The 115,343-nt window shown below is 70.7% G+C and carries 96 protein-coding genes and 3 pseudogenes; 50 read left to right on the forward strand and 49 right to left on the reverse strand.

Annotation, left to right across the window (positions count from 1 at the left end; all coding sequences use genetic code 11):
- Window positions 1-250: 250 nt before the first annotated feature.
- The gene (locus tag ACG83_RS36050) at window positions 251-1,072 is read left to right on the forward strand and encodes a fibronectin type III domain-containing protein (protein WP_161934833.1); all 822 of its coding nucleotides are present in this window, start codon (window positions 251-253) and stop codon (window positions 1,070-1,072) included.
- 49 nt (window positions 1,073-1,121) lie between these two features.
- Here the strand turns inward: ACG83_RS36050 and ACG83_RS36055 are convergent, their stop codons facing one another.
- Together ACG83_RS36055 and ACG83_RS36060 are read right to left on the reverse strand one after the other, a co-directional pair.
- On the reverse strand, window positions 1,122-1,529 hold the full coding sequence (locus ACG83_RS36055) for a type II toxin-antitoxin system VapC family toxin (RefSeq protein ID WP_006544238.1): 408 nt from the start codon (window positions 1,527-1,529) through the stop codon (window positions 1,122-1,124).
- Window positions 1,526-1,762 (reverse strand): AbrB/MazE/SpoVT family DNA-binding domain-containing protein, encoded by a 237-nt coding sequence (locus ACG83_RS36060; RefSeq protein WP_006544239.1) that lies wholly within the window; start codon window positions 1,760-1,762, stop codon window positions 1,526-1,528. The genes ACG83_RS36055 and ACG83_RS36060 overlap by 4 nt, the downstream gene beginning before the upstream one ends.
- 381 nt (window positions 1,763-2,143) lie before the next feature.
- Here ACG83_RS36060 and ACG83_RS36065 point away from each other — a divergent pair, with 381 nt between their 5' ends.
- A complete protein-coding gene (locus tag ACG83_RS36065; protein ID WP_076825932.1) occupies window positions 2,144-3,151 on the forward strand; it encodes a TIGR03617 family F420-dependent LLM class oxidoreductase in 1,008 nt (335 codons plus the stop codon).
- 210 nt (window positions 3,152-3,361) lie between these two features.
- Here ACG83_RS36065 and ACG83_RS36070 read toward each other — a convergent pair whose 3' ends face one another.
- Both ACG83_RS36070 and ACG83_RS36075 read right to left on the reverse strand, forming a co-directional pair.
- Entirely contained in the window at window positions 3,362-3,973 is a 612-nt protein-coding gene (locus tag ACG83_RS36070) for a superoxide dismutase (RefSeq protein WP_054570735.1), read from the reverse strand.
- 132 nt (window positions 3,974-4,105) lie between these two features.
- The gene (locus tag ACG83_RS36075) at window positions 4,106-4,438 is read right to left on the reverse strand and encodes a hypothetical protein (RefSeq protein WP_054570736.1); all 333 of its coding nucleotides are present in this window, start codon (window positions 4,436-4,438) and stop codon (window positions 4,106-4,108) included.
- 567 nt (window positions 4,439-5,005) lie between these two features.
- Here ACG83_RS36075 and ACG83_RS36080 point away from each other — a divergent pair.
- On the forward strand, window positions 5,006-6,154 hold the full coding sequence (locus tag ACG83_RS36080) for an acyl-CoA desaturase (protein WP_083473891.1): 1,149 nt from the start codon (window positions 5,006-5,008) through the stop codon (window positions 6,152-6,154).
- On the opposite strand, the gene ACG83_RS36085 is transcribed toward ACG83_RS36080, so the two are convergent.
- The 17 genes from ACG83_RS36085 to ACG83_RS36165 all read right to left on the reverse strand — a co-directional run bounded on the left by ACG83_RS36085 (window position 6,073) and on the right by ACG83_RS36165 (window position 27,331).
- Window positions 6,073-6,957 (reverse strand): metallophosphoesterase, encoded by an 885-nt coding sequence (locus tag ACG83_RS36085; protein ID WP_054570738.1) that lies wholly within the window; start codon window positions 6,955-6,957, stop codon window positions 6,073-6,075. The two genes, ACG83_RS36080 and ACG83_RS36085, sit on opposite strands and share 82 nt — an antisense overlap.
- Window positions 6,958-7,401: 444 nt before the next feature.
- The gene (locus tag ACG83_RS36090; RefSeq protein WP_054570739.1) at window positions 7,402-8,091 is read right to left on the reverse strand and encodes a histidine phosphatase family protein; all 690 of its coding nucleotides are present in this window, start codon (window positions 8,089-8,091) and stop codon (window positions 7,402-7,404) included.
- 147 nt (window positions 8,092-8,238) lie between these two features.
- Window positions 8,239-10,878 carry a glycosyltransferase family 39 protein gene (locus ACG83_RS36095; RefSeq protein WP_054570740.1) on the reverse strand — a complete coding sequence of 880 codons (2,640 nt, stop codon included), beginning with the start codon at window positions 10,876-10,878 and terminating at the stop codon, window positions 8,239-8,241.
- Entirely contained in the window at window positions 10,875-12,299 is a 1,425-nt protein-coding gene (locus tag ACG83_RS36100; RefSeq protein ID WP_054570741.1) for a bifunctional glycosyltransferase family 2/GtrA family protein, read from the reverse strand. The genes ACG83_RS36095 and ACG83_RS36100 overlap by 4 nt, the downstream gene beginning before the upstream one ends.
- A 268-nt stretch (window positions 12,300-12,567) precedes the next feature.
- Window positions 12,568-14,238, reverse strand: a complete 1,671-nt coding sequence (locus tag ACG83_RS36105) for a CocE/NonD family hydrolase (protein ID WP_054570742.1) — start codon at window positions 14,236-14,238, stop codon at window positions 12,568-12,570.
- Window positions 14,239-14,343: 105 nt separating this feature from the next.
- Window positions 14,344-15,642: a CdaR family transcriptional regulator gene (locus ACG83_RS36110; protein ID WP_054570743.1), complete on the reverse strand. Its 1,299-nt coding sequence runs from the start codon at window positions 15,640-15,642 to the stop codon at window positions 14,344-14,346.
- Window positions 15,639-16,631 (reverse strand): SDR family NAD(P)-dependent oxidoreductase, encoded by a 993-nt coding sequence (locus tag ACG83_RS36115; protein ID WP_054570980.1) that lies wholly within the window; start codon window positions 16,629-16,631, stop codon window positions 15,639-15,641. The genes ACG83_RS36110 and ACG83_RS36115 overlap by 4 nt, the downstream gene beginning before the upstream one ends.
- A gap of 83 nt (window positions 16,632-16,714) precedes the next feature.
- Window positions 16,715-17,920 (reverse strand): aromatic ring-hydroxylating dioxygenase subunit alpha, encoded by a 1,206-nt coding sequence (locus ACG83_RS36120; RefSeq protein ID WP_054570744.1) that lies wholly within the window; start codon window positions 17,918-17,920, stop codon window positions 16,715-16,717.
- Between the two features lie 53 nt (window positions 17,921-17,973).
- Window positions 17,974-18,513 carry a MaoC/PaaZ C-terminal domain-containing protein gene (locus ACG83_RS36125; RefSeq protein WP_083473862.1) on the reverse strand — a complete coding sequence of 180 codons (540 nt, stop codon included), beginning with the start codon at window positions 18,511-18,513 and terminating at the stop codon, window positions 17,974-17,976.
- Entirely contained in the window at window positions 18,503-19,369 is an 867-nt protein-coding gene (locus ACG83_RS36130) for an SDR family NAD(P)-dependent oxidoreductase (RefSeq protein ID WP_054570746.1), read from the reverse strand. The genes ACG83_RS36125 and ACG83_RS36130 overlap by 11 nt, the downstream gene beginning before the upstream one ends.
- 44 nt (window positions 19,370-19,413) lie before the next feature.
- Entirely contained in the window at window positions 19,414-20,520 is a 1,107-nt protein-coding gene (locus ACG83_RS36135; RefSeq protein ID WP_054570747.1) for an NAD(P)-dependent oxidoreductase, read from the reverse strand.
- A 93-nt stretch (window positions 20,521-20,613) separates the two neighbouring features.
- The gene (locus ACG83_RS36140; protein WP_054570748.1) at window positions 20,614-21,432 is read right to left on the reverse strand and encodes a mycofactocin-coupled SDR family oxidoreductase; all 819 of its coding nucleotides are present in this window, start codon (window positions 21,430-21,432) and stop codon (window positions 20,614-20,616) included.
- Between the two features lie 33 nt (window positions 21,433-21,465).
- A complete protein-coding gene (locus ACG83_RS36145) occupies window positions 21,466-22,650 on the reverse strand; it encodes a cytochrome P450 (RefSeq protein ID WP_054570749.1) in 1,185 nt (394 codons plus the stop codon).
- A gap of 50 nt (window positions 22,651-22,700) precedes the next feature.
- Window positions 22,701-23,918: a CaiB/BaiF CoA-transferase family protein gene (locus tag ACG83_RS36150; protein WP_054570750.1), complete on the reverse strand. Its 1,218-nt coding sequence runs from the start codon at window positions 23,916-23,918 to the stop codon at window positions 22,701-22,703.
- Between the two features lie 31 nt (window positions 23,919-23,949).
- Complete coding sequence (locus ACG83_RS36155) at window positions 23,950-24,846, reverse strand: LLM class F420-dependent oxidoreductase (protein WP_054570751.1); 897 nt, start codon at window positions 24,844-24,846, stop codon at window positions 23,950-23,952.
- Window positions 24,847-24,910: 64 nt separating this feature from the next.
- On the reverse strand, window positions 24,911-26,110 hold the full coding sequence (locus ACG83_RS36160) for a cytochrome P450 (RefSeq protein WP_054570752.1): 1,200 nt from the start codon (window positions 26,108-26,110) through the stop codon (window positions 24,911-24,913).
- 93 nt (window positions 26,111-26,203) lie between these two features.
- On the reverse strand, window positions 26,204-27,331 hold the full coding sequence (locus ACG83_RS36165) for an amidohydrolase family protein (protein ID WP_369812946.1): 1,128 nt from the start codon (window positions 27,329-27,331) through the stop codon (window positions 26,204-26,206).
- Window positions 27,332-27,522: 191 nt separating this feature from the next.
- Between ACG83_RS36165 and ACG83_RS36170 the strand changes: the two genes are divergently transcribed.
- The 4 genes from ACG83_RS36170 to ACG83_RS36185 all read left to right on the forward strand — a co-directional run bounded on the left by ACG83_RS36170 (window position 27,523) and on the right by ACG83_RS36185 (window position 32,217).
- On the forward strand, window positions 27,523-28,209 hold the full coding sequence (locus tag ACG83_RS36170; RefSeq protein ID WP_054570981.1) for a GntR family transcriptional regulator: 687 nt from the start codon (window positions 27,523-27,525) through the stop codon (window positions 28,207-28,209).
- A gap of 175 nt (window positions 28,210-28,384) precedes the next feature.
- Window positions 28,385-29,620, forward strand: a complete 1,236-nt coding sequence (locus ACG83_RS36175; protein ID WP_054570754.1) for a cytochrome P450 — start codon at window positions 28,385-28,387, stop codon at window positions 29,618-29,620.
- A complete protein-coding gene (locus ACG83_RS36180) occupies window positions 29,613-30,602 on the forward strand; it encodes an aldo/keto reductase (protein WP_054570755.1) in 990 nt (329 codons plus the stop codon). Before ACG83_RS36175 ends, ACG83_RS36180 begins: the two co-directional genes overlap by 8 nt.
- Window positions 30,603-31,002: 400 nt before the next feature.
- Complete coding sequence (locus tag ACG83_RS36185) at window positions 31,003-32,217, forward strand: wax ester/triacylglycerol synthase domain-containing protein (protein ID WP_235498404.1); 1,215 nt, start codon at window positions 31,003-31,005, stop codon at window positions 32,215-32,217.
- A gap of 141 nt (window positions 32,218-32,358) precedes the next feature.
- On the opposite strand, the gene ACG83_RS36190 is transcribed toward ACG83_RS36185, so the two are convergent.
- Entirely contained in the window at window positions 32,359-33,078 is a 720-nt protein-coding gene (locus tag ACG83_RS36190) for an alpha/beta fold hydrolase (RefSeq protein ID WP_054570757.1), read from the reverse strand.
- A 237-nt stretch (window positions 33,079-33,315) separates the two neighbouring features.
- On the opposite strand from ACG83_RS36190, the gene ACG83_RS36195 reads away from it, so the two are divergent.
- Window positions 33,316-33,945, forward strand: a complete 630-nt coding sequence (locus ACG83_RS36195; protein ID WP_054570758.1) for a TetR/AcrR family transcriptional regulator — start codon at window positions 33,316-33,318, stop codon at window positions 33,943-33,945.
- 22 nt (window positions 33,946-33,967) lie between these two features.
- Here the strand turns inward: ACG83_RS36195 and ACG83_RS36200 are convergent, their stop codons facing one another.
- The 3 genes from ACG83_RS36200 to ACG83_RS36210 all read right to left on the reverse strand — a co-directional run bounded on the left by ACG83_RS36200 (window position 33,968) and on the right by ACG83_RS36210 (window position 37,930).
- Entirely contained in the window at window positions 33,968-35,320 is a 1,353-nt protein-coding gene (locus ACG83_RS36200) for a glycoside hydrolase family 43 protein (protein ID WP_235498405.1), read from the reverse strand.
- Between the two features lie 126 nt (window positions 35,321-35,446).
- Window positions 35,447-36,511, reverse strand: coding sequence for a phosphotransferase family protein (locus tag ACG83_RS36205; protein WP_054570759.1), 1,065 nt, complete (start codon window positions 36,509-36,511; stop codon window positions 35,447-35,449).
- A gap of 195 nt (window positions 36,512-36,706) precedes the next feature.
- Window positions 36,707-37,930 (reverse strand): ABC transporter substrate-binding protein, encoded by a 1,224-nt coding sequence (locus tag ACG83_RS36210; protein WP_235498406.1) that lies wholly within the window; start codon window positions 37,928-37,930, stop codon window positions 36,707-36,709.
- A gap of 696 nt (window positions 37,931-38,626) precedes the next feature.
- Between ACG83_RS36210 and ACG83_RS36215 the strand changes: the two genes are divergently transcribed.
- The 14 genes from ACG83_RS36215 (at window position 38,627) to ACG83_RS36280 (ending at window position 55,069) form a co-directional block, all read left to right on the forward strand.
- Complete coding sequence (locus ACG83_RS36215) at window positions 38,627-39,841, forward strand: CaiB/BaiF CoA-transferase family protein (protein ID WP_054570761.1); 1,215 nt, start codon at window positions 38,627-38,629, stop codon at window positions 39,839-39,841.
- Window positions 39,838-40,314 carry a Zn-ribbon domain-containing OB-fold protein gene (locus ACG83_RS36220; protein WP_054570762.1) on the forward strand — a complete coding sequence of 159 codons (477 nt, stop codon included), beginning with the start codon at window positions 39,838-39,840 and terminating at the stop codon, window positions 40,312-40,314. Before ACG83_RS36215 ends, ACG83_RS36220 begins: the two co-directional genes overlap by 4 nt.
- Window positions 40,311-41,513 (forward strand): thiolase family protein, encoded by a 1,203-nt coding sequence (locus tag ACG83_RS36225; protein ID WP_054570763.1) that lies wholly within the window; start codon window positions 40,311-40,313, stop codon window positions 41,511-41,513. The genes ACG83_RS36220 and ACG83_RS36225 overlap by 4 nt, the downstream gene beginning before the upstream one ends.
- A 44-nt stretch (window positions 41,514-41,557) precedes the next feature.
- Window positions 41,558-43,027, forward strand: coding sequence for an aldehyde dehydrogenase family protein (locus ACG83_RS36230; RefSeq protein ID WP_054570764.1), 1,470 nt, complete (start codon window positions 41,558-41,560; stop codon window positions 43,025-43,027).
- A gap of 75 nt (window positions 43,028-43,102) precedes the next feature.
- A complete protein-coding gene (locus ACG83_RS36235) occupies window positions 43,103-44,320 on the forward strand; it encodes an amidohydrolase family protein (protein ID WP_054570765.1) in 1,218 nt (405 codons plus the stop codon).
- Window positions 44,321-44,322: 2 nt separating this feature from the next.
- Window positions 44,323-44,565: a ferredoxin gene (locus ACG83_RS36240; RefSeq protein ID WP_235498407.1), complete on the forward strand. Its 243-nt coding sequence runs from the start codon at window positions 44,323-44,325 to the stop codon at window positions 44,563-44,565.
- Window positions 44,562-45,353, forward strand: coding sequence for an SDR family NAD(P)-dependent oxidoreductase (locus ACG83_RS36245; RefSeq protein WP_054570766.1), 792 nt, complete (start codon window positions 44,562-44,564; stop codon window positions 45,351-45,353). The genes ACG83_RS36240 and ACG83_RS36245 overlap by 4 nt, the downstream gene beginning before the upstream one ends.
- A gap of 7 nt (window positions 45,354-45,360) precedes the next feature.
- Entirely contained in the window at window positions 45,361-46,602 is a 1,242-nt protein-coding gene (locus ACG83_RS36250) for a cytochrome P450 (RefSeq protein WP_054570767.1), read from the forward strand.
- A gap of 76 nt (window positions 46,603-46,678) precedes the next feature.
- Window positions 46,679-47,113, forward strand: coding sequence for a nitroreductase family deazaflavin-dependent oxidoreductase (locus tag ACG83_RS36255; RefSeq protein WP_054570768.1), 435 nt, complete (start codon window positions 46,679-46,681; stop codon window positions 47,111-47,113).
- A 20-nt stretch (window positions 47,114-47,133) separates the two neighbouring features.
- On the forward strand, window positions 47,134-47,862 hold the full coding sequence (locus ACG83_RS36260) for a TetR/AcrR family transcriptional regulator (RefSeq protein WP_054570769.1): 729 nt from the start codon (window positions 47,134-47,136) through the stop codon (window positions 47,860-47,862).
- 323 nt (window positions 47,863-48,185) lie between these two features.
- Window positions 48,186-49,880: an AMP-binding protein gene (locus tag ACG83_RS36265; protein ID WP_054570770.1), complete on the forward strand. Its 1,695-nt coding sequence runs from the start codon at window positions 48,186-48,188 to the stop codon at window positions 49,878-49,880.
- Window positions 49,881-50,332: 452 nt separating this feature from the next.
- Window positions 50,333-52,294, forward strand: coding sequence for a CocE/NonD family hydrolase (locus ACG83_RS36270; protein WP_054570771.1), 1,962 nt, complete (start codon window positions 50,333-50,335; stop codon window positions 52,292-52,294).
- A gap of 384 nt (window positions 52,295-52,678) precedes the next feature.
- The gene (locus ACG83_RS36275; protein ID WP_054570772.1) at window positions 52,679-53,875 is read left to right on the forward strand and encodes a hypothetical protein; all 1,197 of its coding nucleotides are present in this window, start codon (window positions 52,679-52,681) and stop codon (window positions 53,873-53,875) included.
- A 129-nt stretch (window positions 53,876-54,004) separates the two neighbouring features.
- A complete protein-coding gene (locus ACG83_RS36280; RefSeq protein ID WP_054570984.1) occupies window positions 54,005-55,069 on the forward strand; it encodes a phosphotransferase in 1,065 nt (354 codons plus the stop codon).
- A gap of 119 nt (window positions 55,070-55,188) precedes the next feature.
- Here the strand turns inward: ACG83_RS36280 and ACG83_RS36285 are convergent, their stop codons facing one another.
- Complete coding sequence (locus tag ACG83_RS36285; protein WP_054570773.1) at window positions 55,189-56,286, reverse strand: lipocalin family protein; 1,098 nt, start codon at window positions 56,284-56,286, stop codon at window positions 55,189-55,191.
- A 244-nt stretch (window positions 56,287-56,530) separates the two neighbouring features.
- Between ACG83_RS36285 and ACG83_RS36290 the strand changes: the two genes are divergently transcribed.
- Window positions 56,531-58,864, forward strand: a complete 2,334-nt coding sequence (locus ACG83_RS36290) for a LuxR C-terminal-related transcriptional regulator (RefSeq protein ID WP_054570774.1) — start codon at window positions 56,531-56,533, stop codon at window positions 58,862-58,864.
- 25 nt (window positions 58,865-58,889) lie between these two features.
- Here the strand turns inward: ACG83_RS36290 and ACG83_RS36295 are convergent, their stop codons facing one another.
- From ACG83_RS36295 to ACG83_RS36310, 4 genes are read right to left on the reverse strand one after another with little or no spacing between them, the layout of a single operon-like run.
- Window positions 58,890-60,251, reverse strand: a complete 1,362-nt coding sequence (locus tag ACG83_RS36295; protein ID WP_054570775.1) for a DUF4407 domain-containing protein — start codon at window positions 60,249-60,251, stop codon at window positions 58,890-58,892.
- On the reverse strand, window positions 60,248-61,678 hold the full coding sequence (locus tag ACG83_RS36300; protein ID WP_054570776.1) for a hypothetical protein: 1,431 nt from the start codon (window positions 61,676-61,678) through the stop codon (window positions 60,248-60,250). Before ACG83_RS36300 ends, ACG83_RS36295 begins: the two co-directional genes overlap by 4 nt.
- Window positions 61,678-63,843 carry a hypothetical protein gene (locus ACG83_RS44815; protein ID WP_054570777.1) on the reverse strand — a complete coding sequence of 722 codons (2,166 nt, stop codon included), beginning with the start codon at window positions 63,841-63,843 and terminating at the stop codon, window positions 61,678-61,680. The genes ACG83_RS36300 and ACG83_RS44815 overlap by 1 nt, the downstream gene beginning before the upstream one ends.
- Window positions 63,818-64,591, reverse strand: a complete 774-nt coding sequence (locus ACG83_RS36310; protein WP_083473865.1) for a hypothetical protein — start codon at window positions 64,589-64,591, stop codon at window positions 63,818-63,820. Before ACG83_RS36310 ends, ACG83_RS44815 begins: the two co-directional genes overlap by 26 nt.
- Window positions 64,592-65,258: 667 nt before the next feature.
- Between ACG83_RS36310 and ACG83_RS36315 the strand changes: the two genes are divergently transcribed.
- A complete protein-coding gene (locus ACG83_RS36315; protein WP_054570778.1) occupies window positions 65,259-65,645 on the forward strand; it encodes a bifunctional 2-polyprenyl-6-hydroxyphenol methylase/3-demethylubiquinol 3-O-methyltransferase UbiG in 387 nt (128 codons plus the stop codon).
- Window positions 65,646-65,670: 25 nt separating this feature from the next.
- Here the strand turns inward: ACG83_RS36315 and ACG83_RS36320 are convergent, their stop codons facing one another.
- On the reverse strand, window positions 65,671-66,528 hold the full coding sequence (locus ACG83_RS36320; RefSeq protein ID WP_083473866.1) for an adenosylcobinamide amidohydrolase: 858 nt from the start codon (window positions 66,526-66,528) through the stop codon (window positions 65,671-65,673).
- 187 nt (window positions 66,529-66,715) lie between these two features.
- Here ACG83_RS36320 and ACG83_RS43230 point away from each other — a divergent pair.
- Window positions 66,716-66,859 (forward strand): annotated as a pseudogene (locus ACG83_RS43230) (SDR family oxidoreductase); the annotation flags it as partial.
- 117 nt (window positions 66,860-66,976) lie between these two features.
- A complete protein-coding gene (locus ACG83_RS36325; RefSeq protein WP_054570779.1) occupies window positions 66,977-67,570 on the forward strand; it encodes a TetR/AcrR family transcriptional regulator in 594 nt (197 codons plus the stop codon).
- Between the two features lie 18 nt (window positions 67,571-67,588).
- Here ACG83_RS36325 and ACG83_RS36330 read toward each other — a convergent pair whose 3' ends face one another.
- Both ACG83_RS36330 and ACG83_RS36335 read right to left on the reverse strand, forming a co-directional pair.
- Window positions 67,589-68,179, reverse strand: coding sequence for a carboxymuconolactone decarboxylase family protein (locus tag ACG83_RS36330; protein ID WP_054570780.1), 591 nt, complete (start codon window positions 68,177-68,179; stop codon window positions 67,589-67,591).
- A gap of 66 nt (window positions 68,180-68,245) precedes the next feature.
- Window positions 68,246-68,851, reverse strand: a complete 606-nt coding sequence (locus tag ACG83_RS36335; RefSeq protein WP_054570781.1) for a nuclear transport factor 2 family protein — start codon at window positions 68,849-68,851, stop codon at window positions 68,246-68,248.
- A 193-nt stretch (window positions 68,852-69,044) separates the two neighbouring features.
- Here ACG83_RS36335 and ACG83_RS36340 point away from each other — a divergent pair, with 193 nt between their 5' ends.
- Window positions 69,045-69,968, forward strand: coding sequence for a TIGR03564 family F420-dependent LLM class oxidoreductase (locus ACG83_RS36340; RefSeq protein WP_054570782.1), 924 nt, complete (start codon window positions 69,045-69,047; stop codon window positions 69,966-69,968).
- Window positions 69,969-70,332: 364 nt separating this feature from the next.
- Window positions 70,333-71,187 carry a helix-turn-helix transcriptional regulator gene (locus ACG83_RS36345; RefSeq protein ID WP_054570783.1) on the forward strand — a complete coding sequence of 285 codons (855 nt, stop codon included), beginning with the start codon at window positions 70,333-70,335 and terminating at the stop codon, window positions 71,185-71,187.
- A 342-nt stretch (window positions 71,188-71,529) separates the two neighbouring features.
- Here the strand turns inward: ACG83_RS36345 and ACG83_RS36350 are convergent, their stop codons facing one another.
- The 4 genes from ACG83_RS36350 to ACG83_RS36365 form a co-directional block, all read right to left on the reverse strand.
- Window positions 71,530-71,805 carry a DUF397 domain-containing protein gene (locus tag ACG83_RS36350; protein WP_083473867.1) on the reverse strand — a complete coding sequence of 92 codons (276 nt, stop codon included), beginning with the start codon at window positions 71,803-71,805 and terminating at the stop codon, window positions 71,530-71,532.
- Between the two features lie 137 nt (window positions 71,806-71,942).
- On the reverse strand, window positions 71,943-72,695 hold the full coding sequence (locus ACG83_RS36355) for a hypothetical protein (RefSeq protein WP_054570784.1): 753 nt from the start codon (window positions 72,693-72,695) through the stop codon (window positions 71,943-71,945).
- 347 nt (window positions 72,696-73,042) lie between these two features.
- Window positions 73,043-74,704, reverse strand: coding sequence for a sensor domain-containing diguanylate cyclase (locus ACG83_RS36360; protein WP_161934834.1), 1,662 nt, complete (start codon window positions 74,702-74,704; stop codon window positions 73,043-73,045).
- 130 nt (window positions 74,705-74,834) lie between these two features.
- Window positions 74,835-76,052, reverse strand: a complete 1,218-nt coding sequence (locus tag ACG83_RS36365) for an ABC transporter substrate-binding protein (protein ID WP_054570786.1) — start codon at window positions 76,050-76,052, stop codon at window positions 74,835-74,837.
- A 528-nt stretch (window positions 76,053-76,580) separates the two neighbouring features.
- Between ACG83_RS36365 and ACG83_RS36370 the strand changes: the two genes are divergently transcribed.
- Window positions 76,581-76,775, forward strand: coding sequence for a hypothetical protein (locus ACG83_RS36370; RefSeq protein ID WP_235498408.1), 195 nt, complete (start codon window positions 76,581-76,583; stop codon window positions 76,773-76,775).
- Window positions 76,776-76,780: 5 nt separating this feature from the next.
- Window positions 76,781-77,212 (forward strand): D-aminoacyl-tRNA deacylase, encoded by a 432-nt coding sequence (dtd, locus tag ACG83_RS36375; protein WP_054570788.1) that lies wholly within the window; start codon window positions 76,781-76,783, stop codon window positions 77,210-77,212.
- An 89-nt stretch (window positions 77,213-77,301) separates the two neighbouring features.
- On the opposite strand, the gene ACG83_RS36380 is transcribed toward dtd, so the two are convergent.
- Together ACG83_RS36380 and ACG83_RS36385 are read right to left on the reverse strand one after the other, a co-directional pair.
- Window positions 77,302-78,387 carry a lipocalin family protein gene (locus ACG83_RS36380; protein WP_063793317.1) on the reverse strand — a complete coding sequence of 362 codons (1,086 nt, stop codon included), beginning with the start codon at window positions 78,385-78,387 and terminating at the stop codon, window positions 77,302-77,304.
- 321 nt (window positions 78,388-78,708) lie between these two features.
- Window positions 78,709-80,295, reverse strand: a complete 1,587-nt coding sequence (locus ACG83_RS36385; protein WP_161934835.1) for a GGDEF domain-containing protein — start codon at window positions 80,293-80,295, stop codon at window positions 78,709-78,711.
- Between the two features lie 334 nt (window positions 80,296-80,629).
- Between ACG83_RS36385 and ACG83_RS36390 the strand changes: the two genes are divergently transcribed.
- From ACG83_RS36390 to ACG83_RS36400, 3 genes are read left to right on the forward strand one after another with little or no spacing between them, the layout of a single operon-like run.
- Complete coding sequence (locus ACG83_RS36390; RefSeq protein WP_054570791.1) at window positions 80,630-83,782, forward strand: EAL domain-containing protein; 3,153 nt, start codon at window positions 80,630-80,632, stop codon at window positions 83,780-83,782.
- A 58-nt stretch (window positions 83,783-83,840) separates the two neighbouring features.
- Entirely contained in the window at window positions 83,841-84,776 is a 936-nt protein-coding gene (locus ACG83_RS36395; protein WP_054570792.1) for a patatin-like phospholipase family protein, read from the forward strand.
- Window positions 84,773-85,810, forward strand: a complete 1,038-nt coding sequence (locus tag ACG83_RS36400; RefSeq protein WP_054570793.1) for a 1-acyl-sn-glycerol-3-phosphate acyltransferase — start codon at window positions 84,773-84,775, stop codon at window positions 85,808-85,810. Before ACG83_RS36395 ends, ACG83_RS36400 begins: the two co-directional genes overlap by 4 nt.
- Window positions 85,811-85,882: 72 nt before the next feature.
- On the opposite strand, the gene ACG83_RS36405 is transcribed toward ACG83_RS36400, so the two are convergent.
- Window positions 85,883-87,013, reverse strand: a complete 1,131-nt coding sequence (locus ACG83_RS36405; RefSeq protein ID WP_054570794.1) for a LacI family DNA-binding transcriptional regulator — start codon at window positions 87,011-87,013, stop codon at window positions 85,883-85,885.
- Between the two features lie 224 nt (window positions 87,014-87,237).
- Between ACG83_RS36405 and ACG83_RS36410 the strand changes: the two genes are divergently transcribed.
- From ACG83_RS36410 to ACG83_RS36460, 11 genes and pseudogenes are all read left to right on the forward strand, one after another.
- The gene (locus ACG83_RS36410) at window positions 87,238-88,833 is read left to right on the forward strand and encodes a sugar ABC transporter ATP-binding protein (protein ID WP_054570795.1); all 1,596 of its coding nucleotides are present in this window, start codon (window positions 87,238-87,240) and stop codon (window positions 88,831-88,833) included.
- Window positions 88,834-88,838: 5 nt separating this feature from the next.
- Window positions 88,839-89,870, forward strand: coding sequence for an ABC transporter permease (locus ACG83_RS36415; RefSeq protein ID WP_054570987.1), 1,032 nt, complete (start codon window positions 88,839-88,841; stop codon window positions 89,868-89,870).
- On the forward strand, window positions 89,860-90,996 hold the full coding sequence (locus ACG83_RS36420; protein ID WP_200931438.1) for an ABC transporter permease: 1,137 nt from the start codon (window positions 89,860-89,862) through the stop codon (window positions 90,994-90,996). The genes ACG83_RS36415 and ACG83_RS36420 overlap by 11 nt, the downstream gene beginning before the upstream one ends.
- 112 nt (window positions 90,997-91,108) lie before the next feature.
- On the forward strand, window positions 91,109-92,254 hold the full coding sequence (gene rhaS / locus ACG83_RS36425) for a rhamnose ABC transporter substrate-binding protein (protein WP_235498409.1): 1,146 nt from the start codon (window positions 91,109-91,111) through the stop codon (window positions 92,252-92,254).
- Between the two features lie 118 nt (window positions 92,255-92,372).
- Window positions 92,373-92,690, forward strand: a pseudogene (locus tag ACG83_RS36430) (L-rhamnose mutarotase); the annotation flags it as partial.
- Between the two features lie 98 nt (window positions 92,691-92,788).
- The gene (gene rhaI, locus ACG83_RS36435; protein WP_152991617.1) at window positions 92,789-93,949 is read left to right on the forward strand and encodes an L-rhamnose isomerase; all 1,161 of its coding nucleotides are present in this window, start codon (window positions 92,789-92,791) and stop codon (window positions 93,947-93,949) included.
- 133 nt (window positions 93,950-94,082) lie between these two features.
- Entirely contained in the window at window positions 94,083-96,125 is a 2,043-nt protein-coding gene (locus ACG83_RS36440) for a bifunctional rhamnulose-1-phosphate aldolase/short-chain dehydrogenase (RefSeq protein WP_054570798.1), read from the forward strand.
- Window positions 96,122-97,660 (forward strand): rhamnulokinase family protein, encoded by a 1,539-nt coding sequence (locus tag ACG83_RS36445; protein WP_054570799.1) that lies wholly within the window; start codon window positions 96,122-96,124, stop codon window positions 97,658-97,660. The genes ACG83_RS36440 and ACG83_RS36445 overlap by 4 nt, the downstream gene beginning before the upstream one ends.
- 4 nt (window positions 97,661-97,664) lie before the next feature.
- On the forward strand, window positions 97,665-98,405 hold the full coding sequence (locus tag ACG83_RS36450; RefSeq protein ID WP_054570800.1) for a (Fe-S)-binding protein: 741 nt from the start codon (window positions 97,665-97,667) through the stop codon (window positions 98,403-98,405).
- Complete coding sequence (locus ACG83_RS36455; protein ID WP_054570801.1) at window positions 98,402-99,937, forward strand: LutB/LldF family L-lactate oxidation iron-sulfur protein; 1,536 nt, start codon at window positions 98,402-98,404, stop codon at window positions 99,935-99,937. Before ACG83_RS36450 ends, ACG83_RS36455 begins: the two co-directional genes overlap by 4 nt.
- A 185-nt stretch (window positions 99,938-100,122) precedes the next feature.
- Entirely contained in the window at window positions 100,123-100,845 is a 723-nt protein-coding gene (locus ACG83_RS36460) for an LUD domain-containing protein (protein ID WP_235498410.1), read from the forward strand.
- 359 nt (window positions 100,846-101,204) lie between these two features.
- Here ACG83_RS36460 and ACG83_RS36465 read toward each other — a convergent pair whose 3' ends face one another.
- A complete protein-coding gene (locus ACG83_RS36465; protein WP_054570802.1) occupies window positions 101,205-102,401 on the reverse strand; it encodes a cytochrome P450 in 1,197 nt (398 codons plus the stop codon).
- A gap of 204 nt (window positions 102,402-102,605) precedes the next feature.
- On the opposite strand from ACG83_RS36465, the gene ACG83_RS36470 reads away from it, so the two are divergent.
- The 3 genes from ACG83_RS36470 to ACG83_RS36480 are packed head-to-tail and all read left to right on the forward strand — an operon-like array spanning window position 102,606 to window position 104,586.
- Window positions 102,606-102,983, forward strand: coding sequence for a GntR family transcriptional regulator (locus ACG83_RS36470; protein ID WP_054570990.1), 378 nt, complete (start codon window positions 102,606-102,608; stop codon window positions 102,981-102,983).
- Window positions 102,980-103,900: an ABC transporter ATP-binding protein gene (locus ACG83_RS36475; protein WP_054570803.1), complete on the forward strand. Its 921-nt coding sequence runs from the start codon at window positions 102,980-102,982 to the stop codon at window positions 103,898-103,900. The genes ACG83_RS36470 and ACG83_RS36475 overlap by 4 nt, the downstream gene beginning before the upstream one ends.
- Window positions 103,897-104,586, forward strand: a complete 690-nt coding sequence (locus tag ACG83_RS36480; RefSeq protein ID WP_054570804.1) for a hypothetical protein — start codon at window positions 103,897-103,899, stop codon at window positions 104,584-104,586. The genes ACG83_RS36475 and ACG83_RS36480 overlap by 4 nt, the downstream gene beginning before the upstream one ends.
- 21 nt (window positions 104,587-104,607) lie before the next feature.
- Here the strand turns inward: ACG83_RS36480 and ACG83_RS36485 are convergent, their stop codons facing one another.
- The 5 genes and pseudogenes from ACG83_RS36485 to ACG83_RS43245 all read right to left on the reverse strand — a co-directional run.
- Window positions 104,608-106,068, reverse strand: a complete 1,461-nt coding sequence (locus tag ACG83_RS36485) for an acyl-CoA carboxylase subunit beta (protein WP_054570805.1) — start codon at window positions 106,066-106,068, stop codon at window positions 104,608-104,610.
- 70 nt (window positions 106,069-106,138) lie between these two features.
- Complete coding sequence (locus ACG83_RS36490) at window positions 106,139-107,218, reverse strand: VCBS repeat-containing protein (RefSeq protein WP_158230736.1); 1,080 nt, start codon at window positions 107,216-107,218, stop codon at window positions 106,139-106,141.
- Window positions 107,219-107,591: 373 nt separating this feature from the next.
- Window positions 107,592-107,879: a DUF1540 domain-containing protein gene (locus ACG83_RS36495; RefSeq protein ID WP_054570807.1), complete on the reverse strand. Its 288-nt coding sequence runs from the start codon at window positions 107,877-107,879 to the stop codon at window positions 107,592-107,594.
- Between the two features lie 153 nt (window positions 107,880-108,032).
- Complete coding sequence (locus ACG83_RS44820) at window positions 108,033-109,406, reverse strand: helix-turn-helix transcriptional regulator (RefSeq protein WP_054570808.1); 1,374 nt, start codon at window positions 109,404-109,406, stop codon at window positions 108,033-108,035.
- Between the two features lie 145 nt (window positions 109,407-109,551).
- Window positions 109,552-109,794 (reverse strand): annotated as a pseudogene (locus ACG83_RS43245) (LLM class F420-dependent oxidoreductase); the annotation flags it as partial.
- On the opposite strand from ACG83_RS43245, the gene ACG83_RS47250 reads away from it, so the two are divergent.
- A complete protein-coding gene (locus ACG83_RS47250) occupies window positions 109,696-109,938 on the forward strand; it encodes a hypothetical protein (RefSeq protein WP_235498411.1) in 243 nt (80 codons plus the stop codon). The pseudogene ACG83_RS43245 and the gene ACG83_RS47250 sit on opposite strands and share 99 nt — an antisense overlap.
- Window positions 109,939-109,962: 24 nt before the next feature.
- Here ACG83_RS47250 and ACG83_RS36510 read toward each other — a convergent pair whose 3' ends face one another.
- The 3 genes from ACG83_RS36510 to ACG83_RS36520 form a co-directional block, all read right to left on the reverse strand.
- Complete coding sequence (locus ACG83_RS36510; protein WP_054570809.1) at window positions 109,963-112,377, reverse strand: phosphoketolase; 2,415 nt, start codon at window positions 112,375-112,377, stop codon at window positions 109,963-109,965.
- Window positions 112,378-112,477: 100 nt separating this feature from the next.
- Window positions 112,478-113,236 (reverse strand): SDR family NAD(P)-dependent oxidoreductase, encoded by a 759-nt coding sequence (locus ACG83_RS36515; protein WP_054570810.1) that lies wholly within the window; start codon window positions 113,234-113,236, stop codon window positions 112,478-112,480.
- A gap of 26 nt (window positions 113,237-113,262) precedes the next feature.
- Entirely contained in the window at window positions 113,263-113,661 is a 399-nt protein-coding gene (locus ACG83_RS36520; protein WP_054570811.1) for a cupin domain-containing protein, read from the reverse strand.
- A 677-nt stretch (window positions 113,662-114,338) separates the two neighbouring features.
- On the opposite strand from ACG83_RS36520, the gene ACG83_RS48205 reads away from it, so the two are divergent.
- Window positions 114,339-114,560: a TM2 domain-containing protein gene (locus ACG83_RS48205; protein WP_232295479.1), complete on the forward strand. Its 222-nt coding sequence runs from the start codon at window positions 114,339-114,341 to the stop codon at window positions 114,558-114,560.
- The gene (locus ACG83_RS36530) at window positions 114,523-114,984 is read left to right on the forward strand and encodes a DUF2752 domain-containing protein (protein ID WP_083473871.1); all 462 of its coding nucleotides are present in this window, start codon (window positions 114,523-114,525) and stop codon (window positions 114,982-114,984) included. Before ACG83_RS48205 ends, ACG83_RS36530 begins: the two co-directional genes overlap by 38 nt.
- The last annotated feature ends 359 nt before the right edge of the window (window positions 114,985-115,343 follow it).

Below are 115,343 nucleotides of genomic sequence, written 5' to 3' on the forward strand. Positions count from 1 at the left end.
CGTCCTGGCCGTGGCCCTCGTCGCGGTGGCGGCGGGGTTCTGGACGGCACGGGACGGCGCGACCACGCAGGCGCGGGACGTCGCTGCCACGCAGTCCGGGCCCGAGGTGGGGGCATCGGCGTCGACCGGGCTGAGCTCCGGGCCCGCAGGCGATCCGGGGGCGTCCAGCGGACCGGCATCGGTCGAGGTGCCCACGGCTCCGACCGGCCTGCGAGCCCAACCCGGCAACGCGACGGCGGATCTGTGCTGGGTGGCCTCGCCGGATGTTGACAACTACACGCTTTTCCACCGTGATGTGACGGCCGGGCAGGGCTGGATGCGGATGCCTTTTCCGATCGAGAAGCCCTGCTATCCCGCGAAGGAGCTGGTCAACGGTCATACCTATGAATTTCGGTTGACCGGCAGCAACCGTGCCGGCGAGTCGGATCCGTCCAACACGGTCACGGTCGAGCCGATGGCTCCGGCCCCGTCCACGGCGCCGGATCGGTCGACGAGCGGGCCTGAGCGCACGACGCTGTCGGCCCCGCCGGCCCCGTCGGGCCTGCGAGCCGAACCCGGCGATGCGACCGTGCAGCTGCGCTGGGCGGCGACGTCAGGTGTTGACAACTACACGCTTTTCCACCGTGATGTGACGGCCGGGCAGGACTGGATTCGAATGCCTTTCCCGATCCCAAAGCCCTCTTACACTGCGGATCAACTGGTCAACGGCCACACCTATGAATTTCGGTTGACTGGAAGTAATCGTGCCGGCGAGTCGGGATTTTCGCCGACGGTCACCGCCACGCCGAGGAAACCGGTGCCAGCGGCGCCGTCAGGGGTGGCGGCCACGCCGCGGAACGCTGAGGCGAATCTGTGCTGGATGGCGTCGCCCGGTGCTGACGCGTATACGCTTTACTACCGTGATGTGACGGCCGGGCAGGTCCGACAGCGGATGCCGTTTGCGGTCAACGGAACCTGCTACCTGGCGAAGCAGCTGGTCAACGGGCACACGTACGAGTTCTGGTTGACCGCGAGCAACAGCTCTGGCGAGTCGGGGCTCTCCACTCCGGTCACCGTCACCCCTCGCAGTTGAGCTGAGAAGCTCAGGGGTTGTGGAGGCCGGGGGCTTCACCGGTACGGATTCACCCGACCAGGATCACCTTGACGCCGACCGCGTCATAGGTGCCGCGGGCACGTGCGTCCCTGGTCGCAAGGGCCAGGCCGTGCTCTTTGGCGGTGAGTGCCACCAGACCGTCATACACGGCGCCCCCGACGATGCCGAGTCGGCTCAAGGTCGTGTGGATCTGCTGGGCGGGTGGCCCGCTCAGCACCAGCGGTGCCGTGAATCTCGCGTCAAGCAGGCGTGCGGCGTCCGGCCCGGACAGGCGGGCGTCACCCGGGAGTCTGGTGAGCACCGAGTAGGTCTCGGCCAGGGCGTGCCCACTCAGCGTGAGCTGTTGTCCGCCCCACCACCGCGCCACGTCCGTGTGGTGCTGATGGGAGCGGACAAGCAGTGGGACGGCGACACTGGTGTCGACGGCGATGGTCACCTGCGGGTGGCGTCGATGAGGCCGAACAGGACGTCGTCGTCGACAGGCGTGTCGCCGGCGGACACGAGCACCCCGTTCTCCTCGACGAGGCGGGCGGTTCTGCCGGCTGGCACGACCTGCACGCCGGCCCCGTAAGGCGAGATGTCCACCTTCGTGCCGGGGAGCAGGCCCAGTGCGTCGCGGATGGACTTGGGCAGCACGATGCGGCCCGCCTGATCCACAACAGCTTCCATGGGAACACGATACCAATCTGATCCCACTATGCTGCCCGTGTGATCAACTTGGTGTGGCGAAATGCTGGGGCGCGACCCGGCACGCCGCGCCGACGACCGCGCTTGAGCTGCGGGACGTGAAGGTGCGCGAACCAGCTCCGGGCGAGGTTCGCATCAGAACGGAGGCGTTCTGCCTCGACTTCAACGACATCGACTCGATATACGGGCGCTCGTGTTCAGAGCCCCGTTGTCGGCCGGACGATCGAGCTCCCCGAGCTCCCCGAGGTCCCCGAGTGGCTGGACGCGATGGAGAACCGGCGCACCACAGGTCGCACCGTAGTAGCACTGTAGAGAACGGGCATCGCCATGCGTCCGGCGAACCACCAGCGGGAGGGAACATCGATGAAGGTTGACGCGATCACCCAGTGCGATCTGGCTGATGCCGCCAGGACCGCGCTGCGCGCGGAGGAATGCGGATTCGACCGGATGATCTCCGCCGAGGTGGCGCACGACCCGTTCCTGCCCATGACGCTGGCGGCCGCGGCGACCACGAGGATCTCGCTGGGAACCGGTATCGCGGTGGCATTCGCACGGAGCCCGATGACCGTCGCGGTCACGGCGGCGGACCTGCACCGCCAGTCCCACGGCCGGTTCGTGCTCGGGCTCGGCAGCCAGATCCGGCCGCACATCGTCCGGCGGTTCTCGATGCCCTGGTCCAGCCCGGCGGCGCGGATGAGGGAGTACGTGCAGGCTCTTCGGGCGATCTGGGCCTCCTGGCAGACCGGCGGCCCACTGCGGTTCGAAGGCGAGTTCTACCAGCACACGCTGATGACCCCGATGTTCAACCATGGCCCCAGCGAGCACGGCGACCCGGAGATCTATCTCGCCGGCGTGGGACCGGCGATGACGGCGGTCGCCGGCGAGGTCGCCGACGGCTACCTCGCGCACGGGTTCACCACGCCGGCCTATCTGCGTGACGTCACGCTCGCCAACCTCCAGCGTGGGCTTGACCGGGCCGGGCGCTCCCGTGGCGGGATGGAGGTCAGCGTCCCGATCTTCACGGCGCTCGGGCATGATGACGCCGAGGTCGCGGCCAGCTCCCGGGGCGCCCGCGCCACCATCGCCTTCTACGCCTCGACGCCTGCCTACCGGCCCGTGCTGGACCATCACGGCTGGGGCGAACTCGGCGAGGAGCTCACCCGGCTGTCCAAGCTCGGCGCGTGGGACAAGATGGGCGACGCCATCGACGACGAGGTCCTGGCCGCGTTCGCCATCGTCGGCGCGCCCGAGGATCTTCCGGGTGAGGTGGCCCGCCGCTACGGCGGGCTGGTCGACCGGGTGCAGATCGGTCTGTCCGGCACCGTGCGTGACGACGAGCTCGGGGCGCTGGTGGACGCACTGCGCGGCTGACCTGCGCAACGGCCGGATACCAGTCCGTATGCCAGCTCGGATACCAGTTAGGGTCCCGGTGCTCCGCGGGCGTCGGGAAGGGTGCCCGGTGCCTCGCGGCCGGTGGCGTCTGCGGTGGCGGATGGCGAGCCACCCCGCCGGCCAGGTGGCTGGGTGCCGTCCCGGCCGGCCGGGTGGTGTGCGCGGAGCCTGCGCGCGGGGCGCGCCGCGTCAGACCGAGGTGATCTGCTTGGCGGCGGTGTAGCGGGCGGCGACGTCGGCCCAGTTGACGATGTCCCACAGGGCGGTCACGTAGTCGGCCTTGACGTTCTTGTACTGCAGGTACCAGGCGTGCTCCCAGGCGTCGAAGGCGAGCAGCGTGGTGTTGCCGATGCCGACGTTGCTCTGGTGGTCGTAGACCTGCTCGACGAGGAGACGTCCGGAGAGCTGGTCGTAGGCGAGGATGCCCCAGCCGGAGCCCTGGACGGTGGTGGTGACGGCGGTGAGCTGGGCCTTGAAGCTGTCGAAGGAGCCGAAGGACTCGGTGATCGCGTCGCCGAGGGCGCCGTCGGGCTTGTCGCCGCCGTCGGGGGAGAGGTTCTGCCAGTAGATCGAGTGCAGGATGTGGCCGGAGACGTTGAATGCGAGGGTCTTCTCCAGGCCGACGATGGCGCCGAAGTCGCCGGAGTCGCGGGCTTCGGCGAGCTTGTCGAGGGTGGTGTTCGCGCCGGCGACGTAGGTCGCGTGGTGCTTGTCGTGGTGCAGCTCGATGATCTGGCCGCTGATCGCCGGCTCCAGCGCGGCGTAGTCGTACTGCAGATCGGGCAGGGTGTAGACGCTCACCTGGTCGTCCTTCACTGGTTGGTGGTGGGTGTGTGGTTGGCGGCCCGCTGTGCGCGGACCGCGCCGAGGTGCGGTTCGTGGGCGAGCAGACGCCTCGCCGTCTCAGCCGTTTTCAGCTGCTCTCAGCCGTTCTCAGCTGCTCTCGGCCGGGCCGGCTGGCCGGGCGGGACCGGCGGCGCCGGAGACGTACGTGCGCTGGATCGCGCGCAGGACGTCGCGGGTGGCCACGTCCGATCCGGAGCGGTCGGCGAGGTCGTTCAGGGCGATGCCGCACAGCGTCGCCAGCCCGAGCACGAGCTCGGCCATGGCCGCTGCCGGGTTGGTGCGCTGCGCGCCGTCGGCCATCACCCGCTGGACGCTCTCCCAGAAGAAGGCGGGGTCGTCGGCTGAGTCGGTGTACGCGGTCATGATCTCGATCGCCACCGGCAGGCACGCGGCCATCGGGTCGGTAGGGACGCTTCCCACGGATCCTGCTCCCCTCGGTCGACCTGCAACCGAACAGTAGTTGCCTATGATTCGCAGCTGCAAACTAGAGGACTCAGTCGGGGGGTGTTGAGTTGGTCGCGCCCCGTGGAAACCGCCACTCAGGGCATATGATCGCAAACTCTCGGTTACCATCATGGCTCGCCGCGTGACCGGGATGTCTCACCGTGCAGCCGGCAGGATCAGCTCCGGCGAGAGCCGGAACCGGCGAACTCCGAAGCGGGCGGGTGACAGCACGCGTGCGCCCCACCGGCCTCAGCACCCGGCCCGCACGCCGCCTACGCCGGACAGGTCGCCCGTTACCGGGAAATCGACATTGAGAAGGTCCGTCCGGCCGAGGCCTCGCGTCGCAGCACGCCGGATGCCGGTGGAAAGCCCAGCTGTGGTGCTGGTGGCCGCCGGTGGAACCCTGGGCGACGAGATTCTCGGATTCCAGACGAACCCGGCGTGCGCGCATTTCGGCCATCCCACCCGGCTGTCACACTCACGGCACGCCGAGCTTCGTGGAGCCCGTCTCCTCGACGGCCGGGGTCGCAAAGGGGCGTGTCGATGTCCACGTTCATCGAGATCAGACCGGTGGGCACCCTCGCGGCGCCACCGGACCGGGCCCGCGGCTCCGAGCTGCTGACCCTCGTGCGGGACGCGGGGTATCTACAGCGCGACCCGAGGTACTACGCCGGGCGCATCGCCGCCGACCTGACGCTGCTCGTCGGAGGGTGGGCCGCCTTCGTGCTGGTCGGCCGTTCGTGGTGGCAGGTGCTCGTCGCCGCCTGGCTGGGGATCGCGTTCACGCACATCGGTTTCCTCGGGCATGACGCGGGGCACCGCCAGGTGTTCCGCTCCCGGCGTGGGAACGACGCCCTCGGCATTCTGGCCGCGAATCTCGCGATCGGGCTGAGTTTCGGCTGGTGGGTCGACAAGCATCGGCGCCACCACCTCAACCCGAATCATGTGGGGCTCGACCCGGATATCGACAACAAGATGGTCTCGTTCTATCCGAAGCCGGCGCGGCGGCGCGGCCGGATCGCCCGACTGGTCGTCCGCCACCAGGTGGCGGTCATCTGCATCGCCCTTCCCCTGCAGGCATTCGTGCTGCATGTGAAAAGCGTGCAGTTCCTGGTGCGGGGCGGCGGTCGTCATCGCGGGCCCGAGTGCCTCGCGCTGGCGCTGTTCGCGCTGGGGTACGCCGGACTCGTGGCGGCCGTGCTCGACCCGGTACACGCGGTCGTCTTCGTCCTGGTGCAGCAGGGTGTGTTCGGCACCTATTTCGCGCTGGTGGTCGCGCCGAACCACAAGGGCATGCCGATCGTCCACGGCAGCCCGCGGACGGACTTCGTGTGGCGGCAGGCGGCCACGGCGCGCAACGTCGACGGTGGGCGCGTGGTCGACTATCTGTTCGGCGGCCTGAACCACCAGATCGAGCACCACCTCTTCCCGAGCATGCCCCGCAGGTCGCTGCGCCGGGTGCGGCCGCTGGTGCGGGACTTCTGCCGGGCCAACGAGATTCCGTACACGCACACGTCCCTGCTGAGCACCTATCGGCAGGCCTTCGGCTACCTGCACCAGGTCGCCCGGCTGGAGAACGCCGCCCGGCCGGAGAACGGCGTGCCCGCCGATCAGCGGGGCGTGGCGGCGACGAGCCCGGCGAGGTCGAGTGCGTCTCCGCTCACCTCGGTCAGCCACTCGTCGCGGACGTAGGTGAAGCCGCCGGTCTCGGTGTCGAACAGACCGATGCTGCCGGCCGTCACCCGCTGCTCGGGGTTGACCGGGTTCGGATCCCATCGGGTGGCCTTGGGCCGCACCAGCTGGTGGAGCACGTAGGAGGTCGTCGGGCCGTAGTGCCGCGGCTCGCCGGAATGGTGGTAGTGGCCGCCGACATGCAGCCGTGGCCGCAGGTGCTCGATGAGCCGGGAGAGCTTCGGCGAGCCCTGCACGCTCCCGCGCCGGTCGCGTGACATCCCGTACGGGCCGTCGTGGGTGACCAGGACGTCCACGGTGCCCGGCGCAGTATCGACGAGCCGGGCGTAGGCGACTTCGTCCAGATCCATCTTCCCGGCGGACTCGATCAGCCCGAGGAACGCCACTCTTGCTCCGGCGACCGTCACCACGCTCCCGCAGGCCACGTGGTGGTAGGCGCCCAGCGGGTCCACCGGCACGACCGCCGCGCCCGCGGCCGCCTCGTGCAGCGAGGCCAGCCAGTCGTGGTCCTCGTGGTTGCCGCTGACGAACAGCACCGAGGGGATGCGTTCGAGCGCGAGCCGCACGCCTTCGGCGAGCGACGGCGATGGATCCAGCAGCCGGAGGAAGTCGCCCTGGGCGGGATGATCCCGCCCGAAACGGCGGCTGGGCTCGTCGAGCCGGTCCGCCGACGGATAGGCGCCCAGATCCCCGACCTGGATCACGGCGCCGAGCCTGATTCCGCGCCGTTCCTGGAGAAGCACCGCCGCACCCAGCGCATGCAGCACACAACCGTGGACGTCGCCCACGAATGCAATGTTCATTTTCTGTCGACCTTCCGCAGGGAGCCAGGTTGAAGATGGCTCCGCGCCGGTCGGGCGGTACAACGTTGTGGTGTCAACCACCGGCACGGTAACGCGCGGATCCTGCGACGCCGGCCCGGTGACTCACATCCCAGCGTTCTACCGCTGTCTCGACGGCCGAGCCCTTTTCATCATCGACACGGACTCGCGGAATCCCTGACCGTGGACCGTGAGATGGCGAAGGCTCGCTGAGCCGGGTCAAGCGTCGCAGCCGTCTGCGGAGTCGTCAACAAGCCGTCGTCCAGGCGACTCCCGGCAGGGCGAGTCGGAAGCGTCGGGGATTTTGGTCGTTCTGGAACATGCAACAAAATCGCGAGCTTCGGACTTTGGCTGTGCCGGATCCCCGGGGGATGGCCAGGCGGCGAGTGGACACGGGCCGCGAGGCCGATGCCGGGCGCGGGCAGGCTACCCGGCTGCGCGGTTCTCGGCGACGGCCTCGCGCACCGGGGCACCGGTGACATCCTGCGCGGCGACGTCAGGAACAGCGGACCCACCCAGCGGCTCGCCGTGCCACTGAACCAGGTTCCAGCCAGCCGCGGGATCGCCTTCGATCGTGACCATCCCGGTGTTCGAGAGCCACCGATCCTCGACGGAACCGACGCCACCGACCCGTATACCGACCCAGGCCCGGATCGCGGCACCATGGCTGACGAGCAGGACGGTGTCGTGATCGTCATGCGCGGCCGCGATGTTCGTGACCGCGGTGTCGTATCCGGCGACGAACCGGCGACCGTCGTGCCCACCCGGCATCGTGCGGTCCAGATCGCCGTGGATCCAGTCACTGATGACGTCGAGGTAGGTCGTGACGGCTTCCTTGTCGCTGCGCAGCTCAAGGTCGCCGGCGGCGATCTCCTCGATGCCCTGCTCGACCTTGGCCAGCAGGCCGCATGCGTTGGCAAGAGGGGCCGCTGTGAGCTGGGTGCGGACCAGGAGCGAGGTGTAGATCGCCGAGATCGGCTTCCCGCTGAGCGCATCGGGCAGTGCCCGTGCCTGCGCGTGACCGAGCGCGGTCAGCCCGGCACCCGGCAGCCCTGTATCGAGGGCACCGGCGACGTTGGAAGGGGTTTGGCCGTGTCGGAGCAGCATCAGGCGCATCGTGACCGAGTCTAGCCAGCGGCTGACGTCGCGGTACCGGCCATCGCGAGATCAGGTCTGCCCGGACTCCCCGGATCCGACCAGGGTAGGTCCTCTCTCCACGGTCAGGCATGGAGAGAGGACCTACGGGTTTGGACCTGCTCGTTTCTAGCTGTTCACCGGCTTGGTGAGGTCGTAGACGGTCTGGCCGCCCACGGTCAGCGCGGTGAAGTTCTCGGTGACCCACGTCGAGATCTCACTGTTGCCGCCGAAGCCGCCGCCCCCGCCGCCGAAGCCGGGCAGACCGCCGGTGCCCGTCGCCGCGTCGCCGCCGGTGTTCTGGTCACCAGCCCCGGACTGCGTGCCGCCGTTGGTCCCGGACTGGGTGCCTCCGGTGCCTCCGGACTGCGCGGTTTCGCCGGTGCCGCTGGTCGCGGTGTTGGTGAACATGCCGCCACCCATGCCACCGGCGATGAAGTAGTGGATCTCGCCGTCGTTGACGTACTGCTTGAACTGCTCCAGCGTGATCGCCGGATCGCTGCCGGACCAGCCGCCCATCGCCATCACCGGGCTGCCCCCGCTGGCGAGCTCCATCGACGCGGCCGACTGCGAGGTGCTCGTCGCGGCGACCCAGCGGTAGCCCTCGGCGCCCTCGGAGAGGAGTTTGCCCAGCTCGTCGCTGACGTCCTCGCCCATGCCCCCGCCGCGCATGCCGCCGTCCGCGCCCGTTCCGCCGTTCCCGGTCGTGCCGCCGTTCCCGGTCGTGCCGCCGCCCGGGAAGCCCTGACCGCCTCCGGGGAAGCCCTGACCGCCGCCTGGGAAGCCCTGACCGCCGTTCGCCTCCACGATGCCCGGCCCGCCGCCCGTGCGTCCGAAGCCACCCATGCCGCCGCCGGAGGGGCCTGCCAGGGGGATCGAACCGGTATGCGGCTGTGAGGCGGTCTCCAGCGCGTAGCCCGCCGGGGCGGCCAGCGCGCCGAACGCGACGACCACGGCGAGCGCGACCACCGTCCTGCGGATCACGCGCTGGCTTGCGACCGCGGCGACCGCCCCGACCCGGACCAGATGCGGGCCCGCGAGTACCGCGACCGCGCCCACCAGACCGGCGACCAGCACCGGCAGCCGCAGCCAGCCCTGCCAGTCGTCGTTCCGCCCGAGCAGGACGTACGGCCAGATCGAGGCGGCCGTGATGCCCGCCGCCAGGAACACCCGGGAGATGATCTCGCCGCGGGCGCGCCAGAGCTCATGCAGCCCGATCGCGATGGTGCCGGCGATGGCGGGGGCAAGCGCCACCGAGTAGTACTCGTGGACGATGCCCTCCATGTAGCTGAAGGTCAGGCCGGTCACCAGCATCCAGCAGCCCCACAGCACCAGCCCGGCGCGGGCCCGGTCGGTACGCGGCGCCCGCCGGGTCGCCCACAGACCGCCGACCAGCAGGACGAGCGCGGCCGGCAGCAGCCAGGAGATCTGGTCGCCGAAGTTGTCGCCGAACATCCGGTCGAGGCCGGTGGCGCCGCCGAAGCCGCCACCCCCACCGGGGCCGTTCATCGTGAACTCGCCGCCTCCCGGCGGGCCGCCGTTCGCGCTGAAGTACTGCTCGATCTCGGTAAGCGCGGCCTGGCCACCGGGGAGGTTGCCTCGGCCGCCGCCACCGCCGCCCGGGCCGTTGCTCTCACCGAAGATCCGGCCCAGGCCGTTGTAGCCGAACGCCAGGCCGAGCACGCTGTTGTCCTCGGAGCCGCCGATGTAGGGTCGCGAGCTCTTCGGCCACAGGTCGGTGGCGAGCACCCACCAGCCGGCCCCGACCAGGATGCCGCCGACGCCGGCGAGCACCCCGCCGACGCGGCGCCACCAGCCGGTCGGCGCGGCGATCAGGTACGCCAGCCCGAAGGCGGGAACCACCAGGAACGCCTGCATCATCTTGGTCAGGAAGGCGAAGCCGACGGCCACACCGGCGGCGACCAGCCACCGCCAGGACGCGGCCTCCAGCGCGCGGGTGACCGCGTAGGCGCCGACGACCAGCAGCAGCACGAGCAGGGCGTCCGGGTTGTTGAAGCGGAACATCAGCACCGCGACCGGGGTGAGCGCGCACAGCACCCCGGCCAGCAGGCCGGCCACCGGACCGGCGACCCGGCGGACGGTGGCGTACAGGAGCCCGACCGTCGCGACCCCGCACAGCGCGTTCGGGACGAGCATGCTCCAGCTGGAGAAACCGAAGATGCGTCCGGACAGCGCCATCATCCACAGCGAGGCCGGAGGTTTGTCCACGGTGATGAAGTTCGACGAGTCCAGCGACCCGAAGAACATCGCCTTCCAGCTCAGCGTGCCGGCCTGGACGGCCGCCGCGTAGAAGCTGTTCGCGTTGCCCGAGGCGCCCAGGTCCCACAGGTAGAGCACCGCCGTGGCGGCGAGCAGTGCCAACAGCGCCGGGCGCACCCAGCGTGGATCGTCCGGCCGGCCACGGACCAGCCGGGTGAACCGCCCACCCGCGGCCGCATCACTCGTCCGGTGCCCAGCACCCGGGTTTCGCGGGCCGGGCTGGGCCGGCCGCTCCGGCTGGGCCGGTTGCTCCGCCGCCCGGATGTCCTCGTCCTCCGGACCGCGCTGCACCGGCGGCGGGATGACCTCGGCCTGGCTGGCCGCCGCTGAGCCCGCCGCCGGAGAGCCGCCCCCGTACTGCGCGGCCGGAAGGGGCCGGCTCGCGTATGGCTGGCCATAGGCAGGACCACCGGAAGGCGGCCCGCCGGGCAGCGCACCCGCGTTCGGCTCACCGGAACGCGGCGCCTCGGCATCTCTGTTGACTGTCATCGATCCTTTTCCGGGTTCCGGGGACGGGCCTGGGACTGGGCCGGGGGACGGGCCTGGGCCTGGGGCTGGGGCTGGACGGCAGCGGACGCCGGAGGCGTTCGCGGCGACGTGGGCGGAGACGGAGCGGGCACGACGGCGGGCCTGGGCGAGGACACGACCTTTCCGGGCGTCCCGTCGCGGCGCGGGTGGAAGACCCAGACGCGGAAGGCGACGAAGCGCAGCACCGTGACCACCAGGTTCGCGATGACGAGCACCGCGAGCTCGACCCCGCGGCCCGGTTCGTCGGCGAGGGTGTGCAGGCCGGCGAGCGCGCCGCTGGTCAGGGCCAGCCCGACCGCGAAGATCACCAGGCCCTCGACGTGGCTCCGGGCGCCGACACCGCGGACGCCGAACGTCAGCCGGCGGTTGGCGGCGGTGTTGGCGACCGCGGTGAGGAGCAGCGCGAGAAGGTTCGCGGCCTGCGGGCCGAGCCACCCGCGCAGCAGGACGAACACGATCAGGTAGGCGACCGTGCTCGCGACGCCGATGGCCACGAACCGGACGAGCTGCCGGACCAGCCGAGGCGGAACCTCCGGCAGATCAGACGTCAGCGGCGCGCGGCCGAGCTGGGCGCGCAGCTGACCGATGGGTAGCCGGCCGGTTGCCAGGGCCCGGCCCACCCGCGCCACGCCGCGCAGGTCGGCGAGCGCGGTCGCGACGATGTCGACCCTGCTGTCGGGGTCGTCCACCCAGTCCACCGGGACCTCGTGGATCCGCAGGCCGCAGCGTTCGGCCAGCACCAGCAGCTCGGTGTCGAAGAACCAGGCGGTGTCCAGCACCAGGGGCAGCAGACGGTGGGCGGCCTCGGTCCGCATCGCCTTGAAGCCGCACTGCGCGTCCGAGAAGCTGGCGCGCAGTGTCGTGCGTAGCAGCAGGTTGTAGCATCGGGAGATCACCTCACGCTTGGGCCCGCGCACCACCCGCGACCCGCGCGCCAGGCGGGACCCGATCGCCAGGTCCGAATGCCCGGAGATCAGCGGCGCCACCAGCGGCAGCAGCCCGCCGAGATCGGTCGACAGGTCGACGTCCATGTAGGCGACGACGCGGGCGGTGCTGGCCAGCCAGACCTGCCGCAGCGCCCGACCGCGGCCCTTCTGCTCCAGGTGGACGGCCCGGACGTCGGTCAGCTCCTGGGCGAGCCTGGACGCGCAGGCCCAGGTCCCGTCGGTGCTGGCGTTGTCCGCGATCGTGATGACGGTGCTGAACGGGAAGGACTGCCCCAGGAAGGCGTGCAGCCTGCGGACACTGGGGCCAAGATCGTTCTCTTCGTTGTAGACCGGAATGACGATCTCGACATCCGGGCCTGTCGCGTCGGTGCCTGCGGTCGCAGGCCCTGAGGTCACGCCCGAAAGTGGCCGCGACTCGACATCGTCCAGCATCATGGCGCCAGCGTTGCCGAGGAGGCTGGCGCTAGCCTTTGGCTCGCCTGTGAGCCAGCTATGAAACGCGCCAATAAAAACCGAGCCATTTATGGTGAGTCGGGGTCTTTTCGGTTCACGCCTCCCGCGGGAAAGCGCGCCAGGCGCACCTGGAGATATCCAGCCGGATAACTCCAGGTGAACGCCGCGGAGCGGGCGACGGCCGACCTCCGGGATCAGGCCCCAGGCAGGCCCAGGTCGGGCCCCGAGCAGGCCCAGGTCAGGCGGCTGGTCAGCTGGCCGTGGGGAGGGTCAGCGTGGATCCACCCGCGCCGGTCGCGACCGTGACGTCGACTGGAGTCTCGTTCTGGGTGAGCATGTCCGAGGCGCCGCCGGAAACGCGCACGGCGATGCGGTGGCCGGCCGCGAACTGCCAGTCGTCGGGCCGGATCGCGACGGTGAGGGTGACGGGTGAACCAGTCGGCACCGATGTGGGCGTGACGCTGGACGACCGGTGGCTGGCACGGAGGAAGCCGTTGTTGACCAGCGTCTCCTTGCCGTCCGGCCCGATGTCGAGCAGTTCGGCGTAGAGGTTCGCGTCGGGGCCGGACAGGGTCGCCTTCAGCGTGAGAGCCGGCCGGCCGAACAGGGATGTCGGTGCGGTCAGCGCGCTGGTGCTGAACAGGACGGACCCGCCGGCCGTGGACGGATCCTGCGGCTGGTGGAACGTCTTCGTACCGGCCGTGGGGTCGGCCGTGCCGAGCGAGCCGTCCGCGTTGAGGGCGAAGGACTGTGTGACGGTGCCGGTCGGCCGATAACCGGTGATCTCCCGCCAGCCCGGCGAGGTCGCGCCGCTACCGGTACCGGCATGGCTGACCAGGGTCGGCTGGGCCGGGATCGGGACGTTCGGGAGCTTCATCACCCAGTGGTCGAACCAGGCGAGCGCGATGCCCGGGGAGAGCCCTTCGGAGTTACAGACACCCCCGCAGTTCGGGTAGAGCAGCGGGCTCAGGTGGGGCCACTGGCCGTAGATCGCCCAGGTCCGGTCGAGCGCGCCCTCGATGTTGGTGAACTGGCCGGAGCGGAAGTACTGGTCGACCCAGCCGCCCATGGTGAGGACCGGAACCTTGATCGAGTCGTAGCGGTCGGCGAAGGACCGCGACTGCCAGTACTCGTCGTAGGTGGGGTGCGCGCGGTTGGCGGCGTATTCGGCCTCGGTGTTGACCGCGCCACCGGTGATCGTCTGGGCGATCCCGGGCCAGTTGTCGATGCTGCCGCCCTCGGTGGATTTGATGCCGCCCGGGTAGATGACGTCCTGGTAGAGGTTCGCGGGCGACTGGAGCGGGGCGATGGCCACCAGATGCGGCGCCTGGTTGATGGCCGCGCCGTAGGTCGTCTGGCCGCCGTAGCTTTCGCCGGTCATTCCGATCCGGCCATTTGAATAGGGCTGGGTGGCCAGCCATTCGACCAGGTCGCGGGCGTCTTCTCCGTCCTGCGCCGACATGGCGTTCTGCCAGGTTCCCCCGGACCCGCCGGTGCCCCGCAGGTTGCAGATCAGTGCGTTGTATCCGTGGGTCGCGAAATACGTGCCCTCGCCGGCGACGTAGGACGTCCGTAAGATCGCGTACGGGGTGAACTCGACGACCAGGCCGGGAAACTTTCCCGAGGCCGGTGAGCCGTCGGTTGCCGGGCGGACCAGGGTGCAGCTCAGCGGGGTGCCGTCCCGGGTCGGCACCGTGATCTCGGCGGAGACGGCCTGGTGGGTGGCCGGCCGGTCGTAGCCCCACCAGGCTTTCGTGGCATCCGACATCGGTGCGGCGGCGACCGGCGTCGGCGCCGATGCCGCGGATGTCGCCGGTGTCGGCCTGTCGGTGCCCCCGGTCGACGAGGACGAGCAGGCGGCGAGCGCGAGGACGGCGATCGGAACGAGGCTGTGGGCGAGCGTGCGTGTGTGGACGGCCATGAGACTCCTCCAAAATGTGTGGCAGAGTCTGCCATGCAATTTGGTGAAGGTCACGAAGTTGTCGGCCGACCTGGTGCTCCGCGCGGTGAGCGAAGCCGTCCTGTCCTAGCCGGGCGGACAGGGGCCCACCGGCTCCAGCTCCCCGGCGGCGAACGCCGCGTAGATCATCGGAAGGTCGCAGCCCCGCGCGGGATCGAGCCCGGTCAGCGCCGATGCCCGGCGCAGCCGGTAGTCGATGGTGTTCGGATGAACGTGGAGGCGGTCAGCCGTGCGGCGGCGGTCCAGCCCGCAGGAGAGAAAGACGCGCAGCGTCTCCAGGAGGTACGGCCGGGTGGCCAGCGGGCGCAGCAGGGCCGCGAAGTGGTCGCGAGCGGGGCCGGGCCTGGACATCTGATAGTCGAACGCCACGTCGCCGAGCTGGTAGATCCCGGCCGGCCGGCTGGACGCGCGGGCGACGTGGCGGATCTCGGCTGCCAGCCGGGCGGCGGAGGCGACGGCGTCCGGCCGGGCCGGCACGGCCCCGGCCATGACCTCCGCGCGCGTGGCACACCCGAGGCGGTCGGTCAGGGCGAGCAGCCGCTCCCATTCGTGCGGCGCCAGCATGTCCGCGGCCGTCTCTCCAAGCGTCCCCCCGGTGGTCTCCTCCTCGTCCAGCGGGACGAGGAGGAGACCACCATCTGCGGACAGCATGTCGAGCACGGTTCCGGAGGCGTTGCCCTCCACCTCCGTACGCATTCGGCGCAGCTTGCGGCGCGCGGCGACGGCCCGATCGCCAGCGTTCGCGCCGAGTTCGTCCGGATGCGGCCCGACCTCCAGGCTGATCACGGCGTAACGGGCGGGCAGCTGGACCGCTGCTCGGGCGGCGGCGTCTTCCGGTCGTTGTCCGGCCAGCAGGGCGGACAGGACGGCCCGGCGTTCCCCGTGTTCCTCGGCGACCGTCGCCAGTCGGCTCTCCAGGTAGCCCGCGAGGACCTCCGGCATGACCTGACCGAGAAACCGCAGCAGCAGGCACGCGACCTGCAGCGCCGCCGGGAGATCCTCGGGTTCGGCCGCGGTGACGACGCTCTGCGCGCAGACGTCGGCGCCGACGTGGTAGGCGCTGACCAGCACCTCGAGCGGGACGCCCTCGTCGGCCCGCAGGCTCGCCGACTCCCGGATCTCCCGCAGCTGCCTGCGGCTGGGAGGTCCGCCGGTGCGCAGCGTGTCGACGAACAGCCGTACGCACGACCGCACCAGCCCGGCGGTGTTCCCGTGGAGCTCGGCGGGCGGCATGGACGCGTGGCCGGATACCCGCTCGGACAGTTCGATCACGATCGACGCCGACAGCTCGGAGATCCGTGCCGAAAGCCACCTGTCCACGGAGACACCGTCGAGACGTAGCCCGACCTCCCCGACAACCGTCATGCGGAGCCGGTTGCCGGTGCCGGTGCCGGCGTCGGCGTCGGTGCGAAGGCGGAGGGGGTGGGGGCGCCCTGGAGGGTCCAGCCGGGGCCGGACCGCAACCAGCCGGCGGAGGCGGCGGTGCCGCCGTCGACGCTCATGGTGGTGCCGGTGATGTAGGCGGCACGGTCGGAACACAGGAACACGGCTGCGTCGGCGATCTCGGCGGCGATGCCCTCGCGGCCGAGCGGGACGTAACGCTCGATGCCGGGAACGCGCTCGGCCGGTGGACCGGGCAGCGTGTCGGGGTCGACCGGGCCGCGCATGATGCCGCGGATGCCGGCGGTGGCGGTCATGTCAGGGGCGATCGCGTTGATCCGGATGCCGGTCTCGGCGAGCTCCAGCGCCATCGTGCGCGTGAAGTTGATCATTCCGGCCTTGCAGGCGGCGTAGACCGCGTACATCGGGGCGGCCCGCATCCCCTCGATGCTGGTGATGTTGACGATCGAGCCGCCGCCCCGCCGCGCGCCCTCGCTTCCGCGCGCCTCACCGGCAGCCGCGTTCCCGGTGCCAGGGTTCCCGGTGCCAGGGTTACCGGCGGCGACGGTCTGGGCGATCAGCGGGGCCGCGGTCGAGGTGGCGGCCAGCATGCTGACGAGGTTGATGTCGATGTGCCGCCGCCAGCTGCGCTCGCTCTGGTCGAGGAACCGGCTCGCCTTCACCCCGCCCGCGTTGTTGACCAGGATGTCCAGCCGGCCGAACTCGGCGTGCGTGGCGGTGATGGCGTCGGCGAGCGCCGCGGTGTCCATGACGTCCGCGGGCAGCGCGACGGCCAGCCCACCCTCCTTCTCGATCAGTTCGGCGGTGGCGGCGGCCCGGGTCGGGTCGATCTCGACCAGACCGACCCGCACTCCGGCCGCGGCAAGCCCGCGTGCGATCGCCTGCCCGATGCCGGCACCCGCGCCGGTCACCACCGCCGCCCTGCCGGTCAGCCCGAGATCGAACATCGCCATGACGTCATCCACTCCTGTTACTCGTGATTGCTCGTACTCAGGTCGCCCTCGTGTTTTCGGGTCGCCCTCACGGCCGTGGCCGTTCAGCCGTGCCACGCCAGGATCGCGGCCTGCTGGGCGCGGTAGGCCGCGAGCACCTCCTCGAAGCCGCGGTGCAGGTGCTGCGGGGCCGGTTCGTTCCGGCCGAACAGCACATGGTCGACCATTCCGAGGCGTAGGCCGGGCTCGGTGCGGCCCGCGACCCAGAAGTCCTCACCGTCGACGACCGTCTCGCAGATCCACGGCGCCATGTCGACCGCCTTGGAATGCTCGGCCTCGGTCAGCCCTGGTCGCAGGTAGGAGGTGTGCACGACCTCGGAGGACCTCTCGTCGACCGGCAGGACCTGCCAGAGGTCGATGTGCCGGGCGTCGAAGGTGAGGCTGACGTTCGGGAACAGCGCGTACTGGTAACTGAAGTGTCCGGAGACGTCCCCCCACTCGGCCTCGGGGCGCTCCCGCAGCTCGGCGATCGACTTCAGCGCCGAGGTGTTGCGCAGGTGCCGGCCGAACGGGTCGAAGGTCAGCACGCCACCGACGGCGTAGCCGGCGAGGGTGTCCTTGTGCAGGTAGTTGAAGTGGTAGTTCTCCCGGAACGTGTCCAGGGTGACCTTCCAGTTCGCGCCGACCTGGTGGACGTGCGGCTCACCATGCGGCCGCCAGCTGGCGAAGTCGAGCATCGCGAGCTCCTCGGCCAGGCCTGGGCCGAGGTAGTCGTCGACGTCGATCGGCGAGCCGGGGCGCAGCCGGCCGACGATCAGCCCGTGGCCTTCCGCCACCTCGAGGCGGATGAGGCCGTACTCCGCCCGGTCGATCCCGGCGAAGCCCTCGGGGACGGGTATCCGGCCGAGCCTGCCGTCGAGGCTGTAGTTCCAGGCGTGGAACGGGCAGGTCAGCCGGATCGCCTCGCCGGCGCCGTCGCACAGCCGCACTCCGCGGTGCCGGCAGGCGTTGACGAACGCGTGCACCTGGCCGTCGGCGTCCCTGCTCAGCAGCACCGGGGTGCCGAGGATGTCGACGGCCCGATAGGTCTCCGGCTCGGGCAGCGCGCCGGACAGGCACAGCACCAGCGGCTGCTCGAGGAACAGCGCGTCGAGCTCCTCACGCTGGCGCGCCGCCGAGTAGGCGTCGGCCGGCAGCCTCATGACGTCCTCGGCCATGTCCGTCGTGCGCCGCTCGATGTGGTCGAGCAGCCGGCGCGCGATGTCGTGCTCCAGCGCTGTCCTGCCGGTCCTCGCGATGATCCCGTCCACGTTCGTCTCCTGTGTCTCTTTCTCCTCTGGCTCCTCTGGCGTGGGCCGCGGGGTCAGTGGATGTAGCGGATGTTCTGCTCGGACACGCACACCGGCCTGGGCCCGACGGAGGTGAAGGTGTGCCGCAGCCGGGCCTGGACGGCACCGCCCAGCTCCTCGACGGCGAGGATCTCGACGCGCAGGCCCAGCGGGTCCGAGACGAACATCGGTGCGGGGAACCGCACTCGGTCGAAGCCGTAGAACACCGCGTCGGACGCGCGGACGGCCAGCGCCCGCCGTTCGAGCTCGGCCCCGAGGGAGAGGGTGAGCAGGCCCTGCACCGTTGCCCGGCCGAGCGGGCTCGCCCGGGCCCGTTCCTGGTCGACGTGCATCCAGTGGTCGGCGCCGGTCATCGTCGCGAACCCGCGGACCAGGTCCGGACCGACCACCAGCACCGGCTCGGCGACGAAGATCGCCCCGACATGCCGGGCCAGCTCACGACTGTCGATGGATGTCGCTGTGCCGGATGCCGGTGTGCCGGATGTCGGTGTGCCGGCCACCGCGACCGGCTCCGTGCCGGGTGCTGTCGCCACCGGCTCCGGGTCAGACGTCATGGACGGGTCGCCGGGTCGGGCGCCGGCCGGTGGTGCCCTCGGTGAAACCGACGTACTGCCTGGTCCGGCCGCGGGGATCGGACGTCCCGGTCATCCGTGGGCCCCAGGCGACCATCCCGCCGTCGGCCAGCACGTGGGTTCCGGTGAGGAAGACGCTGTCCGGGCCGGCGAGGAAGGCGACGACACCAGCGATGTTCTCCGGGCGGCCCAGATCCGGCCACGGCTGGAAGGTCGCCAGCTGGGCCTCGATCGCGGCGGCGTCCCGGCCCATCACCAGCGGGGTGTTGACCAGGCCCGGGCATACCGCGTTGATCCGGATGCGGTGGGCGGCGAGCTCGACGGCGGCGTTGGCGGTGAAGTTGATGACCGCGGCCTTGGCCGCCGAGTACGCGGTCAGGCCGCCGCCGCCACCGACTCCTGCGACGGAGGCGTTGTTCACGATCACCCCACCGTCACCCTGCGCGATCATCGCCCGGGCGGCGTGCTTCGTCCCGAGGAACACCCCGCGGCCGATCACGGCGAAGGTCCGGTCCCAGTCGGCCGCCTCGGTCTCGACCAGCGGCCCGAACGCGCCGCCGATGCCGGCGTTGTTGAACATGACGTCGATCCGGCCGAACCCCTCGACGGCGTCGCCGACGAGCGCGGCCACGCCGGACTCCTCGGTGACGTCGGTGGGCACGAACCGCAGGCGGGCCGGGTCCGCGACCTCGTCCAGCAGCGCCTGCGCGTTCGCCTCGTTGAGATCGCCGAAGACCACCTGGTCGCCTTCGGCGAGGAAGCGCAGCACGGTCGCCCGGCCGATCCCACTGGCCCCGCCGGTCACGACGGCGACCCGGGCGGTTCGCTGGTCAGACATGCCAGGCCCCAACAGCGAAATGAATGTTCACCCTGATCTCCTGCTCAGCGGCCACGATGGTCCGTCTTTCCGGGTTCCTTCGGGTGGGGCATGCTGTGAATCGGTGGGGCGGCACGCTGTTCGACCGCGGCGGCCAGCCGCCGCACCGCGGTGCGGTACTCGGCGAGCAGCGCGTCCTCCGCCCGGTAGTCGAACCGGTCGGTGAACGAGGGGCTCGCGGCCGGGTCGAAATCGGGGTGCTCGGCGTACCAGCCGACGAGCTCGGCGAGTGCTTCGACCGGGTCGACGACCGGGAGGTAGCCCAGCTCCCGGCGGGCCTTCTCCGTGCTCACGACGACATGGGTCGCGGTCGTGCCGGCGAGCGGAAGCAGCGTGGTGGTGGCCTCGACGGCGATCTCCCGGGGCAGCCCGACCAGCTCCAGGTCGGCTCCCATCAGCCGGGCGATCGTCGCGGCCCAGTCGTGCAGCGACCAGCTCGTCGCCTCGCCTGCGTTGTAGACCTGGCCGGCGGCCACGGCCGGGGCGTTCAACACGGCCAGGACGAACGCGGCCGCGTTGGCGGCGGCGCAGCGGCTCTGGAGCTGGCCGCCGCCATCGGGAAGGATCATGAAGGGGCGGCCGTCGCGCACCCGCCGCACCACCGACCACTCGGCCGGTCGGGCGTTGTTCGGGCCGAACAGCGTCGGGAAGCGCAGGATCGTCGCCTCCGGGTGGGCGGCGCGGACAGCCGCCTCGGCCTGGGCGAGCCGGTGGGAGAACGCCAGCGCGGTCGCGGCGGAGCCGTCCCGGACCACCGGATGATCCTCGGTCACCGGGACGGGCAGTGCCAGCTGGCTCGGGTGTGGGAAGAAGCCCTGGTAGACGGGTACCCCGCCGACGGCGACGAACTGGCCGCACCGCCCGGCCAGCGCGGGCGCGAGGTGCTTGAGCCGCCCGTACATGGCCACCACGGCGTCGAAGACCCGCCCGTCGAGGGCATCGTCGATCGACTCGCGGAAGTGCGGGTCGCCGTGGATGTGCTCGACGTCGGCCAGCTCGGGCGGCTCGTGGGCGCCCCGGTGGAAGATCGTGACCTCGTCACCGCGGCCGAGTAGACCGCGCACGACATGCGGCCCGGTCGGCCCGGTTCCGCCCACAACCAGCACCCGCACCGTCTGTCCGTCCTCTCCACCAGGTCGAGCCGAGGCCCTGTTCGCGCGAGGGCCCGCTCCGCCGATGACCGGAGTGGGGCGCCGCCGCCTCCGTTATGGCCTGTTGAGCTGGCCCGCATCGACCGGGATGACCGTCCCGGTGATGTAACGGGCGTCGTCCGACACCAGCCAGACGATGGCGTTCGAGACGTCGACCGGGTCCACCGCCCAGACCGGCAGCGCGTTCTCCAGCGCGCGGGCGAGCGCGGGCGGTGCGTGGCCAAGGACGGCCTCGCGGTCGCCGTTGGCGGCCATCGGCGTCTTCACCGTCGTCGGGGCGACGCTGGTCACCCGGATGTTGAACTCGGCCAGGTAGTTGGCCCACGAGCGCATCAGGCCGATGACGCCGTGCTTGGCGGCGGTGTAGCCCAGGAAGCCCACATCGGGAATCCCGACGCCGACGAGCCCACCGGTGGAGCTGGTCAGGACGATCGCCCCACCCTGGCCACCCGCGATCATCGACGGGATCGCCACCCGGCCGGTGTTCCACACCCCGGTGAGGTTGACGGCGACGACGTCGTCCCACTGCTGCTGCGCGGCGATCTGCCCGCCCGGCCCGATACCGGCGTTCGCCAGCACGATGGTGACCGGGCCCAGCTCGGCGGTGCCTTCGTCGAACGCCTTCTGCAGTGCATCGAAATCGCGGACGTCGGCCTGACGGGCGACGATCCGCCGCCCGAGGTTCTCCACGGCCTTCACGGTCTGGGCCAGGTCGTCCGGGGTGGCCATGGGGTAGGGCACCGAATCGAGCTGGGCGCAGATGTCAATCGCGATGATGTCAGCGCCCTCCTCCGCTAACCGGATCGCGTGGCTGCGGCCCTGCCCACGCGCCGCGCCGGTGATGAACGCGACCTTGCCGTCGAGCTTTCCCACAACGTCTCCTCAGAAAAAGTGCGGTGATGCCGGTCAGACGACGACGGGCAGGTTGTTGTAGCCGCGCACCGTGCTGGTGTGCAGCCGCACGGCCCGGTCGGTGTCGACCTCCCAGGTCGGGAACAGCCGCAGCGTCTCCTCGATCGCGACGCGCCCCTCCAGCCGGGCGAGGGAGGCTCCGAGGCAGAAGTGGATCCCGTGGCCGAGGGTGACGTGGCTGTCGAACCGCCGGTGGATGTCGTAGCGGTCCGGGTCGGGGTACTTGCGCTCGTCGCGCCCGGCGGACCCGGTGAGCAGCAGAACCTTCGAGCCGGCGGGGAGCGTCGTGTCGTGGAGCGTGACCTCGTCGAGCAGCATCCGCCCCTGGACGGGGGAGGGCGGCTCGTAGCGCAGGGACTCCTCCACCGCGCCCGGCACCAGCGACGGGTCGGCCACCAGCTCCGCACGCTGGTCGGGGTGTTCGGCCAGCAGCCGGCACATCCAGCCGAGCAGCCGGACGACGGTCTCGGTACCGGCGCTGACCAGCTCGTTGGTGACCGCCCCGGCCTCCGCGGTGGTCAGGCGGCGCGGCCCGTTCTCCGTCGGGACCTCCGCCTCGACGAGCGCGGTCATCATGTCGTCGCGCGGGGCCGTGCGCCGGGCGTCGATCTGCTCGCAGAAGTACTCGCGCAGCCTGGTCGTGGCCTGCCGGGAGATGTCGTTGGCCATCCCGCCGCCCTCCACGATGTGGAAGGTCTCGTCGATCGTCTTCCGGACCTCCTCGCGGTCCTCCTCGGGAACCCCGATCAGCTCGGAGATCACCCTGGAGGGAACCTGGGCGGCGAAATCCTGGATGTAGTCGAACCCGCCCGAGCCGACCAGGGGCTCGAGCAGATCGGCGCAGATCTTGCGGACGTTCCCCTCGAGCGCGGCGACCCGGCGCGGGGTGAAGGCCCGGGACACCAGGCCGCGCAGCGTGTCGTGGTCCGGCGGGTCCTTGAAAATCATGAAGTTGGACTGCAGCGGTTCCGGCCCCATGATTTCCAGGAGGGTGCCGTAGGCCGAGCTGTAGAGCTTCGGGCTGCGATGGGCACGCTCGACGTCCGCATGCCGGGAAAGAGCGTAGAAGCCGAACTTCTCGTTGTGGTAGAGGGGTTCTTCGTCACGTAACCGGCGCCAGACCGGGTACGGGTCGACATCGATGTCCTTGTCGAAAGGGTCCCAGTACGGATCGACCACGGCTGACCTTCCTGCCTTCCTGTTCCGGTTCTCGAAAACGTGGGCCGGTGTCACGCGACGACGCCGCGCACCTTCAGGTCGAGGATTTCTTCGATGTCGAGACCGAGGCCGGCGAGGATCTCGTCTCCGTGCTCGTTGAACTCGGGCGCCCGGCCGGGCGGGGCGGGATGCTCGTCGAACTGCACCGGCGAGGCGACCAGCGAGAACGGGAAACCATCCGCGGTCTCACACGGCTGCAGATAGCCGTTGGCGACGGACTGCGGGTCGTTCGCGGCTTCCAGGGTGTCCTGCACCACGGCCCACTGCCCGATGAAGTCCGCCAGCGCCGCACGCCATTCGTCCACGGTGCGCTGCGCGAACAGCTCCCGCAGGGCCTCGGTGGCCTCCGCGCTGTGCGCCATCAGCGATTCGAAGTCGGCGAAGCGGGGGTCGGTGGCCAGGTCGGGGCGTCCGACGCACTCGCAGAACGGCAGCCAGTAGCGGCCGGCCTGAAGGCAGGTGAGGGCAAGCCACCGGCCGTCCTTCGTCAGATAGTTACCGACCAGCGGGTTGCGCCGCGGGGCGTCGGCCGGCGGCGGTGCCCAGCCCTGGCCGAGGGTGACCGACAGCCCGATCGTCTGCCCCATCGCCCACATGGCGGACGACATGAGCGAGACATCCACCACCGTCGCCTCGCCGGTGCGCTCGCGGTGGAACAACGCCATCGCCGTGCCGCCCGCGATGGTCATCGCGCCGATCGAGTCACCGAAGCCCGGCCCCGGGGGGAACGGCACGTGGCCGTACTCGGGCTGCATGATGCCCAGCGCCACACCGGCGCGGGCCCAGAAGGCGAGGCCGTCGTAGGAGCCCTTGTCGGCGTCGGGGCCGCGTTCACCCTGCCCGGTGCCCCGCACGTAGATGATGTCCGGGTTGTGGGCGCGGATGTCCTCGAGGTCGATTTTCAGCTTCTTCCGGACCCGGGGCAGCTTGTTGGTGATGAAGACGTCCGCGGTCGCCGCGAGCCGGTAGAGGATCTCGATGCCTTCGGGTGAGGCGATGTCGAGACCGAGGCTTCGCTTCCCGCGGTTGGAGTGCTCGAGCAGGACATGCACGTTCTCGGGGACGATCGCCGTCCCGGTCGTCGCCAGCCCGCGCATGGCGTCGCCGCGTTCGACGTGCTCGATCTTGATGACTTCCGCGCCGAGATCGGAGAGGATTGCCGAGGCGGCGGGCACGAAGGTCTGTTCGGCGACCTCCAGCACGCGCACACCTTTCATGACGGCAGCCATGTCATTCCTTCCTGAAGGAAACCGAAGGCTCTCAGGACACGTACGTCTCGCCGAAGCCTCTGATGAAGTCGAGGGTGGCGGCAGGTTCCCGGGTGAAACAGGTGATCATGAGATCGGTGACACCGACGCGCTCCAGCTCGGCGATGGCCTCGCGATGGCGGTCGGCGTCCAGAGCCGGGTCCTTGATCTCGTGGTACGAGTAAAGGAAGGTCAGCGGCTCGGTGCGGTCATTCGCCGCGGCCTGTTCGAGCACCCCGCCGATCATCTCGCCCAGTTCCGCGGTCGAGCCGATCGCGACGGTACGGGCGGTCGTCGAGAGCGACGGTGGACCGGACATCGGCATCCAGCCCTGCGCCCGCTCGGCGACGCGCCGTCGGCTCAGTCGCGAGTTCCCGCCGATCCAGATCGGGATCGGATTCTGCACGGGCCGGGGCAGGGCGATGACGTTGCGGGCGTCGAAATGCCGCCCGGTGTAGCTGAAGGCCTCTCCGCTCCAGTGCAGCGGAAGTGTGTCGAGGACCTCGTCGAAAAGGGCGTTGCGCTCCTCCATGTCCACGCCGAGGGCGAAGAACTCCGACTTCTGGTAGCCCGCACCGAGCCCGAGGACAAACCGCCCGCCGGAGAGCTTGTCGAGGGTGGCGGCCGCCTTGGCGAGGATGAACGGGTTGCGGTAGGGCGCCACGGTGAGGTGGGTGAGCAGGCGCAGTCGTTCGGTGGCCGCCGCCGCGAACGCGAGGCCGACGAACGGATCGAAGCTCTGATGACCGCCGGAGGTCAGCCACCTGGCACCGGGAATGGGATGATCGGTGAGGGCGAAGCCCTCGAAACCCGCTCGTTCGGCCTCGGCCGCGATATCACCCAGCGATCCCGGGTCGAGAATGTCGCCGTCGAGCCCGGAGGTCTCCGGGTAGTGGAAGAAATACTTCATCGTCACCTCGTCGAGAGTCCCGACATCTTCCTTTTCCTTTGTGGGCCGCTCAGCTGTTGGCCGCTCAGCCGATGGTCAGCGGCAGCGTCTCCCAGCCGCGAACGGTCGAGGTCTGCGCGAGCTTCGCATCGGCCCAGTCGACGTCCCAGTCGGGGAAGCGGGTGAGCATCTCCTCGAGCGCCACCCGGCCCTCGAGTCGGGCCAGCGCCGCGCCGAGGCAGTAGTGGGCACCGAAACCGAAGGAGACCTGCTGGCTGATCCGGCGGCGGATGTCGAAGCGGTCCGGGTCGGGGTAGCGCCGGTCGTCCCGGTTCGCCGAGGCGACGAGGAAGATGAGCGCGCTGCCGGCGGGAACCGTCGTGTCGTGGAGAACGACATCCTCGGTGACGTAGCGCGCCATGAACGGGGCCGGCGGCTCCATCCGCAGGATTTCCTCGATCGCGTCGGGAATCAGCGACGGGTCGGCTGCCAGCTCGCGGCGCGCCTCCGGCTGCCGGGCCAGCAGTGACCCGATCCAGCCGATGAGCCGGCCGGTCGTCTCGTTGCCGGCGCTCGCGACCACCGTGACGTAGCCCAGTACCTCGTCACGCGTCAGCGTGCGGGTCGCACCGTTCTCGTCGGTGAACTCGGTGGTGAGCAGGTCGGTCATGAGGTCGTTCGACGGGTGATCCCGGCGCCAGTCGATGTACTCACCGAAGACCTCGCCGGACAGGATGGCACCCTCGGAGAGGTCCATCTGCCCGCCGTCCTCGGTCCGCAGCCTGTCGTCGAACTGGTCGCGCAGCGCCGCCTGGTCGCTTTCGGGAATACCCAACAGCATGCCGATCACCCGCATCGGCATCTCGGCCCCGACCTCTTTGATCAGGTCGAACCGCTTCTCGCCGACCAGCGGGTCCAACACGAGCCGGCAGTAGTCGCGCACCTTGCCCTCGATCGAGGCGATGCGGCGAGGGGTGAACACCCGCACGAGCAGGCGGCGGTGGATGTCGTGGATGGGCGGGTCCTCGAAGATCAGGGTCCCCGGGGGAATCTCCAGACCGGATTTGATCAGCTCGAGAATGCCGCCGCGGGCGGAGCTGAACCTCCGCCAGTCCGGCAGGCCCTGCTCGCAGTCGGCGAACCGGCTGACCGCGTAGAAGTCGTGTTTCTCGTTGTAGTAAAGCGGAGCTTCTTCTCGTAACCGCCGGTAGATCGGGTACGGATCCACCGCGAACGCCGGGTCGTACGGATCCCAGTAGACCGGGTCATCGCCTGTCGTCGTCATGTCTCATCCACGTCGCGTAAGGGCCACACGTCTCGCGCTGGCGATGTCGAGACCGTGCCACGGAAGCTCGTCCTGATGACTGTCATTCGTCCGTTAGATCCGGTAGAGCCTGGCGGCGTTCCCGCCCATGACCTTCTCCTGCGTCTCCGGGCGCAGGCTGGAGATCCTGTCGCTGACCATGCTGAGCGGGTCCGGGTGCAGGCAGGTCGGGTGCGGGAAGTCGGTCTCGAACATGATGCGGTCCTCGCCGACCTGGTCGATGAGGTGCTGCAGGTCGCCGCGGCCGGTCTCGAACCAGAACGTGGCGTACCAGTTGTCGCGGAAGTACTCCGACGGCAGCTTGTTCAGCTTCTCGAAATGCTTCGGTGCGTTCTCCTCGAGCTCGTAGTCCATCGCTTCGAGCATGAAGGGGATCCAGCCGATGCCGCTCTCTACGGAGACCATCTGCAGGGTGGGGTGCCGGTCGAACATGCCGGAGTAGGCGCTGTTGAGCAGCACCCGGGAGTTGTTCTGGAACAGCGAGGCGCCGCCGATGGCGGGTTTCACGTAGGTGTCCTGGCTGGGCCAGTAGGTGGTGCCGAAGTAGGAAAGCGCCGTCTGGCTGGCGCCGATGTGGAAGTGCACGGGCAGCTTCAGCCCGGCGCAGACCTCCCAGAACGGGTCCCAGTCGGGGTGGCCGAGGTCGGGGGAGCCGGAGTCCTGCGGGTCGGCGGTCATGTTGACCCCGCGGTAGCCCAGCGCCGCGCAGCGCTCGGCCTCGCGGACGCAGGCCGCGATGTCCCATGCCGGCATGATCGGCATGGGCAGCAACCGGTTGCCCGACTCGGCCTGCACCTCGGCCATCGCGTCGTTGTACAGCTCGACACAGAGCCGGAGCAGGACCGGGTCCTTGACCGAGTTGCGCAGGTTCTGGCCGCCGATGCCGATCGCGTTCGGGTACTGGACCTGCGCGTGGATGCCGAGCTCGTCCATCAGGGCCAGCCGCGCCGCCGGGTCCCATGCCGCGGGGTGCACGTCACCGATGCCCCACGAACCGCCCTGCGAGTCGCGGAACGCGTGCTTCTTCCCGTCGTGGTCGACGGTGCCGCCGGAGCCTGCCTTGCCGAACGTCTTGCCCTCGATGACCCACATGTCGACCCCGTCGATCTTCTCGACGTGCGGGACCCGGTCCTCGTACCCCTTCGGCGCGCGCTCGGTGAACAGGTCATGGCGTTCGGTCATGTGGGCGTCGGCGTCCACCACACGCAGGCCAGCCAGTCCGGTCACGTCGGGCCCTCCTTCGGTCGGTTGGATCACGGCCATGCTCGCGAGGCACTGAGCGTAGGCTCACTTACCGGTGCCCTGCAATCTCCAATCGCCAATTTTTGATTTTTTATTGACGATCGGAGGCCGTGCCGACCACCATGGGTGGCGTGGTGACTGAGGCTGCGTTCAGGCGCACCAAGACCAGTGCTGTGGTCGTGGAGTACCTGCAGAAGGAGATCTTCGCCGGCAACCTGCGCTACGGCGACCGCGTCGACGTCGAGCGGATCGGCGCGACCATCGGGGTGAGCCCCACCCCGGTCCGCGAAGCCCTCGTGCTCCTCGAACGCGATGGTCTGATCGCGACCCGTGTTCACCGGGTGGCGTTCGTTCAGCACTTCGACGCCCGCACGCTCCGCGCGGACTTCCACGTCCTCGGTCTGCTCAGTGGGGTCTCGGCGGCGCGGGTCGCCAAGGACCGGGACCCCGAGGTGCTCGCCCAACTGCGGGACCTCCTGCGGGCGCTGGCCGACAGTGACGCGACCGGCGCCCAGCTGCTGGACCTCGCCGAGGAGATCGTGCTCGTCCAGCACCGCGCGGGATCCACGCCGCGCCTGCTCGCGGAGCTGAAGGGGGTCGGTGGCTTCCTGGCGTGGGCGGTGCGTCAGAGCGACCGGCGCACCCGGGAGGAGATCGTCGAGGCTCAGCGGCTGGTGATCGACGCGATCGCCGCGGGCGACCCTTCGGAGGCTTCCCGGGCCCGGTTGCAGGACACCCGCGCCGCGGGCGAGGACGTGATCCGCGAGCTGATCCGGCGCGGTGTGCTGCGCGAGGACGGCACCAACGCCGCCAGCTGACAGCGGAGCGCCGCCACCGCAATCCTGGTTTCACCAGTGAGCGTTCACTATGTTGACGGAATCCGGGTGGGCGCCCAGCACATGCTGAGGGGCCTGCGCCAGGTCTCTGGCCGAACCGCTGGACGGCCCGACCCGTCTGGGTGGCCCGCCGGCCCGCAAGAGCGCGAGGTGCGAGATGGAGTCTGCAGAGACCGGCCCGGGCCGGATTGACGACGAGTGGGTCGAGAAACATTTCGACCATCTGTCGCCCGAACTCGGCCGAGACTTACACGCGACGCTGGCCCGGGCACGTTCCCGGTGCCCGGTAGCACACAGCGACCAGCACGGAGGATTCTGGGTCGCCACCCGGAAGGAGGACATCCTCCGTATTGCCCAGGACTGGAAGACCTTCAGCTCCGAAGACGGAATCACCGTACCAGTACCTCCCGGGCCACCGATGAAGATCCTGCCGGTGACGGTTGACCCACCGTTGCAGCGGGAGTTCCGTCAGCTGACGAATCCGTATTTCCGGCCGGCGGTTGTCAGTGAATGGGAGGCGCCGACCCGTGACCTGGTGAACCGTCTCATCGACGGATTCATCGAGGACGGCTCCTGCGATTTCATGGAGGCGTTCGCGCGGCCGTTCCCGGGGCTCGCCTTCTTCGACCTGGCGCTGCACGCCCCCGCCGAGGACCTCGACGAGGTCAACGGGTACGCCATCATGGCGTCGCAGCTGCATCGCCCGGAGGCGATGGACTGCCTGATGAAGCTGGCCGGCTGGATCGGTCAGTTCATCGAGCGGCGGCACCGCGACGGCCCACGGGGAGACGTCGTCGACGCCGTGCTGGCTGCCGAGATCGAAGGCCGCCCGATCACCGACGAGGAGGCGGTCGGAACCATTCACCTGCTGGTTCTCGGCGGTCTCGAGACGACGGCCGGTGTGCTGGGGATGGCGATGCTGCGCCTGTGCGAGCATCCGGAGATCCTGGCGGCGCTGCGGGAGCGACCGGAACTCATCCCGAACGCCGTCGAGGAGTTCCTGCGGCTTGACGGCTCGTTCGCCTGCATCGCGCGCACGGCTCGGCAGGACACCGAGGTCGGCGGCCAACTGATCAAAGCCGGTGAACAGGTACTCATGTACTGGGTCTCCGCGAACCGCGACGAGGCCGAGTTCGAGAATCCCGACGTGTTCGACCTCGACCGGGCCAGGAACTCCCATATCGCCTTCGGCGCCGGTCCGCACCGCTGTGCCGGCTCCAACCTCGCCCGGATGAACCTGCGTATCGCTCTCGACGAGATCGTCCGGCGACTACACGACATCAGGCTCCAACCGGGCGTGGACGTCGGCTTCATGTCGACGTTCAACCGGGCGCCGATATCCGTCCCGATCCTTTTCACACCCGGCGAGAGGCTGGCCGCGGCAAATGACTGACGTCATCCCCACCAGAAGGCTCGGCAGCCTGGAAGTCGGTGCGCAGGGGCTCGGGTGCATGTCGCTCAGCCCCGCCTACGGCGCGGTGGGCGACCCCGCCGAACTGTTCGCGACCATCCACCGGGCGCTGGACCTCGGTGTCACGCTCCTGGACACGGCCGACATCTACGGTGAGAGCGAGACGCTCGTCGGGCAGGCCATCGCCGGCCGTCGCGACCAGGCGGTGGTGGCGACCAAGTTCGGCATCGTCCTCACCGGCGAGGGCGGGGGCATGGGCGCCCGCGGCGACGCCGCCTACGTGCGACAGTGCTGCGAGCGATCACTGCGCCGGCTCGGTGTCGACCACATCGACCTGTACTACCAGCACCGGGTCGACCCCGACGTTCCCGTCGAGGAGACCTGGGGAGCGATGGCTGAGCTGGTCGCCGAGGGCAAGGTCCGCCATCTTGGTATCAGCGAGGCGTCCGCGGCGACGATCCGCCGCGCGCACGCGGTGCACCCGGTCAGCGCGCTGCAGAGCGAATGGTCGTTGTGGACGCGCCGGATAGAGGACGAGATCGTGCCGACCTGCCGGGAGCTGGGTATCGGCATCGTGCCCTATTCCCCGCTGGGCAAGGGAATGCTCACCGGCAGCATCACCGACCGGGCGGATCTGGACGAAACCGATTCGCGCCGGCGGTCTCCCTGGTTCACGGACGACAACCTGCCGCACAACCTGAGGATCGTGGCCGCGCTGCGGACGCTGGCCGAGGAGCGGGGGGTGACGGTGGGGCAGCTGGCGCTGGCCTGGCTGCAGAACCAGGGCCCCGACGTCGTCCCGATTCCGGGCACCAAACGGATCCAGCGTCTGGAGGAGAACGCCGCGGCTGTGTACGTCGAGCTTTCCAGCGCCGATGTCGAAAGAATCGAGGCCGTCGTTCCCGCCGCGGCCGTGGCCGGCGCCAGCGTGACACGGGAGTACCTGCGCACCACCGACAGGTGAGTGATCAGGCCAGACCCCAGGGCAGGCCGCTGACCGCGGCGTCGGTGCGCGAATCGCGCTCCGTCGTATCTCCGACCTGCCCCACAACACCTCCGGGTACATGCGGCCTGGCCCTAAGGCTAAACGACCGGCAGGGACCCAAATGGCCCGGACCCTCTTTCGGGGGCCCCAGAAATAGGGTATTTCCAAACAAAAATAGCGTCTGCCGCGCCTGCGGGAAAAAGTGGTTCTCGTGCGGACACGAAGTCCGGGCTTCGGGCGTCACGGGAGACATCGAATGGCAAAGAATTCTGCGGCCACCGCCGCGCCTGCCCAGCAAACCAGGCCACTCAACGCCGCCGACCGTGCCTTCCTGAGCTTCACCCGGCTCAATGCCGGGGAGCGGTACGAGTTCGGCGCCGTGCTGTCCGTGGCGGATCCAGCTCTGGGCCTTGTCGAGCTGCGCGCGCACGTGGCGGAGCGGCTGCGCGACGCGCCGGCGCTCCTCGAGCGTCTCTCCCGGATGACGGCGCCCCCGGGCAGGGACGACACGGTCTGGCGGCTCGACGACGAGCTGGACCTCGAATACCACGTCAGGGCCGAAAAGCTGCCCGTGGGCAGCGGCGACGGCGGCATTCGGGCCGCGCTCGGCCGGGTCGCCGCCGAGCCCCTTGACCTGAAGCGCCCCCAGTGGCGCCTGCACCTCCTGCATGGACACAGCGCCGACGAAGTCGCCATCGTCTACTGGCTGAACCACATCCATCAGGACGCCCGCGCCATGTACCAGGCGCTGCACCTGCTTTTCGGCGCCGATCACGAACCGGCGATGCCTGATCTGCCGACGTTCCGCACCCCCCGCGCACGGGACTACACCCGCGCCGCCGCAGAAATCACGCGAGTACTCCCCCGGACGCGCCAGCTGCGCTCCTGGGGCGGACCGCCGCGGGGCGAGGCGCGCCACGTCTGGGCCGTCACCGAAATCGAGACACTCAGGCGGATCGCTCGCAGGCATTCGGTGACCGTCAACGACGTCTACCTCGCGGCGCTCGCCGGATCGCTACGCGCGTGGTCATTACCGGAATGGCTGGACGGCCGCCGCCCGCTGCACGCCATGATGCCGATCAGCGTCCGCGTGCCCGGCGAAAGCCGGCTGATGTCCAACTTCGCCATAGCTGTGCGGGTCGCACTGCCCTGCCATGAACCCGACCCGGTACGGCGGCTCGCCCGGATTGCCGAGGAAACTCGGCGCATAAAGGCGGGAGGAAGCGTCGCCGCGTTCTATCGGCAGCTTCTCGACAAGGCTCCCGCCGGGCTGCCGTCGCGGGTGCTCGCCGGCGTCATCGCCGCCAGCGGGCAGCGGAGTTGGGTAGCGTTGCTGGCAAGCAATGCGGGCACGCTTTCCGGCCCGCTCGCCGTCGCGGGCCGGAATGTCGTCAAACTGATTGCCGTGCCGCCGCTGTTCGTCGGCCGGCACCATCTCGCGGTCCTTCTGTGCGGCCTCGGCAGCCAGGCCTGTGTCGGCTTCTCGGTGAGCGCGAGCGTGCCTTGCTACGCCGAACTCCCCGACCTCTGGCACGCCGAGCTCACCGCTCTCGGTGGAACCGCGCCCAGGAGACGAGCCACGGCCGCGGCCTGACCCGGTCTCGCCATCAGAGCGTTCAGCATCGACCTCCGACCCGGTTATTGCTCAGGGAGGATGTCGGCGGCGTTGATGGTGAGACATTCCGGCGGCCACGTATGTGAGACGGCACCACTCAGGAGTGCGCCTGGCGGAGGATCAGGAGGTGGCCACGTCGATGAGAGCGTCGGTGACGGCCCGCGGCTCGGTGATCATGAGGTCGTGCCCGGTGTCGATGTCCCAGAGTCGGCCGGCCGCGCGGGCCTTCGCCGTCAGCTCCGGGTCCCTGGTCGCCAGGGTGGAGGTGCAGACGATGTGGTACTGCGGGATCGCCCACAGGGCGTCCTCGTTGGTGAGGGTCAGCGGCTGCTCGAAGCACCGCCAGGGGTGCGGGGCCAGCCGGTCGGCCATCCAGGCGATGTCGTCCGGGTCGGTCACCCCGTAGAAGGCGCCGGCCTCGGGGAACGGGATGAGTACGAGCTCGACACCGTCCACGACCTTCCCCAGCGGGCGGGTGGCGGCGATCATCGGCCCGGCGACGTCGAGCAGCGACTGGCCGTTGACCGGGTTCGCCGCGTCGAGGTAGACGAGGCGCCCGATCCGGTCCGCGGCGCGGTCGGCGACGCCGGTGATGACCATGCCGCCGTAGCTGTGCCCGACCAGGATCACGTCACGCAGGTTCTCGTGGTGCAGCATCGTGACAACGTCGTGGATGTGCAGGTCGAGGTCGACGTGCGGGCCGACGAGGTGCGCCCGCTCGCCTAAGCCGGTCAGCGTCGGCGTGTACACCTCGTGCCCGGCTGCCCGCAGCAGCCGCGCCACCGGCTGGTAGCACCAGCCACCGTGGCCGCCGCCGTGTACCAGGACGTATGTAGCCATTGATGCCGTCTCCTCCGCATTGATGGTGCTGGCGAGATCGCAGGTGCCGGTCGAGCTGGTGCCTGACCGAACCGCCAGAAACCTGGACCAACCACCCGAGTAACGTGGTTACTAGAGTAACCATGTTACTCTGAGGGCGTCAACCGAGATCGTCGCCGCTGGCGCGGCGGCGGCTGGGCGCAGGGGGCGTGCTGGCGGGGAGACGCACGCTGGGAGCACATCGAGGGGGCCGGCGCGGTGGCGGAGTCACGGTCGGCCGACGCGATCATCGACGTCGTCGTCGGGCTGCTGGAGTCCGAGGGCTACGACGCGGTCCAGCTACGTCTGGTGGCCCGTGAGGCCCGCGTCTCGCTTGCCACGATCTACAAGCTCTTCGGCACCCGTGACGAACTGATCGTCGCCGCCGTCGAACGGTGGATGGCGCGGAACAGCTGCGCGCCGGTGCCCGCCCCGCCACCCGGCGAGAGCCTCTACGACGGCCTGATGCGGGTGTTCCGGCACGTCTTCGAACCATGGGAGCACAGCCCGCGCCTGCTCGAGGCCTACCACAAGGCCCGTGCCACGCCGCCCGGTGATCGGCTCGAGCAACAGACCATGACCATCATCGAGCCCGCCGGCCGCGCCGTGCTCGCGGCCGGCGAGCCCGGTTACGTCAGCGACATCGGCCTCCTGCTGACCAACGTCGCCTACGCCGTCGTCGCCCGGTTCGCCGCCGGGGAGCTCGACATCACCGCCATCCTCCCGACCCTCGAACGCGCCGCGTACCGGCTCACCGCGAACAACGAACCCGCCGCCAGAGCGGCCGGCGCGCCTTCGGCCACGACCCGCCGGGCGAAGCGGCAGCCGCAGCACCGCGAGGGCGCCTGATTCCGCATTGCTTGCCGCGGCGCTAAGGAGCAGTGGTGACCCGGCCGAGGCGGACGGCGGAGCGGTCGGCCGGCGTCAACGCTCCGGCGTCGGGCAGCGGCACGACGACCAGCTGCCGGTCGGCATGCGGATTCTCCGCCGGCTCCCGCCGGTTCCAGGTGTGGAACGCCAGCCACCAGGTTTCCTCGCCAGTGGCCCTGTCGATCGAACGGAACGGTTCCGCGCCGCCCGGGCCGACGCCCGCGGTGCCCGTACGCAGCAGCGATTCGGGACGCACCGTGCACGGACCGAGCGGGCCGGCGCAGGTCGCGCTCCCCGTCGCGTAGTCGGGGCTGTGCCAGTCCCCGGCGGAGAACAGCAGGTCGAAGCTTGCGCCCCGGACCAGCATCGCCGGGCCTTCGACGAGGCCGTGCTGCCAGTCGAGCGTCGGCCTGAGCAGGGCGGTCGGCTCGCCGAGCAGCGTGCGGCCGTCGGCGGCGAGGCGCTGCGCCCAGATGGTCGGTGTGGTGCCGGGCAGGATGCCTTCGCTCTTCCACGTCAGGTACCGCTCGGCCCCGACGGCGTACGGGCTGGGGTCGATGCTCCCGCCCTCGGCTTCCTGGCAGATCGCAGGGCCGGTCGAGACGTCGATGAACGGTCCGGTCGGACTCGTCGCGTGCGCGGTGGAGACGCACTGGTGGCCGGTCGCGGCGACCCTTGTCACGTAGTACATGACGTATCCGCCGTCGACCTCGGCGACGGAGGGAGCCCAGGTGGTGAAGCCGGTGTCCTGCGCCCAGCCGGGCAGGTGCGGCAGGGCGTCGCCGGCGCGCACCCAGCTGCGCAGGCTCGGATCGGTGCTGGTGAGGACGGGCACGTGCGCGCCGTCGGCGTTGGTTCCGTAGGCGTAGGTGACGCCGTCGAGCGTCAGCAGGTACGGATCCGCGAGGTTGGAGCCTCGGACGACCACGGCGGACCGCGGCTGCGCGGGATCCCCGGGGGTGGGCGATCCGGCTGGCGGCTCCACCTCGGTCGACCCTGACGACGAACCGCTCGGGCCCTGGCCGTCGTCGGTGGGAGCAGCACCGGCCTGGGGCGAGCCGGCCTGGGGCGAGGAGGCGGCGGCGAAAACGCCCCGCACGCCGCTGCCCGTGATCGCCAGCGCGGCGACGACCACCATCAGCACGACCAGGCTCCCGATGATCGCGGTCGCCCGGCGGGCACGCCACCACGGGCGCCGCGCCACCGAGACGCCGGCTGAAACCGCGGTTTCAGCCGGCGCCTCGGTGGCGGAACCAAAGGAGAAGCTGTCGGTGGCGGCAGGGTCGAGACAGGGATCAGGCCTGGCCGAGACCGGCACGGTGGCAACCTCCAGGACGGAGCGCGGTTCGGGCACTCGTCACCCTGGACGTCTCACATGTGGGTCTGATGTGAAGAACGTTCGAGGCCGGTCAGGTCTGCTCCGGCAACCGGCGTGCGGCCATCGTTCCCTGCTGACGAGCCAGGTCTGACGGGCTGACCGTCAGGCGCCGACCGCGGCGAGGACGTCGTGGTCGGCGGCCGCCGTGCCGAGCCGCTCCAGGAGCGCCGCGGTGATGGGCGGGTCGACCTTCACCGTGATGCCCCAGAGGTAGAAGCCGTGCAGGATCCCGCGGCCGATGGCGCGCCACGCCTCGTCCCACTCCGGCGCCCGCACGCCACCCGCCCGCAGCCGGTCGAGGTAGTGCGCGAGGAGGTCGCGTTCGCTGCGGCGGCGGTCCGCGACGGTCAGCGCGGACGCGATGTGATAGCCGACGTCGATGTACCAGGGGCCGCGCTGGACCAGCTGCCAGTCCAGGAAGGACGGGCGGCCGGCGCCGTCGAGGAAGAGGTTCCCGATGTGCGGGTCCCCGTGGATCACGGCCCACGGTGACGCGGCGGCGGTTTCGGCGGCCAACCTGCGGTAGGCCGCCACCAGGCGTTCGGCGTCGCGCGTCTCGTCGGGGACTCCCGCGCCGATCCAGCAGGCGAAGTTGGCGGAGATCTCGGGCAGGCCGCGGCTCCGGAGGTATCCGTCCAGGCGGCTCCGCAGCCATCCGACGTCCGCGAGGGACGGGTCGGCCCAGGTCGCAGCGTGCAGGGTGGCCAGCTGGTCGAGGCTGTCGGCGGCCTGGTCCGGTGTGTAGTCGCTCAGCCCGTCGAGGAAGACGCCGCCCTCGGCCACCACATCCTCGGTGATGACGATGTTCGCGTCGGTGCGCGCGTCGACGTCCGCGAAGACGCTTCGCAGGGTGCGGACTCCGGTGCGGTCGGCGAGGTCCCGGTAGAAGCTGGTCTCGGGCACCCCGGCGGGGCTCGCCGGCCGGCCGATCTCGCTGAAGTAGCCCTTGGCGCACAGGTGGGGCGACAGGCCCTTCGGGACCCCGCCGGTGCAGTCGATCCGGAACCGGGCGTTGGTCGAGACCCGGCTGACCACCGGGCCGGGGGTGACCTCGACGATCTCGATCCCCGGGTAGCGGATCGCCAGCGCCTTGTTGAGCCATCCAGGGGAGAGCACCTCGTGGAGCTCGTCGGGTAAGGCGACCACGGATGCGGATTCAGCGGACACGGCTTTCCCCTCTTGTCGGGCACAGCGCTTGTCGGGCACAGCGCTTGTCGGGCATGGCGCGCCCGCCCTGGTCAGGCAGGCTCGGAAACGGGTGCTGGGGCGGAGGCGGGTGGGGGCGCAGCCGGGCCCGACGGCCGCCGGGCCGGTGAAGGCGGCGGGCCGGCGGCGCGCCGGGCCCGGCAGGCCCGGCGTCGGTCAGGCCCCGGCGACCTCGTAGCTCGTTGGGTATCCCTTGTCGTCAAGCGTGCTGATCAGGCCGCCCTGCACGCAGGAGGCGGGCGCTGTGGAGGACGCCTTGCCGCCGCACTGGAACTTCTGCCCGCCCGAGCCGGGCAGCTCCTTCTCCGGCATCGTCTTCAGCGCGTTGATGATCGTCGCCGGGGTGATCTCACCGGTGAGGTCCTCCAGCGCCGTCTGCAGGCCCGCGACCGCCGTGAAGATGTTGATACCGGCGATCTTGCTTGTGTCGATGTTCTTGCCGTAGGCGGCGGCGACCGCGTTGTACAGGCGGGTCGAGGGGTTGTCCGTACCGACCGGGGCGATGGCGGAGATGCTGATGCCCTTGAGCTGGTCGCCGGAGATGGCGGTCCGGGTCGAGTCGGTGACGCACTGGGCGATGGCACTGATCGGGCCGCTGAACCCGACCGCGTTCAGCCCGTTGAGAGCGCTGATGCAGAACGAGTCGTTGCCGAGGATGAACACCTCGCCGTCGTCCTTCGCGATCTGCTGCATCTGCGGCGTCATGTCGGCGGTGCCGATCGGGACGGCGACCAGCTCGAACTCGATGCCCGCCTTCTTGTAGATCGCGGGCGCGCTGGCCTCGAGCGCTCCCTTCGCCGCCGGGACGTCGATCACGACGGCGGTGACCTTCTTGACGCCCTCCTTCTGCGCCACCTTGAGCGGGAGCCCGATGGTGCCGAAGGTCGCGTCGGCGAACGAGAACGTGCTCTTGGCGTCGGCCAGCAGCGCGGTGGCACTGGTGGAGTAGAGGACCACGGGGATGCCAGCCTCGTGCAGCGGCGTCCAGGCGCTCTCCTGGGCGGCGACGCCGCCGATGATCACCGCGGTGACGTCCTGCTCGATCATGCGGTTCGCGCAGTCGGCGGTTATGCCGGGATCGGCCTGGGACGCACAGGTCACCAGCTCGATCGGCCGGCCCGCGATGCCGGAGCGGTGCTCGTTGAGGTAGGCCACGGTCGCCTTGCCGGCCTCGATCTCGACGGACTGGTCGACGGTCGCCGCCTTTCCGTCGGAGACGAGCCCGATCTTCACCGGCTCGCCGGCGGCCTTCGCCACCGCTCCCAGTACCTCGGTGGCGTTCGTGGCATCGCCGGTGCCGCTGGCGCCACCGGCTGTGTCGGAGCTGTCGCTGCCACAGGCCGCGACCAGCAGCAGGCAGGCGGCCAACCCGCCCGCCACAGCGCCTAACCGCACCGCGGCCGGCCGCGGTGCCACCACTCGCCGACGTGTTGTCCCTCGGCGGAAGCCGTTCTGCCGCATGGGCGGAGTACCTCGTTTCGCTTGTCAGCGGTCGACGATCAGGACCGGCGGCCGGTTGTTCCGGGGATCGGGAGGTCGATCGATCGGTGGGTGCGATCGATCGGTGAGGTGCGATCGGTGAGTTCCGATCGGCTGGTTCCGATCGGCTGGGTGTGATCGGCCACGACGCCGGGCCGTGCGGTTCGCGGCCCGGGTTCGCGAGTCCCGAGGTCCGCGACCTGCGATGCCGGCCGCCGGATGACTGTGAGGAGGATCGCAACACCTCCGAGAGAAGTCAACGTTCTACCTAAAACGAGATGGGGTCTTCCCAAATCGCGCCTAGCCGGCCTACATTCGGGTCGTCAGCTGACAACGGCGCCTCGCTCGTCCGGTCGCGCCCCAGCCCCTGATCGCAAGCCCCTGATCGTGCGCGGGGGCCGGGCCGCCCTGCCCGCGCGGGACTCCGCGTCACCCGCGGGACGCGCCGTCCCGCCTACGAACCCGTCCCGGCCGAACAGACCGACCGGCGGACGGAACGACAGAACGACGGAACGACCGACCGACCGAACGAACGAACGACCGACCGAACGAACGACGGAACGACCGACTGAACCGATGCAGAGGAGGAGGTGCCGCGTGGCGAAGGGGGCCTTCGACGGCTTACGTGTCGTCGAGCTCGCCCAGTGGGTGTTCGTGCCCGTCGCCGGTGCGCTGCTGGCGGACTGGGGCGCCGATGTGATCCGGGTCGAGCGGCCCGAGGGCGACCCCTACCGTGCGCTGGCCACCCAGGGCATCGGCACCGATGGCGGCGGCGGGGTGAACCTCTCGGTCGCCCTGGCCAACCGGGGCAAGCGCTCCGTCGCACTCAACCTGCGCACCGAGGCCGGCCGGGCGGCGCTAGACCAGCTCCTCGAGTCGGCAGACGTCTTCCTGACCAGCTTCCGGCCCGGCGCCCTGGAACGTCTCGGCCTCGGCGCCGACGAGCTCACCCGGCGCTTTCCCCGCCTCGTCTACGCCCGAGGGCACGGTTTCGGTGCCCGCGGCCCGGGGGCCGACCGGCCCGGCTACGACTCGTCGGCCTTCTGGGCGCAGGGCGGCATGGCGCACGTGCTGACGCCACCGGACCGCGACGCGCCGATCGGCCAGCGGGGCGCGATGGGCGACCGCAACGGCGCGATGGCCCTGGCCTTCGGGATCGCCACCGCGCTGCTGGGTCGCGAACGGACCGGCGAAGGGTCCGTCGTCGACGTCTCGCTGCTGGCCACCGCGATGTGGACGCTGTCCTCAGACGTGCTGGCGGCCCTCGCCGGCGGGCGGCCGCGGGCCATGTCCGGGCGGCAGGGGTACGTCAACCCGCTCGTCGGGGCGTACCGGACCAGCGACGGTCGGCACATCCAGCTGGTCTTCCTGGAGGCCGACCGCTACTGGGCCGACTTCTGCCGCCTCGTCGGGCGCGACGACCTCGCCGCCGACCCGCGCTTCGCGGACCTGCGGGCCAGGGCCGAGAACCGCGAGGCCTGCGTCGCCGAGCTGGAGGCCGAGTTCGCGAAGCGGTCGTTCGACGAGTGGAAGGAGCTGCTCGGCCGGATCGACGCGCCGTGGGCTCCTGTGCAGGCCGTGGAGGAGCTGCTCACCGACCCGCAGGTGCTCGCCAACGACTACCTCGGGGAGGTCGTCGTCGAGGGCGGGCCCGGGTATTCGCTGCCGAACGTGCCCGTACAGCTCGACGGCGCGCCGCCGGCGCTGCGCCGGGCCCCGGAGCACGGCGAGCACACGGAGACGGTGCTGCTCGACCTCGGCTACACCTGGGAACAGATCGTCGAGCTCAAGGACGCCGGAGTGATCCCGTGACGGCCCAGCCGCGGACGACCGAAGGTCAGCCGATCCGGCCGTTACCGGTTCCGGACGCGGTGTCGGCCGGCTACTGGGAGGCGGCGGCCGGGGGAGTGCTCACCGCGGCCCGCTGCGGACGCTGCGGTGCCTACGCGATCCCACCCGGCCAGGTCTGCCCGTCCTGCGGCAGCACCGACCCCGACTACGGCTTCGAGCCGGTCAGCGGGCGGGGCGCGGTGCGGTCCTGGACCGTCGTCCGCCAGGCGTTCCTGCCCGGGTTCTCGGCCGACGTGCCGTTCGTCCTCGTCGACGTCGAGCTCGCCGAACAGCCTGAACTGCGCATGATCGGCCGGCTGCTGGACGGGCCCGCGGCCCCCGGGCTGCGGCTCGGCGCCCAGGTGACGGCGGCGTTCGAGGACGTCGCTCCCGGGGTGGCCGTACCGGCCTTCCAGCTCGCGGACGCGTCCGGGCGGCCTGGGGAGGCGTCATGAGCCGCCGGTTCGCGGCGCGCGGCCAGGTCGCGATCGTCGGCTACGCGCACAGCGACGTGTGGCGCCATGCCCCCCGGCCGCTCGGCGCCCTGGCCGTCGACACCGCGCGCGAGGCCATCGCCGACGCGGGGCTCAAGCCCGACGACGTCGACGGATTCGTGACGGCGCCGCTGTTCCCGACCGCCGGCGCGCACGCCGTCGAGGACGGGGTCAGCACCGTGACGGCGCAGTGGCTCGCCGAGCATCTCGGTGTCACCCCCGCCTACACGTCGGGATTCTCGGGGATCGGGCAGCTTCCCGGGGCGCTCGGGCTGGCGGTGGGCGCCCTTTCCAGCGGCGCCGCCGACTACGTGCTGCTGCACCGGGCGCTGCACAACCCGCCGGGCCGCTACCACGGCAACCCCATGCGGGAGGCGGCCGGCTCCGCGCAGTGGACGGCACCGCAGGGGTTCTTCGGCCCGCTGCCGATGATCGCGCTGCCCTACAACGAGTACCTCCAGCGCTACGGCGCCAGCCAGGAGGCGATGGCGGCCGTGGTGACGGAGGCGCGCAAGAACGGCGCGCGGATCCCGTGGTCCTACTGGCGCGACAGGCCGCTCAGCGCCCAGGAGTACCTCGCCGCGCCGATGATCAGCGACCCGATCCGCCGTTTCGACTGCGACCTGCCGGTCGACGGGGTGGCGGCGTTCGTCCTGACCTCCGCCGAACGGGCCCGGGACCTGCCGCACCGGCCGGTCCACATCGCCGGGATCGCCACCTCCGCGCCGCCGCGCCGCCGGCTGCCGCTGCACTGGCCGCTCGACGACATCATGGCCGCCGGCACCGGCCTGGCCGGGCGGCTCTGGGAGGCGGCCGGGATCGGGCCGGGCGAGGTCGACCTGCCGCAGCTGTACGACGGCTTCTCGCCGTTCGTCTACTTCTGGCTCGAAGCCCTGGGGCTGTGCCCGGTGGGGGAGGCGCACCGCTTCGTCCAGGACGGGCGCATCGACAGCGACCGCCCCGACGGGCTGCCGGTGCTCTCCGGTGGCGGCGCCATCGGGAACGGCCGGATGCACGGCATCCCGCAGATGCTCGAGTGCTACCTGCAGCTGTCCGGCCGGGCCGGGCCGCGCCAGCGCGAACGGGCGACGGTCGGCGTCGCCTGCCAGTCCTCGCCCCACTTCGGCGGCGCGGTCGTCTACACCACCGAGCCCGCCTGAGAGGCAGCCCGAGACAGGGCCCGAGACAGGAAGGAGCGAGCACCGTGACGGAGATCCTCGCCGAACGCCGCTCGTACATCGCCGGACGCTGGGTCGACGGCGACGAGTTGTTCGACGTCGAGAACCCGGCCGACGAGTCGGTCGTGACGAGCGTGGCGGCGGCGTCGCCGGCCGATGTGGAGCGGGCCATCCTCGCCGCGCGGGACAGTTTCGACCAGGGCACCTGGGCCGAGACCCCGGTGGCCGAGCGGGCGCGGGTGCTGCGCGCCCTGCTCGACCACATCGAGACACTGCACGCGCCGCTGGTCGCCAGCATGGTGGCCGAGGCCGGCCAGCCGGTGCTGTTCGCCGAGTTCGCGCAGTACGCGGCCGGGCTCATGCTCGCCCGCAACACCATCGATCTGTACCTGTCGATGCCGCATGAGCAGGCCAGCCCCGTCCCGCTCGACGAACTGGTGCGCGGCGGGCTCAAGGCGAGCGTGCGCCGCCACGAGCCGGTCGGGGTCGTCTCGGCGATCACCCCCTACAACGGGGCGATCATCATGGCGTTCCAGAAGCTGATCCCGGCGCTGATGGCCGGCAACTCGGTCGTGCTGCGCCCGAGCCCGCTCACGCCGATCTCGTCGCTGGTCTTCGGCGCGGCGGCGGACGCGGTCGGCCTGCCGCCCGGCGTGCTCAGCGTCGTGATCGAGGAGGGCTCGGCCGGCGCCGAGCTGCTCACCAGCCACCCGGCGGTGGACATGGTGTCCTTCACCGGCTCCACCGCGGTCGGCCGGAGCATCCTCGCCCAGGCCGCGCCCACGGTGAAGCGGGTCGCCCTCGAGCTCGGCGGCAAGTCGGCGCAGATCTACCTGCCGGACGCGGTGGAGAAGGTCGCTGCCGGCGCGGCGGCGGTGGTGGCGATGACCGCCGGGCAGGCGTGCGTCGCGGCCACCCGCATCCTGGTGCCCGCCGATCGCAAGGACGAGGTGGTCCAGATCGTCGCGCAGGCCTACTCCGCGCTGACCGTCGGCCCGCCGTCCGACCAGAAGGCCACGATGGGCCCGCTCATCAACGCCGCCGCCCGCGAGCGCTGCGCCCGGATCATCGCGGCGGCCGAGCAGCACGGCGGCAAGGTCGCCCTCGGCGGCGGCCGCCCGGCCGGGCTGGACCGCGGCTACTACGTCGAGCCGACCGTCCTCGACCTGCCGGACAACAGCAACCCGGCCGCGCAGGAGGAGATCTTCGGCCCGGTGGTGAGCGTGCTCGGCTACCGCGACCTCGACGACGCGGTGCGCATCGCCAACGACAGCCCCTACGGGCTGGCCGGCCAGGTCTACGGCGCCGACCTCGCGGCGGCGACCTCGGTCGCGCGCCGGCTGCGCACCGGCGCGGTGAACGTCAACGCCGGAATGTTCAGCGCGTACGCCCCGAGCGGCGGCTACAAGCAGAGCGGCCTGGGCCGCGAACGGGGACCGGACGGCATCCGGGCCTTCCAGGAGGTCAAGCACATCGCCGTCGGCGAGCTGCGCTAGCGGCGCACCCGGACGGCACGCGGGCCTGCCCGTCCCGCCTCGCCTCGGACCTGACCAAGAGCAAGAGGAGGAGACATGACCTCTGACCCGAACGGCCTGAACCTCGACTGGCTGATCTCGGTCGACGACCACGTTCTCGAACCGCCGCACCTGTGGGTGGAGCGCGTCCCCGCCAAGGACCGCGACCGTGCTCCGCACATGGAGGTCGACGAGAAGGGAATGGACTTCTGGGTCTACGACGGCAAGAAGTTCCCCAGCTCGGGCCTGTCCGCGGTGGCCGGCAAGTCGAAGGAGGAGTTCTCACCGGAGCCCCTCGCCTACAGCGAGATGCGCCCGGGCTGCTACGACGCCGCCGAGCGGATCAAGGACATGGACCAGGCCGGCGTCCTCGCGTCGCTGTGCTTCCCGACGCTGCCCCGGTTCTGCGGGCAGCTGTTCTACGAGGCCTCCGACCGGGACTTCGGGCTGGTCTGCCTGAAGGCCTACAACGACTGGATGCTCGAGGAATGGTGCGGCGCCGCCCCCGGCCGGTACATCCCGCTCGTCCTCATCCCGCTGTGGGACCCGGCCCTGGCCGTGAAGGAGCTGGAGCGCTGCGCCGCGAAGGGCGCGACGTCGTTCGCGTTCTCCGAGAACCCGGAGCCGCTCGGCCTGCCGACCATCCATGACCCGTCCGGGTACTGGGAGCCGGTGATGGCCGCGGCCAACGACCTGGAGATGGTCGTGTCGATGCATGTCGGCTCGTCGTCGCAGGTGCCGAAGATCGCGTCGAACACCCCGTTCATGGCGAACCTGACCTGGGGTGCCATGCGTACCTCGGGAACCATGCTGTCCTGGCTGTTCTCCGGCCTGTTCCAGCGCTACCCGAACCTGAAGATCGCGCTCTCGGAGGGCGAGGTCGGCTGGATGCCCTACTACCTGGAGCGGGCCGCGCAGGTCGTCGACAAGCAGCGCTACTGGGTCCAGCGGGGCGCGACGTTCGGGGACCACGGTGCCGCGACCAGCGTCGACCTGGACACCTTCGACGTGCGGGCGACGTTCCGGGACCACGTCTTCGGCTGCTTCATCGAAGACCACCACGGCATCGCCAGCATCGCCGAGATCGGCGAGGACAACATCATGTGCGAGACGGACTACCCGCACTCCGACTCCACCTGGCCCAACTGCATCCAGACAGTGAAGGGCATCATCAGCCACCTGCCGGCCCAGACCCAGTACAAGCTGCTGCGCGGCAACGCCGAGCGGCTCTACCGCTTCACCCCCGCCGCGCCGCCCGTGCTCGCGGGGGTCTGACAGTGGCCCAGACCGGCGCGGTCACGGTCGCGATCGACCGGGGGCGGTGCATCGGCAGCGGGATGTGCGTGATGTACGCGCCCGCGACCTTCGAGCACGACGACACGGCCAAGGTCGTACTCGTCGAGCCGATCGGCGACTCTCCCGAGACCGTGGAGAACGCGGTGGACGCCTGCCCCACCGGCGCACTGGCGCTGGCCCCGGCCCCGGCTGACGACTCCCCGTTAGAGAGGGAACAAGCATGAGCTCCACCGCACTGCTCGATGGCAGGAGCGCGATCGTCACCGGCGCCGGCTCAGGTGTCGGGCGGGCGTCCGCGCTGCGCTTCGCCGAGGAGGGCGCCCGGGTCGTGTGCGCCGACATCGACCTCGGCTCGGCGAAGGAGACGGTCGGGCTGATCGAGGCCGCTGGCGGCACCGCCGTGGCCGTGGCCTGCGACGTCTCCCAGGAGGACGACGTGGCGGCGGCGGTCGCGGCCGCCGTGGAAAGCTTCGGCCGGCTCGACATCATGTTCAACAACGCGGGGATCCCGACGCCACGGCTCGGCGCCGGGTTCACCGACCACACGGTCGCCGACTTCGACCGACTGGTTTCGGTCAACCTGCGCGGGGTGTTCCTCGGCTCCCGGCAGGCCGTGCTGAGGTTCCGCGAGCAGGGCGACGGCGGGGTCATCGTCAACACCGGCTCGGTCGCCGGCCTCGTCTCCTGGGGTGGCTCCGTCTACGGCGCGACCAAGGCCGGGGTGCACCAGCTGACCCGCGCCGTCGCCATCGAAGGCGCACCGGACGGCATCCGCGCCAACGCCATCTGCCCGGCGGGTATGCCGGCGACGAACTTCATGGCCGCCGGTGGCCTGCCGTCCAGCCCGGAGCTGCTGGAGGCGACGTCCCGGCAGGTCGGCGCCTCGCACCCGCTCGGCCGCCCGATCACCGCCGAGGACTGTGCCGAGGCCGCGGTCTTCCTCGCCTCGGACCGCGCCGCCAACATCACCGGTGTGCTGCTGCCCATCGACGGCGGATACGTGGCCAGGTGACGGACCGATGACAACGACCCACCTTCTCGACCGCGACCGGGTCCGCCGGCTGTTCGACCTGCGCAGCAGCTACAACGCGATCGCCGGCGGCGACTTCACCGACGACCCGTACCCGGCGTGGCGGCGGCTGCGCGAGCAGGCGCCGGTGCACCAGGGCACCGTCCACGAGCTGACCGGCTACCAGGGCCAGGCCAGCTTCCACGGTCTGCCGGAGCCGGACCGCCCGCACTTCTCGACGTTCAGCTTCGCCGTCTGCGACGAGGCCTATCGCAACGAGGAGCTGTTCTCCTCGTCGACGAGCCTCGGCCTGGAGGGCGACGTCGGGGTCGGCGCCAGCCTGCTGACGATGGGCGGGAACCGGCACCGCCGCTACCGCGCCCTCGTCCAGCCGTCGTTCGTGCCGGCGAAGGCCAAGTGGTGGATCAGCCGGTACATCGAGGAGACGGTGCAGCTGCTGATCGACAGCTTCGTCGACGACGGCCGGGCCGAGCTCAACGTCGACTTCTGCGCGGCCATCCCGGTGCTGACGATCACCAGCAGCTTCGGCGTCCCGGTCGAGGAGGCGCTGGACATCCGCGAGGCGCTGCAGCAGCCGGCGAAGGTGATCCAGCACCTCGCGCCGATCGTCGCCGCCCGGCGCGAACAGCCGCAGGACGACCTGATCAGCATCCTCGTCGAGGCGGAGGTCAGCGACTCCGACGGCGTCCGGCACCAGCTGACCGACGCCGAGATCTACACGTTCGCCGTCCTGCTGCTGCTCGCGGGTTCCGGGACGACCTGGAAGCAGATGGGCATCACGCTGACCGCCCTGCTGACCCGCCCCGAGGTCCTGGCCGCCGTCCGGGAGGATCGCTCGCTGCTGCGGCCGGCGATCGAGGAAGCCGTGCGCTGGACGCCCACCGACCCGATGTTCTCCCGGTGGGTCACCGAGGACGTCGACTTCCACGGTGTGCATCTGCCCAAGGGGTCGGTGCTGCACCTGTGCATCGGAGCGGCGAACCGGGACCCGGCCCGGTGGGATCGCCCCGACGAGTTCGACCTGCACCGGCCGATGAAGCGCTCCCTCGGCTTCGGCGGCGGCCCGCACATCTGCCTGGGCATGCATGTCGCCCGCGCCGAGATGGCGGTCGGCATCAGCGCCCTGCTGGACCGGCTGCCGAACCTGCGGCTCGACCCGGACGCGGCGCCGCCGCGGCTGATCGGGATGTACGAGCGCGGCGCCACCGAGATCCCCGTGCTGTTCGGCTGACAGTGCTGTTCGGCTGACGACCGCGGTTCGGCTGATCCGCCGGAACTCACCTATTCCCTACCCGAGAGGCGACACCATGAGTTCACCGGGCTACCAGGCGCCCGACCTCGCTCTTGTCGGCGCCGAGCACGTCCGGCGCTACCGGGAGACCGGCGGCGAGGTCGGCTACGAGTGGAACGGAGTGCACACCCTGCTGCTCACCACCACCGGGCGGAGCAGCGGCCAGCCGCGCACCAATGCGCTGATCTTCGCCCGGGACGGGGACGACTACCTGGTCGTGGCCTCCATGGGCGGAGCGCCGGAGCATCCCCAGTGGTACCGGAACCTGCTCGCGAACCCGGCGGCGGAGATCCAGGTGCGGGCGGAGCGCTTCACGGTCCGCGCGGCGACGGCCTCCGACGCGGAGAAACCACGGCTGTGGGAGATCGTGACGAAGGTGTGGCCGAACTACGACGCCTATCAGGCGCGTACCGAGCGGCCCATTCCGGTGGTGGTCCTGTCACCGGTCTGAGCGCGGGTACTGTTCCTCCCATGGGCTGGGCTGAACGTGCCGCCGACCGGTCGCCGGTGGTGCATCGCTCCCGCTCCCGCAGCATCCAGCAGACGCGGGGCATCGTGGACGCCGCGCGCCGCCTGATCGCCGTCAAGGGATCCTCCTTCACGACCCAGGAGCTCGTGAAGGAGGCCGGCGTCGCGATGCAGACGTTCTACCGGCACTTCACGGGAAAGGACCAGCTGCTTCTCGCCGTCATCGAGGACGTCGTGGCGGAGAGCGCCCTGCGGTTCGAGGAGGCCGCGCGGGCCATTCCCGATCCGCTGTCGCGGCTGCGTTACTACCTGACGACCACGGTGGACGGCCTGTTCGAGGACATCGGCTGGTCCCGGTTCGTCACCTCCGAGCACTGGCGGCTGCGCGAGCGCTTCCCGAAGGAGATAGCGGACGCCGACCAGCCCTTCACCGACCTGATCGAACGGGAGCTGCGGGCGGCCCAGGACGCCGGCCTGCTGCCGCCGAGCGATGTGGGCCGGGACGCGGAGATGGTCGCCCGGGTCGTCATGTCCGTGTTCCACCACTATGCGTTCGCCCATGGGCGCTGGTCGCCGCAGGACATCGGTGACTATCTCTGGGAGTTCTGCCTGGGCGGGATCAGCCGGGCGGACAACCCCCGGCTGACCGCCCTCACCGTCGCACCGGGGGCCTCGGCCGGCCTGGAAACCGGTGGCCATCCGGCCGAGGAACAGCAGAACACCACCCCGTAGCTGTCGGCCGTGCAGCTGTCGGCCGTGCAGCTGTCGGCTGTGCAGCTGTCGGCCGAACGCCGGCGGCCGAACGCCGGCCGCCCGGTCCACGCTCGCACCACCTTGTCCACACCTGCGCCCGCGGCCGCCGGGCCGCCCGACCACGGCCGGACACGGCCGGACACGGCTGGACACGGCTGGACACGGCTGGACACGGCTGGACACGGCTGGACACGGCCGAGCACACCTCCTGGACACCGCAGCGCACCCTCGCGGCGCGGTCCACCCCGACGAGGCTTCGCCGCGCCGTCTCACCCGGCGCCGCCGTTACCCGAGGAGATCAGATGTCTGCGCACCGGTGGCCCACCCGACCCGTGCCGAGCGAGGTCACCACCGAATGGCGGCGAGCCGGCCTGTGGGACGACACCACCCTCGGCGTGAAGATCGACAGGGCGCTGCGGAACCACCCCGAGCAGCGGTTCCACGTCCATTCGCTGGAGCGGCCCTGGGAGGGGACCTTCGGCGAGCTGAGGGAGCGAGCCCTGGCGGTCGCCGGCGGGTTGGCGCAGCGCGGAGTCCGCCCGGGCGACGCGGTCGCCTTCCAGCTTCCCAACTGGGCGGAGGCCGCCGTCGCCTTCTACGCCACCTCGTTCCTGGGCGCCGTCGTCGTGCCGATCGTGCACTTCTACGGCGTCAAGGAGGTGTCGTACATCCTGCGCCGGACCGAGGTGGTCGCGTTCGTCACCGCCGCGCGCTTCGGCCGGCGGGACTATCTGGCGGATCTCCCGGCCGTGGTCGACGCCGCACCATCGCTGCGGGTGGTCGCCGTGGTCGGCAGCAGCAGCCAGGGCGGTGAGGGCGGCGGTGCTGGTGACGGTGCCGGCGGTCGGGCGTTGCCGGCGGGTGCCATCCCCTTCGAGGGGCTCGAAACGGGGCCCACCCTGCCCGGCCCGGTCGACACCGATCCGGACGGGCCCGCGGTCGTCGCCTACACCTCGGGCACGACCTCGGACCCGAAGGGGGTCGTGCACTCCCACAACACGCTCGGCGCCGAGATCGTGCAGCTCGACGACATGAACGCCGGCGGCGGACTACCGTCCCTCGTCGGCGCCCCCGTCGGCCATTTCATGGGCATGCTCGGCGCGCTGCTCGTGCCGGCTGTGAACGACATGCCGGTGCATCTGATCGACGTCTGGGATCCCGCCCGGGTGCTGTCCACGATGCTCACCTGGGGGCTGTCGGCCGGGTCCGGGTCCACCTTCTTCCTCACCAGCCTGCTGGACCACCCCGACCTGACCCCCGAGCACCTCAGCCTCATGCGGTACGTCGGCCTGGGCGGTTCCGCGGTGCCGGTGGCCGTCGCGGAGCGGGCGACGGCGGCGGGCATCTCCGTGCTGCGCAGCTACGGCGCGACCGAGCACCCGTCCATCACCGGTTCGAAGCACGAGCACGACGCCTGGTCGCGGCTGCGTACCGACGGCCGGCCGATGCCCGGTGTCGAGATCCGGCTGCTCGACGACGACGGCCAGCCCGTCCCGCCCGGCACGCCCGGGGAGATCTGGTCACGCGGGCCGGACTGCTGCGTCGGCTACACCGACCCCGAGATCACCGCCCGCGCGTTCGACGCCGAAGGCTGGTACCGCACCGAGGACGTCGGAGTCCTCGACGACGCCGGCTGTCTCACCATCACCGACCGGAAGAAGGACATCATCATCCGGGGTGGCGAGAACATCAGCGCCGCCGAGGTCGAGGAACTGCTCCTGCAGGTTGTCCCCGGCCTCGCCGAGGCCGCGGTGATCTCGGTTCCGGACGCGCGCTTCGGGGAGAAGGTCGGTGCCGTCCTGCGGATGACGCCAGCGGCGCCCGCTCCCGACCTCGACGCAGTCCGCGCGCTGCTCCTCGGCGCTGGGCTGGGCCGCCAGAAGCTGCCGGAGTATCTCGACACCGTCGACGACTTCCCCCGCACCTCGACCGCAAAGATCATCAAGGCGGAGCTGCGCAGGCGGATCTCCGCTCGCCTGGTCGCCGCCGGCGGCTAGGAACAGTTTCAGGAATGCGGCGGGATCCCGAACGCGATGGCGATGTGGTCACGGCCGATGGTGCTATCTCCAGGTCGATTGGACATTTCCGATGACTTGTATCGAGGTCGGATGGGTTGTTTGATCTGTCTCAGGTGAACTCTGTGGTCACGGGTTCCGTCCGCGGACGGCCGATTCTGTTCACAGTCATTCACGGATTACCGGGGAGTAGCCATCGTCACCCCGGAGCCTCCTGAGACGAAGCGCTTTCCCGGGCGGGCTTCGGGAATCCCTTGACCCGCCCGGCTGTGCTGTTGAGTAGCGACGGCTTAACCGCCGCCAGGCGAGATGGAAAATCGCCGCGCGCCTTCTTTCGACATTCGTCCTGTCGGCCGTTGGCGGCCGGCGGCGGCTTCTCCCACAGTGCATCTATCCGCCTTGCTGAAGGCAGGCGAAAAGCAGAAGGGGAGACCATGTTCCATGCCAGCGGAAGACGCTTTTTACCGGTCGCGGACGAGGTCTGTTCGGCGAAGCCCACGCGGCGGAACCCGCCCGCGCGCCATTGCCACCGCCACCGCCACCTTCGGCCGCACCACCAGCTGGGCCGGCACCGACGTGCGCTGCTGGCCGTTCTCGCCGCCGGTGTGACGTTCGCGGCGGCGACACTCGTCGGCCTGGTCGCCGCCGCACCGGCACAGGCGGCCACCTCATGGCCTGGTGGCCGCTGGCAGCCCGGGCCGGCCCAGTACGGAATGACCGTGGTCTCCGACGTCCCGCTGCGGATGGACGACGGTGTCGTCCTCACCGCCGACATCGGGTACCCGGCGAACCCGCTGACCGGAAAGCGCCTGCCGGGCCGGTTCCCGGTACTCGTTCAGCAGAATCCCTACATCTTCGGTGGGGAGCCGGACAGCTTCTTCGTGAGCCGGGGCTACATCTTCGTCTCGGCGGACGTGCGGGGCACGACCAACTCTCAGGGGCCGGACGACGGCCCTTTGGTCAACCCGCTCTTCGGCCCGCGAATCGCCCAGGACGGCGTGGCGGTGGTCGACTGGGCCGCCCACGACCTGGACGGCTCGAACGGAACGATCGGCCTGTACGGCTGCTCCCAGCTGGGTATCAACCAGCTGTTCACCGCCGCTGCGGTGGGCCCGAACTCACCGGTGAAGGCGATCATTCCCGCCTGCGCCTCGAACGGCTACGACATCTACTTCGCCGGCGGGGTGCCCTCCGCCACGGTCCCGCTCTTCGCCAACTCCGCGTTGGGCGGGATAAGCGGCTCCAAGCACCTGCCCGAGAACACGGCCTTCGGCGAGGCCCTCGTCGACGAGATCAGCGCCAGCGGCCCGCGTGCCTACAACGGGACCTTCTGGCAGGAGCGCACCACCTCCGCCGACATGGCTGAGCAGATCGTCCGCAACGGCATCCCGGCGCTGCTGTGGACCGGCTGGCAGGCCTCGGAGAGCACCGGCGCCCTGGAGTTCTGGACCGCCCTGCAGAACGCCGCGCAAGGCCGCCCGGCCGATGCATCGATGCAGCCCGGCCAGCCGACCACGGGCCGTTACCAGCTCCTCGTCGGGAACTGGGGCCACGGCAGCGGGCTGGACAAGAGCATCGAGCTCGAGTGGTACGACACCTGGCTGCGAGGCCAGAACACCGGCATGGCAGCCACCCGGACGCCCCTGCACCTCTACGAGAAGGGCAGCGACCGGTGGGTCAACGCCACCAGCTACCCGCTCGTCGCCGACTACAGCCCCTACTACCTCGACGAGCGGTCCGGGTTCAGTCCGAGGCCGTCCGGATCGGGCGGGACGGACACCGTCTCCTGGGGCCAGCCGGACCAGGCAGGCAACACGCTGACCTACACGACCCCCGCCTTCGCCGCCGGCACCACCCTGGCCGGTCCCGTCAGCGCCAGCATCCACGCCAGCTCGACCAACGCGAACATCGGCCTGATCGCCACCCTGGAGGACGTCGCACCAGGCGGTGCCGCCACCACGATCACCTCCGGATCGCTGGTGGGCAGCATGAGCGCACTGGACGAGGACTCCTCCTGGCGGGACAGCGACGGCGACCTGACGCTTCCGGTCCATCCGTACACCGAGGACACGACGGTGCGGCCCGGGGAGGTGGGTCGGTACGACATCAAGATCAACCCGGCTCTGTGGAGCGTCGCGCCAGGGCACTCTCTCCGGCTCGTCCTGAGCACCCAGGCCAGCTCCGACGACTGCGGTGGCTTCCTCGGCATGCCGCAGCCCTGCGCCTACACCGCCGCGCAGCAGGCCAGCCTCACCGGTGGCGGCTACCAGATCCAGCGGACCGCCGAGCATCGGTCGGTGGTGAACCTGCCGCTGCTCTCCTACCGGAAGCTGCCCACCGCCCCCAGCGGCCTGACCCCCACCAGTAACTGGACCGTCCTGCCGCTGGGCTGGTGACCAGCCAGCCAGTCCCTTCGTGACCCGCGCACGCGGGCAGACCATCCGGTTCCCATCGGAGGCCAGCGTCTCCGATGGGAACCGGGCTTGTCAGGGTCTCGTCGCCCGCGACACGACCGGCACCGGTATCCGATGTCGTCATCCGCTGTCCGACGTCGTCATCCGCTGTCGCGCGATCCTCGGTGACGGCCTCGTCCACCGCTCGTACTGCTACCAATCCGTGGGAGGGGCGCTCCGTAGTTTCACGGAGGACTTGGGGCGGCGCTGCGGTGCATCGTGTGGCTGGCCCTGCACAGCCCAGACGAGGGCTGCCTGCCAGCAGGCGCGACACCATGCCCGCGCCGCCCTCCCGAAGGGCCGCCCCTCCCGAAGGGATCTGCCCGCATGCTCACGCCGTTCGACGACTACCCCGTGCACCAGACCGCCCTCCCGGTCGCGCACGCCGGTGGCGGGCATCCCGATCACTACGACCGCTTCTGGTTCAACGGCTACGACGAGCACATGTTCTTCGCGGTCGCACTCGGGCTCTACCCGAACCGCGGGATCATCGACGCGGCTTTCAGCGTCGTCCGCGATGGTGTTCAGCGGTCCGTGTTCGCCTCGGGGCGGGTCCCGCTCGACCGGACCCGGACCAGCGTCGGCCCGATCGCCGTGGACATCGTGGAGCCGATGCGGGTCAGCCGCATCCGGGTCGACGCGCCGGAGCACGGGCTGGTCGCCGACCTCACCGCCACCGCCCGCACGGCCGCCTACGAGGAGCCGAGGGCCACCCGTAACGACGGGACCTACCCGCTGATGGACGTCACGCGCGCAACCCAGATGGTGAGCTGGAGTGGGCAGCTCACTGTCGGCGGGCAGTCCATCCAGCTGACCGCGACGGGCTCAGACGCCGCCGGGGACGGCGGAGACGGTGACGGCATCGGCGGGGACTGTGCCGGTGGGGACGGTGTCGTCGGCGTCGTCGGGACGAAGGACCGCTCGTGGGGCGTCCGGGGCCTGGGCGATCCCATTCCCGCCGCGCCGCGGCGCATGAAGCCCCAGACGTTCTTCCTCTGGGCCCCGCTCAACTTTGCGGATGAGTGCCTGCACTACACGGTGATGGAGGACGAGAACGGCCGGCCCTGGACGGAGACGGCGGCGGTGCTGCCCGTGCTCGGTGCCGGCGATCCGGTCTTCGGGCCGGAGGCGGACCTCGGCATCCGACGGCTGCGCGGGGTGCGCCATGACGTGCGGTGGGCCGCGGGCCTGCGCCGTTCCGAAGGAGCCACCCTGCTGCTCGGGCCGGGTGAGTCGGTGGAGCTGGAACCGCTGCGCACCTTCCGCATGAAGGGAGTCGGCTACCTGCATCCGGTCTGGGGGCACGGCCGGTGGCACGGTGAGCTGGTCGTCGGCGCGGAGACGCACAAGGAATCCGAGCTGGACACCCTCGCTCCCGACTGCATCCACGTGCAGCAGGTGATGCGGGCCAGGTGGGGCGACCGGACCGGGCTGGGCGTGCTGGAACAGCTAGTCATCGGTCCGCACGCACCCAGCGGCTTCCGGAAGCTGTTCGACGGCGCCCCGGCGCGCCCGGAGGCCTGAGCCACCATGCCGACGAATCACGAACCGAATCACGAACCGAATCACGAACCGAATCACGAACCGAATCACGAACCGGATCACGAACCGAGTCACGACGAGCCGAATCATGGGTGGAACGCCGGCGACCGGGTGCCGGTCGTCGACGATCCGGCCGCGGTGACCCCGCAGTGGTTGACGGCGGCGCTGCGTGCCGGCGGCACCGAGGCCGAGATCGTCGCTGTCAGTCACGAGGCCATCGGTACCGGCCAGCTCGGCGCCAGTTACCGCTTCCACCTGCAGGCCCGCCCCGGGCAGGACGGGAGCACCCCGAGCACCGTCGTCATCAAGATGGCCGCCGGTGACCTCAGGACCCGGTCGCTGATCGCCACGGCCTATCGGCAGGAGACCGGCTTCTACCGCGTGTTCGCCCCGTCGGCCCGGATCCGGGTGCCGCGCTGCTGGTACGCGGGTCTGGCCGACGACGGGCTCAGCTTCACCCTGGTCCTCGAGGACGCCCACCCCGCGAGCCCGGGACGACAGGTCCAGGGGTGCACGACCGACCAGGCGACCGCCGCCGTGCGCAACCTCGCCGGCCTGCACGCGCCGTTCTGGAACGACGACACCCTCACCGAACAGGCGACCTGGCTGCGGCGGACGAGTGAGACGGCGCTGCGCTCCATGCGGGAGGTGCTCGTCAGCGCGGCCGACACCTTCGTCGCCCGTTTCCGTGCCGACCTCTCGGTGGCGGACGCCGACGTCCTGCTCCGAACCGCCGACCAGATCGCGCGGTGGGGCCGGCAGATCCGGCACCGCACGTCGCTCATCCACGGCGACTACCGCCTCGACAACCTCCTGTTCACGGCCGACGGTCAGGTGGTGACCGTCGACTGGCAGACCCTTGAGGCCGGCTTTCCCGGCCGCGACCTCGCGTACTTCCTGTCGACGGCGCTCCCTGCCCCGCAGCGCCGTCGACAGGAGACGTCGCTGGTGGCCGCCTACCACGAGCGGCTCCTGCAGCACGGCGTCACGGACTACCCGCTCGGCGCCTGCTTCGAGGACTACCGCCTCGGCACCCTGCACGGACCGATGACGGCGATGATCGGCTGCGTGTACGCGCCGGGGACGCCGACCGAGAGCTCGGACCAGATGTTCCTGTCGATGGCGACGAACTGCGCCGCCGCGATCCGCGAGCTGGGCACCCTTGACCTGCTCTGACGGGACCAGCTCTGACGGACAGGTGCCGGGGCGGGACGTCGTTCTCCGTCCCGCCCCGGCAGCTCGGTTCAGCCCAGTTCAGTCCAGTTCGTCAGCGGTCCGTTGTGGATACGGGGCTGTCAGGCGAACGGGGTCGGCATGATGTGGACCGGTGTGAGCTCCACGTACGACTTGCCGCTGACGGACTGGCCGTTGATGGTGCCGGTGACCGTCGACGCGCCCTCCCAGTAGGACGACTGCGGAATACCCGGGATGAACAGTTCCTGGCCGGCGAGCCGGGGGGTGACCGTCAGCGTGCCGCCGGGAACGTTGACCGTCCACTTCGCCGGGTAGACGGCCCCGGTGTCGGGGCTGGTCCAGCTGCCCTGCGGGGTCTCGCTGATCGCCGTCGGCGCGAGGTTCGTGGTCGAGCCGTTGGCGTTGACCTTTGTTCCGACGACCTGGACGAGCTGGCCGTACATGTCCTTGATGAAGTACAGCATGTACTGGGTGTTGTTCGTCAGCTGGATGCTGAACCAGTCCCAGTTGCCGATGCCGTTGTTGAAGTCACCCCACTGGTGGTCCTGCCAGCCGATGCCGGTGATGAACACCGGTATGCCGTGGTCGGTGACCGTCCCCGAGGCCTTCAGGTTCGTCTGGGAGTAGTAGGCCGACTCGCCCCACGGGCCGTAGGGGATCACGCCACCGGTTCCGTGCTGGGCACTGGGCGTCGACTGGCTCAGCGTGAGGTCGATGGCGTAGCTGTTGTCGGCGAACTTGCCGCTCACGTGGTTGACGCCGTTCTTGCCATCCGCGTGCAGCAGGCCGACGGTGTAGTTGTAGCCGCCACCGGCCGGCACGACGTCGGCCTGGGTCACCACGGTGGTGATGTCCTGCTTGAACGTCTTGCGGGTGAGGTCGGTGATGGCGAACTGGCCGTTGTAGTCAGCGCTCACCGGCTCGGTTCCCCGTGCGTCCGACCGGATGACCGTGTGCTCGAACCCGTACTCGTGATACTTGCCGAAGATGTCGATGCCCTGCAGGTGCCCGGTGAAGTACCACCATTCCATGGAGGAGTCCGGGTGCGCCGCCTCGTCCGCCGGCAGCACGACCGCGGGCATCGCGGCGGTCGCGCTCTGGCTGTTCAGCACGAGCAGGAGCGGAGTGCACAGGGCGCCGAGGACAAGCCCTAATCGCCTGCGCTGACGCCGCCCGGGCGATAATTTGGCGAGTTTCATTTACTGCCTCCCTGGAGGGTGCTGGAAAAGGGGGAGCGAGAGGTCGTGTCGCCCCTGGCGAGGCTGCGTGCGGTCCCGCCCGCCGGCGGATGTCGCTCTTTCCCCGTCGGTGCGGAGCGTGGGGATCAGGATGCCGAGGGCGATGCCGGAAGTCCTCCGTGAAACTACGGACGACTCCGTACGGCTGATTGGTAGTTCGCTCGCGGTGAGTTGACGCCTCTGCCGGCGGGCCCGAGGATGACCCATGCCCCTACGGCCGCTGAATCCCGCACTGCCCGGGGAACGCACCAGTTTCGTGGGCCGGGGGTCGGAGCTCACGGAGCTTCGGCGCCTGCTCGGGCGGCACCGGCTGGTAACGGTCACCGGCCCCGGCGGAGTGGGCAAGTCGCGGCTGGCCCTGCGCGCGGCGGCGAAGGCCCAGCGGACGTACCCGGGCGGTGTCCATGTCGTGGAGCTCGGCGAGCTCCACGACCCCGACCTGCTGGTTCCCACGGTAGCGGCGGCGCTCGACTGCCGGCCGCGTGACGGTGCGTCCGACATGGAGGCGCTGAGCGAGCACCTCGCGTCCAGGCAGCTGCTGCTGGTCCTGGACAACTGCGAACATCTCGTGGCGGCCTGCGCCCACCTGGCTGACGAGCTGATGGGCCGGTGCCCCGACCTGCGTCTCGCCGTGACCAGCCGGGAGTCCCTGCGGATCCCGGGCGAGGCCACCTACCTGGTGAAACCGTTCGACGTCGCGCAGGAGCATGCGCCCGGCCGCGCCGCCGAGCGGGACGCGATGATGCTGTTCCTGGAGCGGGCCCAGTCGGTCCGGTCCGATTTCGAGCTCACCGACGGCAACCGGGCCGCGGTCTGGGAGATCTGCCGCCGGCTGGAGGGCATGCCCCTGCCCATCGAGCTCGCCGCGATGCGAACCCGGGCGCTGTCGCCGGCGGAGATCCTCGCCCATCTCGCCACCGGTACCACCGGTACCGGTACCGGTACCAGGATCCTGCGCCAGGACGGCCGGGGCGTCACCACGGTCCGGCAGAGCTCCCCGCAGGCCTGCGCCGGCTGGAGCTACGACCTGTGCACCGGGCCGGAGCGGCAGTTGTGGGCTCGCCTGTCGGTGTTCGCCGGCGGCTTCGACCTCGACGCGGCCGCAGGTGTCGTCGCAGCCGGCGGGCTCGGCGAACCTCCGCTGGAACTGGTCTTCACCCTGGTCGACAAATCCGTCCTGACGTTCGAACCGGGACCGGAACGCGGCCGCCTCCGGCTGCCGGAGATGTACCGGGAGTACGGGCAGGACAGACTCACGGAGCAGGGTGAGACGGAGGCGTTGCGGCGCCGGCACCGGGACTGGTTCTCCGCCGTCGTGAGCCAGGCCAGGGACGAAGGTGCCGGCGCCGGGTGGTCGCGGTGGCTGAGCCGATTACGTCGGGACCACGCGAACCTCGACCGGGCCCTCGGCTACTGCGCCGCCGCGGGTGACGGCGACGCCGGGTTGGAGCTGGCCACCTCGCTGCACCGCTACTGGGTGGCCGACGGCCGGTTCGCCGAGGGCCAGCGCTGGCTGACCACGTTCGTCGACCAGACCGAGGGCGAGGGGCCGGGCCGTCTGCAGGCCCTGCACACCGCGGGCTGGCTGGCCGCCATGCGCGGTGACATCACCTCCGCCGAACGGCTCCGGCTGGACGCCGCGCGGCTGTCCGCCCGCGAGGGCAAAGGCGGCGGCCAGGCGCTCATCACCCAGCTCGACGGGCTCGGCGCGCTCTACGCCGGCCGGCCCGGGGCGATCGAGGCGCTGAAACCCGCGTTGGCGCAGTTCCGCCGGGACGGCGAGCTCGACCATCTGCAGGAGACGCTGTCCCTGCTCATGCTCGCGGTCGCGTTCGGTGCCGACTCCGGCGACGCGGAGGACTACCACCGCGAATGGACCACCATCGCGGCCGCGCTGGACGAACCTCGGCTGCGTTCGTACGCCGACTGGGCCTACTCGATCGCCACCTGGAAGGCCGGTGACGCCCGGCGCGCCCGCGAGATCGCCCGAGCAACGCTCGCCGACGGGCACGGCAGCCTCGACAGGCTGGGCATCGTCCTGCTGCTGGAGGCCGCGGCCTGGTTCGAGAGCAGCCTCGACGAGCACGCCACCGCCGCCCTGCTGTTCGGCGCCGCGGACAGTCTGTGGAAGCGGATGGGCACGTCGACCACCGCCCTGCCCGGGCTGTTCCGCTGCCGCCAGCGGGCCGAAGCCACCGCCCGGCAGGCGCTGGGCCGCCGGGCGTTCGAAACGGCCTGGGCCCGCGGCGCTGTGCTGGAGCTGGAGGAGGCCTGTGCCCACGCCGTCAGCGGGCGGAGTCCCATCGTCGCGGTGCCAGCAGTCACCAGCGGCAGTGCCCCGACCGTGACCGCCCCGCTGACAGCACGGGAACGCCAGGTGGCCGACCTGCTGGCCCGCGGCCTGAGCAACCGGGAGATCGCGGACACCCTGAAGGTCTCGCCCCGCACCGCCGAGGCGCACGTCCAGCAGATCCTCAACAAGCTCGGCCTCCCCACCCGCGCCCGGGTCGCCGCCTGGCTCGCCGACCACCGCCCGTGAGGGGGCGGCCCCCTGTAGGCGAGCGCTACGCCGCCACGCTGTCAGCATTTCGGAGGCGGGCGGCGAGTTCCTCGATCTCGAGGTCGAGCTCGGCCTCCCGATCCGCCCGGGCAGCTCGGTCCGCGCCGGTGATGCGTTCGGAGGCGATGCGGAAGTCGTGCTCGATCCGCTGGAGTCCGACCTCGTCGGCCGCCTGGGCCTGGCGGCCGCGGCGGGCGAGGTACCGCTCGTACAGCCGCTGGCCTTCTGCCGACTGCCGGGACACCAGCTCGTCGTACTTCGATCTGCCGCTCATCAGCTTCGTCAGGGTGGGCAGGCAGTCGACGAGCACGAGCAGGATCCGCAGCAGCCACTCCCCGGCGAGCACCGCGTGGCTGCGATCGGCCAGCCGTGCGAGCGCGTCGGTCTCCTCGAGGAAGCCGATATGCCCGTAGTGTTTCCCTTTCTGGTCGCGCCTGGCTTTGATGGCGCCGGTCAGCGCGGTGCCGTAGGCCGTTTCTGCCTGCTGGATCGCGCCGGGCGCATTTTTGATCTTCTCGTTCAGCTGGGCGAGGGTGCTTTGGTTCTCCCGCAACCTGTTGTCATTCAAATATTCGTTCCGGACCTGCCAGGCCTGGCGGCATTTCGCTCCCCATCCGGGAGTCCCGGAGAGGGTGCCAAGGGTGTTCGAGGCGCCGTTGCACTCCTGGGCGGCGAACGTCTCCTTCTCGTTCAGAACGCGGCTTTGTTCGGCGACCAGCGGTTCGAGTCTGTCGCGTTCCTTGCGTTCCTCGACCTGCTGGTTGCGTAGCGCGGCGGGTGAGACGGGTACGACCGAGATCAGCAGATCGGCGCACTCCGGGCTTCGCACGATCTCCCCGGAGATGGGATTGCACTTCTTCAGGGAGCTCTCGTACGCCGCCAGGTCCTGATCGCGCCCGTCCAGGACCTCCTGGCGGATGTCCGAGCTGAAGGCCCAGAGCACGAGGGGCTCGGCGATGACCGTTCCCATCAGCACCGAGATGAGGATCCTGCCGGCGAACACCTTCAGCCTGCTCCTGCCGAGCACCCCGTGGGTGCTCGCCACGAGCCAGCTGTCGAAGCTGAGGATCACATAGCCCCAGAGCAACCCCACCGGGACGAGCACCGGCAGGGGGACGCCGAGCGTTCGCCCCAGGGCGACCCCGAGCGACAGCGCGGCCAGCGAGGCCGTGTTGATGACGATCGCGCCGAGCCGGGCGTAACGCGGGCGCTCCTCCGGCACCCAGTCCAGGATGTCCTCGCTGATTCCGATGACAGCGCGCAGCCGCCTGCCGGCACCGCCGTCCGGCGCGGCGGGCCGGAACGGCGGAGAGTCCAGGCTGCTCAGGTCGTCCGGAACGATGGTGCGCTGATCGGTGAGGCTCATCCGTCTTCTTCCCGAACATCGGCGTCGAAGTCGGGACTCTCGCCACCGGGCGCATCCGCGCCGCGGAGGGCGGCGGGGTCGCGGAGGGCGGCGGGGTCGCCGAAGGAGAGCCGGTCGTGCGCCGGGCTCAGCTCGTCGTCGCCGGGCCGCGCAGTGGTGGTGCTCGGTACCAGCTCGCCCACCAGCCGGTCGAGGTTCACGTTCACCAGGTCGAAGTGCCCCCGCTTGGCGAACTCGCGCAGGATCTCCAGTTTCACCTCGATCGCGCGTTTCGCGTCTGCCCGCGCGTAGTCCTCGGCGCGGCGGCGGTCCTCCCGGGCGAGCTGGCTCTCGAGCTGGGCGTCGTCGCGTCGCTCCAGCCGCCGCTGCTCGTTCTCCCGGCGAACTCGCTCGTCTTCGGCACGCCGCTCCTGGCGCAGCATCTCCAGCTCCGCCCGGGAACGCTCGGCCTCCTCGCGTGCCACCGCCTCCCGGTGCGCCTCCTCCAGCCGAAGCCGCTCGGCGAACTCGCCGGCGCTGAGCTCGCCGTTGAGGTGGGCGAGCAACGTGGCGGTGCGGGAGTCCGACGCGACGGCCTCCGCGGTTCTCCGGACCTCGGAGAGCAGATGGTCGCGCCTGGCCTCGTCCAGACCCAGCTCGGCGTGTAGGCGCTCAACCGCCACCTGCTTGTCGTGACGGAGCTGCTCGATCACCGAGAGGTGCTGGAAACGTGCGTTGGCCGCGTCAAGGGTCTGCTCCTGCTCCTGGCGCAGACCGCGCAGTCTGCTCTCCCCGCTGGCGCGTTCGAGGTCGAGCAACTGGTTGAGCTGCAGCTGGTCCGCGTCGAGCATGTGCGTGTCCCGCAGGTCACGTCGTTTCCTCGCCAGTTCCGCCAGTTCCGCGGGAGTGAGCACCTCGACGCTCACCAGCGTCACGGCGAGGCCCGGGATCACTGGCGGCCGCAGGGTGGTGAAGGCCCTGATCTGGGCGTTGACGTCCCTGCGCACCTCGTTGATCTGCGACGCCGAGGCGTTGAGACCGAGCTCGAAGATGCGACGGTGGCCGCGCAGGTACGTCTCGAGCGCCGCGGCGGCGCTGCGGATTCCCTCCCGGACCACGGTGACCGCGTTGTGGACTGTGCACGCGAACGTGACCAGCACCGGGAAGTCGCTCGCCTCCGCGGAGGGGATCGCGAGCCGCACCGTGACCTGGGCATCGTGCTGCAGGTCGACGACACTGACGTGGCTGGCGTCGACCACCGTCGTGTGGTCGCGGCCCAGTTTCGCCGGGTCGGGCACGTACTCGCCGTCCACCCGATAGACCAGCACCTGGTGGGCGGACGGCCGAGGCAGGTCCTCACCCGACCTCGTTCGCTGGCGGTGGATCAGGCCGCGTCGCCGAGCCGGGTCAAGTGCTCGTTCTTCGACGAGGGGGTAACCGGTGCTCATCACACGATGTCCGTTCCGACGAGGATCCGTACGAATCTCGTCCGCGCGTCGCGAGCATCGCCGACCAGGCCGACCAGGTCCGCACGGAAGGTCAGCAGCTCGGCGGCGGTGAGATCCCGCTGCAGCGCGGAGCCCAGGCCGGCCGCGATGTCGGTGCCGGCGTCGATGTTGTCGAGTGCCGCCAGGGCGGCCGTGAGCGCCTCCATGCCTCTCCTCCGGTAGCCGTGATGGCGGATGACACCGCCCCACAGGCGAGCGGCGAGGCTCGCCTGGTCGGGGCGGGATGACAGATAGGAACTGATGGCCGGGCGTCCGTCGACGGGATCCCGGTAACTGAGGACGGTGAGCGTCGTGTCCATCGTCAGGTCGGTGAGCCGGACGTCCACGCCCCGCCGGGTGAACCGGTCGAGGTGACGCCCGAGCGTCCTGAGCACGACGGTCGCGTCCTCCTCGGCGTGGGTCAGCGCGGCGAACAGGTTCGCCAGGCCCGCCTGGGCCTGCGTCGACAGCCGGGGGTCCTGGGTAATCAGTTGCCAGAACCGGCGGACCGCCTCCGTGGGGTAGCGCAGCCCGAGCTCGCCGCTGAACGCCAGCAGCGCGGTATGGCGCCGCTCACCGTCGGGCTCGTTGGTCCATCGGATCGCTCGCCGCAGTGCGAACCGGGACAGGGCATCCCCGAAACACATGACCCACAAGGTGAAGGAAGCCGTGAGCTGCCCCTTCGGGCCGATCACTCCCGCGGCCCAGCGCTCCAGGTACTCGTGCTCGACCTCGTCGGTGTCGGTCCGTGCGAGGTGGGCGAGCCCGGCGGCCACCTCGCGCGGGTCGCAGTCGTCCAGCACCTCCTCCAACCAGGAGCGCACCGCGTCCCAGAAACGCGAGTCGTGCCGGCGGGACAGCTCCTCGACCACTCGCCGGCGGTAGCCCGCCGACCTGAACGCGACGGCATACCGGGCGATCTCCCCGGACTCCTGGGCCTGCACCGCGATCAGCCCGCCGGGGTCGGAGAAGGCCGCGCGGATCTCGGGAAGGCCGCCGGCCGGGAGGTTTCGCGGGCCGGCGTCCTCGGGCGGCGCGAGCCTGCGGGTGAGCTGGGAGTCGAGGCGCTCCACCAGCCGCTCGAACGACCGCCGGCTCTGGCCGACCGTGAAGCAGAGCGCGGTGACCTCGACGATCTCCCGCTGCGTTCGTCCCCGGTCGAACCATGCGCCTACCTGGGACGCGGCGGTCGAGTCGAAGACGTCGAACGCACATTCGATGCCTTCGCCGGCTCTGATGCGCCGCCCCACGTCGGCGACGCTGGCCGTGGTCCACTCGGGTGGAATCACCTCCACGAGCTGAGCAAGATCGATTTCTGGCAGGTCGGGGAGATGGGCGCGGAGCACGGCGCTCAGGGAGGGCCGCGACCAGCGCACATGCCGAACCGCTTCGGTCCTGGTCGCCGTGCGCTCCTCGGCCGTGATGACCAGGTATGCGCCCGCGTCACGGATCCGGTCCCGAACAGCCCGCCAGACGACGTCCTCGCCGTGCGCGCGGAGTTCCCGGATGTGGTCGATCGTCAGGTAGGCATAGCCCCGTTCGTAGTCCCGCTCGGCGTGATCCTGCAGGGTGAGCACCGGCGGGAGCATGACGATGTGGCTGTCAGTGACCTCCCGCAGCAGCGCTATGGCGGCGGCCCGCCGTCCGGTGCCCTCCTGACCTTCCAGAACCAGGACGTGGTTCTCCAGCAGCGCCTCAAGCGCGGTCGCGTACTGCGCGGGACGGACGTAGAAGTCCAGTGCCGCGCGAACGTCCTGGTCGTCGAGTCGGCCGGTGGCCCGGCGCCGGCCCGCGCCCGGCACCGCCCAGGCGGAGCCGAACCCGCTGCCCGGGGCGTAGACCGGCGCGTTGAACGTCAGGTAGGCCTGCGCGAACGTGTTCCGCTCAGCCTCAGCTTTGGCCTCGGGCTCGGCCTGCTCACCGGCCGGCCGGTGGTGTCCGATGCCGTCCTCGTCGACACTCTCCGGGCTCTGCTCCTCCGGCTCGCCCGTGGCGGCGCGGTCAGAGGCCAGGCGTTCAGAGGTCGGGCGGTCGGGGCCTGCGCGGCCGCCGGCCCCCGGCCGTGGCTCCGCGGGACTGTGAGCGGTGCCGGAGCCGGGCTCAGTACCGGATTCCGAAAGTGGCATTCTCGGCGGTCACCGTTCCGTGGAATTCGTTGTGGATGGTCGGGGTGGCCGCGCGCCGAGCCGTGGCGGGCCGCCGTCGCCCGTCCTTGGACCGGCCTGCGGCCGTGGGCGCGGCGTCCTGGGCTTCGTCGCTCTGACCGGCAGCTGGATCCAGGACGGCCGGGTCGATGCCCGGCACCCAGATCCACGCCTGGCCGGTGTACTCCTTCTCCCGGACGCGGACCTCGCGGAAGTCCGTCGGTCGCAGCGTCGTGTGGCCTTGGGCGATCACGTCGTTGAACACCGGCCCCGAGACGACCACGGCGAGGTTCGCGCCTGAGGAAGTCAGCGCCGCACGGAGCTCTTCGGAGCCCACGAGGCGGCTGACCACCACCGGTCCCTGGCCGGCGACACCGTTGCTCGCCGACGCGGCCACGCCGTGATGGATCGCGAGCCGGAGCCGCAGGCGGGGCCCGGCGGGGTGCTCCTCGTTCAGCCTCGTCAGCGCCCGGCTCAGCTCGTGGACGAACTGGCCGACCACACGCTGCTCCGGCACGTCGGGCGGCAGGACGGCGAGCTCCCCGTCACCGGACGGATGGCGGTCCCAGCGTTCCCGTGCCACCCCGGCCTGGTCGGATGCCCACTGCAGAACTGTCAGCAGATCGCGCTGGGCGTCCATCTGCTGGCCGTCATCTCGCCGGCCGTACTCCATCACGTCCACGGCGACGATGACCGCTCGCCTGAACGCTGGCTCATCCTGTGCCGACAAAGCCGTCCTCCTTACTGAGATCATCATCCGCTCCCCGGAAAAACACGGGTTCGGCCAGGTCTTTTCGCTGGACATATCTGATGGAAACAGGGAGTGTGGTGCGACTCGGCCGTCTCGCTACGGCACGGTGGCGGGTGCCGTCTGGATTCGGGCGCCCGCAACGTTCGATGAAGATGTCTGGCCAACTGCGAAATACGCACCCTGATCCGGAGTTCCCGGAAGACACAGTACAGGCACTTTTCGGCGATGCAAGCCTCCGGAGAATGTTTCCCCTCGCTGGCACGTCGTGCGGCAGGAAAAGGACAGGTCGAACGTTCTGGACTGCTTGTCCCGACATGTTGAGACGCCGATATGACAGCTTGCCGGGTCGAGCTTTCGCGAAACAATTTGCGACGTTCTTTGCGGCGGACTGCGTGCCTGGGAAGCCATCAACGCTGGTCACCGGGCCAGGAATTTGCGCGGCGGCCCGACCGTCGCCCTGTCGTGAAGGCTGTGGGAAGCGTGGCCGAATCCGCCTCGGCGCCCGTGGCCGGAGGTGGCGCAATCATTCGAGAGCGTCTACCGGCGAGACAGGTTCCGAACGGCCCCACCGGGTTGCGACGGTTCCCGTCCCGGTTATCCGTGCAGGCGCCGGCCGTGTCACAGGTAAGTGGTGCAGGATGCAGGTATGCCGGCGAAGAGGATTCCGGGCGGTTTCGAGCACACCTTCGATGCCCGGGGCCTGTTCGACCGCGACTACCTCTACTTCTATGCCTCGCAGCTCACGGAAGCCCGTAGCGATGCCGAGACGCGGCTGATCTGGGAGCCGCTCGAACTCGAGCCCGGGATGGAAACGCTCGACCTGGCCTGCGGGCACGGCCGGACCGCCAACCGCCTGGCAGCCCGCGGCTGCCAGGCGACCGGCCTGGACACCGCTGCGCTGTTCCTCGCACACGCACGACTGGACGCTGCCGCGCGGAATGTCAGCTACATCGAGGCGGATATGCGCGCGCTGCCCTGGGTTGAGCGTGCGGAACGTGCGGCACGCTCACGCCTCGTCGTCGGGCGTCGCTGACCAGCATTTCCGCCGAACGGCCGGGCTACCGCCTTTCCATTGTTTCCCGGAGAGGCTCACCGCAGGTGGTGGTGCCATTCGTGTCAGTGGCAGTGGCAGTGGCGGCGGCGGCAGCGGCGGCGGCGGCGTAGCGTGCGGTGCCGTCGGTGACGGCGGCATGGACGGCGCGGGCAAGCCGTGCTCCCCACTGGGAGCGCGGGCCGCAGTACACGGCTCGCGGCTGGCTCGAATCCGTGTCTCCTGGGCCTTCCGCGCCTTCTGCCCCGTCCGGGCAGCACACCACGACGGCGTCCGACGCGGTGCCGGTGCCGGGCATGCCGGCGTCCAGCAGCGCCTGGGTTTTGGCCTCGGTGGCTGTGATGACGGCGTTGACCAGGGCGGCGTCGCTCAGTCGTACGGGCAGCATGCAGACCAGGTTGACCGTGCCGGGGCGCCATCTGGCTTCGGGCAGCGACAGGCCGTCCGGTGCGGCGGCCCACGTCGGGTAGGAAAGCCCGACCGTCGCGTCGCAACGGACACCGCCGTCGCCGGCACTGCTCATCTGCCGGGTGTCCGCGGCGGTCATCAGCCCGGCGCCGGCCCCCGCCGGCAGGCCGAGCCTGGTGGCGATCTCGCCGAGATGGACGGCGGGGTCGTCACGGCGGTAGTCCAGCGCCACCTCGGCATTGATGATCCACTCGCCGTGGATGAGCCCGCCGCCGAGGACCGCGCTGGAAATCATCCGCACTGGAGTGGCGAACCGCCAGACGAGCACCGGACGCCGCTGCCCCGCGCCGTCGTCGTGGTGCTCGAGCTGGTCGAGTCCCACCGCCAGCGGCGGGTGGGCTGGCGCGCCCTCGGTAACGCCCGCGGCGCCCGTGGCGCCGGCGAGTTCGACGCTCACCGTGGACGTACCGCCGAAGTACGTACCGGCGCCGAAAGGCCGGTGCGCGGGGCGGGCTGACCTCGCCGAAACGGGGGCGGCCAGCCCGTCAGGTTTCTTCTCATCCTCGTCATTGGCTCCTCGCCACACCTTAGCGAGCAGCCGCCGTCGCCTCTGGCTGAGGCCGGGTCGGCGGTAGGCCGAGACGCTGGCGCGGATGGTCCCGGTCGGCCGGCTGGGTACCGGTGACGACATCGCCGCGGTCTGCGTGTTCCTGTGCAGCGACGAGGCCGGTTATCTGACCGGCCAGACCCGCTATGTCCACGGCGGCCCAGGCCCGGCCGGCATCTGACGAAAGCGCTGCGCGGGGCGGCGCCTGCGCGCAGGGCGGCGGCTTCGTACGGTTCGATGAGGTCGGAGTGGTACCTGCGGCCGCCCCACCAGTTGCGACGGTCCTGAAAGGCAACAGATGACGACACCTCGCCGGGTTGGCACGGAGACGTCGAAGACGCGCGCGGCGTTGTTGGACAGTGCGGAGCGGCTCATGCTCGGCGAGGGGTACGCGGCGGTCACCTACCGCGGCGTGGCAGCCCGGGCCGGGGTGACCTCCGGTCTCGTCCAGTACTACTTTCCGACGCTGGATGATCTTTTTCTCGCCCTGGTCCGGCGCCGGACGGAGCAGACCCTGAGCACACTGGTCGAGGCGCTTCAGACGGGTCAGCCGCTACGCGCGCTCTGGGAGTTCTCGAACAACCGGACGGCCGGAGCCCTGATCGCGGAGCTGACGGCACTGGCGAACCACCGCAAGATAATCAGGGCCGAGATGGCGGCGGTCGGCGAGAAGGTCCGTGCGCTGACGCTCGAGGCGTTGGCCAGGTCGTCGAACGACTACACGGTTCCGCTGGAGAACATCCCGCCCGAGGTGCTCGTCTTCCTGGTGACCAGCAGCCCGCGGGCGATAATCACCGAGCAGTCGGTGGGCATGTCGACGTCCCATGCCGAGACGCTCGAGTTCGTCGAGCGTTACCTCGACCGAGTCGAGCCCCGCCAGCTGGACAGCTAGCCCCGACGGCGTTCGCTTTCACGTCGCTGCGGGGGTGGACGCCGGTTTCAGGTCGTCGTCGAAATCGAGTTGCAGCGCTCCCATCATGAACGCGGAGATCTCGTAGGCGCCGACGGTGAGAACGACGTCCAGGAGCTGCTGCGTGTCGAGCTCGGCCGCGAGGGCCGCCCAGGTCGGGTCCGTGATCGTGCCGCCGGCGATCAGTTCGTCGACGGCACGCAGCAGCGCGGCGTCGAGGGGCTCCCAGAACGGGGCGTCGGGCCCGAGGGCGATCCGGCCGATCTCACCCTCGGTGAGGCCGGCGTCCAGGCCGACGGGAACGTTCTGGGCCCAGACATAGCCACACCCGCGGACGGCCGCCACCCTGATGATGAGCAGGTGCCGCTGCCGCGCGGTGAGGGTGGTGCCCCGCATGACGTGGCCGTTGAGGGTGAACAGCGCCCGCGCGAGCTCCGGATGATGGGCGAACGTCCCCAGCGAGTTGAACGCCCTGGGGCGGCCCTCCCGGTAGGTGGCCGGGTGGCGAGGCTCGGGCGGGGTCATCGCGGCCAGCGCGTCCCGCATCCGCGCCGGCCACTGCCGGGGCGGGATGGGCTCGACTCGTGCCATTCTCAGGGCTCCTTCCGGCTTGTCGCTTCGTCGCTTCGTCGCTTCGTCGCTCGCCGCTTCTGCCGGCTACCAGCGCGCGGGTGCGGGGGAGTCGAGGCGGAGCGGTCGCTGGTAGGCCAGGTCGTGCTGGTCCCGGGTGCCCTTCAGGTAGCCCTGCCGTTGGAACACCGGCGTCTGCAGCGCCGAGGCGTCGGCCGTGAGCATGAGCTCGACGGTCGACCGCCGCAGGCTGATCTTCCAGATGCCGTCGCGTCGTTCGAGGCGGTCGAGGTAGCGGCCGTTGATCAGGGTCGCGGTCCGGCCGTCGGGGCTGAGCAGGGTGACCAGCACGTAGCTTTCGGCGTGCGCGACGTCTCCGTCGATCTCGCAGCTGTGGGTCGTGATGTTGTGCAGGTGCTGCTGTGAGGTGGCCCCGTGCACGGTGTTCGCCCAGGCGCCGTATTCCGGCCCGGGGTTGGTCTTCGCGCCGTGCTCGTCGACGCCGTCCGGATGATAGGTGCCCGCGATCAGGTCGAGGTCGTGGCGGTCGCAGCCACGGGCGTGGTCGGCGATGCAGTCGATGATCGCCGTGCGGTCGGTCAGGTACTGGACCTGACGGCGGAGGCCGTCGAGCCCGCCGTGCTGGTCGTTCTCGCCGTTCTCGCCGTGCTCGCCGTGCTCGTCGTCGGGCATGCGCGCTCCTTTGATGGCCGGAGTCGCTGGCGGGATTCCGGCGGGGTGCGGGCCCTCAGCCCTGCACATCGGGACCATACACATGTATAAAAGGACGCGTCCACGATTTTGAGAGCGTGATTCTCTTACGCTCGCGGGCTCGGATGAGGCCGTGGGCCTGCGAACGCGCTCGGCCCGGCCCCGGGAGGCAGCCATGCGTATCGGTCTGACCGGAGGCGCGTCGACGCCCGACAAGATCGTCAAGCAGGCCCGCCAGGCGGAGCAGGACGGGTTCCACGCGCTCTGGTACGCCAGCGTCGTCACCGGCGACCCGCTCGTCGCGATGGCGCTGGCCGGGCGGGAGACGTCCAGGATCGAGCTGGGCACCGCCGTGCTGCAGACCTACCCGTGCCATCCGCTGCTGCAGGCGAACCGGGCCGCCTCGGTCGTCGCGACCATGGGCCGGCCCGGTTTCACGCTCGGCCTCGGGCCGTCGCACGAATCGGTCGTGCGCGACGCGTACGGGATGTCCTACGACCATCCGGGGCGCAGCACCGAGGAGTACCTGACGATCCTCGGCCCGCTGCTGCGCGGCGAGGACGTCGACTTCCAGGGGCAGGACTGGTCAACCCGCAGCGCGGGACGGATGGCGCCACTGGCTCATCCGGTGCCGGTCCTGCTCGCCGCCCTGTCGCCGCGCCTGCTGCGAATCGCCGGTGAGCACGCCGACGGCGTGGTGCTGTGGATGGCCCCGCCGAAGGCCATCGAGACGCACATCGTGCCCCGGCTGTCCGCCGCGGCCTCGGCTGCCGGGCGACCGGCGCCCCGCGTTGTCGCGGGCCTGCCCGTGGCTGTCCACGATGACCGGGCCGAGGCCCGGGAGGCGACCGCCGCGACCGCGGCCGGGTATGCGGGCATGCCGAACTACCAGCGCATTCTCGCTCTCGGTGGCGCCGACACCCCCAGCGACGCCGCCATCGTGGGTGACGAGGCCTCCGTCCGTGCGCAGTTGGAAGCGCTGATCGGCGCCGGCGCCACCGAGGTCTGGGTGAACATCGTCCCGGTCGGAGACACCCGGGAGGCACGGGTCGCCTCCCTGCGCCGCACCACCAGCCTGCTGCAGGAGCTCCTCGACTAACCCCTGCCCGGTAGCCCGGTTTGTCGAGTCGCAAGGGTGAACGATCTGGGTCGTTCCAACGACCGAAATCCTTCTTTCTTGCGGATCGCCAAGTGAGTCTTTGCCCTTTTTGGGATGAAATATCGGCGCTGCGCGGCGGTGCGGCGGGATCATCGATGGGTGGCGGCCGTGGGTCGGGTGTGGCCGCGTGGGGCGGGCGCCGCCCGTGGGTCGGGCGGACGTATCGTCACGAACGGTTGCCGCGCCGGTACCCTTCCTGGCAGGCTGCAATTTGTCGTATGCAAATTGCGCATCCGGCCTCCCGGTGGAGTTGAATCCGTCAGGATGAGTACCGACCCAGGGCAGGGAAGGTGAGGCGGCCGCCATGGCGACCAACGCCGTCGTTGCGCGCAGACGACTCGCGCTGAGCCTCCGGGAACGGCGGCTGCGGGCCGGCCTGACCCTGGAGGAGATGGCCCGCCGGATGGAGTGCTCGCCAGCCAAGATCAGTCGGATGGAGACCGGGCGCACCGGCGTCCGCGTCGCCGACCTGCGAATGATCGCCGACGTGCTCGGGCTCGGGCCGGCCGACCACGAGGCGATGATCGAGCTGGTGCGCCAGGCCCGAGGTCGGGAATGGTGGCATGAGTTCGCCGACATCGTCCCCGAGGGGTCGGCCACGCTCTTCGGCCTCGAGGACGGCGCGCCGGCCATCAGCCAGCACAGCACGTCGATCGTGCCCGGCCTGCTGCAGACCCCCGAGTACGCCCGCGCACTGATCTCCTCGGTGGAGGGGATCACCGCCGACCTGGTTGAACGGCGCCTGGCGCTGCGGCTGCGCCGCCAGCACCTGCTGGACCGTCCACAGCCCCCGCGGCTGGACATCGTCCTGGACGAGGCCGTGCTGTGCCGGGTGATCGGTGGCGCCGAGGTGATGGCTGGCCAGTGCCGCCATCTGCTCGCGCGTGCCGCGGCCCCGCATGTGGTCGTCCGGGTGGTGCCGTTCGACGCCGCCACGCACGCCGCGGAGGGCGTCGGTTTCATCATCTTCGAGTTCGACGGCGAGGAGGACGTGATGACTCCGGTCGTCTTCGCCGAGCAGCTGAGCCGGAGCACCTTGATCGATGACCCTGATGAGGCGGGCGGCTACCAGACCGCACTCGCCGGCGCGCGCAGCGCCGCGCTGACGCCGGAGCGCTCCCTCGAGCTGATCGCCGCGCGGGCCGCCGGGCTGCGCTGACCGCCGGGCTGCTGACCGCCGGGCTGCGCTGACCCGCCCGGCTGTGCCGGTCTGCACGTACCCGCATGGACCCGCGCTGACCTGCGGCCTGCGCTGACCCACCGGGCGGTACCTGGGCTCGCCGCCGTCCCTCTCCCCGTGTGGGACGGCGGCGAGCCTTGCGTCCGGCCGGACGTCTCGGTGGCGGTTGGCCAGATTGCCGACCAGGCGGAAGCCTCGCGCAACTTGCGAGATGCAACTTGCAAGCTGCAGTATTGCGGATGCGTCCACCGATCTCAACGAAATGCCGGTCGTGGCCGGATGAACTGTGCGACCGGCCGGGTCGGCCGGCCCTCAGGTGACTCAGATCAGCGGCAGCTCGAACTCACCGTTACGAACGCCGCGAAGGAACGCCTCCCATTCCTCGGGAGTGAAGCGCAGGACCGGCCCGTCGAGGTCCTTCGAGTCGCGCACGCCGACACCGCCCGGCCCGAGCTGCACGTCCACACAGGTGTCCGCGGCGCCCTGACAGAAGCTGCTGCGCAGCCAGGAACGGTCGGCGGAGGCAGAGGCGGGGGCGGAGGCAGAGACGGAGGTTACGGGATGCGACGCACTGTCCAGGTGCGCGGGGCGGAACATGAACACTCCTTGATGGAAGGCCGGGGCGATCGGCCGAGGCGGAGCGAGTCTCGCGGGCTCCGGACCACCGTCGGTGGACACTACGATCACACCTTTTCGTGGCCCGTTCCGAAAGGCTGCGCTGGCGCAGTGTCCGGTCAGCGCAACCACGCCGGTGGGCGGCGATAGGCCGCGAACGCGGGCGGTGCGAGGTAACCGGCCTGGACGAGGACGTAGAGGTAGTCGGGGTTGGTCAGCCCCACCCGGCGGTGCAGGCCCAGCCGTACCGCCCGCTCGTGGACGTGCCGGAGCCGTTCCCGTACCGCGCTCTCGCCGATACCGAGGCGGCGGGCGGCGGCGTCGAGCTGCATGGGCTGTGCGGGCAGCCGCGGCGGCCACTGCAACAGCTCGTTGAAGACCAGCCGCACCGCCTCCTCCTGCGGGCCGGACAGCGGCAGCGGAGGCTCGGGGCTGACGGTCCAGGTGGTCGTGGGTGGTTGGGCCCGCGGGCCCTGGGTCGTCACCGTTGCGGTGTCGGCTTCCAGCAGCAGCCAGTGATGGGCCGGATCGCTGGTGTCGGGCCCCTGGCGCTTCGCCCCGCCGAGCAGGCGGATCGCGAGCCGCGGCCAGCGCAGGAACTGGCGCCCGGTGATGCGCTGCGGCGCCTGGCCCCAGGGGTGCAGCATCGCGCCGTTGAGGTTGAGCACGTTGATGTCCCAGCCGTCCTCGGCGGCCGTCACCTCGATCGCCTTTCGGGAGATCCCCCGGTTGAGGACCTCGACGCCGAGCCTGAGCTCGCCCTCGCGGCCGACGACAAGTGTTCGGCCGACCTCGACGGACAGCCCGACGGGCACACACGACCGGCCGGGCTCGTACTCGTAGGCCAGCATCCACCGCTCACCCGCGCTCATCGTGCCGATACCCCGCTCTCCCGACTCCGTTTCGGTGGTTGCCGCGCGAACGGTATTTTTTCGATCCACCGCCTCGCCGGGTCCGGCGGGTGCGCCCGCGATGGCGGGATGATGCTGGGGTGTAGTGACTTCGCGGGTGGGAGCGTCAGGAGATCCCGACAGGTGTCGGCGATGCGCGGTTCCGCGGGCGGACTACAGCCTCGGGACCACAGCCTCGGGGCGACAGCCTCAGAAGGTCGCCGGTGTCCGCCGGTGATCGAGGTGGAACCGCATCGGCCCGGCGAGAGTAGACGACTCGGAAATCGCGGAGCACCGCGGTCGGCTCGGGTGCGCTGAGGCCGGTCGGGTTACGCCTGGTAGGTGGTGACGGATTGCCCGCCCCCGGCCTGCTTGGCCTTGTACATGGACATATCCGCGGCGTTCAGCAGGCGGTCCGGACTGGTGCGGCCCGCGTCCGAGATGGCGACTCCCGCGCTGGCGGTCACCGTGTGGAGGACGCCCTCCACCGAGATCGCCTCGCCCAGACGGGCGATGACCCGGTGGGCCAGCCGCTCGATCTGGCCGCGGTCGCGCACCTCGGTGCAGACGATGGCGAACTCGTCCCCGCCCAGCCGGCCGACGAGGTCGGTGGGCCGGACGGCGGCTGACAGGCGGTTGGCGACGGTGCGTAGCACGGCGTCCCCGGCTTTGTGGCCGTGGTCGTCATTGATCCTTTTGAAGCCGTCGAGGTCGAGGAACATCACCGCGACGGAACGGCCCTGGCCGTGGGAGGGGTCGAGGGCCTGGCCGAGGTGGTCGAGGAGCGCTGCGCGGTTGGCCAGCCCGGTCAGGTCGTCGTGCTGGGACCGATACCGCAGCTGGCGTTCCGCGGCCAGCCGTGCGGTGGCGGAGACCAGGACGTCCGCGATGGCCCGAACATGCTGTTCGTCGTCGGCGTCGTTCACGCCGCCCGCGAGCGCGCCGGCGGTGTCGGTCGCAGTGTCGGTGTCGGGCCGCTGCACCACGACGACCCGTGCTGACCGGCGGCCCTGCCCCGCGCCCGCCACCAGTGTCTGCCAGCCTGGGACGACGGACGCGTACCGGATGTCGCCGGCCGCGGGGATGTCACTCGTTCCGGCGAGGTGGGCGGCCACGAGGCTAGCCCAGCCGGGGGGTGGGCCCAACGCCGATTCGGACACCGTGCAGGCCACCGGAGCCGTACCGCCGACATCCCACAGTGAGACGTGCGCGTTCAGTGAACCTGCGAGCGTTCGTACCGCCAGGCGCCACAGTGCGGCCGAGTCGGCGGTCTCAAGTGCCTGATGGGCGAACCGCGCGACGACGGCCTGTCGGGCGCGGGCCCGCTCGCGGGCCGTGACATCCACGCCAACCCCGACCATCCGGGTCACCTTGCCCTGGGCGTCCAGCAACGGGGTGAGACTGATGTCGACATGGCCGCCGACGGCGGCGGTGGTGGTACGTGCGACGACGCGGCCGGACTGCGCGTCGCGCAGAAGCTCGATGAGCTCCGTCTCGTCGGCGAAGACCTCGAAGACGGAGGAGACCCTCGACTGTGCCAGCCCCGCGACAGCTCCCGGGGCGATACCGCCGCCGCCGATCAGCACGCGCCCGGCGGCGTCCAGCAACGCGAAGCTGACCGGGCTGTGGGCGAGGATCGTCTGCACCTGCTCCCGCAGCAGGTCGCCGTCGGCGCGGTCCTGGAGGAAGCACGCACAGTCAGCGCATCCGGGCCCTGATGCCAGTCTGGTCATCACGACCGGCACCGCGGAGCCGCCCGGCCGCCGGATCACCATGGCGTGGCGGTCCGGTGAGGAGTGCTGGTCGCGAGGGAGCAGCCCGTCCCACTCGTCGAAGGACAGCTGGGACATCAGCGGGGTGCCGAGCAGTTCGGGCCGGTCCCGGTCGAACAGGGCGACCGCGCGGTTGTTGAGATAGGAGATGCGCTCCTCCGGCGGGGTGACCACCACGACGCCGACCGGCAGGTCGTCGACCATCCTGCGCCATCGCACTGTTCCTCCCTCCGTCCCGCCGGGTTTCCCATCCATCGGGCCTACCCAGGGCGACGCGGGGGCTATCGCGCCGCTGAGGGACTGTCCGCCCGGTGTGTACTGGTCGGGAAACGGGCGGACACCGGAGGTGTCAGGACACGGGCTGCACCTGCCCGCAGATCGGGGCGTCTCCGACGACCTCGAAGTTCTGCCCGCTGGAGTCCACCCGGACAAGGTTCAGACAGGCGCTCGGCAGTGTGTAGTCGGTCAGGTTCGCGGCCGGGCGCACCAGGCCGCCCGCGTCGTACTGCAGGACCGAGCGCAGCGCGCCGATGAAGCCGTCCCGGGTCGGGCAGGCACCGGCCGCGTTCAGGCCGCGCAGCATCAGGTCGGCTGCCAGCCAGCCGTTGAGTGCCAGCTGGCCCTGCTGCGTGGAGACCTCGGGGGCGTACTGCGTGAGCGCCGCGTAGAACTCCTGGTGGGCGGGCAGCTGCAGCTCGAACGGCGCGGTCACCTGCGCGACGTACATGCCCGCGTACGCGCTGCCGCCGGACCGCAGGGTCTCCTTGTCGTACCCGTTGGGGAACAGCGGGACGGTGATCTGCGCGCCCTGTGCCCTGAGCGCCGGTGCGAGCCCGGCCCAGATCTCAGGGGTGATGACACCGGTAACGATGTCGGCCTTGCTGCTGGCGATGGCCCTGGCCAACGTGGTCATGCTCAGGAGCGGGTCGAGCTGGAGATTCTGGTAGACGGTCTGGATGCCCTCCCGCTGCATGCTGGCGGCGATGGTGGTGGCCAGTTCCTGGGACGAGGGAACTCCTACCACCGCGAGCACCGCCGCCCGGGTGCCACCCAGGTTGTGGGCGATCTGGCCCCACGCGCTGGTCACCGCGCCCTGGCTCAGCAGCGAGCTCCAGGTGAACATGTTCCGGTGCTGGGTCCAGGCGACGGAGGGCCCGACCCCGGTGACCGGCACGCCCTGTTCTTCCAGGTACAGGGCTGAGCTGCCCTCGGCTACCGACGCCTCCACGACGGAGAAGACCTGTTCCCCCTCGACGAGTCGCTGGGCCTCGGTGCGGTTGCTGTCCGCGGACGCCTGGTCATCCGCCCAGATGGTGCTGATCTCGCGGCCGTGGACCCCGCCGCGGGAGTTCTCGAGTGCGAAGCGGGCCGTGATCCCGCCGCGAAATCCCTGGAATGACGACGAGAAAGGCCCGGTGTCCGGGTAAAGGACCCCGACCTTGACGGCCTCCTGGGTCACCCCCGGTGACGTGCACGCCGATGCGGTGCCACCGCCGTTCTTGTCCGCTCCGCTGCCCGTGCAGGCGCCTGCGACCACCACTGTCACCGCGAGCGCGGTGGCAGTCACCGACGTGCGTAATCCTCGCCGTCGGCCCCGAGACGGGCCGGTGCCGACGGCACGACTACGGGCGTCGTGCCCCTCTCCTGGCGCGGCGGTACGCGGCGTGTGCACAGGAAGCCCCCCACCTGGTGGTGCTGGTCGCAGAACTGTCAGTTCGAAGTTCGCGGACTATATCGACCAGACCGGGGCGTGGGGTATCCCATCGGGGCAGGTCAGGGCGATCGGGCTGCTGGTCGGCGGTCTCCCGTGGGCTGCGTTTACGCCCGGGGACTTCCGAACAGACCTGCGTCAGGTGCAGGACGCCGGGCCGCGACGTGGGAGGTTCCGCCGATGATGGCTTTTGGGCCGCGGAGGCCCTGTGACCAGGGCCGTCGGAGTGACCCGGATCGTCGGAGTGACCTCGGCGGCCGGAGTGACGTCAACCATCGGAGTGACCTGGGCCGTCGGACCGGACGGGTCCGGTCAGCCCTGCTGCTGGCCGCGGGGCTCGGGGCGGGTTTCGCCGGCGGGCGCATCACTCGTGCGCGTGGCCCGGTGGGAAGAGCGCCTGGTGGTGCACTGGCCGCGGTCGGGGCCGGCGCCGAGCCGACCGATCCGGTGTCGCCGCTGCGCTTCGGGGATCAGCCCGATCTGCTGGCCACCGAGGATGCCGCGAGCCCGCCGTTCGAAGGGCTGTCCGCCAACACTCGTTTCGCCAACGAGGTCCTCGGTGCGGACATGTCAGACTGAAGGTCATGCGGGCGGTGGTGCAGACGGTCAGCCGCGCGTCGGTCACCGTCGACGGAGATGTCGTCGGCTCGGTGGAGAACGGCCTGCTGGTTCTGGTTGGCGTCACCCACACCGATGCCACGGCAACCGCCGAGAAGCTCGCGAGCAGAATCCACAATCTGCGGATTCTGGATGGCGGACGGTCGGCCGCGCAGATCGACGCGCCCGTACTGGTCGTCAGCCAGTTCACTCTCTACGCGGACACCAGCCGCGGCCGGCGTCCAGGCTGGCAGGACGCCGCGCCGGCGCAGATCGCCGAGCCGTTGGTCATGGCCGTCGTCGAGAGGCTGCGCGCCTTGGGCGCCCGGGTCGAGACGGGTCGTTTCCGCGCCCACATGCTGGTCGAAAGCGTGAACGTCGGCCCGCAGACGATCATTCTCGATGTCGACGGCACATGAGCGCGATGTGCCGGGGCGGGGGTCCGTGACGGCCGGACCGTGACGGTCGGTCCGGCCTGGTTCGTGTCCCCGCCCCGGCTGCTCGGCGACTACAGGCCGAGCGCGTCCCTGATCAGATCGAAGACGAAGCCGCGCTGGAACATGGTGTAGGTCGGCGTCAGCTCCACGTACGACTGGCCGGTGACGGCCTGGCCGTTGATGGTGCCGGTGACGCTGGAGGCGCCTTCCCAGTACGACCCGTTCGACAGGCCCGAGATCGACAGCTCCTGGTCAAGAAGCTTGGGCGTGATGGTCAGCGTTCCGCCGGGTACGGTGACGGTCCACTTCGAGTCGTAGGTGTACCCCGTGTGTGGGCTGGTCCAGGTGCCCAACGGGGTCTCACTGACCTGGGTCGGGTTGAGCTTGACGGTGCTGCCGTCGGCCTTGACGAGGGTGCCGACCGTCTCGACGATCTGCTCGTTCTCGTCCTTGATGAAGTACAGCATGTACTGCGTGTTGTTCGAGAGCTGGATGGCGAACCAGTCCCAGCCGCCGGTGCCGGGGGCGAAGTCGCCCCACTGGTGGTCCTGCCAGGCGATACCTGTCACGTTTACCAGCACGCCGTGGTCCCACAGCGTCCCCTTGACCTTCAGGTTGGTCTGCGAGTAATACGCCGACTCGCCGAACGGGCCGTAGGGAATCACCCCGGCGTCACCGTGCAACGCGGTCGGGGTGGACTGCGTCAGCGTGAGGTTGATCGACGAGTAGCTGAGGTCCGAGAAGCCGGCGAAGAGGTGGTTCACACCGTTCTTGCCGTCCATGTGCGTCGTGCCGACGGTGTTGTTGAAACCGCCGCCGCTGGGCACGACGTCCGGCTGCAGGCCCACCATTGACATGTTCTGCGTGAACGTGCCACGGGTGATGTCGCTGATCGCGAGGTGCCCGTTGTAGGCGGCTGCCACCGGCTCGGTCGCGAGCGCGTCGAGGCGGATGTGGGTGACCTCGAACCCGTACTCGTGCTTCTTTCCGAAGACGTCGGTGCCCTGGAGGTGGCCGGTGAAGTACCACCACTCCATGGTGGTGTCAGGGTGCGCGGCCTCGTCGATCGGCAGCGATACCGGCGCCATGGTGGCGGATGCGGAGGGGGCAGCCACGAGGAGCAGAAGCGGGGTGCACATCGCGCCGATGGTGACCATCAGGCGCCTACCTCGACGGCGGCCCGACCATAATCCGCTGATTTTCATCAACTTGCCTCCCAAAGCGCTGGCTGGTGGTAGAGACGCGCGGCTGTGCGACGACTCTGCGCATCCGTCGACCTGAGGGAAGAGCCTGGGCCGGCAGCGAGGCTTGGCTATTCCTTAAGATCTCCTGGATTCCCGGTCAGCTTCGATGAGAAGGCCGATGACCCGCATCCGTAGAACTACGTGGATGTCCACGTGCGCCCGCGGAGGTGAAGGCGGCGCCCGGCGAGGGCGTACCTGCGGAGGGCGTGCCGAGGGGATGCGACCGGGACGTCCCTAACCAGGGTGCACCGACCGGGAGCTTCCGTTCTTCTCCTTGCGACGGCGCTTCGAGTGGTACATCGCGGTGTCAGCCTGATGCAGGATATGTTCGGCGCTGGTGGGCTGGCCGTCGGCCAGGGCGAGGCCGATGCTGATCTGGATCTGCGCGGTGTGGCCCGAGAGTGCCACCGGTTTGGCCATGGCCGCCTTGATGCGCCGTGCGCACTGCTCGCCGGCGACGCGCGGGCTGGTGTCGGGGTCGGGGCCGGAGTCGGCGAGCAGGACGGCGAACTCGTCACCGCCGAGGCGGGCGGCGAGGTCGTCCTGGCGCACGGCGGTGTGCAGCCGGGCCGCGACCGTACGCAGGAGCTGGTCGCCGGCGTGGTGGCCGTGGGTGTCGTTGACGGTCTTGAAATGGTCGATGTCGCAGAAGAGGACGACCACCGGCCGGCCGTGGTCCTGATGGGTGGCGACCGCGTGTTCGAGTTCCCGGGTGAACAGGGCGCGGTTGGCGAGCCCGGTCAGTCCGTCGTGGTCCGCCTGGTACTGGAGGCGATGGTGCGCCAGCTTCACGTCGGCGACGAGCCGGCGGTTCTCGGTGACGCTGACGATCTGCCGGAGGCTGACCAGCGCGGCGAGTCCGATCGCCAGATACAGCGGGAGGTCGCGTAGCGCACCGTCGCGCAGAGCCGTCGCCAGTACGAGGGAGGCGGCGAGGCTGAGCGGCAGGTAGGGCAGGTAGGCGTGCAGCCAGGGGCGGATCTCGGGTCGCCGGCGGCGGCGACTGGTCGGCGCTGTCCCACTGCCCCGCAGCGGGGGCTGCGCGGGCGCCCGCTCGGGGGCGATCATGGCGAAGGCGACCAGGAGCGGGCCGGCAGCGGCACCGATCCACTGCTGCACGGTTGCCCGCACGTCGACCTCGCCGGGCAGGCTGAGCCGGACCAGCGCCGTCTCGGAGACCGCGGTCGCGATGATGCCGCCGGCGAGCAGGGCGAGCGCGCGGCCGTTGTGCGGCTGGCGGAACGCGGCCACCAGGATCAGGACGACCAGCATCATCGCCGCGGTGAGGACGAAGGCGACGGCGATGACGAACGACGTCCCGCTGACCACCGTGCGGGTGAGGTCCCGCAGCTGGGCGTACCAGGCGATCAGGAGCATCGACAGGACGATCAGGAGACTGTCCAGGGTGATGATCGTGTGGGAGTAGCGCGGGGTCCAGCGGGTGGCGTGCTGTGGAGGTGCCCGGGTCGGCCGGCCGTCGGCCACCGGCGCCGCCGGCATGCAGATCAGGCCGACGGTCGTGAGAATCGGGGCGAGCAGGAACAGGGCTTCGATCGGCGTGAACTTGAGCGTCATCGGATTGCCGGAGGAGTACTGGATCGTCCACTCGACGGCGGCGGGAATCGAGGACAGCGGGCCGGCCGCGACGAGCAGCCGCCAGCGCCGGTCCACCCCCCGGGTGCGCACGATTCCGATGATCGCCAAGGACGTCGTCAGCACGCTGCAGGGGAGGATGGTGGCCGCCTGCGCGATCAGACGAGGCTGGCCGGACAGCGCCAGCTGGCCCGCGACCGACAGCGCGAGCAACGTCAGGACCGGCACAAACAGAACACGGAAGGTCCGCTCGGCGACCGGCCGGACCTGAGTGCCGGCGACGGCACTCGCACCTCCCGCGGCGTCAGCTCTGTGTGAATCGGCTCTGTTCGAGCCGGCTCTGCGCGAGTCGCCCATCCGCGGTGTTCGGTCTGATCGGGTCGTGATGCCCCCGTCTTCCAAGGGCTTGCCTCCTTCGATACCTGGCCTCCCACGATGCCCGGTCCGGAGAAAGCGCGCAGGTCTGACGATCGCGCTTCGTGTTCGAATGGCGTCGGTACGGGTTGTTGAAGGGGTGCGGGGTGGCGTGCTCTACCAGGCCGGTGCCGGGTAGAGGAGGTGTGTGGCTTGGCTGTGGACTCACGGCGCGGTTCCTGACAGGGCCGCCGGCGATCGCGCCTTCTTCGTCGGTCCGCCGCTGATCGGGTCGATCTTCCTGCTGTTGCTGGCGGTCATGCCCGGCTCCCCGAACTACCTGCGACCCGGCGCCCTGGCGGCGGCCAGCCTCGGGGCAGTCACCGTGGCCGCGACGTGCGTCGCGCCGGCGTGGTGGCTCCGGCGGCTGACCCTGGCCTCGTGCGTCGGGATGACCTCCGTGGTGGCGGTCATGCTGGCCATGGCGGGATCCGACGAGCTGGCCATCACCCTGCTGTTCTGGTTCCCATGGGCGGGCGGCCAGGCCGGGCTCGCGTGGAACCGGCTCGGTGTCGTCATGGCGCAGAGCATCGTCATGACGGCCCTCGTTCTGGGTGTTTTCAGCGTGCAAGGGCGTCTCACGGAGTACCCGCTCGCCGCGGTCGGCAGTGTCCTGGGGGTGCTGGCCGCCGGACCGCTGGCCCACGGGTCCTTCCGGTGGGGGCGCACCCGCACCTTCACCGACTCCCTGACGGCGCTGGCGAGCCGCCCCGGGCTGATCCAGGCGGCTGATCCGCTCATCGCCGGGAGATCGGCGGCGGGATGCCAGACCGTGCTGATGGTCGTCGACCTCGACCACTTCAAGGAGATCAACACCGCGTTCGGCTACGAGGCGGGTGACGACGTCCTGCGGACGTTCGGCCGCTGGCTCCGCCTGGTCAGGCCACCGCCGCTGCTCACCGCCCGGCTGGGCGGGGACAAGTTCGCACTGCTGCTGCCCGGTGAGCCGGCTCCGCCCGGGGCGGCCGGGGCCGGCTGGGCGTCACCCGGGCCGGAGACAGCCGATCCGGCGCTCGCCGACCTCGGCCGGGACGTCCTGCGGCAACTCGACGGCCGGTTGCGGATCGGCGGTGTGGATGTCGAGGTGGAGGCGACGGCGGGTCTCACGTCGGCGCCCGCCTGCGGGAAGCGGGTCATCGAGCTGCTGTCGTGCGCGGACGCCGCGCTCGCCGACGCCAGGCGCAGCGGCGAACGGGTCGGGGTGTGGACGACCGGGATGGCCGCGGTGCGGCCCTGGGAGCTCGCGCTGCACGCCGAGCTGCGTTCCGCGATCGACCAGGGCGAGCTGGAGCTCTTCTACCAGCCGATGGCGCAGGCGGCGACCGGGCAGATCGTCGGGGTCGAGGCGCTGATGCGCTGGCGCCATCCGTCCCGTGGGCTGCTTCCGCCCGGATCGTTCCTGCCGATGGCCGAACGTTCCTCGCTGATCGTCGAGCTGACCTGGTGGGAGCTCGATGAGGCGTTGCACCAGTGCGCGCGCTGGCGGGCGGAGGGGATACCGGTGGCCGTCTCGGCGAACCTGTCGCCCCGGCTACTGGTCGTCGACGCGCTCCCGAAGGTGGTCGCCGGGCGGCTGGCTGCCTACGACCTCCCCCCGGACGTGCTCACGCTTGAGATCACCGAGAACGCGCTGGTCTCCCAGCCGGCCCGGGCCGCCGCGATGCTCAGCGAGCTGCGGGTCTCCGGCGTGAAGCTGTCGATGGACGATTTCGGGACCGGCTACAACTCCATGGAGATCCTCAAGGCGCTGACCTTCGACGAGATCAAGATCGACCGAAGCTTCGTCGTGGACGCCCAGGGCAGCCTCCCGGACATGGCGATCGTGCGGTCGGTGGTCGACCTGGGGCACCGCCTCGGCCTGCGCGTGGTCGGCGAGGGCATCGAGGACGAGTCGAGCGAGCGGATCCTCACCGAGCTCGGCTGTGACGTCCTGCAGGGCTACGCGGTGTCGGTGCCGTTGCCTGCGCGGGAGCTGACCCCACTGCTCGCCGCCGGCAGTCGTTCGGCTCCGGCCGCGGGGCCTGGGCCGGACAGCCCAGACCGGCGGGCATGCCCGACCGCGCAGACCCCCCGGAACGGGCAGACCTCCTGGAACGGGCCGGCCTCCCGGAACGGGCAGGCCTCCCGGAACGGGCAGGTCTCGCCGAACGGGAAGCCAGCCCGGGCCACCTCGGCAGCCAGGACGGATACCGGTGACGAACACGCGGCGGCCCGCGGCGTCACACCGCGCCTCCAGGACCGCTGGGCACTGGGTGGTCTCCCCGCGCCCGTCCCGGGCGATGAGGACTCCCGGCTGGCGGCGCTGCGGCGCTATCACATCCTGGACACGCCCGCGGAGCCCGAGTTCGACGAGGTGGTCGTGCTCGCCGCCCAGATCGCGGACTGCGCCAACGCCCATGTGGTGTTCGTCGACGCCGACCGGGAGTGGTTCAAATCGAGTCATGGCCGGCAGATCTCCAGCATTCCCGGCCGGTCGGGTGTGGTGGCCCATGCGGTCTCGTCCGGCGAATACCTGGAGATCGCCGACGCGGCACGAGATGTGCGTTTCGCGCACCTGGTCGAATCCGATCCGACCGCTCCGGTGCGCTTCTTCGCCGCGGCGCCGCTACGGACATCCGACGGGCATGTGCTGGGTGCGCTGTGCGTCGCCGACCGGATGCCTCGCCAGCTGGCCCCCGGCCAGCGGCATGCGCTGGGCAACCTCGCCGCCCAGACGATGCGGCTGTGCGAGGCGCGCCGGGACCGGATGATGGGCGAGCAGGCCGCGAGCGGGCTGGAACGCCTCGACCAGTTCTGGCATCCCGACGACCTGCCCGCCGCGGCCACCCTGATAGCCGACGTCATCCGTGCCCTCGTCGGCGCGGACGCGGTCGGAGTGATGATGGCGAAGATTCCGGGCGCGACCGTGTTCGAGGCGGCCGGCTGGTCGGTCGCACCGGGGACCGAGCCGATGACGAAGGTGGGGGCCCGGGCCACGCCCGACGACGAGGCGGCGCTGCGCGCGCTGTCGCAGCTGCGGGCCCCGCTGTTCGTCCCGGATCCCGCGGGTACCCCCCTTATCCCGAACGAGCGGGTGGATCGGCTGAAGATCGGCTCCGCGATGGTGATTCCCATGCCGGACGAAGGCGGCCTGCTCGGTTTCGTCACCGTCCGGTGGACGCAGCCGATCCGCGCCGTGGAGCCGTCCGTCATGCGGGCGGTGACCATGTTCGCCACCCCGGCCCGCTGCACCCTCGCGCGGCTGCGGTGGATGGCGTGCCGTCCGGCGCCACAGCGGGACCGCTACGGCAGGGGAGCGTGACGCCTGGCCCGAAGTGGTTTCTGGATTCGCCGTGCGATCGCCTGGGTAGCAGCGTTCGGTGACGACCATTCTGCCCGCGGCCGCAGCGGGTCCGTCGGCGGCCGCAGCGGGCCCGGTCGCCTTCGTGCTCGGCGGCGGCGGGATGCTCGGCGCCGCGGAGGTCGGCATGCTCCGGGCGCTGCTGGAGGCCGGATGCCGGCCCGATCTGCTCGTCGGGACGTCGGTCGGTGCCATCAACGGCGCCGCGGTCGCCGCCGACCCGACGGTCGGCGCGCTCGATCGACTGACCGAGCTGTGGTCGGACCTGGGCAGCTCGGAAATCTTCGCGGGCGGTCCGGCGAAGCGTCTGGCCACGGTCGTCCAGCATGGCTACCTGCACTCGAACGCCCCGCTGCGGCTGCTGCTGCGCCAGCAGCTACCCGCCACGTTCGAGGAGCTGCCGGTGCGCTTCCAATGCGTGGCCGCGAGCATCGAACGGGCGGCGGCGCACTGGTTCGGTGCCGGGCCGCTGGTCGATGCGGTACTGGCCTCCTGCGCCGTGCCCGCGCTGCTGCCGCCGGTGCGGATCGATGACGAGCACTACGTCGACGGGGGTCTGATCGACAGCACGCCGGTGGGCCGGGCGGTGTCGCTCGGCGCACGCACGGTGTACGTGCTGCACGTCGGAAGGATCGAGCGGCCACTGCGGCCAGGCCGTTGGCCGTGGGAGGCGGGGCTGGTCGCCTTCGAGATCGCCCGGCGCCGCGGCTTCGCCGATGCGATGGCCAATCTGCCGGCGGGGGTGACGGTGCACGTCCTGCCGGTCGGTGACGGGAACGGGGCACCGCTGCTCGGACTGCGCTACCGGTCGGCTTCCGGTGTCCGTCGCCGGATCGAACGGGCCCGCGAGGCCACCGCCGCCTACCTCGAACGGCCCGCGCCGGTCGGCCGGCCCCAGGCTGCCGCCGAGCCGGCGCGAGGTGAACGCGAAGAGCGCGAGGTGAGCGCGAGGTGAGGGTGCCGCCGCGTGCTGTGCGCCGCCTTCTCATCGACCCCCTGTTCGTCCTGTTCGCCGTCGTGGGAGCAATGCTCGGTGCCGCCGTCACGGTGCTGGGCCTGGCCGGCGTGCCGCTGGACCGGCGGCTGCGGCTGAGCCGGGCCGCCGCGCTCGCCGCGGTCTACCTGGTCGCCGAGATGGTCGTGATCATCATCGGATTCGGGTTATGGCTGGTTCGTCCGCTGCTGCGCACGCGGTGGGAGCAGGCCAATCTCGCGTTGCTGCGTGCGACGCTGGCGTTTCTCATGGCGGCCGCGGGCCGGCTGATGCGGTTCCGGCTGGCGGTGCAGGAGCCGCCCGCGGGGTCGTTCGACTGCGCCGGTCGACCCGTGCTGGTCGCCAGCAGGCATGCCGGCGCCGGCGACTCGTTCGCGCTCATCGATCTGGTCGCCAACCGTTACCGGCGCACGCCGCGAGTCGTCCTGCTCGGCACGCTCCAGCTCGATCCGGGGATAGACATCCTGCTCGGCCGGCTCGGCGCCTGTTTCCTGCGGGCCGGGGCCGACGGCGCCGACGCCACCGCGGTGGCCCGGATCAACACCCTGGCGGGCGGGCTGACCGCCGGTGATGCCCTGGTGATCTTCCCTGAGGGGGCGAACTTCACCGTCCGGCGTCGCCGCCGCGTGATCGCGGGCCTGCGCCGGCGCGGGCAGAGCGTGCGGGCCGAGGTGGCGGAGAACCTCACCCATGTGCTCCCGCCGCGCTCGGCCGGAGTGCTCGCCGCGCTGGACCCGGGCACCGTTGCCGGGACGGTGGTGGTCGCCCACACAGGCCTGGACGGTCTGGTCAGCCCGGGGCTTCTCTGGCGGGCCCTGCCCCTGGCGACACCCATGACGATGCGCTGGTGGTGGTTCCCGGCCGGCAGGCTGCCGACCGCCCGTGCGGAACGGACGGACTGGCTCACCCTGCAGTGGGCCGTGGTGGACGCCTGGATCGACGCCCACCGGCCCACCTGCCCATCCGTCCCGCACCCGCAGCAGTCCCCGGCCTGACGCCGCCCTGGCCTGACGCCGCCCTGGCCTGACGCCGCCCCGGCCGGTGCCATACCGGACGCGCGTCGCGGCTCAGACTGCCAGGGCGTCGGGATTCTTCGTGCTCGTGCTCGCGCTCGTGCGCGGCTGCGCCGGATAACCGAGTGTTGACGCGCGGGCGACCAGTTCCGGGGTGAACTGCACCTGCTGGTGCTGATGCCGAGGGTTGTTCGCCTCGTCGAGCAGCAGCTCGGCGGCGGTGGAGCCGAGCAGCCGGCGCGGCTGGCGTACCGAGGTCAGCGGAACCGTCGCCGCGGCGGCGAAGTCGATGTCGTCGTACCCGACGATGGCGCAGTCGTCGGGCACCGCGATGCCGAGCCGGACGCACATCTGGAGCAGGCCGAGCGCGACGAGGTCGTTCGCGCAGAAGGCGGCGGTGGGCCGGCGCTGCGCCGGCAGCCCGGCCAGCCGCTCGGCCGCGCCGCGGCCTTCGGCGACGGTGAGCGCGCTGGTGGACAGGTCGATCAGGCGGTCGGGCGGCAGGCCCGCGTTCTCCAGCGCGCGCAGTGCGCCGGCGCGGCGTTGGCGCACCTGGCTGAGCGTGCCCGGCCCGCCGACGAAGGCGATCCGCTCGTGGCCGTGCTCGATCAGATGGGCCACGGCGAGCTCGCCGCCGAGGACGTCGTCCACGAAGACCGAACAGCCGTGGAAGGCCCCGGCGGTGCGGTCCACGAGGACCACCGGGGTGCCCTGCTCCTGGAGGCGGCTCAGCCGTTCGTCGGCCGCGTTCACCGGAGTGATCAGGATGCCGTGCACGCGGTGCTGCTGCAGATGATCGAGGTGGCGCGCCTCGCGGCCGGCATCCTCGCCGCTGTTGCAGAGGAAGACCACCAGGTCGGCCGCCGCGGCGACCTCCTCGATGCCGGTGGCGACGTCGGTGAAGAACGGGTTCGCCGCGTCGAGCATCACGTAGGCCAGGCTGCGGCTGTGGCCGGCGCGCAGCTGCCGGGCGGACTCGTTGCGGACGAAGCCGAGGTCGGCCATGGCCTGCTCGACCTTCTGCCGCGTTCGCGGGCTGACCAGCTGCGGCCGGTTCAGGACGTTGGAGACGGTGCCGAGCGAGACCTCCGCGGCCGCCGCGACGTCCTTGACGCCGGGGGCCCGCCGTGCGGCGGGGCGCGCCGGGGCCGCCGGGTCAACCGGCGTCGGCTCTTCGTCCGCCACGACATCCTCCTTGAAACGTGCAAAACATACCAGTCGGCGTGAACCGTCCCAAGTCCATCGCTCCGCCGTCGGAGGCCGGACGATGCCACGGAAGGTAAACGACAGATTGCTATAAGCACCACAAAGCTACCAGCTAACCGACCTTGTATGACGCTTGACACAGATCTAGCACTACAGCTAGCTTGCAGCAACCGCTTTGAAACCTTTCACTAACCGGGGGAAAGATGCCTCCCGACTCGACGGGTCCGTTGCTGCACGTCCACAACGTCAGCAAGTCGTTCGGCGCGGTCGCGGCTGTCCGCGACGTGTCCATCCCGGTCTACGCCGGCGAGGCGCACGCCCTGGTCGGTGAGAACGGGGCCGGCAAGTCGACGATCGTCAAGATGCTCGCGGGCGTGCACCGCCCCGACACCGGTTCGATCGACCTGGCCGGGCAGCCGCTCGACCTGCGGTCACCGGCCGACGCGCGGGCCGCCGGGATCGCGGTCATCTACCAGGAGCCGACGCTGTTCCCGGACCTCTCGGTCGCCGAGAACATCGCCATGACCCGTCCGCCGCGCGGCCGCTTCGGGATGATCGACCGCCACCGGGCCGCGCGCACCGCCGCCGACCTGTTCGCCCGCCTCGGCGTCGAGATCGACCCGGCCCGGCCGGCGCGCGGGCTCTCGATCGCCGACCAGCAGATCGTCGAGATCGCCAAGGCGTTGTCGATGGACACCCGGGTGCTGGTGATGGACGAGCCGACCGCCGCGCTGACCAGCGTCGAGGTCGAGCGGCTGTTCGCCGTCGCCCGGTCACTGCTGGAGCAGGGGACGGCCATCGTCTTCATCTCGCACCGCTTCGAGGAGATCACCGCGCTGTGCGCACGGGTGACGGTGATGCGCGACGGCCGGCACGTCTCCACCGATCTGATGGCCGACCTCGACGTCGACGAGATCGTGCGGCGCATGGTCGGCCGCGACCTGTCGGCCCTGCAGCCACAGCGGACCGCCGCCCCCGGCGAGGTCATGCTGCAGGTGGAGGGGCTCGGCCGGGACGGTGTCTTCGAGGACGTGTCGTTCACCGTCCGGTCGGGGGAGATCGTGGCGCTCGCCGGGCTGGTCGGTTCGGGCCGGTCCGAGGTGGTGCAGGCCGTCTTCGGCGTCGACCGCCGCGATCGCGGCACCGTCCGGGTGGGCGGTCAGCGGCTGCGGCCGAACTCGCCGCGGGCCGCGATGGCCGCCGGGCTCGCGCTCGTCCCGGAGGACCGCCGCCTGCAGGGGCTGGTCATGGACGCATCCATCCAGCGCAACGTCACCCTGCCGCGGGCCGGCTCGCTCGCCCGGGTGGGCCTGCTGCTCGGCGGCGCCGAGCGGCGTTCCGCCGAGGAGTGGACCACCCGGCTGCAGACCAAGTACCACCGGCTCAGTGACGCGGTGTCGACGCTCTCCGGCGGCAACCAGCAGAAGGTCGTGCTCGCCAAGTGGCTCGCGACGATGCCCCGGGTGCTGATCATCGACGAGCCCACCCGCGGTATCGACGTCGGGACCAAGGCCGAGGTCCACCGGTTGATCACCGGGCTTGCCACCGACGGTGTGGCCGTCGTTGTGGTCTCCTCCGAACTGCCCGAGGTGCTCAGCCTGGCCGACCGGGTGCTGGTCATGCGCGAGGGCCGCCTGGTACGGGAGCTCGACCGGGACGAGGCCACCGAGGAGTCGGTGATGTTCGCCGCGGTCGGCCAGGGGCTGCAGCCGGCGGCCACAGCGGCATCGGCAGCGACGGCAGCGACGGCAGCGACGGCGACATCGGGACCGGCACCGGAGCTGGAGGTTTCGCGGTGACCACCATGCAGGACATTCATCCGCGGATCGGGCGGACCGCCGCCCGGCGGTCGGCGCTGCGCAGGGTGCTGACCGCCCGGGAGATCAGCATTGTCTTCGCGCTCGCCGTGCTGGTCGCGGTGACGGCCGGGGTGCGCCCGGCGTTCGTGCACTCCCAGAGCATCCGGGACATCCTGCTCGGCGCGGCGATCGTGGCCGTGCTCGCCGTCGGCCAGACGGTGGTCATGATCACCCGAAGCGTCGACCTGTCGGTCGGGTCCATCCTGGGCCTGTCCGCCTACGCGGCCGGGACGGTGCTCTCCGACCATCCCGGGCTGCCGGTCGTGCTCGCGCTCCTGCTCGGGATGGCGGTCGGCGCCTGCTGCGGCGTCGTCAACGGGCTGCTCGTCCGGTTCGGCAACGTTCCGGCGCTGGTCGTCACCCTCGGCACGCTGTACATGTTCCGCGGTGTCGCCTATCTGTGGGCCGACGGCGAGCAGATCTACGCCGACGAGCTTCCCGGCGGGTTCCTGAAGCTGGGGACGGCGAGCCTGCTCGGTGTGCCGTACCTCGTCGTCATCGCGCTGATCGTGATGGTGGTCGTCGGTGTGGTCCTGCGGAACTACCCGGTCGGCCGGCAGCTCTACGCGATGGGCTCCTCGCCGCCGGGGGCACGGCTGGCCGGCATCCCGGTCGGCCGGCGGCTGCTCGGCGCCTTCGTCGTCAGCGGCACCCTGGCCGGGCTCGCCGGAGTCCTGTTCGCCGCCCGGTTCGGCACGATCGACGCCTCCGCCGGCAACGGTTACGAGCTGAACGTGGTGGCCGCGGCGGTCGTCGGCGGTGTCGCCGTCGCCGGTGGCGTCGGCACCGTCTGGGGCGCCGCGCTGGGCGCGCTCCTGTTGACCACGATCAGCAGCGCGCTCGCCGTCCTCAACATCAACCAGTTCTGGCAGCAGGCCATCGTCGGGGCGCTGATCCTGCTCGCCATCGGGATCGACCGGCTGATCGCCCTGCGGGTCGCGGCGGCGCTGAAGAAGGAGGGCTCGAATGTCCGCTGACGTGTCCGCCGACGTGCCTGTGTCCGCTGGCGCCTCCGCGCCCGGGCGGCCCGGCGCGCCGGAACGTGCGGAACGTGCGGTGCGTCCGGGCGGCCCGGTGCGTCCGGTGGCGGCGGTGCTCGCCCGGCTCGCCAGCTGGGACGTGGCGGTGATCGCGCTCGCGGCGCTCGTCATCGTGCTCGCCTCGGTGTTCGTCGACAACTTCGGGTCGTCGCGGAACTTCACCTTCCTGGTCCTCGACCTGCTGCCGATCGTGCTGATCGCACTGCCCATGACCTTCGTCATCGCCACCGGGGAGATCGACCTGTCGGTGGCCAGCGTGCTCGGCCTGAGCAGCGCGGTGATGGGCTACCTGTGGAACCAGTGCCTGACCATCGAGACGATCATCCCGCTGTGCGTGCTGCTGGGCGCGGCGCTCGGGGCGGTGAACGGCCTGTTCGTCACCGCGCTCGGGCTGCCGTCGCTGGCCGTCACCATCGGCACGCTCGCCCTCTACCGGGGCCTCGCGTTCGTGGTGCTCGGTGACACCGCGGTCGCGGACTTCCCGTCGAGCTACACCTCGTGGGTCACCGGGACCATCGACGGCACGTCGATACCCAACGTCGCGATCATCATCGTGGCACTTGCTGTGGTCTTCGGCGTGCTCCTGCACGCGACCCCGATCGGCCGCTGGACGTTCGCCGCCGGTGCGGGGGAGCAGGCAGCCCGGTTCGCCGGCGTCCGCATCCCGATGCTGAAGTTCTGGCTGTACGTCGCCACCGGCGCGGTCGCCGGCCTCGCCGGTGTGCTGTGGACGCTGCGCTACTCCAGCGCACGGGCCGACAACGGCTCGGGGCTGGAGCTGGCGGTCGTCGCGGCGGTCCTGCTCGGCGGGGTCTCCATCTTCGGCGGGCGCGGAACGCTGCCGGGTGTGCTGGGCGGGGTGGTCCTGCTCGCCTCGCTCCAGAACGCACTGCGCCTGTCGGACGTCTCCAACGAGGCCCTCAACATCGTCGTCGGCGCGCTGCTCGTCGCCTCCGTCCTGCTGCCCAACGTGACCCAGGCCGTCCGCACCGGCACCGACCGGTTCCGGCGCCGGCACAGCCACCCAACGGGTAGCCCGCCCCTGGCCGCCGCTCCCCGGTAGCCCGAGCGGCTCCCCGGTGGCCCGAGTGGCTCCCCGACAGCCCGAGCGAGCCGCAGATCTCCCGGAGTCCGCAGTCAGCGGCTCCCTCACTGAGAAAAAGGGACAACAGCTCATGTCAGAGGAATCCATGTCACCGGAGTCGTCCCGGTTCCGGTCGCGTCGCCGGACGTCGGCCAGCGGCGTCAGCGGTGTCCGCAGGTCACGGGCGGTGGTCCTGAGCGCGGCGGTGGCCGTGGTGGCCGTTGCGTTAACCGCCTGTGGCGGCACGTCGAAAGACGACAGCGAGGCCACCTCAGCCGGTGGCAGCGCCGCGACCGCCAACCCGAACGCCGAGCTGAAGTCGGACGTCCGGATGGCCTTCCTGCCCAAGCAGCTCAACAACCCGTACTCGGATATCGAGACCGGTGGCGGCAAGGAGGCCCTGGGCGAGCTCAAGGGCGAGTACAAGCTGGTCGGCCCGAACGACGCCTCCGCGTCGTCGCAGGTCAGCTACATCAACACCCTGATCCAGCAGCAGCAGGACGTCATCGCGATCGCGGCGAACGACCCGAACGCGGTCTGCCCGTCGCTGAAGCAGGCCCGCGACAGCGGCATCAAGATCGTGGCGTTCGACTCCGACGCCTCGGCCGACTGCCGGGACGTCTTCATCAACCAGGCGACCGCCGAGGGCATCGGCCAGACCCTGGTGAAGATGACCAGCGAGCAGATCGGCGGCGAGGGCGAGATCGCGGTGCTCTCCGCCACGCCGAACGCGACGAACCAGAACGCCTGGATCGACGTGATGAAGACCGAGCTGGCCAAGCCGGAGAACAGCAAGATCAAGCTCGTGAAGATCGCCTACGGCAACGACGACGACCAGACCTCGTTCCAGCAGACCCAGGGCCTGCTGCAGTCGTACCCGAACCTCAAGGCGATCGTGTCGCCGACGACCGTCGGTATCGCCGCCGCGGCGCGTTATGTGAGCACGTCGTCCTACAAGGACAAGGTCGTGATCACCGGTCTCGGCACGCCGAACCAGATGCGCCAGTACGTCAACGACGGCACGGTCAAGCAGTTCGCGCTGTGGAACCCGGCTGACATCGGCTACCTCGCCGCGTACGCCGGCGTCGCGCTCGCGTCCGGCCAGATCACCGGCGCCGAAGGTGAAACGTTCCAAGCTGGTCGGCTCGGCAAGTACACGATCGGCGCGAAGGGCGAGATCGTGCTCGGCCTGCCGACGATCTTCGATTCGACCAACATCGGCGACTTCGACTTCTGAGGCACGCCGAGCCCCAGGTTCCGCCGGGCCGGTGAGCCGGCCCCTGCCGCCGCCCGGCCGCTCGGCCGCCCGCCCGCTCGGCCCGGCGGAACCCGGATCGTCCAAGGAGGCTGCGCCAGTGCGTCGCTACTGCTTCTGCCTGCAGGTGAAACCAGAACGGACGGCCGAATACACGCGCCGGCACAGCGCCGTCTGGCCCGAGATGCGCGCGGCACTGAGCGCCGCCGGATGGCACAACTACTCACTTTTCCTCCGCCCGGACGGCCTGCTCATCGGCTATGTCGAGACGGACGATCTGGCCCTGGCCCGGGCCCGGATGGCGGCGAGCGAGGTCAACGCCCGCTGGCAGGCCGAGATGGCTGATTTCTTCGTCGAGCTCGGCACGGATATGCCCGACGAGGCGATGCAGCTTGTTCCGGAGGTCTTTCACCTCGACTCCACCAACCCCCTGGACACGCCCGAAGCCCCTGAAACCTTTGATGCTCCCGACTCGACCGCCCGCCTGATATCCCTGACGCAAGGAAAGTGCTGACCATGCCGAACCCGGCGAATGTGAGGGCCGCGCTGCGGTCACTGGAGATCGAGACGCCGTCCTGGGCGTACGGGAACTCCGGGACGAGGTTCAAGGTCTTCGCCCAGGCCGGTGTGCCGCGGACGCCCCAGGAGAAGATCGCCGACGCCGCTCAGGTGCACCGGTTCACCGGCTCCGCTCCCAGCGTCGCCCTGCACATTCCCTGGGACCGGGTGGACGACTTCACCGAGCTGGCGAAATACACGCACGACCAGGGTGTGCGTATCGGGGCGATCAACTCGAACGTCTTCCAGGACGACGACTACAAGCTCGGCAGCGTCACCAACCCGGATCCCCGGGTTCGGCGCAAGGCGGTGCGGCACCTGCTCGACTGCGTCGACATCATGGACGCCACCGGCTCCCGGGACCTGAAGCTGTGGTTCTCCGACGGCATCAACTACCCCGGCCAGGACGACCTGCGTGACCGGCAGGACCGGCTCGCCGAGGCGCTGCGCGAGGTGTACGACCGGCTTGGCCCGCACCAGCGGATGCTGCTGGAGTACAAGCTGTTCGAACCGGCCTTCTACGCGACCGACGTCCCCGACTGGGGAACCTCGTACGCACACTGTGTGGAGCTCGGCCCGCGCGCCACGGTCTGCATCGACACCGGCCACCACGCGCCGGGCACGAACATCGAGTTCATCGTCGCCTTCCTGCTGCGGGCCGGTCGGCTTGGCGCGTTCGACTTCAACTCCCGCTTCTACGCCGACGACGACCTGATGGCCGGCGCGGCGGACCCGTTCCAGCTCTTCCGCATCATGTACGAGATCGTCCGGGCTGATTCCCTGTCGAGCGGCATCGCTTTCATGCTCGACCAGTGTCATAACATCGAGGCGAAGATCCCGGCGGTGATCCGCTCTGTTCTGAACGTCCAGGAAGCAACCGCCAAGGCGCTTCTGGTGGATCGGGACGCGCTGCGCGCCGCCCAGCTGGAGGGCGACGTGCTCGGCGCGAACGCGGTGCTGATGGACGCCTACAACACCGACGTCCGCCCGCTGCTCGCCGAGCTGCGCACGGAGGACGGCCTGGACCCCGACCCGGTCGGCGCCTACCGGCGGTCCGGTTACGGCGAGCGTGTCGTCGCCGAGCGGGTGGGCGGCCAGCAGGCCGGCTGGAACGCCTGACCTGATCTGATCTGACCCAAGGAAACCGATCGCAGGCGCTTGACTGAAAGCGCTCCTGAAACGTTTCATATTCTGGTGGTGCGGCGGCGGGTCACCCGCCCAGCCGCCGCCTGGCGGAGGGAACCCGAAGATCATGAGTGAGCACGCCGACGTGGTCGCCGACCTGCTGGAACGGTCGAACCGGCTCGGCTCCGACCCCCGGAACACCAACTACGCCGGCGGGAACACCTCCGCGAAGGGGGCCGCGACCGACCCGGTCACCGGCGGCCCCGTCGAGCTGATGTGGGTGAAGGGCTCCGGGGGAGACCTCGGCACCCTCGTCGAGGACGGCCTCGCCGTCCTGCGCCTCGACCGGCTGCGTGCCCTGGTGGACGTCTACCCGGGCGAGGAGCACGAGGACGAGATGGTCGCCGCGTTCGACTTCTGCCTGCACGGGCGGGGCGGCGCCGCACCGTCGATCGACACCGCCATGCACGGGCTCGTCGAGGCCGCGCACGTCGACCACCTGCACCCGGACGCCGGAATCGCGCTGGCCACGGCCGCCGACGGCGAACGCCTCACCCGCGAGTGCTTCGGTGACCGGGTGGTCTGGGTGCCCTGGCGCCGCCCGGGCTTCCAGCTCGGCCTCGACATCTCGGCGATCGCCCGGGACAACCCGCAGGCGATCGGCGCGATCCTCGGCGGGCACGGCATCACGGCGTGGGGGCCGACCTCAGAGACCTGTGAGGCGAACTCGCTGAAGATCATCGAGACGGCGACCCGCTTCATCGCCGAGCGAGGCAAGGCGGCGCCGTTCGGCGCGCCGGTGCCCGCCAACGCCCCGCTGGCACCGGCCGAGCGCCGCCGCCGCGCCGCCGAGCTCGCCCCGGTGATCCGCGGCCTGGCCAGCACCGACCGCCACCAGATCGGCCGCTTCACCGACACCGACGTCGTGCTGGACTTCCTCGCCCACGACCGCCACCCGGCCCTGGCGGCCCTGGGCACCTCCTGCCCGGACCACTTCCTGCGCACCAAGGTTCGCCCGCTGGTGCTCGACACCGCGCCCGACGCCCCGCTCGACACCGTCATCGCCCGGCTGGGGGAGCTGCACACCGCCTACCGGGAGGACTACCGCGCCTACTACGAGCGGCACGCCACCGGCGACAGCCCGGCGATGCGCGGTGCCGACCCGGCGATCGTGCTCGTCCCCGGCATCGGCATGTTCTCCTTCGGTGCCGACGCGCAGACGGCCCGGGTCGCCGGCGAGTTCTACGTCAACGCGATCAACGTGATGCGCGGCGCGGAGGCCGTCTCCACCTACGCGCCCATCGACGAGGCCGAGAAGTTCCGCATCGAGTACTGGTCGCTGGAGGAGGCGAAGCTGGCCCGGCGGCCGAAGCCGCGCCCGCTGGCCACCCGGGTCGCGTTCGTCACCGGCGGCGGCTCGGGCATCGGCCGGGCGATCGCGCACCGGCTGGCCGCCGAGGGCGCCTGCGTGGTCGTCGCGGACCGTGACGGCAGCGCCGCCGAGAAGGTCGCCGCCGAGATCGGCACCTCCGACCGGGCGGTGTGGGTGACCGCCGATGTGACCAGCCCCGACCAGATCGACGAGGCCTTCGCCGCCGCCGCCCTGGCCTTCGGCGGTGTCGACATCGTGGTGAACAACGCCGGCCTGTCGATCTCGAAGCCGCTGCTGGAGACGACCGTCACCGACTGGGACCTGCAGCACGACGTGATGGCCCGCGGCTCCTTCCTGGTCTCCCAGCGCGCCGCCCGCACCCTGATCGCCCAGGGCATCGGCGGCGACATCGTCTACATCGCCAGCAAGAACAGCGTGTTCGCCGGGCCGAACAACATCGCCTACAGCTCCGCCAAGGCCGACCAGGCCCACCAGGTGCGGCTGCTGGCCGCCGAGCTGGGCGAGCACGGCATCCGGGTCAACGGCGTCAACCCGGACGGAGTCGTCCGCGGCTCCGGCATCTTCGCCGGCGGCTGGGGCGCGAAGCGGGCCGCCGTCTACGGGGTGCCCGAGGAGGAGCTCGGTGCCTTCTACGCCCAGCGCACCCTGCTCAAGCGGGAGGTCCTGCCGGACCACGTCGCGGCGGCCGTCTTCGCCCTCACCGGCGGCGACCTCGCCCAGACCACCGGCCTGCACATCCCCGTCGACGCCGGCGTCGCCGCCGCGTTCCTCCGTTGACACTCGTCGCAGCGGTCGACATCGGCGCGTCGGGCGGCCGGGTGCTCACCGCCCGGGTGCGCCCCGACCGGCTTGACCTGACCGAGGCACACCGCTTCCCGAACACGCCGCTGGCGCTGCCGGACGGACTGCACTGGGACCTCGGCCACCTGTACTCAGAGGTGGTCGAGGGCCTGCGTGCGGTCGCGGCGGAGGGTGATGTTCCCCGCTCCGTCGCCATCGACTCCTGGGCGGTGGACTACGGTCTGCTTGACCCGGCCGGGCGGCTGCTCGGTCTTCCCTACCACTACCGGGACGCCCGGACGAGCCCGGCGGTCATCGCCGCGGTGCACGCCGCCAGCGATCCCGACGAGCTGTACCGCGCCAACGGGCTGCAGTTCCTGCCCTTCACCACGCTTTACCAGCTCGCCGCCGAGGCCGGTGCGGGGGTCGGTGCCGGGAAACCCGGCCCCCGCACCTCGGCGGCCCTGGCCGGAGCCGCCCGGCTGCTGCTCGTGCCGGACCTGTTCGGGTACTGGCTGACCGGTGCCCAGGTCGCCGAGCTGACCAACGCGTCCACCACCGGCCTGCTCGACGTCCGTGACCAGACCTGGTCCGCCCCCCTCGCCCGACTGGCCGGTATCGAGCCTGGCCTGCTCGCACCACTTGTCACCCCGGGCACGGTCATCGGCGGGCTACGCCCGGGGATCGCCGAGCAGACCGGCCTGCCGACATCGACCGCCGTCACCGCGGTGGGCTCACATGACACCGCCTCGGCGGTCGTCGGCGTGCCCGCCGAGGGCGAGAACTGGGCCTACATCTCCTGCGGCACCTGGTCACTGGTCGGCGTCGAGCTCGACGCGCCGGTGCTGACCACCGCGAGCCGCCGCGCCGGGTTCACCAACGAGGCCGGCGTCGACGGCCGCATCCGCTACCTGCACAACGTGATGGGCCTGTGGATGCTGCAGGAATGCCTACGCCAGTGGGCCCCCCGCGCGGACCAGCGACCGGCGCTGCTCGCCGACCTGCTCGGCCAGGCCGGCGCGCTGGCATCCGGCGGGCCGGTCATCGACCCGGACGACCCACAGTTCCTCCCGCCGGGCGACATGCCGGCCCGCGTCGCCGCCGCGGCCAGGGCCAGCGGGCAGCGGGAGCCGGCGGCGCCGGCGGAGATCGTCCGCTGCGTGCTCGACAGCCTCGCCGCCGCGTACGCGCGGACCATCGACACCGCCGAGACGCTGTCCGGGCGCCGGGTCGACGTCGTGCACATCGTCGGCGGCGGCTCGCGCAACGCGCTGTTGTGCCAGCTCACCGCCGACGCGCTCGGCCGCCCGGTGCTCGCCGGCCCGGCCGAGGCCACCGCGATCGGCAACATCCTCGTGCAGGCCCGGGCCCACGGCGCGCTGAGCAGCCCCGGCGGGCGGGGCGGCGACGTCAGCCTGGACGCGCTGCGCGCCCTAGTGCGCCGGACCACCCACCCGGCGCGGTACGTCCCGGCGCGGTCTCGCCCGGCGCCGGCCGCCGCCCCCGTGCTGGTCCGGCCGGGAGGAGACTGAGCCCATGCGGGTCGCGTTGCTTGTCACCTGCCTGGTGGACGGCATGTTCCCGGACGTCGGTCAGGCCACCGTCGCCGTGCTGGAACGGCTCGGCCACCAGGTCGACGTGCCGCTGGCCCAGACCTGCTGCGGCCAGATGCACATCAACACCGGCTACCGGCGCGACGCGCTGCGCCTGGTCCGCGGCACCGTTGCGGCGTTCGAGGGCTACGAGGCGGTGGTCGCGCCGAGCGGCTCGTGCGTCGGATCCGTCCGGCACCAGTACGCCGGGCTGGCCGCCGCCCGCGGTGACACCGCCCTCGCCGCGGCCGCCGCCGACCTGGCCGCCCGGACGTTCGAGCTCTCCGAGTTCCTCGTGAACGTCCTGGGCGTGACGGATGTCGGCGCGCACTACCCGCACCGGGTCACCTACCACCCGACGTGCCATTCGCTGCGGATGCTGGGCGTCGGCGACGCTCCGCTGCGGCTGTTGCGCGCGGTGCGCGGCATCCAGCTGGAGGAGCTGCCGGCGGCCGAGTCGTGCTGCGGCTTCGGGGGCACGTTCGCGCTGAAGAACCCGGACACGTCCACCGCGATGCTCACCGACAAGATCCGCGGCATTCTCGACACCCGAGCCGAGATCATCACCGCGGGCGACTCGTCCTGCCTGATGCACATCGGCGGCGGGCTGTCCCGGCTGCGCGCCGGGGTGCGGCCGGTGCATCTGGCGGAGATCCTCGCGAGCGAGCCTGCGAAGGTGGCATGAAGACCCCGACCCCGACCCCGACTCCGAGCCAGACCTCGGCCTCGCCCTCGGCCGCGACGTTTCTCGGTATGCCGACGGCGCCGCGTGGTGTCGGCGCGCTGCGCGGTGACGAGCCGTTCCCGCAGGCGGCGCGCCGGGCGCTCGCCGACACCCAGCTGCGCCGCAACATCGCCAATGCGACCGGCACGATCCGCCGCAAGCGTGCGGCCGTCGTCGGCGAGCTGGACGACTGGGCCGAGCTGCGGGCCGCCGGCGCGGCGGTGAAGGACGACGTCCTCGCCCATCTGGACCAGTACCTGTGCCAGCTGGAGGAGCAGGTCACCGCCCGGGGCGGCACGGTGCACTGGGCCCGTGACGCGAACGAGGCCAACGCGATCGTCACCGGGCTCGTCCGCGCCACCGGCGCGCAGGAGGTCGTGAAGGTCAAGTCGATGGCGACCCAGGAGATCGGCCTCAACGAGGCGCTCGCCGAGGCGGGCATCTCGGCCTGGGAGACCGACCTGGCCGAGCTGATAGTCCAGTTGGGCGAGGACCGGCCCAGTCACATCCTGGTGCCGGCGATCCACCGCAACCGGGCCGAGATCCGCGAGATCTTCCTGCGCCGGATGGGCGCCGCGGGCGGCGTGCCGGCCAGCCCCGACCTCACCGACTCCCCGGCCGCGCTGGCCGAGGCGGCCCGCGGCCACCTGCGCGAACGGTTCCTGCGCACCCGGGTCGCGATCAGCGGCGCCAACTTCGCGGTCGCCGAGACCGGCACCCTGGCGGTGGTGGAGTCCGAAGGCAACGGCCGGATGTGCCTCACCCTGCCCGAGACGCTGATCACCGTGATGGGCCTGGAGAAGATCGTGCCGACCTGGCGCGACCTGGAGATCTTCCTGCAGTTGCTGCCCCGCTCGTCCACCGGTGAGCGGATGAACCCCTACACCTCCTTCTGGACGGGCATCACCCCCGGTGACGGGCCACACGAGTTCCACCTCGTCCTGCTCGACAACGGGCGGACCGCCACCCTCGCCGACCCGGCCGGGCGGGCGGCGCTGCGGTGCATCCGCTGCTCGGCCTGTTTGAACGTCTGCCCCGTCTACGAGCGCACCGGAGGGCACGCGTACGGCTCGATCTACCCCGGCCCGATCGGGGCGGTGCTCTCGCCCCAGCTCACCGGTGTCGCCGACAATCCGTCGCTGCCGTACGCCTCCACGCTGTGCGGTGCCTGCCTCGAGGCCTGCCCGGTCGCGATCGACATCCCGTCGATGCTGGTCCATCTGCGCGGCCAGACCGTGGAACAGACGGGGCATGAGCACCCGGTCGAACGGGGGGTGATGAGGACGGCGGCGTGGGTGATGGCCTCCCCGCGCCGATGGTCGGCGGCCCTGCGCATGGCCCGGCTGGGCCGGTTCCTCGGTAGGCGGCGCGGCCGCATCACGCTGCTCCCGCCGCCACTGGCCGCCTGGACCACCAGCCGGGATCTTCCGCTCCCACCGGCGGAGACCTTCCGCGAGCAGTGGGCCCGGCGAACCGAGGGCGGTGACCGATGAGAACCTGGCGCCGCCGGGGCGCCGGGGCAGGCGCTCCGTCCGCTGGTCCGGCTGCTCCGTCCGCTGGACGGACCGACCCATCCGCTGGCCGGACCGGCCCGTCCGCTGGTCCGACCATTGCGGCCCGCGCCGAGGTTCTGGCCCGGGTCCGCACGGCTCTCGGTGACCGGCCGGAGCCGGCGCCGGTGTCGCGTGACTACCGGCTGGCCGGGCAGGGCTCCGCGAGCGTCCCTGCCGGCGCTGCTCCGGGTATCGCCGCCCAGGTGCTCGTGGACCGTCTCCTCGACTACCACGCACTGGTACGCCAGGTACCGGCGGTCGCGACCGCCACGCCCGCCGGCCCCTCGGGGGTCGCCACGGGCGGTTCCGTGGAACCGGGCTCAGTCGTCGGCGGTTCGGCTGAACCGTCGAGCGTGGCCGGAGCCGTCGCCGCGGCCCTCGCCGAACGGCGGGTGCGCCGCCTCGTCCGCCCGGCCGGGCTACCCGCCTCGTGGCTGGCCGAGCTGGCGCAGCTGGCCGAGCTGCCTGAGGGGGTCGAGCTCCTCGAGGACGACCCGCCGCTGTCCGTGCGCGACCTCGACGCCGCCGACGGGGTCATCACCGGCTGCGTGCTGGCGATCGCCGAGACCGGGACGATCGTCCTGGACGGCGGCCCCGGCCAGGGGCGCCGCGCGCTGACCCTGATCCCGGACTACCACCTGGTCGTGGTCCGAGAGGACCAGATCGTGGCCAGCGTCGCCGACGCCATCGCCCACCTGGACGGTGCCGGCGCTACCCGCCCGCTCACCTGGATCAGCGGCCCCAGCGCGACCAGCGACATCGAGCTCAACCGGGTCGAAGGCGTCCACGGCCCCCGCACCCTGGAGGTCATCGTCGTCCACGCGGCCGCCGGCCAGGAGTTCGGGTAAACGGGGCCGGGAATTCATCTGACAATCGCAGGAGTTGACGATTCCGGCCGTCGGAGAGCATGTAGCAGAATCGCGAGAAGCGGCGAGGGTTCGAAGCCGCCGGCATCGGCCCGGCGGCCCGTGTCCACTCGCCGCCTGACCACCCCCAGGGATCCGGCACCGTCACGCCGCGCCGGCAATTCACTCCAGGAGAGACAAAAGGGACGCAGGTTCGTTTGGCAATCCGCAAGAGTGGAGGATTCTGGCTGCCAGAACGACGAAAATCCTCCACACTTGCTCGGTAGCAGCCAAAATCCGAAGCTCGGGATTCCGCTGCCTGCCCCTGCCCCCTGTGGGCGGATCACCTTCGCGGCGGTCGGTCACGCCCTGCCGCAGGTTACCTTCGCGCCGCGCAGTTCATAGCTCATCAGCCCGTCGCACCAGGTCATCTCGGGGGTCTGCACCAGGCGCAGGTCGGGCAGGCGGAACAGCCGGTCGAGGAACACCCGGGTCTCGGCCATCGCGACCTGGGCTCCGGGGCAGCGGTGGCTGCCGTCGCCGAAGCTCATGAAGGTGCCGACCGTCCGCATGCGCTTCGCCCGGTCCGGGTCGAGGGCGAACGGGCATTCGCCGACGGTCTCCGGGTCGACGTTCGCGGCCCGGATGTCGACGGCGAGCACCTCGTCGCGGCGGGCGGAGCCGGGGCCCAGCTCGACGTCCTCGGTGGCGCGCCGGTGCAGCATGGCGGCGACCGGCTCCAGCCGGAGGATCTCCTCCAGGATCGTGGTCTGCTCGGCCTCGTCACCGGCGGTGAACCGGTCGCGCAGCTCGGCGTGGTCGAACAGGTGCCAGGCCGCCATGACGATGAACTCCCGCGTGGTCACCATGCCGGCGACCGCGTAGGTCATGCATTCGATGAGGATCTGCTTGTCCGGGTAGCCCTCGTCCAGCAGGTGCGAGATGACGTCGTCCTGCCGCTCCGCCCGCCGCGCCTTGACCGCCGGGCGCACGTCGTTGCGGAAGAACCGCAGCGCGTGCACGGCCGTCACCGCCTGCGCGGGGACCCGGACGGCGGGATGCATGCCCCGCAGCCGGGTGCCGAGCAGCGTCGCCTGGATGCGCTTCGCCATCGCCCGCTGGTCGCTGTTCGTCAGTCCGACGATCTCCGCGGCGACCGCGACGGCGAGCTCGTAGCTGAGCTCGTCGAGGTTCCCGCCCCCGGCCGCCTGGAGCTTGCCCAGCAGCTCGTCGGACGTCTTCTCCATGACCAGGCGGTGGCGGGTGTTGATGGCCTTGGGGGTGAAGTAGCGCGCGATCGCGGTGCGGCGGCGCTTGTGGATCTCGCCGTCGAGGAAGAAGACGGAGGCGTACTGGCCCGCGGACTTCATCTGGTCGGAGCCGGCGCCGGCCTGCAGCATGCTGCCGCTGCGCAGGATCTCGCGGCCGAAGGCGAATTTGCCGACGACCCGCGCCCCGGGATCGGCATGCACCCGCTGTGCTGCCAGCACCGCCGACTTGCGGTCGTCGCGCGCCGGGTCGATCGGGCACGCGGGGGGCACGGGCACGGTACTGGTCACAACCCACTCCAGTTGCTGATGCGTTGAGCCTTTGGTGGATGTCGGACATCGACAGGGTCAGCGTAGCCCATTTAGTGCAATGGGTCTTGCCTCAATTGCCGGCGGCGTCGAGGTCTGGACCCGGCCCTACTTCGTGGGTACATTAGTTGAGTAACGAACCGATGGTCCTGGCAACCGATGGCCCTGACGGAGTGGGGGGTGGCAGTGCTCGATGGTGGGACCCCGTTGTTCACCCAGATCGCGGAACGACTGGCCGACGAGATCGCCGACGGATCGCTCGCGGAAGGCGAGCGGGTGCCGTCCAGCAACGAGATGGCGGCCTTCTACCGGATCAACCCGGCCACCGCGGCGAAAGGGCTCAACGTGCTGATCGACGACGGGCTGCTGGAGAAACGCCGCGGTATCGGCATGTTCGTGGTGGCCGGTGCGCGGGAGCGGCTGCTGGCCGACCGTCGCAGGGATTTCGCGGAGCGCTTCGTGCGGCCGCTCGTCGCCGAGGCCCAGCGCCTCGGCATCGACGGGGAGTCATTGGTTGAGCTGGTCCGCGAGGCCAGCGGAGTCCAGGGAGGTGTTTCGCTGTGACGGCCGCCATCTCGGTCCGCGGGCTGACTCGCCACTACCGCGGCCACCGTGCCCTCGACGACGTCACGATCGACATCGACGGTCCGTCCATCACGGGCCTGCTGGGGCGTAACGGTGCCGGCAAGACGACCCTGCTGCGCATGATCGCGGCCCAGGAGCTGCCATCGCGGGGCCGGGTTCTGGTGTTCGGCGCGAACCCGCTCGAAAACGACGCGATACTGCGCCGCCTGGTCCTCATCCGCGAGGACCAGACCTTTCCGGATTTCAAGGTGCGGCACGCGCTGAAAGCGGCGTCCTGGTTCTACCCGAACTGGGATGGTGACCTGGCCGCGGCGATGGCAGGCGAGTTCGACCTGCCGCCGGACCGCGCGGTCAAGAAGCTCTCCCGCGGGATGCGCTCGGCACTGAGCATCGTGATCGGCCTGGCGGCCAGGGCCGAGATCACCCTGTTCGACGAGCCGTATGCCGGGCTCGACGCCGTTGCCCGCCAGCTGTTCTACGACCGGCTGCTCGCCGAGTACGCCGAGCATCCTCGGACGATCCTGCTGTCCACCCACCTGGTGGACGAGGCCGCCGCCCTGTTGGAGCGGGTGGTGATGGTCGACCGCGGCCGGGTGGTCCTCGACGCGCCCACGGATGAGCTCCGGGGTGCGTACACGGCGGTGAGCGGCCCGGCCGCCGCGGTGGCGCAGCTTCTGGCCGACCGTCCCGACCGGCCCGGCCAGGACCGGCGCCGGGTCGCGGCACACGAATCGGTGGTGATCGCCGGCCCGCTCGGCGGCGCCGACCTGCAACGCGCCCGCGATCTGCACCTGCGGCTGGAACCCCTGTCACTGCAGCAGGTCCTGATCCATGCCGCCGGGCGATCCGACAACGAGAGCTCCGAAAGCGAGCGAGCTGAGAGGGCGAGCGCGTGACCACCTGGAGCACGATCGTCAACGTCGGGCGATACCACCTCACCCAGCGGCCGATCTACCTGACGGTGCCCTGGGCTCTGACGGTGTTCAGCATGCTCATCAATCTGATCGTCTCGACGGCGGTGCCCACCAGCATTCACACCGCTGGGCTGGCCACCCTGTACGTCTGGATGTTCGTCGGCGGTCTGATGGCGACGCACCGGTCGCTGCCGTTCGGGCTCGCCCTCGGTCTCAGCCGGCGCTCCTACTATCTCGGGACCGCGGCCCTCGCCGTCGCCCTTTCGGCGGCCGACGCCGTCGCCCTCACCGTGCTGTACGCCGTGGAGGGGGCGACCGGCGGCTGGGGGGTCGACCTGCACTTCTTCCGGATCTCCTACCTTCTCGACGGGCCGTGGTACCTCACCTGGCTGACGTCCTTCGTCGGCCTGGGGCTGCTGTTCGTCTACGGCATGTGGTTCGGCATCGTCTACCGCCGCTGGAACGTCACCGGCCTGGCCGTCTTCATCGCCGGTCAGGCGACCCTGCTGCTCGCCGGCGTTCTCGTCGCGTCCTGGGCCGACGCGTGGGCGGCGATCGGCGATTTCCTCACCGATCTCAGCGCCGCCGGGCTGACCGGCGTCCTGGCCGTCGCGGCGGCGGCCCTCTTCGTCGGCGGATTCACCACGATGCGCCGGGCGACGGTCTGATCAGCTGGAAGCGGCACCGGCCTACAGCGGGATGTTGCCGTGGTGGCCGCGCCGAGCCGGTGCGTCCGCCAGCGCCTCGGCGACCCGTCGGCGGGTTTCGGCCGGTTCGATGACGGCGTCGATGACCCCGAGGGAGAGCCCGCGGTCCACCCCGCCGGCCGTGCGGGTGTGCTCCTCGACGAGTTGGGCGAGCAAGGCCGGCCGCTCCTGTTCGGACGCCGCGGCCAGGGTGCGCCGGTGCAGGATGCCGACCGCGGCCTCGGCGCCCATCACGGCGACCTCGGCCTGCGGCCAGGCGAGAACGGCGGTAGCCCCCAGCGAGCGGGAGTTCATCGCGATGTACGCCCCGCCGAACGACTTGCGGGTGACCAGGGTGACCCGGGGCACCGTGGCCTCCGCGAACGCGTACAGCAGTTTGGCGCCGCGCCGGACCACCCCGTCCCATTCCTGGCGCACACCGGGCAGATAGCCGGGTACGTCGACCAGCACCACGAGCGGGATCCCGAACGAGTCGCACATCCGGACGAACCGCGAGATCTTCTCGGCGCTGAGCGAGTCCAGGCAGCCGCCTTTGCGGATCGGATTGTTCGCGATGACTCCCACCGGCCGGCCGTAGAGGCGACCGAGGCCGATCACCGCGTTCGGTGCCCAGCGCGGCTGCAGTTCCTCGAACGGGTACGGATCATCGTCGAGGATCCGCAGGATCAGCGGCCGGACGTCGTAGGCCCGGCGGGGCCGCTGCGGGAGCAGCGTGCCCGGGTCGGGCCGCCGGCGCTCGTCGGCGTCGAGCTCCGCCGTGCGCCCGGGGTCGATGACGAACGGGCCGGACCCGGCCAGCAGGTTGGTGATCCGCCGCGCCCGCTGGTAGGCGTCGCCTTCGGAGGAGGCCTGGACGTGTACGACACCGGACCGGCGTCCGTGCGCATCGGCGCCGCCGAGCCCCTCCATGTCGATCTGCTCGCCGGTGACGCTGCGGACCACATCGGGACCGGTCACGAAAACTCGGCCGGCGGGCGCCATGACGACGACGTCGGTCAGCGCCGGCCCGTACGCCGCGCCACCCGCGGCCGGCCCCAGCACCACCGAGATCTGCGGGATCCGGCCGGAAGCGTGGATCATGGCGGCGAAGATGCGGCCGATGCCGTCGAGGGCCTGCACCCCTTCGGTGAGGCTCGCCCCACCGGAGTGCCACAGGCCGACGACGGGGCGGCGCAGGCGCACCGCCTCCTCGACGGCGGTGACGATCCGGGCGGCCCCGTCGGCTCCGATCGCCCCGCCCATCCGGGTTCCGTCAGTGCAGAAGGCGACGGCGGCCTCGCCGTCGATCCGGCCGCGACCAGCCAGCACACCGCTGGCGGCCCCGCCGGGAAACGGGACGAAGGAACCCGCGTCGAACAACTGGCTGAGCCTGTTGTGGGGAGTGCGGGCATCCTGCTCCGGGATGACTACCTGAACCCGGTCGCCGCTTGCCACCTCGGTCATGTCATTCCTTTCCCAGCGTGAACTGGTCCGAATGATGACCGGTCGTCCTTCTAAATCTCTATAGTCGCGCTCAAGCCGGCCCGGAGCAGGTGCCGCCCCGGTTCAGCAGGACCGACACGGTGCTGCCGCGGCTGTTCGTGACGACCACATCGGCCCGGTCGTCGCTGTCGCCGAGCAGGTCGGCGGTCTTCACCGCGGACGGACCGGGGCCGACGGGGTAGACCTTCGGCGGCCCGAACACCCCGTGTCCGTTGTTCAGCAGCACCGACACGGTCTCGTCTCCCTGGTTCGCGACGACCAGGTCATCCGCGTCGTCGGCGGTGAGGTCGCTGATCTCCACCCCGGTCGCGCCCGGACCGGAGAAGTACGCCACCGGCGGGGGGAAGGTCCCGTCACCGTTGCCCAGCAGCACCGACACGGTGGCGTCCCCGGAGTTCGCGACGGCCACGTCGTTGATGTCGTCGCCGTTCATCAGCCCCACCGTCACCGAGGCCGGACCGGGCCCGGTGACATAGACCTGCGGGCCGAGCAGGATGCCGCGGTTGCTCAGAAACACCGACACGGTTGCGTTGCCGGCGTTCGAGACCGCGACGTCGCCGACGCCGTCCCCGTTGAAATCGCCCACTCCCAGCGACGCGGGGCTCGGGCCACTGAGGTACGGGACGGCGGGCTGGAAGGTTCCGTCACCGTTGCCCAGCAGCACCGACACCGTGCCGTCGAAGCTGTTCGCGATCGAAAGATCGACGATTCCGTCGCCGCTGACATCCTCGGCCCGCAGGCCACCCGGCCCACTTCCGGCGAAATAGGGAATCGGAAGGCGGAAGGTGCCGTCACCGTTGTTCAGGTACACCAGCACCGTGTCGTCGTATCGGTTCGTGACGGCGAGATCCCGGTAATCGTCCCCGTCGAGGTAGTTCGACCGCACCCCGGCCGGCCCGGAGCCGGTGAGATAGATCTGTGGCGGTCCGAGCGTTCCGTCGCCGTTGCCGAACAGCACCGAAAGGGTGTTGTTCCCGGTGTTCACGACGGCCACGTCGACATTGCCGTCGCCGGAGAGCTCCTCGGTCGCCGCCGCGACCGGGCCGGGTCCGGTGAGATATTCGGCCGGCAACGGCCCGGGCGCCGCCGGCACTGCCGGAGAAAGGGCCACGAGTATGAACGAGGCCAAAAGAACCATCACGGTCAGGCGCCGGTACAGGCCTCGTGCCACGGGCCTGATGGTGGCCTGGCGAGTCCCGGCGGCCCGGTAGCGACACACGGGACGTGCCAACCCGCTCCGGCTGCCGACCCGGTCCGGCTGTCGGCCCGGTCCGGCTGTCGGCCGGCGGGTGCTCCGGCTCCGGCCGGCCGGCGGCTCGGGTCGGGATGTTCACGGTGGTCTGGAGCCCGTCGCGGAATCCCGAGCTTCGGCCCGCCACTGCCGCCGCTGCTTCCGAGCAGGAAGTGAGGATTTCGGCTGCGAGGACAACCAAAATCCTCACTTCCTGCGGATCGTCAGGCGACTGCTACGCGCTCGCTGGGTGTCACTTCTGGTAGGTGAGGCAGTCCACGCCGTTCAGGTTGAAACCGACGCTGATTCCGTCGGCCTGACAGACGAAGTTCTTGTTGTGTCGACAGTCGGTGACCTTACAGGCGCCTACGCGGCCTTTGTCGGACGGGTTGCCGCCTTTCGAGGGGGCGACGAAGAAGGTGTCGCAGTGTGCCACCAGAGCACCTGAGTCCCCGACGGTGATCGCGGGGGCGTGGCAGGCCTGCTTGCCGTTGTACGCGCACGCGTCGACGGCACACTTCGTGATGATGGGAAGGTCCATGATTGGCTGCCTCTCCTTGCGGAAATACCTCGAGAGGAAATCCTCTCGGGCACTTCCTAGAGTCGGCCCGAGGTCTCGTCAAGACGGGAGGAGAGTGTCGCAGAATGACACCGGCACGTGAGGTTGGCCTAACCTAAAAGTCTCGCGGAGAAACTAGGATGGGGACGGAATGGTGAGATAGCCGAGGATCTCGGCGCCATGCGCCGCGAGGTCCTGCTCGGTCAGCCCGCCGCGGTCATGCGCGTCCCGGGGCAGCGCCGGAACCGCGGCGGCGTCCACCAGCAGGACGTAGATGCGTGTCGTGATCCCGGTGTAGCCGCCGTAGCCGAGGTTGTAGGGCTGGACCGTGAAGCAGTTCTCGGTGGTCAGCTCCAGCACCTGGCCCGGGTAGAACAGGCCGTTTCCGGGGTTGTGGGCCGCGGTGGAGTCCGTTGTCGCCGGGTCCGCCCAGGAGGCCCCCATCAGCAGCTGCCCGGCCGCGGGCCGGGCACTGATCTTTCCGCCCACCGCGGCGGAGGGGCTCCACGACGCGAAGTACTGGTAGGCCCCGGCCGTGACCCGCAGCCCGGTGGCCGCACTGCCCGGGCCGTCGACCACCGCCGCTTCGTTCGGCAGTTCCAGCCGGTAGCAGCCGCTGCCGGCCGACGGCCCGCCGGCCGGCGCGGGGCCCGCGTTCGCCGGCGGGCCCGGCCCGCCCACCGGCGCGGCCGCACCGGGCAGGGCAACACCGGGCACAGCGACGCCGGGCTGAGCAGCACCGAGCCGAGCCCCGTTCGGCGCGACCGGCCCAGCCGACTGGGCCGACAGCGCCGACTGGGCCGACAGTGCCGGCGCGGCGGGGGTGTCGCCGTCGGCCAGAATGAAGATCATCGCAGTGACGGCCACCACGGCGGCGATCAGCGCCGAGCCGGTCAATGCCTGGGCGGCTCGGCGCGAGAGCCCGCCCGCCACCGGCGGCGCTGGCGGCACCGGTGGCATCGGCGCCGCGGGCGCGGCCGGCACCGCCGGTGCCAGGGCTTCGTCAGGCGCCGCGGTTTCGGCGGGCGTCGTGGTTTCGGCGGGCGCCGCGGAATCGGCAGTCGCCGCGGGCTCGGTAGGCGCAGGGGCTTCGGCGAGTGCCGGTGGCTCGGCGGCAGCCGCGGGCGACGGCGCCGCCGACAGCGCTGCCGGCGGAGTCGGGGGCGGAGCTGTGGGTGCCTTCCTGGCGACCCTCGGATGCAGCCGATGCCAGACGTCCAGCCAGGCTTCACCGTGCTCGGGGTCGTAGGCCGCCACGATCAGCGTGAGGGTTTTGAGCGTCAGCCGACGACGCCCGTTGCGCAGGTCGTTCACCGTCGTCTTCGACACCCCGACGCGCCGCTCGACCGCACGATCGTCGGACGTCCCCAGCAGACGCACCACCGCGGCCCGAAGGTCCTCGTCGTTCGAGATCTCCGTTGGTTCCGCGCCCGGTGTCCCGGGATCTCCCTCCGACGGTGGCAGTGTCGTCGTCCCTTCGTGCGCCGTGCGTCGATCGCCTGGTGTCACAGCGATTGTCCCAGGTCCGCCCGGCGGCAGGACAGGACGGGACACACAGGACGACCGCCACCACCGAATCCGGCCGGGATCAACCTCTTACGTGGGTAACCTCGTCACGCGAACGGGGGGGCGCCCAGTAACCGGGCACCGGGGCTCAGCGCCGGTGCCCGGCGGCTGGTGGCTGGTAGCCGGTGGCCGGTGGCCGGGTGCCGGCGACGTCGAGCAGCGCCGGGGCGAGTTCGCGCCATTCGCGGTCCGGCAGCGCCGTCGGGTCGGCGGTGAGGACCTGGATGGCCACGTGGTCGGCCCCCGCCCCCAGATGCTCGCGGACTCGGCCACGGATCACCTCGGCATCGCCATGGGCGACGATCGCGTCAACCAGTCGGCGACTCGGTCCGACCTGCGCCCGGACGACCTCGTCCAGCTCGTCGTCGGCGTCGCGCTGGCAACCTCCCGCGGCGACGACGCCGACGACGACCAGGCCGTTCGGCTGCTCAGGCTGACCCTCGACGCGGTCCGAGTCTCCGGTGGGGACGCCTGACGGCCGGAAAGCCTGACGGCGGGTTCAGCCGCGCCCGGGCCACGTCCAGTCGCGGACCTCGGGCAGGTCCTCGAAGTGCTCGGTGACGTAGGCGTGGTGCCGTTCGAGCGACAGCTCGCAGTGGTCGACGAGCCGGTCGGTGCCCGGGTGCGTGCTGCGGGCGAACTCCACGGCGAGGCGGGCCAGGTGGAACCGGCTGACGCCGTTGCGCACGACCATGTCGAACGGCGTCGTGGTGGTGCCTTCCTCCATGAAACCGCGCACGTGGAAACGGCTCGGGTTGCGCCGGCCGTGCAGCAACTGGTGGACGGCCCGGCTGTACCCGTGGAACCCGACCACGACATCCGTCTCATCGGTGAACAGGGCACGGAACATCGGATTCGAGAACCCGTGCGGGTGCAGGTCGGGCCGCAGCAGGGCCATCAGGTCGACCACGTTCACCACCCGTACCGACAGGCTGGGGACGAACTGGTGGAGCAGGTCGGCCGCAGCGAGGATCTCCATGGTGGGGACGTCGCCGATGCCCACGAGCACGATGTCCGGGTCCCGCCCGTGCCGGGCCTCGGTACCGGCCCACTCCCAGACCGAGGCGCCGCGGGCACAGTGCTCGGCGGCCTCGTCCGCGGTCAGGTACTGCAGGTGCGGCTGCTTGTCGGCGACCATCAGGTTGACGTGGTTGCGGCTGCGCAGGCAGTGGTCCGCGACGGAGAGCAGCGTGTTGGAGTCCACCGGCAGCCAGATCCGCGCGACACCCGGGGACAGCGGCACGACCGTGTCGATGAGCCCCGGGCCCTGGTGTGAGAAGCCGTTGTGGTCGTTGCGCCAGCAGGTGCTGGTCAGCAGCACGTTCAGGCTCGGCACGGGCACGCGCCAGTCGAGCTTCGACGCCTCCTGCAGCCATTTCGTGTGCTGGACGACCATGGAGGCCGAGACCATCGCGAACGCCTCGTAGGTGGCGAACAGGCCGTGGCGCCCGGTGAGGGTGTAGCCCTCCAGCCAGCCTTCGCACAGATGTTCGGAGAGCACCTCCATCACCCGGCCGTCGGGGGAGACCCGGTCGTCGGTCGGCTCGATCGGGGCGACCAGGCAGCGGTCGGAGACGTCGAGGATCGCGCCGAGACGGTTGCTGCTGAGCTCGTCCGGGCTGAAGACCCGGAACGTGGTCGGATTGTCCTGATAGACGTCGCGCAGCAGCTCACCCAGCGGCCTGGTGGTCTCGTGCAGGAGCGTGCCGCGGCGCGCCGGGTCGATCTGCAGGGCATAGGAACGCCACTCGCGCAGGCGCAGCGGCTCGGTCCGCCGGCCGCCGTTGGCGTAGCTCGCCGCGCCCATGCGCCTGTCGCCGTCCGGCGCCAGCGCGGCCAGGTCCGCGATGAGCCGCCCGCCGGCGTCGAATAGGCGCTCCGGCTCGTAGGAACGCAGCCAGGCCTCGAGCTGCGCCAGGTGTGCCGGGTTGTCCCGGACCCCGGCGAGGGGCACCTGGTGGGCCCGGAAGGTCCCCTCGACCTGGACGCCGTCGACCTCGCGCGGACCCGTCCAGCCCTTGGGCGTACGCAGGATGATCATCGGCCAGCGGGGCGCGTCGGTCACCGTCGCCCCCGGCCGCCGCGCCGCGACCTGGAACTCGCGGATCCGCCCGTAGGCGGTGCGCAGCGCCGCCGCGAAGTCGCGGTGGACCTGCTCGACGTCCGACCCCTCGACCCAGTGGACGTCATAGCCGTGCCCGGTGAACAGGCTCGTCACCTGCTCGCGGCTGTGCCGGGCCAGCACGGTCGGATTGGCGATCTTGTACTGGTTGAGGTTCAGGATCGGCAGGACGGCGCCGTCGCGGCGGGGGTTCAGGAAGCTGATGCCCTTCCAGCTGCCCTCCAGCGGGCCGGTTTCGGCCTCGCCGTCGCCCACCACGGCCGCGACCAGCAGATCCGGGTTGTCGAACGCCGCGCCGAAGGCGTGGACCAGGGCGTAGCCGAGCTCGCCCCCCTCATGGATCGACCCCGGGGTCGGGACACTGACATGACTCGGGATGCCGCCAGGTGTCGAGAACTGCCGCACGAGCCTGGTCAGCCCGGCGACGTCCCGCGAGACCGCAGGGTAGATCTCGGAGTAGGTGCCCTCCAGGTAGGTGTTGGCGACCAGCGCCGGGCCGCCGTGCCCCGGGCCGGTGACGTAGAGGACGTCCTGGCCGGTCAGCCGCACCAGGCGGTTCAGATGCGCGTAGATGAGGTTCAGCGCGGGTGAGGTGCCCCAGTGGCCCAGCAGCCGCGGCTTGATGTCCTCACGCCGCAGGGGCTGGCGCAGCAGGGGGTTCGCGAGCAGGTAGATCTGGGCGGCCGTCAGATAGTTCGCGGCCTTCCAGTAGTCCACGAGGCGCGTGAGCGCCTCGTGGTCCAGCTCCGGGACGGTGGTGGTGTTATCGGTCGACTGTGCCGTCGCAGTCATGCGCCGTGGATATCACGTCCACTGTCAGCTCACGGCGAGGCCGTCAGCTGACGGTGAGGCCGTCAGCTGACGGTGAGGCCGTCAGCTGACGGTGAGGCCGTCAGCTCACGGTGAGGCCGTTGTCGACCGTGTAGACGGCGCCGGTGATCGAACGTGCCTCGTCGGAGGCGAGGAACGCGAACAGGGCGGCGATCTCCTCGGGCTCGGCCAGCCCGCGCAGGCCACCCATCCGCCGGGCGAGGTCGGGATCCACGTCGCTTGGGAACGTGCCCGAGGTGGCGATGTTGGTCCTGGTGCCCGCAGGCGCGATCGCGTTGACCCGCAGCCTCGTCTTGAGGTACTCGACGGCCAGCGACCGGGTGAGCGCGATCAGCCCGCCCTTGCTCATGCTGTAGGCCGCCGAGTAGGGAACGCCCTGCAGGCCGGAGTTCGACGCGATGTTGATGATGGTGCCGTCGGTTTCCAGCAGGTGGGGGATCGCGGCCTGGGCGAGGAAGAAGCAGCCGTCGAGGTTCACGCCCATGACCCGCCGGTACTGCTCGACCGGCATCTTCGTCGTGTGCTCGGCCAGATAGATCCCCGCGACGTTGCCGAGCACGTCGAGCCGCCCGAACTCGGCGACGGCCGCGGCGACCGCCTCGGCGCAGGCGGCCGGATCGCTGATGTCGGCCTGGCGTACCGACAACCGCCCGGTCGTCGGCGCCAACGCCTGCGTCTTCGTCTCGGCGAGCCGGCCCTCGTCGATGTCGATGCCGAGCACCGACGCTCCCTGCCCAGCGAGCCGTAACGCGATCGCACGGCCCATGCCGGACCCTGCGCCGGTGATGAGCGCCGCCTTGCCCTCAAACGAAGCAGTCATGATTGGTGAATCCTCCGGACTCTGTGTCAGGATTTCCGCTGGTCGGTGAAGATGCCGGGCTGCCCGGAGTGGATCTCGATCCACTCGGCGCCCTCGTCGCCGGCCCGCCAGGCGTAAAGAAGATCGGGCGTGAAGAATCCCATTCCCGCGCCGACCTTCCGCCGGCCGAATATCAGCTCGCCGCGCAGGACGTAGTTCAGCTGGTGCGTGCCGTGCCGGTGCGGCTTGACCTTCTCGCCGGGCGCGGCTGTCTCATGGAAAACAGACAGCTCCGGGGACTGCAGGATCGTCCTGGTGACAAGGTCGCGTCCGAAGAGGTCGAGGTACTCCTGTGCCTCTTCGGAATCACCGAAGAGCTCGGCGTTCGTGTGCCCCGGAAGCTGGTTGACATCGAAGAAGAACTGCCGGGCGGGCTCGTCGGCCATCAGTTGGCTCCTTCCAGGCGCCGTCGGCGCTCTGAACAATTCACGTCTCAACCGGCCGTCCGGTCAACTCGTGACTTTCGGAGCGCAAGCGGCTATGCGGCGGCCGGGTGGTCCTGGCGGAACACGAAGAGGAATTCGCCGAGCTTGAGTCGTCCGCCGTCGTGGGTGGTGATGGGTGAGCCGAGCCCGCCCGACCGCGTCCCGTCCGGTTCGGCGGAACCGCTCCGGGCCCGGCTGCCACTGGGCCGGGCGCCGGCAGACCTGTCCGCGCGGTCTGCGTGGGCCGTGGGCCGTCGGCCGTGGGCCGTGGTCGTTCGGGAGCCCTGCGGACGATACTGTCCGAAGCCCCCATTTCGACATGCGGCGGCCGGAACTCCCACGCGGGCCGGCAGTTCGGACGGAGATGTGCCATGACCACGCCAGGACAGCCGCCGTATCCGGACCCGGGCCAGCAGGGACACGGTTTCGGTGAGACGGGGCCACAGGAGCCGGGCTACGGCCCGCCACCCGGCGGATTTCCACCCGGCCCGCCGCCTGGGTACGGGCCCCCGCCTGGGTACGGGCCGCCGCCGGGTTACGGTCCGCCGCCGGGTTACGGACCTCCGCCGGGCTACGGTCCCCCACCGGGCTACGGAGCCGGGTGGGTCGACCCCACAGCCCCCTACGGACGCCATCCGGTGACTGGCGAGCCCCTCTCGGACAAGCAGAAGCTCGTCGCCGGGCTGCTCCAGATCTTCCTCGGTGGGGTCGGTGCGGGGCGGTGGTACATGGGAAGCAACGGCATCGCGATCGCCCAGCTGCTCACCTGCGGCGGGCTCGGAATCTGGGCCCTGATCGACGGCATCATCATCCTCACCAGCGATGTCCGGGACCAGTACGGCCGCCCGCTGCGTGACTGACGCGGGCGCCACCGACGAGCACGCGGGGCGCCGCCGGCGGCGTCTCCTTCTCGCCGGCGCGGCCGGGTGCCTGGTGGCGGGCGCGGGCTACCTGGCAGCCGTCGACCCGCACGACCCGGCCGCCGCGATGCCGACGTGTCCGACGAAGGCGCTGACCGGCCTGGACTGCCCGGCCTGCGGTGGCCTCCGGCTCGCCCACGATCTGCTCCACGGCATGCCGGCGGCCGCCGCGCACGACAACCTGTTCCTGCTGGTGTGCGCACCGCTGCTGGTCGCGCTCGTGGTCCGGCAAGCCCGTGCCTACGAGCGCGGCGTGCGCGCGCCCCTCCCGCGCCCGCTTGCGCACGGCATCGCGGGTGCCGCGCTGGCGTGGACGGTCATCCGCAACCTGCCGGGCTGGCCGCTCACGCCGACCACCGGCTGACAGCCGGGCGGTTCCGCGCAGGCGCCCCACGTTCGGCCAGCGCTTGCTGCCGGCCAGGGGAGTGCTCAGCCGGCAGCACCGAGCTCGGTGCCGGTCGCCGTCGGTGTGCCACTGCGGGCCTTGGATGGCCGGGTTCTGGCCGGGCTGTCCGCGTCCACATCGTCAGCGGTCGCCGCTGCTTCCGGCCAAAAAGCGAGGATTTCGGCTGCGAGGGCAACCGAAATTCGCACTTCTTGCGGATTGCCAAACTGCCCCGGTTGTACCTGTTGGTGTGAATTGCTGGCGCTGTGGGGCGACGCGGGATCCTCGGCGGCCCAGTCAAGATCGGTAGCGCCGTCCGATCTTTCTGTGCGAAAGTT

The sequence above is a fragment of the Frankia sp. R43 genome (assembly GCF_001306465.1).
GTDB classification, from domain to species: domain Bacteria; phylum Actinomycetota; class Actinomycetes; order Frankiales; family Frankiaceae; genus Parafrankia; species Parafrankia irregularis.

Coding starts and splice junctions, on each gene's coding strand:
- ACG83_RS36060 (WP_006544239.1), bottom strand. CDS start 1,762: ATGGAAGCTGTTGTGGATCAGGCGGGCCGCATCGTGCTGCCCAAGTCC.
- ACG83_RS36065 (WP_076825932.1), top strand. CDS start 2,144: ATGAAGGTTGACGCGATCACCCAGTGCGATCTGGCTGATGCCGCCAGG.
- ACG83_RS36080 (WP_083473891.1), top strand. CDS start 5,006: ATGTCCACGTTCATCGAGATCAGACCGGTGGGCACCCTCGCGGCGCCA.
- ACG83_RS36085 (WP_054570738.1), bottom strand. CDS start 6,957: ATGAACATTGCATTCGTGGGCGACGTCCACGGTTGTGTGCTGCATGCG.
- ACG83_RS36090 (WP_054570739.1), bottom strand. CDS start 8,091: ATGCGCCTGATGCTGCTCCGACACGGCCAAACCCCTTCCAACGTCGCC.
- ACG83_RS36095 (WP_054570740.1), bottom strand. CDS start 10,878: ATGACAGTCAACAGAGATGCCGAGGCGCCGCGTTCCGGTGAGCCGAAC.
- ACG83_RS36100 (WP_054570741.1), bottom strand. CDS start 12,299: ATGATGCTGGACGATGTCGAGTCGCGGCCACTTTCGGGCGTGACCTCA.
- ACG83_RS36105 (WP_054570742.1), bottom strand. CDS start 14,238: ATGGCCGTCCACACACGCACGCTCGCCCACAGCCTCGTTCCGATCGCC.
- ACG83_RS36110 (WP_054570743.1), bottom strand. CDS start 15,642: ATGACGGTTGTCGGGGAGGTCGGGCTACGTCTCGACGGTGTCTCCGTG.
- ACG83_RS36115 (WP_054570980.1), bottom strand. CDS start 16,631: ATGGCGATGTTCGATCTCGGGCTGACCGGCAGGGCGGCGGTGGTGACC.
- ACG83_RS36125 (WP_083473862.1), bottom strand. CDS start 18,513: ATGACGTCTGACCCGGAGCCGGTGGCGACAGCACCCGGCACGGAGCCG.
- ACG83_RS36130 (WP_054570746.1), bottom strand. CDS start 19,369: ATGTCTGACCAGCGAACCGCCCGGGTCGCCGTCGTGACCGGCGGGGCC.
- ACG83_RS36150 (WP_054570750.1), bottom strand. CDS start 23,918: ATGGCTGCCGTCATGAAAGGTGTGCGCGTGCTGGAGGTCGCCGAACAG.
- ACG83_RS36155 (WP_054570751.1), bottom strand. CDS start 24,846: ATGAAGTATTTCTTCCACTACCCGGAGACCTCCGGGCTCGACGGCGAC.
- ACG83_RS36160 (WP_054570752.1), bottom strand. CDS start 26,110: ATGACGACGACAGGCGATGACCCGGTCTACTGGGATCCGTACGACCCG.
- ACG83_RS36165 (WP_369812946.1), bottom strand. CDS start 27,331: ATGACCGAACGCCATGACCTGTTCACCGAGCGCGCGCCGAAGGGGTAC.
- ACG83_RS36175 (WP_054570754.1), top strand. CDS start 28,385: ATGGAGTCTGCAGAGACCGGCCCGGGCCGGATTGACGACGAGTGGGTC.
- ACG83_RS36180 (WP_054570755.1), top strand. CDS start 29,613: ATGACTGACGTCATCCCCACCAGAAGGCTCGGCAGCCTGGAAGTCGGT.
- ACG83_RS36190 (WP_054570757.1), bottom strand. CDS start 33,078: ATGGCTACATACGTCCTGGTACACGGCGGCGGCCACGGTGGCTGGTGC.
- ACG83_RS36225 (WP_054570763.1), top strand. CDS start 40,311: ATGAGCCGCCGGTTCGCGGCGCGCGGCCAGGTCGCGATCGTCGGCTAC.
- ACG83_RS36235 (WP_054570765.1), top strand. CDS start 43,103: ATGACCTCTGACCCGAACGGCCTGAACCTCGACTGGCTGATCTCGGTC.
- ACG83_RS36245 (WP_054570766.1), top strand. CDS start 44,562: ATGAGCTCCACCGCACTGCTCGATGGCAGGAGCGCGATCGTCACCGGC.
- ACG83_RS36250 (WP_054570767.1), top strand. CDS start 45,361: ATGACAACGACCCACCTTCTCGACCGCGACCGGGTCCGCCGGCTGTTC.
- ACG83_RS36255 (WP_054570768.1), top strand. CDS start 46,679: ATGAGTTCACCGGGCTACCAGGCGCCCGACCTCGCTCTTGTCGGCGCC.
- ACG83_RS36260 (WP_054570769.1), top strand. CDS start 47,134: ATGGGCTGGGCTGAACGTGCCGCCGACCGGTCGCCGGTGGTGCATCGC.
- ACG83_RS36265 (WP_054570770.1), top strand. CDS start 48,186: ATGTCTGCGCACCGGTGGCCCACCCGACCCGTGCCGAGCGAGGTCACC.
- ACG83_RS36270 (WP_054570771.1), top strand. CDS start 50,333: ATGTTCCATGCCAGCGGAAGACGCTTTTTACCGGTCGCGGACGAGGTC.
- ACG83_RS36275 (WP_054570772.1), top strand. CDS start 52,679: ATGCTCACGCCGTTCGACGACTACCCCGTGCACCAGACCGCCCTCCCG.
- ACG83_RS36285 (WP_054570773.1), bottom strand. CDS start 56,286: ATGAAACTCGCCAAATTATCGCCCGGGCGGCGTCAGCGCAGGCGATTA.
- ACG83_RS36290 (WP_054570774.1), top strand. CDS start 56,531: ATGCCCCTACGGCCGCTGAATCCCGCACTGCCCGGGGAACGCACCAGT.
- ACG83_RS36295 (WP_054570775.1), bottom strand. CDS start 60,251: ATGAGCCTCACCGATCAGCGCACCATCGTTCCGGACGACCTGAGCAGC.
- ACG83_RS36300 (WP_054570776.1), bottom strand. CDS start 61,678: ATGAGCACCGGTTACCCCCTCGTCGAAGAACGAGCACTTGACCCGGCT.
- ACG83_RS44815 (WP_054570777.1), bottom strand. CDS start 63,843: ATGCCACTTTCGGAATCCGGTACTGAGCCCGGCTCCGGCACCGCTCAC.
- ACG83_RS36315 (WP_054570778.1), top strand. CDS start 65,259: ATGCCGGCGAAGAGGATTCCGGGCGGTTTCGAGCACACCTTCGATGCC.
- ACG83_RS36325 (WP_054570779.1), top strand. CDS start 66,977: ATGACGACACCTCGCCGGGTTGGCACGGAGACGTCGAAGACGCGCGCG.
- ACG83_RS36330 (WP_054570780.1), bottom strand. CDS start 68,179: ATGGCACGAGTCGAGCCCATCCCGCCCCGGCAGTGGCCGGCGCGGATG.
- ACG83_RS36335 (WP_054570781.1), bottom strand. CDS start 68,851: ATGCCCGACGACGAGCACGGCGAGCACGGCGAGAACGGCGAGAACGAC.
- ACG83_RS36340 (WP_054570782.1), top strand. CDS start 69,045: ATGCGTATCGGTCTGACCGGAGGCGCGTCGACGCCCGACAAGATCGTC.
- ACG83_RS36345 (WP_054570783.1), top strand. CDS start 70,333: ATGGCGACCAACGCCGTCGTTGCGCGCAGACGACTCGCGCTGAGCCTC.
- ACG83_RS36350 (WP_083473867.1), bottom strand. CDS start 71,805: ATGTTCCGCCCCGCGCACCTGGACAGTGCGTCGCATCCCGTAACCTCC.
- ACG83_RS36355 (WP_054570784.1), bottom strand. CDS start 72,695: ATGAGCGCGGGTGAGCGGTGGATGCTGGCCTACGAGTACGAGCCCGGC.
- dtd (WP_054570788.1), top strand. CDS start 76,781: ATGCGGGCGGTGGTGCAGACGGTCAGCCGCGCGTCGGTCACCGTCGAC.
- ACG83_RS36380 (WP_063793317.1), bottom strand. CDS start 78,387: ATGGTCACCATCGGCGCGATGTGCACCCCGCTTCTGCTCCTCGTGGCT.
- ACG83_RS36410 (WP_054570795.1), top strand. CDS start 87,238: ATGCCTCCCGACTCGACGGGTCCGTTGCTGCACGTCCACAACGTCAGC.
- ACG83_RS36415 (WP_054570987.1), top strand. CDS start 88,839: ATGCAGGACATTCATCCGCGGATCGGGCGGACCGCCGCCCGGCGGTCG.
- ACG83_RS36420 (WP_200931438.1), top strand. CDS start 89,860: ATGTCCGCTGACGTGTCCGCCGACGTGCCTGTGTCCGCTGGCGCCTCC.
- rhaS (WP_235498409.1), top strand. CDS start 91,109: ATGTCAGAGGAATCCATGTCACCGGAGTCGTCCCGGTTCCGGTCGCGT.
- rhaI (WP_152991617.1), top strand. CDS start 92,789: ATGCCGAACCCGGCGAATGTGAGGGCCGCGCTGCGGTCACTGGAGATC.
- ACG83_RS36440 (WP_054570798.1), top strand. CDS start 94,083: ATGAGTGAGCACGCCGACGTGGTCGCCGACCTGCTGGAACGGTCGAAC.
- ACG83_RS36450 (WP_054570800.1), top strand. CDS start 97,665: ATGCGGGTCGCGTTGCTTGTCACCTGCCTGGTGGACGGCATGTTCCCG.
- ACG83_RS36455 (WP_054570801.1), top strand. CDS start 98,402: ATGAAGACCCCGACCCCGACCCCGACTCCGAGCCAGACCTCGGCCTCG.
- ACG83_RS36485 (WP_054570805.1), bottom strand. CDS start 106,068: ATGACCGAGGTGGCAAGCGGCGACCGGGTTCAGGTAGTCATCCCGGAG.
- ACG83_RS36495 (WP_054570807.1), bottom strand. CDS start 107,879: ATGGACCTTCCCATCATCACGAAGTGTGCCGTCGACGCGTGCGCGTAC.
- ACG83_RS36510 (WP_054570809.1), bottom strand. CDS start 112,377: ATGACTGCGACGGCACAGTCGACCGATAACACCACCACCGTCCCGGAG.
- ACG83_RS36515 (WP_054570810.1), bottom strand. CDS start 113,236: ATGACTGCTTCGTTTGAGGGCAAGGCGGCGCTCATCACCGGCGCAGGG.
- ACG83_RS36520 (WP_054570811.1), bottom strand. CDS start 113,661: ATGGCCGACGAGCCCGCCCGGCAGTTCTTCTTCGATGTCAACCAGCTT.
- ACG83_RS36530 (WP_083473871.1), top strand. CDS start 114,523: ATGTCCGGGACCAGTACGGCCGCCCGCTGCGTGACTGACGCGGGCGCC.